At 74.0% G+C, this 115,343-nt stretch carries 96 protein-coding genes and 2 pseudogenes (1 of these 98 running past the window's edge); 57 read left to right on the top strand and 41 right to left on the bottom strand.

Annotated elements, in window-relative coordinates; translation table 11 throughout:
* On the bottom strand, positions 1-77 hold the 5' end (the start) of the coding sequence (locus ACZ7EC_RS02730) for a tetratricopeptide repeat protein (RefSeq protein ID WP_471056826.1). The gene continues 292 nt to the left of window position 1, outside the view; the window shows 77 of its 369 coding nt (coding positions 1-77); its start codon is at positions 75-77; its stop codon lies beyond the left edge, outside the window.
* Positions 78-277: 200 nt separating this feature from the next.
* Between ACZ7EC_RS02730 and dxs the strand changes: the two genes are divergently transcribed.
* A complete protein-coding gene (gene dxs / locus ACZ7EC_RS02725; RefSeq protein ID WP_471056823.1) occupies positions 278-2,176 on the top strand; it encodes a 1-deoxy-D-xylulose-5-phosphate synthase in 1,899 nt (632 codons plus the stop codon).
* A gap of 646 nt (positions 2,177-2,822) precedes the next feature.
* Here dxs and ACZ7EC_RS02720 read toward each other — a convergent pair.
* Positions 2,823-3,947 (bottom strand): XdhC family protein, encoded by a 1,125-nt coding sequence (locus ACZ7EC_RS02720; protein WP_471056820.1) that lies wholly within the window; start codon positions 3,945-3,947, stop codon positions 2,823-2,825.
* A gap of 343 nt (positions 3,948-4,290) precedes the next feature.
* Between ACZ7EC_RS02720 and ACZ7EC_RS02715 the strand changes: the two genes are divergently transcribed.
* The 7 genes from ACZ7EC_RS02715 to ACZ7EC_RS02685 are packed head-to-tail and all read left to right on the top strand — an operon-like array spanning position 4,291 to position 12,168.
* Positions 4,291-5,172, top strand: coding sequence for an FAD binding domain-containing protein (locus tag ACZ7EC_RS02715; protein WP_471056817.1), 882 nt, complete (start codon positions 4,291-4,293; stop codon positions 5,170-5,172).
* On the top strand, positions 5,169-5,729 hold the full coding sequence (locus ACZ7EC_RS02710) for a (2Fe-2S)-binding protein (RefSeq protein WP_471056814.1): 561 nt from the start codon (positions 5,169-5,171) through the stop codon (positions 5,727-5,729). The genes ACZ7EC_RS02715 and ACZ7EC_RS02710 overlap by 4 nt, the downstream gene beginning before the upstream one ends.
* Positions 5,726-8,122, top strand: coding sequence for an aerobic carbon-monoxide dehydrogenase large subunit (locus ACZ7EC_RS02705; RefSeq protein WP_471056812.1), 2,397 nt, complete (start codon positions 5,726-5,728; stop codon positions 8,120-8,122). Before ACZ7EC_RS02710 ends, ACZ7EC_RS02705 begins: the two co-directional genes overlap by 4 nt.
* Positions 8,123-8,164: 42 nt before the next feature.
* On the top strand, positions 8,165-9,079 hold the full coding sequence (locus ACZ7EC_RS02700) for an XdhC family protein (protein ID WP_471056810.1): 915 nt from the start codon (positions 8,165-8,167) through the stop codon (positions 9,077-9,079).
* 3 nt (positions 9,080-9,082) lie between these two features.
* Positions 9,083-9,976: an AAA family ATPase gene (locus ACZ7EC_RS02695; RefSeq protein ID WP_471056808.1), complete on the top strand. Its 894-nt coding sequence runs from the start codon at positions 9,083-9,085 to the stop codon at positions 9,974-9,976.
* 3 nt (positions 9,977-9,979) lie between these two features.
* Positions 9,980-10,861: an SRPBCC family protein gene (locus ACZ7EC_RS02690; RefSeq protein WP_471056805.1), complete on the top strand. Its 882-nt coding sequence runs from the start codon at positions 9,980-9,982 to the stop codon at positions 10,859-10,861.
* On the top strand, positions 10,858-12,168 hold the full coding sequence (locus ACZ7EC_RS02685; protein WP_471056802.1) for a vWA domain-containing protein: 1,311 nt from the start codon (positions 10,858-10,860) through the stop codon (positions 12,166-12,168). Before ACZ7EC_RS02690 ends, ACZ7EC_RS02685 begins: the two co-directional genes overlap by 4 nt.
* Here the strand turns inward: ACZ7EC_RS02685 and ACZ7EC_RS02680 are convergent.
* Positions 12,119-13,081, bottom strand: coding sequence for a LysR family transcriptional regulator (locus ACZ7EC_RS02680; protein ID WP_471056799.1), 963 nt, complete (start codon positions 13,079-13,081; stop codon positions 12,119-12,121). The genes ACZ7EC_RS02685 and ACZ7EC_RS02680 overlap by 50 nt on opposite strands.
* 240 nt (positions 13,082-13,321) lie before the next feature.
* On the opposite strand from ACZ7EC_RS02680, the gene ACZ7EC_RS02675 reads away from it, so the two are divergent.
* The 5 genes from ACZ7EC_RS02675 (at position 13,322) to htpG (ending at position 17,301) form a co-directional block, all read left to right on the top strand.
* Entirely contained in the window at positions 13,322-13,846 is a 525-nt protein-coding gene (locus ACZ7EC_RS02675; protein ID WP_471056796.1) for a hypothetical protein, read from the top strand.
* Positions 13,847-14,100: 254 nt separating this feature from the next.
* Entirely contained in the window at positions 14,101-14,580 is a 480-nt protein-coding gene (locus ACZ7EC_RS02670; protein ID WP_471056793.1) for a FluC/FEX family fluoride channel, read from the top strand.
* The gene (locus ACZ7EC_RS02665) at positions 14,577-14,948 is read left to right on the top strand and encodes a DUF190 domain-containing protein (protein ID WP_471056790.1); all 372 of its coding nucleotides are present in this window, start codon (positions 14,577-14,579) and stop codon (positions 14,946-14,948) included. The genes ACZ7EC_RS02670 and ACZ7EC_RS02665 overlap by 4 nt, the downstream gene beginning before the upstream one ends.
* Positions 14,945-15,319: a fluoride efflux transporter CrcB gene (crcB, locus tag ACZ7EC_RS02660; protein ID WP_471056787.1), complete on the top strand. Its 375-nt coding sequence runs from the start codon at positions 14,945-14,947 to the stop codon at positions 15,317-15,319. Before ACZ7EC_RS02665 ends, crcB begins: the two co-directional genes overlap by 4 nt.
* An 80-nt stretch (positions 15,320-15,399) precedes the next feature.
* Positions 15,400-17,301, top strand: a complete 1,902-nt coding sequence (gene htpG / locus ACZ7EC_RS02655; RefSeq protein WP_471056784.1) for a molecular chaperone HtpG — start codon at positions 15,400-15,402, stop codon at positions 17,299-17,301.
* An 85-nt stretch (positions 17,302-17,386) separates the two neighbouring features.
* Here htpG and ACZ7EC_RS02650 read toward each other — a convergent pair.
* Positions 17,387-17,848: pseudogene (locus ACZ7EC_RS02650) on the bottom strand (nucleotide triphosphate diphosphatase NUDT15); the annotation flags it as partial.
* Between the two features lie 368 nt (positions 17,849-18,216).
* Here ACZ7EC_RS02650 and ACZ7EC_RS02645 point away from each other — a divergent pair.
* From ACZ7EC_RS02645 to ACZ7EC_RS02630, 4 genes are read left to right on the top strand one after another with little or no spacing between them, the layout of a single operon-like run.
* The gene (locus tag ACZ7EC_RS02645) at positions 18,217-24,510 is read left to right on the top strand and encodes an amino acid adenylation domain-containing protein (protein WP_471056781.1); all 6,294 of its coding nucleotides are present in this window, start codon (positions 18,217-18,219) and stop codon (positions 24,508-24,510) included.
* A gap of 52 nt (positions 24,511-24,562) precedes the next feature.
* The gene (locus tag ACZ7EC_RS02640) at positions 24,563-31,861 is read left to right on the top strand and encodes an amino acid adenylation domain-containing protein (RefSeq protein ID WP_471056779.1); all 7,299 of its coding nucleotides are present in this window, start codon (positions 24,563-24,565) and stop codon (positions 31,859-31,861) included.
* Positions 31,858-33,189 (top strand): cytochrome P450, encoded by a 1,332-nt coding sequence (locus tag ACZ7EC_RS02635; RefSeq protein WP_471056776.1) that lies wholly within the window; start codon positions 31,858-31,860, stop codon positions 33,187-33,189. Before ACZ7EC_RS02640 ends, ACZ7EC_RS02635 begins: the two co-directional genes overlap by 4 nt.
* 39 nt (positions 33,190-33,228) lie before the next feature.
* The gene (locus ACZ7EC_RS02630) at positions 33,229-34,500 is read left to right on the top strand and encodes an MFS transporter (RefSeq protein ID WP_471056774.1); all 1,272 of its coding nucleotides are present in this window, start codon (positions 33,229-33,231) and stop codon (positions 34,498-34,500) included.
* A 20-nt stretch (positions 34,501-34,520) separates the two neighbouring features.
* On the opposite strand, the gene ACZ7EC_RS02625 is transcribed toward ACZ7EC_RS02630, so the two are convergent.
* From ACZ7EC_RS02625 to ACZ7EC_RS02615, 3 genes are all read right to left on the bottom strand, one after another.
* Positions 34,521-37,436 (bottom strand): helix-turn-helix transcriptional regulator, encoded by a 2,916-nt coding sequence (locus ACZ7EC_RS02625; protein ID WP_471056771.1) that lies wholly within the window; start codon positions 37,434-37,436, stop codon positions 34,521-34,523.
* A 137-nt stretch (positions 37,437-37,573) separates the two neighbouring features.
* Positions 37,574-37,789, bottom strand: a complete 216-nt coding sequence (locus ACZ7EC_RS02620) for a hypothetical protein (protein WP_471056768.1) — start codon at positions 37,787-37,789, stop codon at positions 37,574-37,576.
* A 70-nt stretch (positions 37,790-37,859) separates the two neighbouring features.
* Entirely contained in the window at positions 37,860-41,021 is a 3,162-nt protein-coding gene (locus ACZ7EC_RS02615) for a type 2 lanthipeptide synthetase LanM family protein (RefSeq protein ID WP_471056765.1), read from the bottom strand.
* A 414-nt stretch (positions 41,022-41,435) separates the two neighbouring features.
* On the opposite strand from ACZ7EC_RS02615, the gene ACZ7EC_RS02610 reads away from it, so the two are divergent.
* Positions 41,436-42,038 (top strand): helix-turn-helix transcriptional regulator, encoded by a 603-nt coding sequence (locus tag ACZ7EC_RS02610; RefSeq protein ID WP_471056762.1) that lies wholly within the window; start codon positions 41,436-41,438, stop codon positions 42,036-42,038.
* A complete protein-coding gene (locus ACZ7EC_RS02605) occupies positions 42,035-42,655 on the top strand; it encodes a helix-turn-helix transcriptional regulator (protein WP_471056759.1) in 621 nt (206 codons plus the stop codon). Before ACZ7EC_RS02610 ends, ACZ7EC_RS02605 begins: the two co-directional genes overlap by 4 nt.
* 28 nt (positions 42,656-42,683) lie before the next feature.
* On the opposite strand, the gene ACZ7EC_RS02600 is transcribed toward ACZ7EC_RS02605, so the two are convergent.
* From ACZ7EC_RS02600 to ACZ7EC_RS02590, 3 genes are all read right to left on the bottom strand, one after another.
* The gene (locus ACZ7EC_RS02600) at positions 42,684-43,424 is read right to left on the bottom strand and encodes a Type 1 glutamine amidotransferase-like domain-containing protein (RefSeq protein ID WP_471056755.1); all 741 of its coding nucleotides are present in this window, start codon (positions 43,422-43,424) and stop codon (positions 42,684-42,686) included.
* 145 nt (positions 43,425-43,569) lie between these two features.
* A complete protein-coding gene (locus ACZ7EC_RS02595) occupies positions 43,570-44,337 on the bottom strand; it encodes a 4'-phosphopantetheinyl transferase family protein (protein ID WP_471056752.1) in 768 nt (255 codons plus the stop codon).
* Between the two features lie 421 nt (positions 44,338-44,758).
* Positions 44,759-44,989 (bottom strand): MbtH family protein, encoded by a 231-nt coding sequence (locus tag ACZ7EC_RS02590; protein WP_397982616.1) that lies wholly within the window; start codon positions 44,987-44,989, stop codon positions 44,759-44,761.
* Between the two features lie 243 nt (positions 44,990-45,232).
* Here ACZ7EC_RS02590 and ACZ7EC_RS02585 point away from each other — a divergent pair, with 243 nt between their 5' ends.
* The 8 genes from ACZ7EC_RS02585 (at position 45,233) to ACZ7EC_RS02550 (ending at position 55,918) form a co-directional block, all read left to right on the top strand.
* The gene (locus ACZ7EC_RS02585; protein WP_471056749.1) at positions 45,233-47,557 is read left to right on the top strand and encodes a lantibiotic dehydratase; all 2,325 of its coding nucleotides are present in this window, start codon (positions 45,233-45,235) and stop codon (positions 47,555-47,557) included.
* Entirely contained in the window at positions 47,557-49,050 is a 1,494-nt protein-coding gene (locus tag ACZ7EC_RS02580) for an amino acid adenylation domain-containing protein (protein ID WP_471056747.1), read from the top strand. Before ACZ7EC_RS02585 ends, ACZ7EC_RS02580 begins: the two co-directional genes overlap by 1 nt.
* A complete protein-coding gene (locus ACZ7EC_RS02575; protein ID WP_471056744.1) occupies positions 49,047-50,213 on the top strand; it encodes a threonine ammonia-lyase in 1,167 nt (388 codons plus the stop codon). The genes ACZ7EC_RS02580 and ACZ7EC_RS02575 overlap by 4 nt, the downstream gene beginning before the upstream one ends.
* Entirely contained in the window at positions 50,210-50,476 is a 267-nt protein-coding gene (locus tag ACZ7EC_RS02570; protein ID WP_471056740.1) for an acyl carrier protein, read from the top strand. The genes ACZ7EC_RS02575 and ACZ7EC_RS02570 overlap by 4 nt, the downstream gene beginning before the upstream one ends.
* 56 nt (positions 50,477-50,532) lie before the next feature.
* The gene (locus ACZ7EC_RS02565) at positions 50,533-52,815 is read left to right on the top strand and encodes a lantibiotic dehydratase (protein WP_471056737.1); all 2,283 of its coding nucleotides are present in this window, start codon (positions 50,533-50,535) and stop codon (positions 52,813-52,815) included.
* Positions 52,816-52,925: 110 nt separating this feature from the next.
* Positions 52,926-53,417, top strand: a complete 492-nt coding sequence (locus ACZ7EC_RS02560; protein WP_471056735.1) for a hypothetical protein — start codon at positions 52,926-52,928, stop codon at positions 53,415-53,417.
* 91 nt (positions 53,418-53,508) lie between these two features.
* On the top strand, positions 53,509-54,540 hold the full coding sequence (locus ACZ7EC_RS02555; protein ID WP_471056732.1) for a UbiA family prenyltransferase: 1,032 nt from the start codon (positions 53,509-53,511) through the stop codon (positions 54,538-54,540).
* A 46-nt stretch (positions 54,541-54,586) separates the two neighbouring features.
* A complete protein-coding gene (locus ACZ7EC_RS02550; protein WP_471056729.1) occupies positions 54,587-55,918 on the top strand; it encodes a protoporphyrinogen/coproporphyrinogen oxidase in 1,332 nt (443 codons plus the stop codon).
* Positions 55,919-55,971: 53 nt separating this feature from the next.
* On the opposite strand, the gene ACZ7EC_RS02545 is transcribed toward ACZ7EC_RS02550, so the two are convergent.
* Positions 55,972-56,658, bottom strand: a complete 687-nt coding sequence (locus tag ACZ7EC_RS02545) for a glycoside hydrolase family 11 protein (protein WP_471057829.1) — start codon at positions 56,656-56,658, stop codon at positions 55,972-55,974.
* Between the two features lie 631 nt (positions 56,659-57,289).
* Here ACZ7EC_RS02545 and ACZ7EC_RS02540 point away from each other — a divergent pair.
* From ACZ7EC_RS02540 to ACZ7EC_RS02530, 3 genes are all read left to right on the top strand, one after another.
* A complete protein-coding gene (locus tag ACZ7EC_RS02540) occupies positions 57,290-58,309 on the top strand; it encodes a LacI family DNA-binding transcriptional regulator (protein WP_471056726.1) in 1,020 nt (339 codons plus the stop codon).
* A gap of 117 nt (positions 58,310-58,426) precedes the next feature.
* Positions 58,427-59,044, top strand: a complete 618-nt coding sequence (locus ACZ7EC_RS02535; RefSeq protein ID WP_471057826.1) for an RNA polymerase sigma factor — start codon at positions 58,427-58,429, stop codon at positions 59,042-59,044.
* Positions 59,041-60,132: a CU044_5270 family protein gene (locus ACZ7EC_RS02530; RefSeq protein WP_471056723.1), complete on the top strand. Its 1,092-nt coding sequence runs from the start codon at positions 59,041-59,043 to the stop codon at positions 60,130-60,132. The genes ACZ7EC_RS02535 and ACZ7EC_RS02530 overlap by 4 nt, the downstream gene beginning before the upstream one ends.
* 76 nt (positions 60,133-60,208) lie before the next feature.
* Here the strand turns inward: ACZ7EC_RS02530 and ACZ7EC_RS02525 are convergent, their stop codons facing one another.
* A complete protein-coding gene (locus ACZ7EC_RS02525; RefSeq protein WP_471056721.1) occupies positions 60,209-60,952 on the bottom strand; it encodes an SDR family NAD(P)-dependent oxidoreductase in 744 nt (247 codons plus the stop codon).
* A gap of 242 nt (positions 60,953-61,194) precedes the next feature.
* Here ACZ7EC_RS02525 and ACZ7EC_RS02520 point away from each other — a divergent pair, with 242 nt between their 5' ends.
* From ACZ7EC_RS02520 to ACZ7EC_RS02510, 3 genes are all read left to right on the top strand, one after another.
* Positions 61,195-61,893 (top strand): serine/threonine-protein kinase, encoded by a 699-nt coding sequence (locus ACZ7EC_RS02520; RefSeq protein WP_471056718.1) that lies wholly within the window; start codon positions 61,195-61,197, stop codon positions 61,891-61,893.
* A 128-nt stretch (positions 61,894-62,021) separates the two neighbouring features.
* Entirely contained in the window at positions 62,022-63,410 is a 1,389-nt protein-coding gene (locus ACZ7EC_RS02515; protein ID WP_471057823.1) for an outer membrane protein assembly factor BamB family protein, read from the top strand.
* Positions 63,411-63,720: 310 nt separating this feature from the next.
* Positions 63,721-65,022 (top strand): PP2C family protein-serine/threonine phosphatase, encoded by a 1,302-nt coding sequence (locus tag ACZ7EC_RS02510; protein ID WP_471056715.1) that lies wholly within the window; start codon positions 63,721-63,723, stop codon positions 65,020-65,022.
* Positions 65,023-65,052: 30 nt separating this feature from the next.
* On the opposite strand, the gene ACZ7EC_RS02505 is transcribed toward ACZ7EC_RS02510, so the two are convergent.
* Positions 65,053-67,032 carry a heavy metal translocating P-type ATPase gene (locus ACZ7EC_RS02505; protein WP_471056712.1) on the bottom strand — a complete coding sequence of 660 codons (1,980 nt, stop codon included), beginning with the start codon at positions 67,030-67,032 and terminating at the stop codon, positions 65,053-65,055.
* A gap of 131 nt (positions 67,033-67,163) precedes the next feature.
* On the opposite strand from ACZ7EC_RS02505, the gene ACZ7EC_RS02500 reads away from it, so the two are divergent.
* Positions 67,164-67,532: an ArsR/SmtB family transcription factor gene (locus ACZ7EC_RS02500; RefSeq protein ID WP_471056710.1), complete on the top strand. Its 369-nt coding sequence runs from the start codon at positions 67,164-67,166 to the stop codon at positions 67,530-67,532.
* 83 nt (positions 67,533-67,615) lie between these two features.
* Here the strand turns inward: ACZ7EC_RS02500 and ACZ7EC_RS02495 are convergent, their stop codons facing one another.
* A complete protein-coding gene (locus tag ACZ7EC_RS02495) occupies positions 67,616-67,906 on the bottom strand; it encodes a VOC family protein (protein ID WP_471056707.1) in 291 nt (96 codons plus the stop codon).
* A 224-nt stretch (positions 67,907-68,130) separates the two neighbouring features.
* On the opposite strand from ACZ7EC_RS02495, the gene ACZ7EC_RS02490 reads away from it, so the two are divergent.
* The 5 genes from ACZ7EC_RS02490 to ACZ7EC_RS02470 all read left to right on the top strand — a co-directional run bounded on the left by ACZ7EC_RS02490 (position 68,131) and on the right by ACZ7EC_RS02470 (position 72,478).
* Entirely contained in the window at positions 68,131-69,105 is a 975-nt protein-coding gene (locus ACZ7EC_RS02490) for a TIGR01777 family oxidoreductase (RefSeq protein WP_471056704.1), read from the top strand.
* 227 nt (positions 69,106-69,332) lie between these two features.
* Positions 69,333-70,697, top strand: a complete 1,365-nt coding sequence (locus ACZ7EC_RS02485; protein WP_471056702.1) for a beta-1,3-glucanase family protein — start codon at positions 69,333-69,335, stop codon at positions 70,695-70,697.
* Between the two features lie 424 nt (positions 70,698-71,121).
* Positions 71,122-71,337: a hypothetical protein gene (locus tag ACZ7EC_RS02480; protein WP_471056700.1), complete on the top strand. Its 216-nt coding sequence runs from the start codon at positions 71,122-71,124 to the stop codon at positions 71,335-71,337.
* Positions 71,338-71,486: 149 nt separating this feature from the next.
* Entirely contained in the window at positions 71,487-71,969 is a 483-nt protein-coding gene (locus ACZ7EC_RS02475; RefSeq protein WP_471056697.1) for an epoxide hydrolase N-terminal domain-containing protein, read from the top strand.
* A complete protein-coding gene (locus ACZ7EC_RS02470; RefSeq protein WP_471057820.1) occupies positions 71,879-72,478 on the top strand; it encodes an alpha/beta fold hydrolase in 600 nt (199 codons plus the stop codon). The genes ACZ7EC_RS02475 and ACZ7EC_RS02470 overlap by 91 nt, the downstream gene beginning before the upstream one ends.
* Positions 72,479-72,593: 115 nt before the next feature.
* Here the strand turns inward: ACZ7EC_RS02470 and ACZ7EC_RS02465 are convergent, their stop codons facing one another.
* Positions 72,594-73,292 carry an SDR family NAD(P)-dependent oxidoreductase gene (locus ACZ7EC_RS02465; RefSeq protein WP_471056694.1) on the bottom strand — a complete coding sequence of 233 codons (699 nt, stop codon included), beginning with the start codon at positions 73,290-73,292 and terminating at the stop codon, positions 72,594-72,596.
* A 114-nt stretch (positions 73,293-73,406) separates the two neighbouring features.
* Between ACZ7EC_RS02465 and ACZ7EC_RS02460 the strand changes: the two genes are divergently transcribed.
* Positions 73,407-74,306, top strand: a complete 900-nt coding sequence (locus ACZ7EC_RS02460; RefSeq protein WP_471056691.1) for a helix-turn-helix transcriptional regulator — start codon at positions 73,407-73,409, stop codon at positions 74,304-74,306.
* Between the two features lie 72 nt (positions 74,307-74,378).
* On the opposite strand, the gene ACZ7EC_RS02455 is transcribed toward ACZ7EC_RS02460, so the two are convergent.
* From ACZ7EC_RS02455 to ACZ7EC_RS02425, 7 genes are all read right to left on the bottom strand, one after another.
* Positions 74,379-75,344: a pirin family protein gene (locus tag ACZ7EC_RS02455; protein WP_471056688.1), complete on the bottom strand. Its 966-nt coding sequence runs from the start codon at positions 75,342-75,344 to the stop codon at positions 74,379-74,381.
* 81 nt (positions 75,345-75,425) lie between these two features.
* Positions 75,426-75,770, bottom strand: a complete 345-nt coding sequence (locus ACZ7EC_RS02450; protein ID WP_471056685.1) for a hypothetical protein — start codon at positions 75,768-75,770, stop codon at positions 75,426-75,428.
* Positions 75,767-76,420, bottom strand: a complete 654-nt coding sequence (locus ACZ7EC_RS02445; protein ID WP_471056682.1) for a SigE family RNA polymerase sigma factor — start codon at positions 76,418-76,420, stop codon at positions 75,767-75,769. The genes ACZ7EC_RS02450 and ACZ7EC_RS02445 overlap by 4 nt, the downstream gene beginning before the upstream one ends.
* 63 nt (positions 76,421-76,483) lie before the next feature.
* Positions 76,484-76,924 carry a hypothetical protein gene (locus ACZ7EC_RS02440; RefSeq protein WP_471056679.1) on the bottom strand — a complete coding sequence of 147 codons (441 nt, stop codon included), beginning with the start codon at positions 76,922-76,924 and terminating at the stop codon, positions 76,484-76,486.
* A gap of 125 nt (positions 76,925-77,049) precedes the next feature.
* A complete protein-coding gene (locus ACZ7EC_RS02435; protein WP_471056676.1) occupies positions 77,050-78,018 on the bottom strand; it encodes a pyridoxal-phosphate dependent enzyme in 969 nt (322 codons plus the stop codon).
* A gap of 174 nt (positions 78,019-78,192) precedes the next feature.
* A complete protein-coding gene (locus ACZ7EC_RS02430; RefSeq protein WP_471056673.1) occupies positions 78,193-79,545 on the bottom strand; it encodes a vWA domain-containing protein in 1,353 nt (450 codons plus the stop codon).
* A complete protein-coding gene (locus ACZ7EC_RS02425; protein ID WP_471056669.1) occupies positions 79,542-80,399 on the bottom strand; it encodes an AAA family ATPase in 858 nt (285 codons plus the stop codon). The genes ACZ7EC_RS02430 and ACZ7EC_RS02425 overlap by 4 nt, the downstream gene beginning before the upstream one ends.
* Positions 80,400-80,586: 187 nt before the next feature.
* Between ACZ7EC_RS02425 and ACZ7EC_RS02420 the strand changes: the two genes are divergently transcribed.
* The 3 genes from ACZ7EC_RS02420 to ACZ7EC_RS02410 are packed head-to-tail and all read left to right on the top strand — an operon-like array spanning position 80,587 to position 82,911.
* Positions 80,587-81,267 carry an ABC transporter permease gene (locus ACZ7EC_RS02420; protein ID WP_471056666.1) on the top strand — a complete coding sequence of 227 codons (681 nt, stop codon included), beginning with the start codon at positions 80,587-80,589 and terminating at the stop codon, positions 81,265-81,267.
* A 28-nt stretch (positions 81,268-81,295) separates the two neighbouring features.
* Positions 81,296-81,967, top strand: coding sequence for an ABC transporter permease (locus ACZ7EC_RS02415; RefSeq protein WP_471056663.1), 672 nt, complete (start codon positions 81,296-81,298; stop codon positions 81,965-81,967).
* On the top strand, positions 81,964-82,911 hold the full coding sequence (locus ACZ7EC_RS02410) for an ABC transporter substrate-binding protein (protein WP_471056660.1): 948 nt from the start codon (positions 81,964-81,966) through the stop codon (positions 82,909-82,911). The genes ACZ7EC_RS02415 and ACZ7EC_RS02410 overlap by 4 nt, the downstream gene beginning before the upstream one ends.
* Before the next feature lie 10 nt (positions 82,912-82,921).
* Here the strand turns inward: ACZ7EC_RS02410 and ACZ7EC_RS02405 are convergent, their stop codons facing one another.
* The 4 genes from ACZ7EC_RS02405 to ACZ7EC_RS02390 form a co-directional block, all read right to left on the bottom strand.
* A complete protein-coding gene (locus tag ACZ7EC_RS02405; RefSeq protein WP_471056657.1) occupies positions 82,922-84,076 on the bottom strand; it encodes an ATP-binding cassette domain-containing protein in 1,155 nt (384 codons plus the stop codon).
* A 63-nt stretch (positions 84,077-84,139) separates the two neighbouring features.
* Complete coding sequence (locus tag ACZ7EC_RS02400) at positions 84,140-84,784, bottom strand: LutC/YkgG family protein (protein WP_471056654.1); 645 nt, start codon at positions 84,782-84,784, stop codon at positions 84,140-84,142.
* On the bottom strand, positions 84,781-86,256 hold the full coding sequence (locus ACZ7EC_RS02395) for a lactate utilization protein B (protein WP_471056651.1): 1,476 nt from the start codon (positions 86,254-86,256) through the stop codon (positions 84,781-84,783). The genes ACZ7EC_RS02400 and ACZ7EC_RS02395 overlap by 4 nt, the downstream gene beginning before the upstream one ends.
* Positions 86,253-87,008 carry a (Fe-S)-binding protein gene (locus ACZ7EC_RS02390; protein ID WP_471056648.1) on the bottom strand — a complete coding sequence of 252 codons (756 nt, stop codon included), beginning with the start codon at positions 87,006-87,008 and terminating at the stop codon, positions 86,253-86,255. Before ACZ7EC_RS02390 ends, ACZ7EC_RS02395 begins: the two co-directional genes overlap by 4 nt.
* A 199-nt stretch (positions 87,009-87,207) precedes the next feature.
* Between ACZ7EC_RS02390 and ACZ7EC_RS02385 the strand changes: the two genes are divergently transcribed.
* A complete protein-coding gene (locus tag ACZ7EC_RS02385; protein WP_471056645.1) occupies positions 87,208-88,509 on the top strand; it encodes an alpha/beta fold hydrolase in 1,302 nt (433 codons plus the stop codon).
* Between the two features lie 46 nt (positions 88,510-88,555).
* Here the strand turns inward: ACZ7EC_RS02385 and ACZ7EC_RS02380 are convergent, their stop codons facing one another.
* A complete protein-coding gene (locus ACZ7EC_RS02380; protein ID WP_471057817.1) occupies positions 88,556-89,710 on the bottom strand; it encodes a glutathione-independent formaldehyde dehydrogenase in 1,155 nt (384 codons plus the stop codon).
* Positions 89,711-89,918: 208 nt separating this feature from the next.
* Here ACZ7EC_RS02380 and ACZ7EC_RS02375 point away from each other — a divergent pair, with 208 nt between their 5' ends.
* Complete coding sequence (locus ACZ7EC_RS02375; protein WP_471056642.1) at positions 89,919-90,761, top strand: pentapeptide repeat-containing protein; 843 nt, start codon at positions 89,919-89,921, stop codon at positions 90,759-90,761.
* Positions 90,762-90,803: 42 nt separating this feature from the next.
* On the opposite strand, the gene ACZ7EC_RS02370 is transcribed toward ACZ7EC_RS02375, so the two are convergent.
* A complete protein-coding gene (locus ACZ7EC_RS02370; RefSeq protein ID WP_471056639.1) occupies positions 90,804-92,426 on the bottom strand; it encodes a cytochrome P450 in 1,623 nt (540 codons plus the stop codon).
* A 121-nt stretch (positions 92,427-92,547) separates the two neighbouring features.
* Here ACZ7EC_RS02370 and ACZ7EC_RS02365 point away from each other — a divergent pair, with 121 nt between their 5' ends.
* Together ACZ7EC_RS02365 and ACZ7EC_RS02360 are read left to right on the top strand one after the other, a co-directional pair.
* Positions 92,548-93,153: a TetR/AcrR family transcriptional regulator gene (locus tag ACZ7EC_RS02365; RefSeq protein WP_471056636.1), complete on the top strand. Its 606-nt coding sequence runs from the start codon at positions 92,548-92,550 to the stop codon at positions 93,151-93,153.
* A 113-nt stretch (positions 93,154-93,266) separates the two neighbouring features.
* Positions 93,267-93,992 (top strand): DUF2470 domain-containing protein, encoded by a 726-nt coding sequence (locus ACZ7EC_RS02360; protein WP_471056633.1) that lies wholly within the window; start codon positions 93,267-93,269, stop codon positions 93,990-93,992.
* Here the strand turns inward: ACZ7EC_RS02360 and ACZ7EC_RS02355 are convergent.
* The 3 genes from ACZ7EC_RS02355 to ACZ7EC_RS02345 form a co-directional block, all read right to left on the bottom strand.
* The gene (locus ACZ7EC_RS02355; protein WP_471056629.1) at positions 93,960-95,141 is read right to left on the bottom strand and encodes a lactonase family protein; all 1,182 of its coding nucleotides are present in this window, start codon (positions 95,139-95,141) and stop codon (positions 93,960-93,962) included. The two genes, ACZ7EC_RS02360 and ACZ7EC_RS02355, sit on opposite strands and share 33 nt — an antisense overlap.
* An 88-nt stretch (positions 95,142-95,229) precedes the next feature.
* On the bottom strand, positions 95,230-96,480 hold the full coding sequence (locus tag ACZ7EC_RS02350) for an FUSC family protein (protein ID WP_471056626.1): 1,251 nt from the start codon (positions 96,478-96,480) through the stop codon (positions 95,230-95,232).
* A gap of 90 nt (positions 96,481-96,570) precedes the next feature.
* Positions 96,571-97,065, bottom strand: a complete 495-nt coding sequence (locus ACZ7EC_RS02345) for an FBP domain-containing protein (protein ID WP_471056623.1) — start codon at positions 97,063-97,065, stop codon at positions 96,571-96,573.
* Between the two features lie 286 nt (positions 97,066-97,351).
* Here ACZ7EC_RS02345 and ACZ7EC_RS02340 point away from each other — a divergent pair, with 286 nt between their 5' ends.
* Positions 97,352-98,644, top strand: a complete 1,293-nt coding sequence (locus ACZ7EC_RS02340; RefSeq protein ID WP_471056619.1) for an ROK family protein — start codon at positions 97,352-97,354, stop codon at positions 98,642-98,644.
* 290 nt (positions 98,645-98,934) lie between these two features.
* Here ACZ7EC_RS02340 and ACZ7EC_RS02335 read toward each other — a convergent pair whose 3' ends face one another.
* Together ACZ7EC_RS02335 and ACZ7EC_RS02330 are read right to left on the bottom strand one after the other, a co-directional pair.
* Entirely contained in the window at positions 98,935-99,231 is a 297-nt protein-coding gene (locus ACZ7EC_RS02335) for a hypothetical protein (protein ID WP_471056615.1), read from the bottom strand.
* A gap of 51 nt (positions 99,232-99,282) precedes the next feature.
* Positions 99,283-100,314 (bottom strand): SDR family oxidoreductase, encoded by a 1,032-nt coding sequence (locus tag ACZ7EC_RS02330; protein WP_471056613.1) that lies wholly within the window; start codon positions 100,312-100,314, stop codon positions 99,283-99,285.
* A gap of 213 nt (positions 100,315-100,527) precedes the next feature.
* Between ACZ7EC_RS02330 and ACZ7EC_RS02325 the strand changes: the two genes are divergently transcribed.
* Entirely contained in the window at positions 100,528-101,421 is an 894-nt protein-coding gene (locus ACZ7EC_RS02325; RefSeq protein WP_471056610.1) for an alpha/beta fold hydrolase, read from the top strand.
* A 52-nt stretch (positions 101,422-101,473) separates the two neighbouring features.
* On the opposite strand, the gene ACZ7EC_RS02320 is transcribed toward ACZ7EC_RS02325, so the two are convergent.
* From ACZ7EC_RS02320 to ACZ7EC_RS02300, 5 genes and pseudogenes are all read right to left on the bottom strand, one after another.
* On the bottom strand, positions 101,474-102,667 hold the full coding sequence (locus tag ACZ7EC_RS02320; RefSeq protein WP_471056607.1) for an alcohol dehydrogenase catalytic domain-containing protein: 1,194 nt from the start codon (positions 102,665-102,667) through the stop codon (positions 101,474-101,476).
* A 79-nt stretch (positions 102,668-102,746) separates the two neighbouring features.
* Positions 102,747-102,930, bottom strand: a pseudogene (locus ACZ7EC_RS02315) (DJ-1/PfpI family protein); the annotation flags it as partial.
* Between the two features lie 254 nt (positions 102,931-103,184).
* On the bottom strand, positions 103,185-103,490 hold the full coding sequence (locus ACZ7EC_RS02310) for a putative quinol monooxygenase (protein ID WP_471056604.1): 306 nt from the start codon (positions 103,488-103,490) through the stop codon (positions 103,185-103,187).
* Between the two features lie 391 nt (positions 103,491-103,881).
* Complete coding sequence (locus ACZ7EC_RS02305) at positions 103,882-104,541, bottom strand: HAD family hydrolase (protein ID WP_471056601.1); 660 nt, start codon at positions 104,539-104,541, stop codon at positions 103,882-103,884.
* A 44-nt stretch (positions 104,542-104,585) separates the two neighbouring features.
* On the bottom strand, positions 104,586-105,626 hold the full coding sequence (locus ACZ7EC_RS02300) for a PHP domain-containing protein (RefSeq protein ID WP_471056598.1): 1,041 nt from the start codon (positions 105,624-105,626) through the stop codon (positions 104,586-104,588).
* A gap of 88 nt (positions 105,627-105,714) precedes the next feature.
* On the opposite strand from ACZ7EC_RS02300, the gene ACZ7EC_RS02295 reads away from it, so the two are divergent.
* Positions 105,715-105,960, top strand: a complete 246-nt coding sequence (locus ACZ7EC_RS02295; RefSeq protein WP_397982566.1) for a hypothetical protein — start codon at positions 105,715-105,717, stop codon at positions 105,958-105,960.
* Between the two features lie 9 nt (positions 105,961-105,969).
* On the opposite strand, the gene ACZ7EC_RS02290 is transcribed toward ACZ7EC_RS02295, so the two are convergent.
* Complete coding sequence (locus ACZ7EC_RS02290) at positions 105,970-107,211, bottom strand: ricin-type beta-trefoil lectin domain protein (RefSeq protein WP_471056595.1); 1,242 nt, start codon at positions 107,209-107,211, stop codon at positions 105,970-105,972.
* A 317-nt stretch (positions 107,212-107,528) separates the two neighbouring features.
* Here ACZ7EC_RS02290 and ACZ7EC_RS02285 point away from each other — a divergent pair, with 317 nt between their 5' ends.
* The 7 genes from ACZ7EC_RS02285 to ACZ7EC_RS02255 all read left to right on the top strand — a co-directional run bounded on the left by ACZ7EC_RS02285 (position 107,529) and on the right by ACZ7EC_RS02255 (position 113,767).
* Positions 107,529-107,720 carry a hypothetical protein gene (locus ACZ7EC_RS02285; RefSeq protein ID WP_471056593.1) on the top strand — a complete coding sequence of 64 codons (192 nt, stop codon included), beginning with the start codon at positions 107,529-107,531 and terminating at the stop codon, positions 107,718-107,720.
* Positions 107,717-108,169 (top strand): monovalent cation/H+ antiporter complex subunit F, encoded by a 453-nt coding sequence (locus tag ACZ7EC_RS02280; protein WP_397982563.1) that lies wholly within the window; start codon positions 107,717-107,719, stop codon positions 108,167-108,169. Before ACZ7EC_RS02285 ends, ACZ7EC_RS02280 begins: the two co-directional genes overlap by 4 nt.
* Positions 108,170-108,232: 63 nt before the next feature.
* On the top strand, positions 108,233-108,493 hold the full coding sequence (locus ACZ7EC_RS02275; RefSeq protein ID WP_397982562.1) for a hydrogenase subunit MbhD domain-containing protein: 261 nt from the start codon (positions 108,233-108,235) through the stop codon (positions 108,491-108,493).
* Entirely contained in the window at positions 108,490-109,230 is a 741-nt protein-coding gene (locus ACZ7EC_RS02270) for an MnhB domain-containing protein (protein ID WP_471056589.1), read from the top strand. Before ACZ7EC_RS02275 ends, ACZ7EC_RS02270 begins: the two co-directional genes overlap by 4 nt.
* An 8-nt stretch (positions 109,231-109,238) precedes the next feature.
* Positions 109,239-109,586 (top strand): sodium:proton antiporter, encoded by a 348-nt coding sequence (locus ACZ7EC_RS02265; protein WP_471057814.1) that lies wholly within the window; start codon positions 109,239-109,241, stop codon positions 109,584-109,586.
* A complete protein-coding gene (locus ACZ7EC_RS02260) occupies positions 109,586-111,355 on the top strand; it encodes a complex I subunit 5 family protein (RefSeq protein WP_471056586.1) in 1,770 nt (589 codons plus the stop codon). Before ACZ7EC_RS02265 ends, ACZ7EC_RS02260 begins: the two co-directional genes overlap by 1 nt.
* A gap of 153 nt (positions 111,356-111,508) precedes the next feature.
* The gene (locus tag ACZ7EC_RS02255; protein WP_471056584.1) at positions 111,509-113,767 is read left to right on the top strand and encodes an ArnT family glycosyltransferase; all 2,259 of its coding nucleotides are present in this window, start codon (positions 111,509-111,511) and stop codon (positions 113,765-113,767) included.
* Between the two features lie 37 nt (positions 113,768-113,804).
* Here ACZ7EC_RS02255 and ACZ7EC_RS02250 read toward each other — a convergent pair whose 3' ends face one another.
* The gene (locus tag ACZ7EC_RS02250) at positions 113,805-114,185 is read right to left on the bottom strand and encodes an anti-sigma factor antagonist (protein WP_471056581.1); all 381 of its coding nucleotides are present in this window, start codon (positions 114,183-114,185) and stop codon (positions 113,805-113,807) included.
* 126 nt (positions 114,186-114,311) lie between these two features.
* The gene (locus ACZ7EC_RS02245; RefSeq protein WP_471057811.1) at positions 114,312-115,244 is read right to left on the bottom strand and encodes an NADP-dependent oxidoreductase; all 933 of its coding nucleotides are present in this window, start codon (positions 115,242-115,244) and stop codon (positions 114,312-114,314) included.
* Positions 115,245-115,343: the final 99 nt, after the last annotated feature.

The following is a 115,343-nucleotide window of genomic DNA, read 5'->3' as shown; positions in this document are numbered from 1 at the left end:
TGGGCACGCTCCCAGCGCTCGGCGGCGGTGCCGTGGTCGTAGTACTGGTCGTACTGGTCCTCGTACGTGGTCTCCACTGGTGACCTCCTTCGGCGGTTCCGGCGGATCTAACGGCGCCCAGTAGTTGAATATTCCACCATCCGCCTTCCGTTCCCCCGCCGGTAGCCGTGGGGCGACTCACACGAGGGGGATCTCCTGAATCAGGGCGAATTGATAGCCTTTCACCTTCGTGTTCCCTGTCCGCTTCCCCGTCCGCAGCGCCGAAGGAGAATGACGTATGGGCGTTCTGGAGACGATCCACGGCCCGCAGGACCTGAAGAAGCTCGACGCCGGTGAACTCGGGGCGCTGGCGGGGGAGATCCGCGAGTTCCTCGTCAGCGCCGTCTCCCGCACCGGGGGGCACCTGGGCCCGAACCTCGGCGTCGTCGAGCTGACCATCGCGCTGCACCGGGTCTTCGAGTCCCCGAAGGACCGCATCGTCTTCGACGTCGGCCACCAGACCTATGTGCACAAGCTGCTGACCGGCCGCCAGGACTTCTCCAGGCTCCGCAAGGAGGGCGGCCTGTCGGGGTATCCCAGCCGCGCCGAGTCGCCGCACGACATCGTGGAGAACCAGCACGCCTCCGCCGCCCTGAGCTGGGCCGACGGCATCGCCAAGGCCGACCGCCTGACCGGCCGGCGCGACCGCTCCGTCGTCGCGGTGGTCGGGGACGGCGCGCTCACCGGCGGCATGACCTGGGAGGCGCTGAACAACATCGCCGCCGACAAGACCCTCCCCCTGGTCATCGTGGTCAACGACAACGGCCACTCGTACAACCCCACCATCGGCGGCCTCGCCAGCCACCTGGCGGCCCTGCGGACGACGGACGGCTACGAGCAGTTCCTGGAGCGCACCAAGGCCGTCCTCGACCGCACCCCGATCGTCGGCCGCTCGGTCTACGACGCGCTGCACGGCGCGAAGAAGGGCCTGAAGGACTTCATCGCCCCGCAGGGCATGTTCGAGGACCTGGGCCTGAAGTACGTCGGCCCGATCGACGGCCACGACATCGAGGCGCTGGAGTCGGCGCTGGCCCGCGCCAAGCGGTTCGGCGGCCCGGTCATCGTGCACTGCATCACCGAGAAGGGCCGCGGCTACAGCTTCGCCGAGGAGTCCGACGAGCGCTTCCACCAGGTCAAGGTGATCGACCCGGACACCGGCAAGCCGGTCACCGTCGCCGGCAAGGACTGGACCGGCGTCTTCGGCGAGGAACTGGTCCGGCTCGGCGCCGAGCGCGAGGACATCGTGGCGATCACCGCGGCGATGCGCGGCTCCACCGGCCTCGCCCCCTTCGCCGAGCGCTTCCCCGACCGCTTCTTCGACGTCGGCATCGCCGAGCAGCACGCCGCCGCCTCCGCGGCCGGCCTCGCCACCGCCGGGCTGCACCCGGTCGTCGCCGTCTACGCGACCTTCCTCAACCGCTGCTTCGACCAGCTCCTGATGGACGTGGCGCTGCACCGCTGCGCGGTGACCTTCATGCTGGACCGCGCGGGCATCACCGGCGACGACGGCGCCTCGCACAACGGCATGTGGGACATGGCCGTCCTCCAGGTCGTGCCGGGCCTGCGGATCGCCGCACCGCGCGACGCGACGCAGTTGCGGGTCCAGATGCGCGAGGCCGTCGAGGTGGCGGACGGGCCCACGGTGGTGCGCTACTCCAAGGGCACGGTCGGCCCCGAGGTGGCCGCCGTCGGCACGATCGCCGGCATGGACGTGCTCCGGGGCTCCGCCGAGGAGGGCGCCGATGTCCTCGTCGTCTCCGTCGGCGCGCTCGCCCCGATGTGCCTGGAGGTCGCCGACCGGCTCGCCGAACAGGGCATCTGCGCGACCGTCCTCGACCCGCGCTGGATCAAGCCGGTGAACGCGGCCCTGCCCGGCATCGCCGCCCGGCACCGGCTCGTCGTCACCGTCGAGGACGGGGTGCGGGCCGGCGGTGTCGGCGCCGCCGTCGCGCAGGCCCTGCGCGATGCCGAGGTGGACGTTCCCGTACGGGACTTCGGTGTCCCCGCCGAGTTCCTCGAGCACGCCGAACGCGGCCGGGTCCTGGCCCGTGTCGGGCTGACGGCCGCGGATGTCGCCCGCCGCGTCTCGGGCGTCTTCGCGGGCCTCGGCCGCGACGAGATGGTCTTCCCCGGCTGAGCGGAGACCCCGCTCCAGCCGACGGCGGCCCGGGGCCCGGCCGCGGCCGGTGCCGGCTTCGGGCCCGGCTGCGGCCGGTGCCGGCCTCGGACTCCCGCCAAGACTGGTGCGGACTCGGACTCCCGGCCACGGCGGGTGGTGTCGGCTTCGGACTCCCGGCCACGGCGGGTGGTGTCGGCTTCGGAGTCTCGGTCATGGCGATCCGTGTCGGCTTCGGGCTCCCGGTCACGGTGAGCGGTGCCGCCTCGGCTCCCCGGCCACGGTGGCTGATACCAGCCTCGGACTCCCGGCCACGGTGACCGGTGCCGCTTCGGAGTCTCGGCCGTGGCGGGTGATGTCGGCCTTGGACCCCCGGCCACGGCGAGCGGTGCCGCCTTGGACCCCCGGCCACGGTGACTGATGCTGGCTTCGGACTCCCGGCCGCGGCCACCGATGCCGCCTCGGCCCCCCGGCCATGGCGACCGATGCCGACCTCGGGCCCCTGGCCGCAGCCGATGGCGTGGGGCCGCCCCGGTGTCCCGGATCCGGCTGATGCCGGGCTCCGGGACCAGTCCCTGCCGGCCTCGGCCTCGGGAGCCCGGCCTCCTGGCGTCGGCGGCCTGCGAGAGTCCTCGTGGCTCCTGTGGGCCGCCGGTGGCGACCCGTGTCAGCGATGGATCGGCAGCGGTGTCGTCTCCCCCAGCCGTCGCCCCGTGCCGCCCCACCGCAGGGCGATGACCTCCGCCATGATGGCCACCGCCGTCTCCTCCGGCGTGCGGGCACCCAGGTCGAGTCCGATGGGTGAGGACAGCCGGGACAGCTCCGCCTCGCTCATGCCCTCCTCGCGCAGCCGCCGCAGCCGGTCCTCGTGGGTGCGGCGGCTGCCCATCGCGCCGATGTAGCGGGCGGGCGTGCGCAGCGCCCGCCGGAGCAGCGGCACGTCGAACTTCGGGTCGTGGGTGAGGACGCAGATCACCGTGTTGCCGTCCACCTCGGCCGACTCCAGATACCGGTGCGGCCAGTCCACCACCAGCTCGTCCGCGTCCGGGAAGCGGCGGCGGGTGGCGAACACCGGGCGGGCGTCGCAGACGGTGACGTGATAGCCGAGGAACTTGCCGATCCGGGCCACTGCGGACGCGAAGTCGATGGCGCCGAACACCAGCAGCCGCGGCGGCGGCGCGAAGGACTCCACGAACACGGCGACGTCGTCGCGCCGCTCCTCACCCGCGCGCCCGACCCGCACCACCCCGGTACCGCCCTGCGCCAGCAGCCCCTGCGCCCGCTCGGCCACCGCGGCGTCGAGGCGGGCGTCACCGAGTGTGCCCCGCGCATCCGACGGCGTGACGATCAGCTGGCCGGCGGGCGCGGCCGCGGGTTCCGGCTCCGCGCCGCCGCCCTCGGCCGGCAGCGGCGACACCACCGCGACCGGCCGTCCCGCGCCGATCGCCTCCAGCACGTCCGGCAGCCCCGGAAAGCGGCCCGCGCCCGCCGGCCGCACCAGGATCTCGATGATCCCGCCGCAGGTCAGGCCGACCGCCAGCGCGTCGTCGTCGCTGACGCCGTAGGTCACCAGGGCGGCCCTGCCGCTCTCCAGGACCTCGCGCGCCAACTCGTACACCGCGCCCTCGACGCAGCCGCCGGAGACGCTCCCGATCACCTCGCCGTCCTCGGCGACCGCCAGCGACGAGCCGGCCTGGCGGGGCGCCGACTTCCAGGTCCGTACGACCGTCGCCACCGCGAACCGCTTGCCCGCCGCACTCCAGGAGGAGAGGCCCTGAGCGATGTCCCGCATCCGTGTGCCTCCTTCGGCGGCGTCCACGACCGCCACAGCCACCGCATACCCGTCCGGGCCTCTGTACAGGCCGAAAGGCGGCCCCGGCCCTGGTGCCCGGCCCCGGCCCACACCCCGTGACGGCCGTTGTCACCCGCCCGGCGTCCGGATCACGCGCATGCCGCCGGCCGCATGTCAACGGCAGCTTAAGTCTTCGCTCAAGTGACCGCGCCCCGCGTGGCAGGGCAAGTTAAGCAAAGGCTTAAGCAGCGATTGACACCCCGCCCGGACGGAGGCGCAATGATCTTTGGACAACGGCGCCCGACACGCCCGGCCGCCCGCCGGGCGGGAGGGGGAGTGCGGTATGCAGGTTCCCGCTCCGTTCGAGTACCAGCGCGTGGGCACGGTGGACGAGGCGGTCACGCTCCTGGACCGGCTCGGCGACACCGCCCGGCTGGTGGCCGGCGGGCACAGCCTCATCCCGATGATGAAACTCAGGCTGGCCAACTTCGAGTACCTGATCGATATCAACGACCTGCACGACGAGCTGGGCTACATCCGCGTCGAACCCGGACTGATCCGCATTGGCGCGATGACCCGGCACCGCGAACTGCTGGAGTCCGCCGAACTCGCCGCCGCCTTCCCGATCTTCCGCGACGCCGAACGGGTGATCGCCGACCCGGTGGTGCGCAACCGGGGCACGCTGGGCGGCTCCCTGTGCCAGGCGGACCCCTCCGAGGACCTGTCGGCGGTGTGCACCACGCTGGACGCCTCCTGTGTGATCCGCGGCATGGACGGCGAGCGGGTGGTCCCCATGGAGGAGTTCCACCAGGGCCCGTACGAGACCGCGGTCGGCGACGCGGAGATCCTCACCGAGGTCCGCTTCCCGGTCCGCCCGCGCGGATCCAGCGCCTACGAGAAGGTCGAGCGGCGCGCCGGGGACTGGGCGGTGGTCTCCGCGGGCGCGGCCCTCTGGCTGGACGGGAGCGGGCTGATCGCCGACGCCCGCGTCGGCCTCGCCGCCGTCGGACCCGACACCGCGGGCATCCGCGGAATCGCCGGCGCCCTGCGCGGCCGGCCGCCCGCGGGGGAACTGTGGGCGCGGGCCGGGGACATCGCCGCCGAGTCCTGCTCCCCGGTCACCGACCGCCGCGGCAGCGCCGAGTACAAGCGGCATCTGGCCCGCGAGCTGACGATGCGCGTCCTGCGCCGTGCCGTGGCCCGGATCAACGGACAGGAGGTGTGACCGTGCAGGTCACCATGACCGTCAACGGCGAAGAGGTCACACGGGAGATCGAGGGGCGGCTGCTGCTGGTGCACTTCCTGCGCGACCACCTCCGGCTGACCGGCACCCACTGGGGCTGCGACACCAGCAACTGCGGCACCTGCGTGGTCTGGCTGGACGGCGAACCCGTCAAGTCCTGCACGGTACTGGCCGCGATGGCGGGCGGCCACGAGGTACGCACCGTCGAGGGACTGGAGCAGGACGGCGAACTCGACCCGGTCCAGCGCGGGTTCATGGAATGCCACGGACTCCAGTGCGGCTTCTGCACCCCCGGCATGATGATGACCGCGCGCGCCCTGCTCGACCGCAACCCGGACCCCTGCGACGAGGAGATCCGCGAGGCCATCTCGGGCCAGATCTGCCGCTGCACCGGCTACGCCACCATCGTCCGCTCGATCCGCTGGGCCGCCGCCGAACAGGCCGGCACCCGCACCACCGTCGAGGAGCCCGAGCGGACCACCGCACCGGCCGGCGGCCCCGGACCCTGCGCCGCGCCGACCTCGGGGAGCGCCCCATGACCACCGTCGCCGGCAACGGCCGCCGCACCGCCTTCGTCGACAACGACCGCAAGCCCAACGGCCACGGCCGGATGCTGCGCAAGGAGGACCCCCGCTTCGTCCGCGGCCGGGGCCGCTACGTGGACGACCTCCAGCTGCCCGGCATGCTGCACCTCGCCGTCCTGCGCTCCCCGCTCGCCCACGCCCGCATCGTCTCCGTCGACACCACCCTCGCCGAGGCCCACCCCAAGGTCCGCCTGGTGGTCACCGGAGCGATGCTCGCCGAGAAGGGCCTGGCCTGGATGCCGACCCTGTCGAACGACGTGCAGGCCGTCCTCGCCACCGACAAGGTCCGCTTCCAGGGCCAGGAGGTCGCCTTCGTCGTCGCCGAGGACCGGTACGCGGCACGCGACGCCCTTGAACTGATCGACGTCGCGTACGAACCGCTGGACGCGGTGATCGACGTACGCACCGCCCTCTCGCCCGACGCTCCGGTCATCCGCGACGACCTGGAGGGCAAGAGCGACAACCACGTCTTCGACTGGGAGACCGGCGACGCGGCCGCCACCGACGAGGTGTTCCGGCGCGCGGACGTGGTCGTCTCGCAGGACATCGTCTACCCGAGGGTGCACCCGGCACCCATGGAGACCTGCGGCGCGGTCGCCGACTACGACGCGGTCGACGGCAAGCTCACCCTGTGGTCCACCACGCAGGCACCGCACGCCCACCGCACCCTGTACGCGATCGTCGCCGGACTGCCCGAGCACAAGATCCGCGTGGTCTCCCCGGACATCGGCGGCGGCTTCGGCAACAAGGTGCCGATCTATCCGGGCTACGTGTGCGCGATCGTCGGCTCGCTGCTCACCGGCAAGCCGGTGAAGTGGGTGGAGGACCGCGCCGAGAACCTGATCAGCACCGGCTTCGCCCGCGACTACCTCATGCGCGGCGAGATCGCGGCCACCCGCGAGGGCAGGATCCTCGCCATCCGCACCCACGTCCTCGCCGACCACGGCGCGTTCAACGGCGTCGCCGCGCCCGTGAAGTACCCGGCCGGCTTCTTCGGCGTCTTCACCGGCAGCTACGACCTGGATGCCGCCTACTGCAAGATGACGGCGGTCTACACCAACAAGGCGCCCGGCGGGGTGGCGTACGCCTGCTCCTTCCGCATCACCGAGGCGGTCTACCTGGTCGAACGGATCGTCGACTGCCTCGCCGCCGAACTCCGGATGGACCCGATCGAGCTGCGGATGAAGAACTTCATCCGCCCCGAGCAGTTCCCGTACCGCACCAAGACCGGCTGGGTGTACGACTCCGGGAACTACGCCCCGACCATGGAGCTGGCCAAAAGGCTCGCCGGATACGACGAGTTGCGCGCCGAGCAGGCCGAGAAGCGGGCCCGCGGCGAGCTCATGGGCATCGGGGTGTCCTTCTTCACCGAGGCGGTCGGCGCCGGGCCCCGCAAGGACATGGACATCCTGGGCCTCGGCATGGCCGACGGCTGCGAACTGCGGGTCCACCCCACCGGGAAGGCCGTCGTGCGGCTGTCGGTGCAGTCCCAGGGGCAGGGCCACGAGACGACGTTCGCGCAGATCGTCGCCGAGGAACTAGGGATCCCGCCGCAGGACGTCGAGGTCGTGCACGGCGACACCGACCAGACCCCGTTCGGCCTCGGCACGTACGGCAGCCGCTCCACCCCGGTCTCGGGCGCGGCCGCCGCGCTGGTCGCCCGCAAGGTCCGCGACAAGGCACGGCTGATCGCCTCCGGCATGCTGGAGGTCTCGGTCGCCGACCTGGAATGGGAGAAGGGCTCCTTCAGGGTGGCCGGCGACCCGGACGCCTCGGTGACCATCCAGGACATCGCGATGCGGGCGCACGGCGCGGGCGACCTGCCCGAGGGCGTCGAGGGCGGTCTGGAGGCGCAGATCTGCTACAACCCGGAGAACCTCACCTATCCGCACGGCGCCTACATCTGCGTGGTCGACATCGATCCGGGCACCGCGAAGGTGACGGTACGGCGGTTCGTGGCGGTCGACGACTGCGGCACCCGCATCAATCCGATGATCATCGAGGGACAGGTGCACGGCGGGCTCACCGACGGTGTCGGCATGGCGCTGATGGAGATGATCGCCTTCGACGAGGACGGCAACTGCCTCAGCGGCTCCCTGATGGACTACCTCATCCCCACGGCCCTCGAAGTACCGGACTGGGAGACCGGGTTCACGGTCACGCCGTCCCCGCACCACCCGATCGGCGCCAAGGGCGTGGGCGAGTCCGCGACCGTCGGCTCCCCGCCGGCGATCGTCAACGCGGTGGTCGACGCGCTGGCCCCGTTCGGGATCCGGCACGCCGACATGCCGCTGACCCCCTCGCGGGTCTGGGAGGCGATGCAGGGCCGGCCCCTCCCGCCGATCTGACGGGCGGCGCGGCGCACGGGAGGACAGGAGGAACAGCAGACGGTGACGGGAGTCGAGGAGGTGACCGGGGTGCCCGAGACGGTGAGCGCGCGTGCGCTCGAACTGGCCCGGCGGCGCGTGCCGTTCGTGCACGCCCGCGTGGTGCGCGCCCAGGCGCCCGCGTCCGCGCATCCGGGCGACGAGGCGATCGTGTACGGCGACGGCACGATCGACGGCTTCGTCGGCGGGATGTGCGCCGAGGGCTCGGTGCGAACGGCGGCACTGGGCGCCCTCAACGGCGGCGGGCCGCTGCTGCTGCGGGTGCTGCCGGCGGGCGAGGCGGCCTTCCCGGACACCCCCGGCGCGAAGGTCGTGGTCAACCCCTGCCTGTCCGGCGGCGCGCTGGAGATCTTCCTGGAACCGGTGCTCCCGCCGCCCCTGATCGAGGTCGTCGGCACCACCCCGATCGCGGAAGCCTTCATCGCCCTCGCCGACGTCCTCGGGTACGCCACCGCGCGCTCCCTGCCCGAGGGGCCGCCCGCCGGGCACACCGGCGCGGTGATCGTGGCCGCGCAGGGGCGCGGCGACGCGGAGGCGCTGCGCGCCGCCCTGGACGCCGACGTGCCGCACATCGCCCTGGTCGCCAGCCGCCGCCGGGGCGCCGCCCTGCTGGACGAACTCGGCCTCGGCGCGGCGGAGCGAGCCCGTATCCACACCCCGGCCGGCCTCGACATCGGCGCCCGCACGGCGCCCGAGGTGGCGCTGGCCATCCTGGCCGAGGTGGTGGAGTCCGTACGCGCGCGCCACGCGCCCCCGCCGACCGCACTGCCAGAACAGCCGGCCCAGGTCGTCGACCCGGTGTGCGGGATGACGGTGACCGTCACCGCCGGTACTCCTCATCTCGCCGCCGGGGACAAGGAGTTCTGGTTCTGCGGCACCGGCTGCCGGGACCGCTGCGCGGCGGGGCTGGTGGGTTGACGCGTGAGCGGACTCTTCCGGGACGCCGAGGACGTACGGCGCCGCCTCGCCGAAGTCGGCCACCTCGTGGACGAGGGCACCGCCACCGCCCTCTACCTGGCCACCGTCCTCGACCGCCCGCTGCTCCTGGAGGGCGAGCCGGGCGTCGGCAAGACCAGCGCCGCCAAGTCGCTCGCCGAGGCCCTCGCCACCCCGCTGATCCGCGTCCAGTGCTACGAGGGGCTGACGGCCGGCGAGGCGCTGTACGAGTGGAACTACCAGCGCCAGCTGCTCGCCGTGCGGCTCACCGAGGCGCGCGGGCAGCACCTGGCCGACGCCGACCTGTTCACCGAGGAGTTCCTGCTGGACCGGCCGCTGCTGCGCGCCGTACGCCATCAGGGGCCGCTGCCGCCGGTACTGCTGATCGACGAGATCGACCGCGCGGACGACGAATTCGAGGCGCTGCTGTTCGAGTTCCTGGGGGAGTGGAGCATCACCATCCCGGAGCTGGGCACCTTCGCCGCCGCCCGGCCCCCGGTGGTGGTCCTCACCTCCAACCGCAGCCGCGAACTCCACGACGCGCTGCGCCGCCGCTGCCTCTACCACTGGATCGACTATCCCGGCCCCGAGCGCGCGGCAGAGATCCTGCGCCGCTCGGTGCCGGCCGCGAACGAACCGCTGATCGCGTCCGCCACCGCGTTCATCGGCAAGGTCCGCGCGCTGGACCTGGACAAGGCGCCCGGCCTGGCGGAGGCCATCGACTGGGTCTCCGCCCTGGCCGCGCTGCGCGTGTCCCGGCTGGCCCGCCGTGATGTGATCAGCACCCTCAGCGCGGTCGCCAAGAGCCCCGACGACCGTACGGCCGTCACCGGGGCCCTCGGCGAACTCGGCTACCCCGAAGAAGCGAGGAGACCGTAAGCCATGAAGATCGACAACGAGTTCCGGGTGGACGCGCCCCTGGACCGGGCCTGGCGGGCGCTCACCGATCTGGAGAGCCTCGCCCCGTGTATGCCCGGCGCCCAGCTCACCGGGGTCGACGGCGATGTCTACCGCGGCAAGGTGAAGGTGAAGGTCGGGCCGGTGATCAGCCAGTTCCAGGGCACGGCGCGCTTCACCGAGCAGGACGAGGCCACCCACAGCGCGGTCATCAGCGCCTCCGGCAAGGACGTCCGCGGCCAGGGGAACGCCTCCGCGCTCGTGCACGCCCGGCTGCGGCCCGACGGGACGGGCACGGCGGTCAGCGTCAGCACCGACCTGAACATCAGCGGGAAGCTCGCCCAGTTCGGCAGCGGCATGATCAAGGAGATCTCCGAGAAGCTGTTCGCGCAGTTCATGGCGAACGTGGAGGAGCAACTGCTGCACAAGCCGGAGGCGGCGGAACCGGCGGCTGCACCGGGGGCGACGCAGGCCACCGCGCAGCCCCCGGCGGCGGCCCCGCCCACCTCCGCGCCCTCGCCCGCGGCCACCGCCGAGCCGACCGCTTCGGAGCCGTCCAGCGCCCAGCCGAGCGCTTCGGAGCCAGCCACCGCCGAGCCGGGCGCCGTAAAGCCGTCCGCCGCCGAGCGGGCTGCCACGGAACCGGCCGCCGCCGGGGCCGTACGGCCCTCGCCGTCCCCGCGGTCCGAGGCCGCCGCCGTGCCCCGGCCGCAGCAGCAGCCCGCGCGGGAGAACGAGCCCCTGGACCTGATGCGGTACGCCGGGAGGTCGGTCTCCAGGCGGCTGGTCCCGGTGGCCGTCGGCGCGGTCGTCGGCGGTGCGGTGACCTACTGGGCGGTGCAGCGGAACCGGAGCCCGGCGCGATGATGCCGGCCGGGCCGTTCCTGCCCGCCGTCGACCGGGCCGCGTTCGCCGTGGCGCTCGCCGACCGGCTGCGGGGCCGGGGCGTGCCCGTGGGGCTGACCGCCGCGCGGGACTTCGTCGCCGCGCTGGCCGCGTCCTGGCCCACCACCCGGACCGCCCTGTACTGGACGGCCCGCGTCACCCTGGTCCGCGACCAGCCGTACCTGGCCCGCTTCGACGAGGTCTTCGCCGCGGTGTTCGGTGAAGCCGTCCTCTCCCTCGACCCGCACGCCCGCCGCACCCCACGCAGCCTCGCGCGGCAGGCCGGGGACGAGGTGCGCGCCCCGCTGCCCGCGGGCGCGTGCGGCGATCCGGCCGCGGACACGGGGCTGCCGTGGGTGACGCTGCCGCCGGTGGCGGGGGCGGCCGGGCCGAGCGAGGAGCACGCACCGCCCCTGCCGCAGCGGCTGCCGACCGAGCTGGCCGGCGCCGTGGACACACCGTTCGAGCGGCTGGGGGAGCGGGAGGCGGCGCTGCTCGGGCAGTGGCTGGAGACGGGGCTGCGGCAGTGGCCGACCCGCCGCTCCCGCCGGTACGCGCGGCGTCCGGGCGGGCCCAGGGTGGCGATCCGGGAGACGGTGGCCCTCTCTCGTCGTACCGGCTGGGAACCGGTACGACTCGTCCGTGCGGGCCCCCTCGACCGGCCCCGCCGGGTGGTGGTCCTGTGCGACGTGAGCCGCTCCATGCAGGCGCAGGCGGTGGCCTACCTGCATCTGATGCGGGCGCTCACCCTGACCACGCGGGCCGAGGTGTTCGCCTTCGCCACCTCGCTGACCCGGCTCACCGACGTCCTCGCGCACCACTCCGCCGAGACGGCCTTCGAGGAGGCGTCGCGGCGGGTCGCCGACCGGTTCGGCGGCACCCGGATCGCGCACTGCCTGGAGACCCTGCTCGCCTCCCACCACGGGGGCGCGCTGCGCGGCGCGGTCGTCCTGATCGCCTCCGACGGCTGGGACGGCGATCCGCCCGCACGCCTCGCCGCCGCCATGGCCCGGCTGCGCCGCCGCGCTCATACGGTCGTCTGGCTCAACCCCCGCGCGGGCGCGCCGGGTTACCTCCCGCGCACCACGACGATGATCGCCGCGCTGCCGTACATCGACCTGCTCCTTGCGGCGGACACCTTCGCCTCCCTCCTCCGCGTCCCCCCGGAAGTCGCCCGGCTGACGGGACCGCGCGGGCACGGCCGGAGACCTGCATCCCTCACCAGGTCACCTGGGCCCCTCAGCTCCACAGCGTCACATGGATCGCCGGGCGGAACCGGCCCGCCGTGACACCGGCGCCGCGGAGCATGGCCTGGGTGGCGCGGGGGGTGGTGACGAAGCGGCGGAGTTCGGCGGCGGCCGGCGGGGCCTCGCGGTCGCCGAGGGCGAGGAGGTTCCAGGAGCCGCGCGCGGGCAGCTGGGGCCCGCCGATCTGCCGGAGGTCCCCGTCGGCGAGGTCCTTGCCGACGGCGAACGTCACCGCCAGTGCCACCCCGGTGCCGTGCTTGGCCTCGTCCACCGCCGCGGTGTGGCTCTGGAAGATCCGCTGGTGCTCCTCGGGAATCTGGAGCCGCCGCAGCACCGACGGCACTATCCCGGCGCGCCCCACCGCGGAGGGCCCGAGCAGCCAGGTCTGCTCACGCAGCTCCGCCAGCTGGGCCGGGGCGGTGCGGGAGGCCAGGGGATGAGCGGCGCCGACGACCGCGATCATCTGGTAGTTGAGGAAGTGCGTGCAACTCATCGAGGCGTCCACGGTGGCGGGCCGGGGCCCGATGGCCACGTCCACCGCCCGCTCGGTCAGCAGCAGCGGGAAGCGCTGCGGATCGTGCACGCTCAGCTCGACGTCGAGATCGTCGGCCCGCCCCGCGAACAGTTCGATCAGGCCGGGCGCCGCGTACTCGGCGAACAGGCTCGACGTGGCGACGCGCAGCAGCCGCCGCCCGGCCCCGGCCTGCTGCACCTCCAGCACGGTCTGGTCCTGGAGGCCCAGCATCTGCGCCGCCCGGCTGGCGAGCCGCAGCCCGCCCGGAGTGAACGCCAGCCCGCTGCCGGTGCGGGTGAACAGCTTGTCGCCGAGTTCCCGGCGCAGATGGGCGATGTGCAGCGAGACGGCGGCCTCGCTCACCGCGAGGTCCGCCGCCGCTGCCTTCACGGAGCCGAGCCGGACGGTCGCCGAGAACGCCCGCAGCTGTGCCGGGGTCAACCGGAACCTCCCCTGATCACCACGGATGCGCCTGCCCCCGTGGTGGGTGTGATCCACGTCTCAAATTACCGCACAGATCGTTCGGGGGCCACGAAGCGGACGAATCCGGCAGGTCCCGGCCGTGCCGCGCGGGCGCCCCTGTCCATGGGCCGTCCGGGCCCGCGATCCCTGCCGACAGGCCCTGTGCCCGGCACCCGCGCACGACGATGATCAGCGCATGCGCAGAAGGGCAGGCCGGCAGTGATCGCCGTCGTCGGACATCCGGATCTCACCGTGCCGACGCTGGCCCTCCTGGAGGAGGAGCTGCGCTCCCGGCTGGCCGACCGCGCGCGCACCGGCCGCGCCGGAGTGGTCCGGGCCGGCAAGGGCCTGCCCGTGGTGTTCGGCCGGGCCGCGCGCGGGGCGGGCCTCGCCCTGGTGACGGTGCTGCCGTCCCTCGGGGGCGTGCCCGCCCGCGTCACCGAGCCGGACCGCGAGGCGGCCGGCGAACTGCTGCTGCTGTCGCAGCTGGTGCGCCTGGTGGAGTACGACCCCGGCGACCGCGCCTCCTGCATCGGCGCCGACGAGGCCCTGGTCCGCTCCTGCGCGCGGCTGCTGGCCGTCTGGGACGGCTCGCCCTCCAACGGCCGTGACGCCACCGCCCACTTGGTGGCCTACGCCCGCAGCCACGGCGTCGACGTCGAGGTGCTGTGGCCGCGCGGCGCCGAGCACCGCACGCACCCGACCGCCGGGCTCACAGGTCGTGCCCCGCGTGCGACAGGTTGAAGAACAGCGTGCGGCCCGGCGAGATCCCGCACGGTATCGGCATCGGCGGCCAGCGGGCTGCGGTCGCGGGTCCGCCCGGATCACGGTCCGCCCTGGATCACGGGTCCGCTATCCTGGTCGCGCGGCACGGCTTCGGTCGCCGCACGGTGGTGGGTCCCGCCGTACCCAACCGCGGCGATGACGCCGCCAATGGTCCCTCCTGACGACGAAGTGCGCCCCGGTACGCGTGGGCGCCCGGTGACGAGGAGGCCCATGTGGCAGAGCGGACCACGCTGAACGCATCCACCGAACGCATCCTTGCCCAGCCCCCGCCGGCCCGTCGGCGCGTGCCGTGGCGCGCGCAGGGACCGGTTCTCGCGGCCGTCGCCGCCGGCGGTGCCCTCGGGGCCTGCGCCCGCTACGCCGCTGCCCTGCTGTGGCCGACCGCGTCCGGCGCCTTCCCGTGGACCACGTTCTGGGTGAACGTCGCCGGCTGCGCCGTCATCGGCGTCTTCATGGCCGTCATCACCGAGATCGGGGCCGGGCACCGCCTGATCAGACCCTTCTTCGGCACCGGGGTGCTCGGCGGGTTCACCACCTTCTCCACCTACACCGTGGACATCGAGCGCCTGACGGGCACCGGCCGGGCCACCACCGGCCTGCTCGACCTCGCCGCGACCGCGCTCGGCGCCCTCGCGGCCGTCTGGACCACCGCGCACCTCACCCGGCGCGTCATCGAGTGGAGGGCATCATGACCGCAACCACCGTTCCCGGCGTCCGGCTCACGGTCCTCGTCGGCGAGGACGACATGTGGCACCACAAGCCCCTCTTCACGGAGATCGTGCACCGGGCCCACCGGGCCGGACTGGCCGGCGCCAGCGTGTTCCGGGGCGTGGAGGGATTCGGGGCGGCCTCCCTGATCCACACCGCCCGGCTGCTGTCCCTCGGCGAGGACCTCCCGGTGGCCGTCGTCATCGTCGACACCGAGGAACGCGTCCGGGGCTTCCTGCCCCAGCTCGACGAACTCGTCGGGGACGGCCTGGTGACCATCGACCACTGCGAGATCCTGTGCCGCACCGGCATCGAGGACATCGAGGACATCGAAGACAAGGAGAGTCCGTGAACTGGCTGCTGGTCATCGCCGGAGCCGCCGTCGGCGCGCCGCTGCGCTATCTGACCGACCGCACCGTGCAGTCCAGGCACGACACCGTCTTCCCCTGGGGCACCTTCACCGTCAACGTCGTCGGCAGCCTCGTCCTCGGCCTGGTCACCGGGGCGGTCGTCGCCGGTGGGATGTCCTCGAACCTCCAGCTGCTGCTCGGCACCGGGCTGTGCGGGGCGCTGACCACGTACTCCACGTTCTCCTACGAGACGCTGCGGCTCGCCGAGGAGGGCGCGCGCTTCTTCGCCGCCGCCAACGTCGTCGCGAGTGTCGTCGCCGGGCTCGGCGCCGCCTTCCTGGGCGCGGCCCTCGCCCAGTCCCTCTGGGCCTGATGTGGCCCCCCGCCGTGACGTGGTGTTTTACAGTGGCTGCCGCCAGTTCCGACGACAGGACCTGTGAGGTATCCGCGAACATGTCGACGCAGACGTTTGAGTTTCAGGTGGAGGCGCGTCAGCTGCTCCAGCTGATGATCCACTCCGTGTACTCGAACAAGGATGTCTTTCTGCGCGAACTCATCTCCAATGCTTCCGACGCGCTGGACAAGCTGCGCCTGGAGAAGCTGCGGGACGACGCGCTCGACGTCGATGTGTCCGACCTGCACATCGAGTTGGACATCGACAAGGAGGCCCGCACCCTGACCGTGCGGGACAACGGCATCGGTATGTCGTACGACGAGGTCGGGCAGCTCATCGGCACCATCGCCAACTCCGGCACCGCCGAATTCCTGCGCGAGCTGCGCGAGTCCAAGGACGCGGCCGGCGAGGAGGGCCTCATCGGCCAGTTCGGCGTCGGCTTCTACTCCGGGTTCATGGTGGCCGACGAGGTGACGCTGGTGACCCGGCGGGCCGGCGAGAGCCAGGGCACCCGCTGGACCTCGCGCGGCGAGGGGACGTACACCCTGACGGCGGTCGAGGACGCGCCGCAGGGGACCTCCGTCACCCTGCACCTCAAGCCCGCCGACCCGGAGAACCAGCTTCACGACTACGCCTCTCCGTGGAAGGTCAGGGAGATCGTCAAGCGGTACTCGGACTTCATCACCTGGCCGATCAGGATGAAGCCCGAGGGCGCGGGCGACGACGCCGAGCAGACGCCCGAGACCCTCAACTCCATGAAGGCGCTGTGGGCGCGGCCGCGCGACCAGGTGTCCGACGAGGAGTACCACGAGCTCTACAAGCACATCGGCCACGACTGGCGCGACCCGCTGGAGACCATCCGGCTCCAGGCGGAGGGCACCTTCGAGTACCAGGCGCTGCTCTTTCTCCCGGAGCACGCGCCCCACGACCTGTTCACGCGGGACTTCCGGCGGGGCGTGCAGCTGTACGTCAAGCGGGTGTTCATCATGGACGACTGCGAGGCGCTGCTGCCGCCGTACCTCCGCTTCGTCAAGGGTGTGGTCGACGCGGCGGACCTCTCGCTCAACGTCTCCCGCGAGATCCTCCAGCAGGACCGGCACATCGAGATGATGCGCCGCCGCCTGACGAAGAAGGTCATCTCCACCGTCAAGGACCTGATGGGCGAGGAGTCGGAGCGGTACGCCACGTTCTGGCGGGAGTTCGGCACCGTCCTCAAGGAGGGCCTGGTCACCGACGCGGAGAACCGCGAGGCGCTGCTCGCCGTCGCCTCGTTCGCGAGCACGCACCACGAGAGCGAGCCGACCACGCTGAAGCAGTACGTGGAGCGGATGAAGGACGGCCAGGAGGACATCTACTACCTGACCGGCGAATCCCGCCAGGCCATCGAGAACTCCCCGCACATGGAAGCGTTCCGCGACCGGGGCATCGAGGTGCTGCTGCTCACCGACGCCGTGGACGAGGTGTGGGTCGACGCGGTCGGCGAGTACGAGGGCAAGAAGCTGCGCTCCGTCGCCAAGGGCGAGTTCGACCTCGACCCGAAGGACGAGGAGACCGGCGCCGACGAGGAGCGGGAGAAGCGGAACGAGGCGTACGCCGGTCTGCTGGAGTGGATGGGCAAGCGGCTGGAGGACGACATCAAGGAGGTACGGCTGTCCTCGCGGCTCACCGTCTCCCCGGCCTGCATCGTCTCCGACGCGCACGACCTGACCCCGGCCCTGGAGAACATGTACCGCGCCATGGGCCAGGAGGTCCCGCGGGCCAAGCGCATCCTCGAACTCAACCCCGGCCACGCGCTGGTCAAGGGCCTCAACGAGGCGTACACGGAGCGCGGCGACGGCACCGGACTCGCCGAGACCGCCGAGCTGCTGTACGGTCTCGCGGTCCTCGCGGAGGGCGGCCAGCCGAAGGAACCGGCGCGCTTCGTGAAGCTGATGGCGGAGCGGCTGGAGAAGGCCCTGTAGGGGACGTACGGCGAGGGCGAGCGCCGCGTCCGTCGACACGGCGGCGCCGCCCTCTCCTTGGTTCCCGGTATCCGGAACCGTGTCTCTAGGCGTACGGGGTGAAGTGCGCCGGCGTGTGCGCGAGGGGCAGTTCGGGGCGCCACGCGGTGAGGATCTGGGCGCTGCACACGAACAGGCCGTCGGGCAGCCGGTCCAGGGGGTACCAGGCCCAGTCGCCGACCCGCTCGTCCGGCTGGGTGGCCGGTTCGCCCCGCCACGCGGTGACGAGGGCGCCGACGGTGACCCGTACGACGTCCCCGGCGTGGTCGACCAGCGTGCCCAGCAGCCTGACGTCCTCGGTCCGCACGAGCAGCCCGGTCTCCTCGGCGAGTTCCCGTACGACGGTCTCCTCCAGGCACTCCCCGGCCTCCACGGTGCCGCCCGGCAGTTCGAGGGTGCCGCGGTGGTGGCGGCCGAGGAGGACGCCCTGCTCGCCGAGGACGATCGCGCCCACGCCGAGGGCGGCGTGCGGGACGGGGGGCTTGGCCGAGCGTTCGCGGCTGGTGACGGTGCGGGCGTCCGGTACGGACACGGCGGGCTCCTGGGTGCGCGGAAGACGGAGAGCAGGCGGGCCCCGGAGACCGGGCGCCGTCACCATGGTTGTACCAGCTCGGCCTCCGCCCCCCCGTGCGGCACCGGCGGTCATCCCGTGCCCCGTTCCGTATGCGGGCAGACCGTCCACGTCGTCGAGCGACGCGCCCGCCTTCCACCGCACCGCGGGACGGCACGCGCGGCCGGCCACCCGTGAGGTTGCTCGTCTCCCGACCCCCTTCCCCGGAACCGCAGTCGACTCTGCTCGCACCGCTGCGTCTTCTTCCCTGGGGAGCGAAGGCGCGCGGCGGCAGGCTGCTGGGAAAAGACGGCTGGGAGGCGACAGTGACAACAGCTCCGGCCCCTGCGGGGGCGCCGAACGACGTGGACACCCGCACGGCATCCTTCACGCAGCGCCGGCTGTGGTTCATGGACCAGCTGGCGGGGTCCTCCAGCGGGTCGATGCTGCCGCTGGTGCTGCGGTTGCGCGGGCGCCTCGACGCCGGCCGGCTGGAGCGGTCGCTGGGCGGCATCGTGGCCCGGCACGAGGTGCTGCGGACGCGGTTCACCGCCGTCGACGGGGAGCCGGTACCCGTCGTGGACGCCCCCGCCCCCTTCACGCTGCACCGGATCACCGCGGACGGCCCCGCCGACCTGTACGCCCGCTGCCTGGGCCGCCCCGTCGACCTCGCCGCCGAGCACCCGGTCCGCGCCACGCTCGCCCGCGTCGCGGACGACGAGCATCTGCTGCTCGTCGAGGTCCACCACATCGCCGTGGACGGCTGGTCCTGGGGCGTGCTGCTGGCCGAACTGGCCGCCGGATACCGGGGGGAGCAGGTCCCACCGGCCGCCGTGCAGTACGCCGAACTCGCCCGCACGCAGGCCGAACGGCTCTCCGGCGCCCGCCTGGAGCGGCTGCTCGGGTACTGGCGGGACCGGCTGACCGGGCTGACCCCGCTGGAGCTGCCCACCGACCGGCCGCGCCCCCGGCTCTGGGACGGCGCCGGAGATGTCGTCCGCTTCGATCTGCCCGCCGAACTCGTCACCGCTGTGGACGAGTTGGCCCGATCCCGGCGCACCACCCGGTACACGGTGCTGCTCACCGCCTACCAGGCGCTGCTCGGCCACTGGTCGGGCCGTACCGACGTCGCCGTGTGCAGCACCCTCGCGGACCGGGCCCAGCGCGGCGCCGCCGAGCTGATCGGCCCGCTGGTGAACACCGTCGTGCTGCGCACGGACCTGTCCGGGCGGCCCGGCTTCGACGCGCTGCTGGAGCGGGTACGGCGGCGGGTGCCGGCCGACCTCTCGCATGCCGAGGCGCCCTTCGATCTGGTGGTCGGCGCGCTCGGCGGGTCCCGCGACCTGTCCCGGCACCCCCTCGCCCAGGCGTCGTTCACCCTGCTCAACTCCCCGATCCGGCCGGTGCGGATGGCGGACCTGGAGGTGGCGCTGGTCGAGCCACCGCTGACCGAGACCCCGCTGGACGTCTTCCTGGACCTGACCCTGCGCACGGACGGCAGCATCGCCGCCATCCTCCAGTACGCCACCGCACTCTTCGACGCCGCCACGATGCGCGCCTTCGCGCAGGCGTACGTCGCGCTGCTGCGGGCCGCCCTCGCCGAACCCGGCACGCCCGTCGCCGAGTTGGCGCGTGCCCTGCCGGTCGGGCCCGGTGCGCCCGTGCGGCCGCAAAGCGCATGGCACCATGCCCCGGACCGGCCCGCGGCACCCGCGGCACCGGTCGCCTTCGCCGGGCGGCCCGAGGCGATCGCGCTGCGCTGCGGCGACGACAGCGCCACATACGCCCAGCTGGACGCCATGGCGGGCGGACTCGCCGCCGCGCTCGGTGCCGCCGGCGTCACCGCGGGCAGCCCGGTCGGCGTCGTCCTGCGCCGCGGACTGTGGTCGGTCGCCGCCATCGAGGGGATCTGGCGGGCCGGCGGGGTGTACGTGCCGCTCGACCCCGAACTCCCCGCGCAGCGCCTCGCGTTCATGGCGGAGGAGGCCCGGCTCGCCTGCGTCGTCACCGCACCGGCGACGGCCCCCGTCGCCGCCCCGCTCGCCCCCGTCGCCGTCGATGTCACCGCCGTCCACCCGACCCCCGACGGGCCCCGCCACCGGCCCGACCACCGCCAACTCGCCCATGTCATCTTTACGTCCGGATCCACCGGACGCCCCAAGGCGGTCGGCGTCGAACACGCCGCGCTCGCCTCGCACGTGGCCGCCGCCCGGCAGCGGCTCGGCATCACCGCCGCCGACCGGGTGCTGGCCTTCGCCTCCTTCTCCTTCGACGCCTCCCTGGACCAGGTGCTGCCCGCCCTCACCTGCGGCGCCACCGTCGTCATGCGCCCCGAGGAGCCCTGGCTGCCCACACGGGTACCGGAGATCGTCCAGCGGTACGAGCTGACCGTGGTCAACGTGCCGCCCACCTACTGGTCCGAGCTGGCCCTCTCCCTCGACCGGCGACTCGCCGCAGCCCTCGCCCCGCTGCGGCTGCTGGTCCTCGGCGGCGAGGCGGTCCCGCCGGACACCCTGGCCGTCTGGCGGGCCGCCGTGCCCTGGGTGCGGGTCTGCAACGCCTACGGGCCCACCGAGACCACCGTCACCGCCACCACCTACGACGCGGACGAACCGCCCGCCGACAGCGTGCCCATCGGCTGCCCGCTCGGCGACCGGAGCGTGTACGTGGTGGACGCGGACGACGAGCCGGTGCCCGTCGGAGTCTCCGGCGAACTGCTCATCGGCGGGACCGAGTTGGCGCGCGGCTATCTCAACCGGCCCGCGCTGACCGCCGAACGCTTCGTGCCCGACCCGTACGGCCCGCCCGGCGGCCGTCTCTACCGCACCGGCGACCTGGTGCGCTGGACGCCGGGGGGCGAGCTGGAGTTCGCCGGCCGCCGCGACGACCAGGTCAAGATCCGGGGCTTCCGTATCGAACTCGGCGAAGTAGAGGCCGTGTTGCGGGCCTGCCCGCAGGTCGCCGCGGCCGCCGTCCGGCCCGACCGTGCCACCGGACAGTCCCTGACCGGCTATGTCGTGCCCGCCCCGGACGCACCCGAGGCGCCCGGCCGGGCGGAGCTGCGGGCCTGGTGCGCCCGCTCACTGCCGCACTACGCCGTCCCCTCCGACTTCGTCATCCTGGACGCCCTCCCGGTCGGCGTCTCCGGCAAGCTCGACCGCGCCGCCCTGCCCGATCCCGACCGCGGCCGTCCGGCCGGCGACGCCGCCTTCGCCGCGCCCCGCGACGAGACCGAGCGGATCGTCGCCGAGGTGTGGGCCGATGTGCTCGGCCTGGAACGGATCGGCATCGACGACAGCTTCTTCGACCTGGGCGGGCACTCCCTGCTCGCCACCATGGCGGTCTCCAGGATCGCCGGGCGCCTCGGCCGGGACATCGAGTTGCGGACCGTCTTCGAGCACCCGACCGTGCGCGGCTTCGCCCCGTGCGTGGCCGGCGCCCGCGCCTCCGGAACGGCCGAGTTGGTGCCCGTCGACCGTACCCGCCCGCTGCCCCTGTCCTTCGCGCAGGAGCGCCTGTGGTTCCTGGACCGCACCTCCGACCGCGGCGACTCCTACCTGCTGTGGTACTGCCTGCGGGTACGCGGCGGACTCGAACGCGCCGCCTGGCAGCAGGCGTTGGACGATCTGGTGGCCCGGCACGAGGTCCTGCGCACGGCGCTGACCGAGTCCGACGGCCGCCCCGTGCAGCGGGTGTGCGACCCGGTGGCCGTGCCCCTGCACTGGGAGGCGGCGCCCGAGGCCCCGGACGAGGAGGCCCGCCTGGAGGCCGTACGGCGGCGGGCCGCGGCCCTGGCCACGCGCCGCTTCGAACTCGACCGGCCACCGCTGCTGCGGGCCGGGGTGTGGGAGCTCGCCGACGACGACCACGTGGTGCTGCTCGCCCTGCACCACGCCGTCACCGACGGCTGGTCCAAGGGCGTCCTGCTGGACGAGCTGGCCCACCACTACGCGGCCCGGCGGGCGGGACGGGCGGCCCACCTTCCGCCGCTGCCCGTCCAGTACGGCGACTTCGCCGTGTGGCAGCGCGAACGCGCCGACAGCGGCGGGCTGGAGCCGCAACTCGCCTACTGGGAGGAGACGCTGGCGCAGACGCCCGTGCTGGAGCTGCCGGCCGACCGGCCCCGACCGGCCGCGTTCACCGGGCGGGGCGGTGCCGTCGAGATCGATCTGCCCGCCGGGCTGGTGCACCGGGTGGACGCCTTCGCCCGTGAGCGCGGCGCCACCCGGTTCATGGTGCTGCTGGCCGCCGCCCAGGCCGTGCTGGCCCGCTGGTCCGGGCAGACCGACGTCCCGGTGGGCACCCCCGTCGCCGGGCGCGGCCGTCTGGAGTTGGAGCCGCTGATCGGCTTCTTCGTCAACACCGTGGTGCTGCGCACGGATCTGTCCGGGCGGCCCACCTTCGCCGGTCTGGTGGACCGGGTGCGCGAGGTGGTGCTGGGCGCCTTCGACCACCAGGAGGTGCCGTTCGAACAGGTCGTGGAGCGGCTGCGCCCCGCCCGCGACCTGTCCCGCAATCCGCTGTTCCAGGTGATGGTGGACGTCCAGGACGCGTCCACCGGCGGCTCCGGGCTGCCGGGGCTCGACACGAGCGGCTTCCGACTCCCCTGGGGATCGGCGAAGTTCGATCTGACGGCCACCTTCGTGGTGCGTCCCGGCGGGTTCGCCCTCAATGTCGAGTACTCCGCCGACCTGTTCGAACCGGCCACCGCCAGCCGCTTCGCCCGGCATGTCGGAAGGCTGCTGGAAGCCGTCCTCGCGGACCCGGACCTCCGCGTCGACGCGGCGCCGCTGCTGTCCGCGGGGGAGCGCGAGCTGCTGGTGGCGACGGCGGGCCGCGAGGTGCCGGCCGCACCGGCGTTCCGGGTGGCCGGCCGCCCCGCGGACCCCGCCGTGGTGTGCGAGGGAACGAGCCTCGACTATGCCCGACTGGAAGACCTCACAGGCGGGTTGGCGGCGCACCTCGTCACCGGGGGAGTCGCCCCCGGCGACCGGGTCGGGGTGTGCGTCGGGCGGGGCGTCTGGTCCGTGGCCGCGATGCTCGCCGTCTGGCGGGCTGGCGGTGTCTACGTCCCGCTCGACGCCCGGCTGCCCGAGGACCGGCTCCGGTACATGCTCCAGGAAGCCCAGGTCCGGCATGTGGTCGCCGACGCACACACCGGCGAGCAGGTCACCGCGCTCGGGGTGACGGCCGTAGCCGTCGAGGACGTACGGCCGCTGCCCGACGGACCGCGGTACACGCCCGACCCGAGCGAGCTGGCGTACGTCATCTTCACCTCGGGCTCCACCGGCCGCCCCAAGGCCGTCGGAGTCGAACACCACGCCCTGGACGCCCATGTGGCCGCCGCCAGCGAGCGGTACGCGCTCACCGCCGGAGACCGGGTGCTCACCTTCGCGTCCACCTCCTTCGACGCCTCGCTGGAGCAGATCCTGCCCGCCCTGAGCACCGGCGCCACGGTGATCGTGCGCCCGGACGAGATCTGGGCCCCGGAGGAACTGGCCGCACGGGTCGCGGCCGAGCGGGTCACCGTCATGGAGCTCACCCCGTCCTACTGGGCGGAACTCGTCGCCCAGCTGGACCGGCTCGCGCCCCGGCTCGCCTCGCTGCGGCTGCTGGTGACCGGCGGGGAGGCGCTGCCCGCCGACCCGCTGGAGCGGTGGTTCGGACATCTGCCGCACGTGCCCGTGCTCAACACCTACGGGCCCACGGAGTCGGTCATCTCGGCCACCGCGCACACCGTCCACGGCGCCGGCGGCGCACGGGTGCCGATCGGCCGGCCCCTGGGCGGTCGTCGTGCCTATGTGGTCGACGCCCTGGGCGAACTCGTCCCCGAGGGCGTGCCCGGCGAACTCCTCGTCGGCGGAAGCGAATTGGCGCGCGGGTACCTGGGGCGGCCGGCGCTGACCGCCGAGCGGTTCGAGCCCGACCCGTTCGGGCGAGCAGGCGGGCGGCTCTACCGCACGGGGGATGTCGTACGCCGGCTGCCCTCCGGCGACATGGAGTTCCTCGGCCGCAACGACGACCAGGTGAAGATCCGCGGGTTCCGCGTCGAGCCCGGGGAAGCCGAGGCGGTGCTGCGCCGGCACCCCGGAGTGCGCGGCGCGGCGGTCCTCGTACGCCCCCTGCGCGGCGAGCCCGCCCTGGTGGCCTATGTCGTCGGCGACGGGCTGTCCGAGGAAGTCCTCCAGACGCACTGCCGGGCCCGGCTGCCGCACTACCTGGTGCCCTCGGCGTTCGTCCGGCTCGACGCGCTGCCGCTGACGGTGCAGGGCAAACTGGACACCGCCGCCCTGCCCGAGCCCGCCGCACCCGAGTCGGGCGCCTTCGTGGCACCGCGCACCCCGGCCGAGACGGTCGTCGCCCAGATCTGGTGCGAGGTGCTGGACCTGCCGCGGGTCGGCGTCCACGACGACTTCTTCGCCCTGGGCGGCCACTCCCTGCGCGCCGTCGCGGTCGCCTCCCGGCTGCGCACCGCGTTCGACTGCCCGCTCCAGGTACGGGACCTGTTCGAGCACCCCACGGTCGCGCGCCTCGCCGCCGAGGTGGAGCACCGGCTGCTGGAACTGATCTCGCAGATGAGCGACGACGAGATCGACCTCTCCCTCACCGCCGACTTCTGAGGGCCACCCGCCCCGACACCGCCTTCTTCCCCATGAGTTGAGGAGTGCCCTCATGACCACATCCGACGTACGCCCCGGACCCGCCGGTCCCTCCGCCGGACTCTCCCCGGCCGCCCGGCGCCTGCTGGAGCGGCGGCTGAGCGGACTGACCGGCGCCCGCGACGACGGCCCGGTCCGCGTCAGCCCGCGCCCCGACCGCATCCCGCTGTCGCCCGCCCAGCAGCGCCTGTACTTCCTGGACCGCCTCGACCCCGGCGCCGCCACCTATCTGCTGCCCGCCGCCTGGCGGTTCACCGGCCCCCTGGACCTGCCCGCGCTGCGCGCCGCCGTCACCGACCTCACGGCCCGGCACGAGCAGCTGCGGGCGGTCTTCCCCGAGCATGAGGGCGTGCCGTACCAGCGGATCCTGCCCCCCGACCCCGGCTGCCTGGACGTGGTGGACGCCACCGGCCCGGCCGGCGCGGACCCGGAGCGAGGACTCGCCGCCACTGTGCACGCCGCCGCCCTGCGCCCCTTCGACCTCGGCCGGGAACCCGCCTTCCGCGCCACCCTCGTCCGCGCCGGCGACGACGACCATGTGCTGGTCCTCGGCATGCACCACATCGTCTCCGACGGCTGGTCCCTCGGCCTGATCGTCCGCGACCTGACCGAGCTGTACCGGGCGAGGACCCGCAACCGCCCCGCCGAACTGCCCGAACTCCCGCTGGACTACACGGACTACGCGATCTGGCAGCGGGCCGCCGACCAGTCCGCCGCGCTCGACCACTGGCGCACCCGGCTGGCCGGGCTCACCCCGCTGGAGCTGCCCACCGACCACCCCCGCCGCGACACCCCCGGCGGCCGCGGCGAGGCCCACACCCTCACCCTGCCGCCCGCGCTGACCGGCGCCCTCGCCGCGCTCGGCCGACACGCGGGCACGACGACGTACATGACGGTGCTGGCCGCCTTCCAGGCCGCGCTGGCCTTCCACAGCGGGCAGCAGGACATCGCCGTCGGTACCGTCGTGGCCAACCGGGAGCGGGCCGAGACCGAACAGCTCGTCGGGTTCTTCGTCAACACCCTCGTGCTGCGCGGCGACTTCACCGACGACCCCACCCCGGCCGCGCTGCTCGCCCGCACCCGCGAGCGGGTCCTGGAGGCGTTCTCCCACCAGTCGCTGCCGTTCGAGCGGGTCGTGGAGGCGCTGAGCCCCGAGCGCGACCTCGCCCGCAACCCGCTCGTGCAGGTCCTCTACACGCACACCGACACCGGCGGCTCCGCGTTCGACCTCGGCGCGGCCACCGGGGCGCCGTACCGGATCGACCTGACCACCGCCAAGTTCGACCTGACCCTCGACCTGCGCGAGAGCGACGGCCGCACCGAACTGTCGTTCGCCTACCGGCCCGACCTGTACGACGCCGCCTCCATCGCGGCCCTCGCCCGGCACACCGTGAACCTGCTGGAGGCGTTCTGCGCCACCCCGGACACCCCGCTCAGCGCCATCGACCCGCTGACCCCCGCCGAACGCGCCCACCTGCTCGGCCCCCACGGGCCCGCGAACACCGGCAACGAGCCCCGGACCACCCCCCGCACCGCCCCCGACCGGCTCGCCGAGCACATCCGCCGGGCACCGGAGGCGATCGCGGTGCGCGGCACCGGCTCCCCGGCCCCCGGCCGACCCGGAGCGGACACCTCCCACACCCTGACCTACGCCGGACTCGACGCCCGCGCCTCCCACTTGGCCCGACGGCTGCGCGCCGCCGGGGTCACCCCCGGCTCCCTGGTCGGCGTCTGCCTCGACCGCACCCCCGACCTGGCCGTCGCCCTGCTCGCCGTCTGGCGGGCCGGCGCCGCCTACCTCCCGCTCGACCCCTCCCACCCGAAGGCCCGCCGCGAGTTCACCGTCACCGACTCCGGCATCGAGTGGATCGTCACCGACACCGCGACCCGCGGCGCCGTGGACCGACTCCCGGTCAGCGTCATGCTCCTTGACGAGGAGAGTGCCGAGGCGGAGAGCCCCGACATCCTCCCCGCGCCCGCCGATCTCGCCTACGTCATCTACACCTCCGGCTCCACCGGCCGCCCCAAGGGCGTCGAGGTCACCCACGCCAACCTGGCCTGGCTGCTGGCCGCCGCCGACCACCACTTCGACTTCGGCCCGCACGACGTGTGGACACTGATGCACTCACCCGCCTTCGACTTCTCGGTCTGGGAGCTGTGGGCGCCGCTGACCAGCGGCGGACGCGTGGTCGTCCTCGGCGCCGACGAGGTGCGCGACCCGGCGGCCGTGCACCGGGTGCTGCGCGAGGAGGGCGTCACCGTCCTCAACCAGACCCCGGCCGCCTTCAAGGGCCTGCGCGCCCACCTCGCGGACACCGGCGTCGGCTTCGCCGAACTCCCGCTGCGTACCGTCGTATTCGGCGGCGACGCGTTCGACGTCCGTGACTACGGCGACTGGTTCACCGCTCCGGGCGACAAGCCCGCCCTGGTGAACATGTACGGCATCACCGAGACCACGGTGCACGTCACCTTCCGCGCCATCACCGAGGCGGACGTGCACGGTGCCGTCCGCTCGCCGATCGGCCGCCCGCTCACCGGCCAGCACGGGTACGTCCTCGACGCCGGGGGCCGGCTCGTGCCCCCCGGCAGCGTCGGCGAGCTGTACGTGTGCGGCGGCGGCGTGGCCCGCGGCTACCGCAACCGGCCGGAGCTGACCGCCGAACGCTTCCCGGACGACCCCTTCGGCGCACCCGGCGCCCGGATGTACCGCACCGGCGACCTCGTACGGGTGCTGCCCGACGGCGAGTTGGCGTACATCGGCCGCGCCGACCACCAGGTGAAGATCCGCGGCTACCGCATCGAACCCGGCGAGATCGAGACCGCGCTGCGCGCCCTGCCGGGCGTCGCCGACGCCGCGGTGGTCGCCCGCCGGGACGGCGGCACGGCCCGGCTGGTCGCCCACGTCGTCACCCCGGAGGCCCGCCCGCTCGACGCGCCCGCGCTGCGCGAGGGGCTGCGGCTCACCCTGCCCGACTACATGGTCCCCGCGCTGTTCGTCCGGCACGAGCGGCTGCCGCTGACCGCCAACGGCAAGGTGGACCGCGCCGCGCTGACCGCCGTCGCCCCCGCCGCGGCCGGACCGGGCACCCATGTGCCGCCCGAGGGCCCGGTGGAACGGGCGCTGGCCGGGGTGTGGAGCCAGGTGCTCGGCGCCGAACACGTCGGCCGCGGCGACAACTTCTTCGACCTGGGCGGCGATTCGATCCTGGCGCTGCGCCTGGTCGGTCTCGGCCGGCTCGCCGGGCTCGGCTTCTCCGTCGCCGATGTCTTCCGCGCCCGCACCCTCGCCGACCTCGCCGCCCTCGTCACCGACGCCGTCGACGCACCCGACCCCGTCGCCCCGTTCTCGCAGCTCGACCCCGCCGACGCGGGCCGCCTGCCCGACGGCCTGGCGGACGCCTACCCGCTGACCATGCTCCAGGCCGGCATGCTGCACGAGATGCTCGCCGACCCCCGGCGCGGCGCCTACCACAACGTCACCGACCTGAAGATCAGCACCCCCGAGGGCTTCGACCTCGACGCGTTCCAGGCGGCCGTGGACGCGGTGGTCGCCGGACACCCCATCCTGCGCAGCTCCGTCGACCTCGTCACCTACCGCGAACCCCTCCAACTGGTCCACCGCACCGCCCGGCTGCGGGTCGGCTACACCGATCTGCGCGGCCTGCCCCGCGCCCGGCAGCGGGCGCGGCTGGAGGAGTTCGTGCGGGAGGAGTTCGAGCGGCGCTTCGACCTGGCCGCCGCACCCCTGGTCCGCATCCATCTGCACCACATCACCGACCACGATCTGCGGCTCGTGCTCACCGACTGCCATGTCGTACTGGACGGCTGGAGCCTCACCTCGCTCGTCGCCGACCTGCTCGCTCTGCACCGGGAGGCCGTCGCCCACGGCACCACGCCGCTGCCCCCGCAGGCTCCCGCCTTCGCCGAGTACGTGGCCCTGGAACGGGCCGCCCTGGACAGCGAGGAGTCCCTGGCGTACTGGCGCGACACCCTCGCCGACCTGCGCCCGGTGACCTTCCGCCGGCGGGTGCGCGGCGGCGCGGACCCGGAGCGGCAGCCGGTGCACGAGGTCCGGCGCTCCTACGCCCACCTCGCCGCACGCATCGGCAAGCTGGCCAGGGACGCCGGGGTGCCGCGCCGGACCGTCCTGCTCACCGCCTTCCACCACACCATGAGCCTGTTCGCCGACCGCGACGACAGCGCCCTCGGGCACAGCATCGGCCTGGTCACCAACGGACGGCCCGAGATACCCGGCGCCGACCGGATGCGCGGACTGTTCCTGAACACCGTGCCGTTCGGCGTCGCCCGCCCGCGCGGCAGCTGGCGCGGTTACCTGCGGGACGTGTTCGCGGCCGAGCAGGAGATGCTGCCGCACCGCAGGGTGCCCCTGGTCCGCATCGCCCAACTGCGGCCCACCGAACCGAACCTGACGGACGCGGTCTTCAACTACGTCAACTTCCACCGGCTGTCGCACGACTCCTGGGACGGCTCCCTGGAGATCGCCCGGACCATGTTCCCGCTGCTGGTCAACGCCAGCGTCAACGCCTTCACCCTCGACGTCGACCCGGAGTTCGTCGCCCCCGCCACGGCCGAGCAACTGGCCGACGTGTACTGCGCCCAACTGGAGGCCATGGTCGCGGCGCCGGACGCGCGGGTAGCCCGGCCCGCGCTCACCGGCGCGGCCCGCGCCACCGCCCTCGACGTCTGGGCGCGCGGACCCGAGATCCCGTCCTCGCCGCTGATGCTGCACGAGCACATCGCGGGGCACGCGGCCCGCACCCCGGACGCGGTCGCCGTCGAGCACCGCGGACAGCATCTGTCGTACGGCGAACTCCACGAGCAGGCGGAGCAGTTGGCGCGGCGGCTGCGGATGCTGGGAGTCGGCCCGGAGACGGTCGTCGGTATCTGCGCCGAGCGCGGCCCGGACCTGGTGCGCGCCGCCGTCGGGGTGCTGCGCTCCGGGGGCGCCTTCCTGCCGCTCGACCCGCAACACCCCTCCGAGCGGCTGAAGTTCATGGCCGACGACAGCGGCATGCGGGTCCTGCTGACCCAGCGAGCCCTGCACGGCACCGTGCCCTTCGACGGCCCCGTGCTCCACCTGGACGCCCCCGCCGCGCCCGTGGGGCCCGTGCCGGGCCGGGAGCCCGACGCCGACACCCTCGCCTACATCATCTACACCTCCGGCTCCACCGGCACCCCCAAGGGCGTCGCCCTCCCGCACCGCGGACTGTCCAACATGCTCGAAGGCCAGCGCGACCTGGTGCGCCCCACCCCCGAGGACCGGGTGCTCCAGTTCGCCTCCTTCGGATTCGACGCCTCGATCCTGGAACTCACCTGGTCCCTCGCCAACGGCGGCCGCCTGATCACCGCGCCCAAGGAGGACCTGCGCCCCGGCCCCGACCTCGCCCGCACCCTGCGCGAGGCCCGTGTCAGCTGCGCCATGCTGCCGCCCAGCGCCCTCGCGGTGCTCGGCGAGGACGGCTTCCCCGAGCTGCGGGTCCTCCAGGTCGCCGGGGAGTCCTGCCCGGCCGGACTCGCCGACACCTGGTCGCGCGGGCGCCGCTTCCACAACGTCTACGGCCTCACCGAGACTTCCGTGTGGTCCGTCGCCGCCGAACTGACACCGGGCCAGGGGCAGCCGCCCATCGGCACCCCGATCCGCAACACCCGCATCCACGTCCTCGACGACGACCTCCAGCCCGTCCCGGCCGGCGTCCCCGGCGAGATCTACCTCGGCGGGCAGGCGGTGGGCCGCGGCTACCTCGGCCGCCCCGGACTCACCGCCGCCACCTACGTCCCCGACCCCTACGGGCTGCCCGGCGAGCGGCTGTGCCGCACCGGCGACCTCGGCACCCACCGGCCCGACGGCTTGGTGGAATGGCTCGGCCGCCGCGACTCACAGGTCAAGCTGCGCGGCTTCCGCATCGAACTCGGCGAGATCGAACACGCGCTGCGCGGGCTCCCCGAGGTCCAACAGGCCGTCGTCCTGCACCGCACCGACCTGCCCGGCGGCGAACCGGCCCTCGTCGCCTACCTCGTCCCGCGCGCCGGCGCCCGGCCCGCGCCCGAGGACCTGCGCCGCGCCCTGCGCGCCTCGCTCTCCGCGTACATGATCCCCGCCCGGTTCGTGCTCCTCGGCGAACTGCCCGTCAACCGCAGCGGCAAGATCGACAAACGGGCGCTGCCGCTGCCGCCCGCCGAACTCGACCAGAGCGACACCGAGTACGTCGCCCCGGCCACGGCGGCGGAGAAGGTCCTGGCCGAGATCTGGCGGGAGGTCCTCGGGCTCGCCCGCATCGGGGTCCACGACGACTTCTTCCGCATCGGGGGCAGCTCCCTGTCCACCGTGCGGGTCTCCCTGATGGCCGCCGCGCGCGGTCTGACGGTGTCCGTCGGCGACCTGATCGAGCACCCCACCCTCGCCCAGCTCGCCGAGCACGCCACCCGCGCCGCGGGCGCGGACCTGCCGGCCGCCGTCACCTCCGAGGTGCGGCTGCGCGAGGGCACCGGGGAGCCGCTGTGGTGCGTGCACCCCACGGGCGGCAGCGCCGCCTGGTTCGTACCGCTCGCCCGCGCCCTGCCGCCCGGCCGGCCCGTGCACGCCTTCCAGGCGCGCGGACTGCTCGGCGGGGTGGACCCGAGCACTGTCACCGGGATCGCCGCCAACTACGTCACGGAGATCACCGACCGGGCCGCCGAGCCCACCGGCGGGCCGGCCCCGCACGCTCTCCTCGGCTGGTCCATGGGTGCCAACATCGCCCTGGAGATGGCCACCCAGCTGCACCGGGCCGGCCAGCCGGTGGCCCCGCTCGTCCTGATCGAGCCGTACCTGCCCAACCCCGCCGCCCGCGCCCGCCTGAACGGCGTCACCGACGACCTGCGCACCGCCTGGCGCCGGCGCGATCTGATCCGGCAGCTGCCGCCCGGCCCGGAACGCGACCGGGCCACCGCCGAACTCACCGCCACCCTGCTGGGCGCGGGCATGAGCCCCGCCGAGGCCGCCCTCGTGGAGAACGCGCCCATCGAGGTGTGGCACTCGCTGCTCGCCGCCCTGGCCGGGTACGAGGTCCGCCCCTACCCCGGTTACATCCACCTCGTGGTCGGCAGCGAGGCCGCCGGGCTGCCCCGCGGACGCACCATGCCGGGCCTGGACGTCGACTACGACACCTACCTCGCCCGCTGGCGCGAGGTGGCCGGCGACGGGCTCACCGTGCACATCAGCGAGGGCGACCACATGTCGATGATGGCCGAGCCGAGGGTCGCGGGCATCGCGGACATCCTCGTCGCGATCCAGGAGGGGGAGAACCGATGACGACGGCGGCCCCGACGACGCACACGGCCCCGATGACCCCGGCGACCACGTCGGCCGGGACGCCCACGGCGGCCCCGGCGCGGGCCGGCGCCCCGCAACCCGTCCGGACCGGTGCGCCCTTCGCCGAGCGCTACCTCCTGTCCCCGGACATGATCGCCGACCCCTACGGGCACCTCGACGCCCTGCGCGCGCACGCCCCCGTGCACTGGAGCCCGATGCACCACGCCTGGCTGGTCACCGGCTACGACCAGGTGATGCGCTGCCTGCGCGACCCCGCCGTCTCGGCCGACCGGGTGCGGCCCCTGATGGACGCCGTACCGCAGGGCGCCCGCGAGGACGCCGAACGGGCCTTCCGGATCCTGTCCCGCTGGATGGTGTTCAACGACCCGCCGCAGCACCGCAGGCTGCGCCAGGTCTTCCAGGAGGCTTTCGCAGCGCGGGCGGTGGCCCGCTACCGGACCTTCACCGAGAAGGCCACCCGCGCCGTCCTCGCCCGCAAAGCCGTCCCCGGCCGCACCGGCGACCTGATGGCCGACGTGGCCAAGCCGCTGCCCGCCCTGGTGTTCGCCCGCTGGCTCGGCATCCCCCGCACCGACGCCGCCGCCTTCTGGTACTGGAACGCCCGCGTCGCCGACCTCGTGCTCGGCACCGCCCAGGAGGAGAGCGAGTACCGGGCCTGTCTCCAGGCGCTGGTGAGCCTGGAGGACTACCTCGCGGAACTGGTCGCCAGGCGGCGCGCCGAGCCCGCCGACGACCTGATCAGCCAGGTGCTGAAGGAGGGCCGGGTGGGGGAGTCGGTCACCGAGGAGGAGTTCGTCGGGATGCTCACCCAGATGGCGTTCGCCGGCGGGGAGACCACCAGCAACCTGATCGCCAACACCGTCCTCGCCCTGCACACGCACCCCGGCCAACTCGCCGCCGTACGTGCGGAGCCCGCACTCGCGCAGGGCGCGGTGGAGGAGGCGCTGCGCCTGGACGGCCCCTCCAAGATGTCGATCCGCGCCGCCGTGCGCGATCTGGAGCTGGACGGCCACACCCTGCGGGCGGGCGACCGGATCTTCCTGGTGACCGCCGCTGCCAACCGCGACCCCGCCCGCTTCCCCGACCCCGGCCGGTTCGACGTCCGCCGCACCGGCGCCACCCACCTCGGCTTCGGCTTCGGCGCCCACTTCTGCATCGGCGCCGCGCTGGCCCGGCTGGTGGCGGTCGCCGCCGTCGGGACGCTGGTCCGCGACCACCCGGACCTCACCCTCGCCGACCCCGGCGCACTCACCTGGCAGCCGTCCCTGCTCAACCGCAGCCTCACCGCGCTGCCCGTCCGCTACTGACCGGACCGCCGCGAGCGTCCGCACTCCGAAAGGCACCTCATGGCCACCACCCTCGCCGGCACCGGTCCCCGGCTGTGGGCCCCCGCCCGGCAGCGGCCCTTCCGACTCCTGTGGCTGGGACAGTCGTTGTCCCTGCTCGGCGACGGCTTCAGCGTCGTCGCGTTCTCCTGGATCACCCTCGGCCTGACCGGCTCCACCCTCACCCTCGGCTACGTCCTCGCCTTCCAGGCCGTACCCCGCGCCCTGCTCACCCTGGTCGGCGGCACCCTCGGCGACTCCTGGTCCACCCGCACCCTGATGATCGCCTCCAGCTGGACCCGCGCCGTCCTGATGGCCGGCGTCGGACTGGCCGGACTGACCGGGCACTTGACGGTCTGGATGCTGTGCGCGGTGGCCGCCGCGTTCGGCGCGGTGGACGCCTTCTTCCAGCCGGCCCGCGTGTCCATCCTGCCCTGTGTGGTGGACAAGGACCTGCTCACCCCGGCCAACGCGCTCCTCGGCGCCGGTTCGCGCACCGCGGCCGTCGTCGGACCGGCGGTCGGCGGTGTGGTCATCGCGCTGACCCGCGCGCCGGTCGCGTTCGTGGTCGACGCCGTCTGCTTCGCGCTGTGCGGCTGGTGCGTGTCCCGGATCGCCACCCGGCCGCGCACCGGCGCCGCGCGGGAGGACGGCCCGGAGTCCGCCACCGGCGGGGAAACCGAACGCCAGCCGTCCCTCGGCGCCCGGATCCGCGAGGGCGTCGCCTTCACCCTGCGCGACCCGCGGCTGCGGACCGTCGTCGTCCTCGACACCGCCGTCAACTTCTGCTATGCCGGGCCCTTCACGGTCGGGTTCGCCACCCTCGCCGACCAGGTGCTCCGCGGCGGCTCGGCGACCCTGGGCGTGCTCAACGGCTCGCTGGCCGGCGGCGCGATGCTCGGCACGCTGGCCGGCGGCGCCCTGGGGGGCCGCCCCCGCGTCGGGCTGCTGGTGGCCGCACTGGCCGGCTGGCTGGGCGCCGGGATGGCGGTCCTCGGCCTGGTGCACAGCACCCCGGCGGTCGTCGCGACCGTGCTGGCCATGGGCTTCGCCATCGGCTTCCAGGGGGTGTTCGGGCTGAGCTGGATCCAGCGCAACATCCCCGGTGACGTGCTCAGCCGGGTCATCTCCGTCGACATGGTCCTCGGCTACGCCGCCGCCCCGCTGTCGCTCATCGTGTGCGGCGCGCTCGCCCGGACCGGCGCGCTCGCCCTGTTCGGAGCGGTCGCCGCGGTCCTCGCCGTGACGGGACTCGCGGTGCTCGGGTCCCGCGCGGTGCGCGAGATGCGCTAGGCCGCTTTCGAACAACGCCCCTAGGAATCGCGCAGGGCGGCCGAACGCGCGCACAGATCCGCACGGTTGGCCGCCCCCGTCTTCGTGATCAGGCTGGCGATGTGCTTCTCCGCCGTACGCGGGGAGATGAACAGCCGGTCGGCGATGTCCTTGTTGGACAGCCGCTCCGCGAGCAGCCGGAACACCTCGAACTCCCGGACCGTGACGCCCTGCGCGCGCAACCGGTCCGGGATGCCGCTGCTCCCGGTGCGGTGCTGGCGCACCGGGGCGCCGAGCCGGCGCAGCCCCGCCCGGCAGGCACCCGCCACGGCCGGGATGTCCCGCTCGTGGAAGTAGTCCTCCGCCTGCCGCAGCCAGGCCACCGGATCGCCCCAGCCGTCCCGGTGCGCCGCGTCCGCGACCAGCCGCAGCCCGAGATGCCGGGCCAGCGGATACGGCTCCGCCACTGTCCGCGCCGCCTCCACCGCGCGCACCGCCCGGTCCCCGGCGCCCTCCCGGCCCAGCAGCACGGCCTCCGCGAGCAGCACGAAGTGCCGGTTCCAGCGCATCCGGGCCATCGCGGTGGCGGTGATCTCCACATGCCGGGCGCGGTCCGCGCGCCCGGCGAGCACGTCCAGCAGCAGCACCAGGCCGTGGGTGCCGCTGAGATGGTAGGTCGAGGGGTTGTCCGCCTCCAGCGCCAGCACCGTGCCCAGGTCCGCGCGGGCCAGCTCCCGGTCCTCCTCCAGCAGCGCGCAGAAGGCACGGGCCAGCCCATGGCTCAGCGGCTCCTCCTGCGAACCGGCCCCGTCCCACTGCGCGAACGCGGCCAGCGCCGCCTCCATCCCGGCCCGGTCGGCATGGTGCGCCGCCAGCACGGCCTGCGCCATCAGGACGTACCGCACCGCGGGCGCGAGCCGCAGCCGCCGTACGACGGCCAGGCACTCGGCGGCGGTGGCGCGCGCGGTGCCGTAGTCGCCGCGCAGCACCGCGTCGAGTACGAGGATGCCGTCGACGGTGTGCACGATGTTGACCGAGCCGAGCCGCAGCGCCTCCTCGCGCGCCGCCAGCAGGCCCGCGGCGTCGCCGTCGGCGAGCCAGGCGTTGCCCGCCAGCCGGGTGGCCGCGTACATCCGCTGCAAGGGCAGCCGGTGGCGTTCCGCGGTGGCGAGGGCCTGGCCGAGCATCGCCTCGGACTCCTCCGGGTCCCGCTCGCGGGCCACCGTGGCGAGCAACTCCTGCGCCTGGCAGGCGACCACCGGCATCCCGTGGCGTTCGGCGGTGTCGGCGGCCGAGCGGGCCAGCTTCTCCGCGTGCTGGGTGCGGTCCGGACCCGGTGTGTCCAGGGCGAGGTAGGCGGCCGTCACGTCGACGGTGGCGGCGGTCATCTCGTCCGGCGTGCCCGCCAGCACCTCACGAGCGCGGGCCACCTGCCGGTTGCCGTCGCTCCACCGCCCGGCCGTGTGGGCGACCTTGGCCAGCCGCGCGTGCAGCGTGGTGAGCCGGGCCGGACTGAGCCCCGAGCCGCCCAGTAGATGGAGATCCTCGGCCAGTTCGAAGGCGCGCGCGAAGTCCCCGGCCTCGGCGAGCGCGGGCAGCAGGTTCTCCAGGACCGCGGCCCGGCCCTGGGCGTCACCGGCCTCGGCCAGCAGCGTCTCGGCCCGGCTGAGCAGGGTCACGGCGGAGCCCAGCGCACCGGCGGCCAGGGCCCGGCCGCCCGCGTCCGCGAACAGCAGCCCGGCCGCGCCCCGGTCCCCGGCCTCGCTGCGCAGCCCCGCCGCCAGCGCGCACCAGTCGCCGCTCAGCTCGGGGTGCAGCTCCTCGACCGCCTCCGCGCCCCGGCGCGCGAGCTCGGCCCGCTGTCCCGGCGTCATCTGCGTGAACAGGGCCTCCACGGTCAGCGAGTGCCGGAAGGAGTACCAGTCGGGGGCGGGTTCGTCGGGGATCACCAGACGGGCCGCGACGCCCGCGTGCAGATGGCTGAGCAGCGCGCGGTCGTCCACGCCGCTCATCCGCTGGAGCACGGTCAGCGGGAAGCGCCGGCCGAGCACGGCGGCCGCCGACAGCAGGGTCAGGCCCTGCGCGCCGAGCCGCTCGATGCGGCGCAGGATGTCCCGCGCCAGCGTCGAGGAGACGTCGCTGCGCAGGTCCCCGACCGCCCGCCAGCCGTCCGGGCCCTGCACCAGGGTGCCCGCGCCGATCATGGTCTGGAGCAGCTCCTCGACCAGGTACGGGCTGCCGGAACTGTCCTCCCACAGCCGCTGGAGCACCGGCTGGGGCACCTCCCGCGGGTCCGCCGCGCCCAGTTGGGCCGCGATCATCTCGTCCGCCTGCCCGCGGGTCAGCGGCGGGATCTCCAGCAGGGTGGCGGCACCGCGCCGGCGCGCGGACTGGGCCAGGTCCAGGGCGTCGCTGAAGTCGGTGCGTACGGTGGCGAGCAGCAGGACGGGTGTGTACTCCAGGTTGTCCACGAGGTATTCGAGGACGCCGAGCGTCTCCGGGTCGGCGTCGTGCAGGTCCTCCAGGAGCAGCAGTTGCCCCTGTCCGCGCCCGGCCGCGATGAGCAGCCGCAGCACCGCCTCGCCCAGGATGACCATGGAGCTGCTCTCGCGCTCTCCGGTGTCCCAGTCGGGTATCAGCCGTCCGAGCACCGGCCGGTACGGGCCCAGGGCCAGGTCGTCCATGGACGCGCCGCCGCGGAACAGGGACATCAGCGCCTCGGTCAGCGGCCGGAACGGCACCGCCGGGCCCGTGGTGCTGCTGCGGCCGCGCAGCACCCGCATCCCGGCGTCGAGCGCGCCGCCCACGGCCTCGGCCGCGAGCCGTGACTTGCCGACCCCGGCCTCGCCGACCAGGAAGACCACACCGCCGCGTCCCTGTTGAGCGCCGGTCAAGGCGCGTTCGAGCAGGTGGAGTTGAGGACCCCGCCCGATCAGGGAAGGCGCATGGGAACGCATGAACGCTGATGATAATCGGAATATCGCCACCTGGGGCAGGTCGCCCCATCCGGACCGGATCGCTCCGCTTGGACACACGGCGGCGCGGACCCGCGGGGCGGGTCCGCGCCATCACGCCGGTGGCGGCCGGCGGTCGCCTACCGGGGGGCGGAGACCGAGGTGTCGATGGTGCTCAGCGTGATGACCAGGCCGCTGGTGAGGACCATCCCGGCCAGCACCCGCGCGCGGGCGCAGGCCCGGTTGCGGCCCTTGAGGGTGATGCCGCCCGCCGCGTCCTGTTCGTCGGCGGCGGCCTCGGCGGTGTCGGCGGCGGTGGCGGTGAGGTCGGTGGCGGCGGCGAGGTTCTTGTCCATGAGGTGATCCCCTTCGGGTGATCCCGCGCGGGTGGGCGCGGTGGCGGAGGAGGTGCGGTGGTCGGTTGCCCTACCGGCCGGGGTGGGCCAGGAGCAGGGCGGACGGCACGGTGCCGGGGTGGGCCAGGCGGAGCAGTCCGTAGCCGATGCCGGAGAGACCGGTCAGCAGGCCGGGGGAGGGAACGTGGTCGGGGGTGGCGCAGCGGTGGCCCTGCGCCTCGACGAGCGCGAGCGCCTGGCCGGTGCGGAGGGTGAGTGCTTCGGCGGCGGGGGCGTCGCCCCGTTCGGCCAGGACGGCGAGGGCGTCCAGCATCCCGAGGGCACCCTGGCCGAGGCTGAGGTCGGGGCCGACCTCCGCGTCCCGCAGCCGGAGCGAGAACTCCGGCGCGGGGGAGGGGAATCCAGTGAGCGCGGCGGCGGCCGCCACTCCGGCGAGCCCGCGGGCCCACGACGGATCCGGGTCCGAGGCGGTCCGCGCCCGCCGGACCGCGCCGTCGAGCAGGGCCCGGCCCGCGCTCGCGTGCGCGGCGGACCGCGCCGGCCGCACGGCGGCGTACCGCAGCAGCGCCCAGCCGATCCCGGCGGCGCCGTCCGCGAATCCGGCGTCCGCGAATCCGGCGACCGGGGTGCTGGTGGGACCGGTGCCCGTGAGACCGGTGTGCGCGAGTCCGGCATCCGCCACGGGCACCGCCGTCCGGCACAGCCGGTCCGCCAGGGCGTCCGCCAGTTCCAGCGCGCCCGGCGCCCCGGTCGCCTCGTGTACGGCGACGGCGGCGGCCAGCGCCCCGGCCGTACCGCCGGCCAGACCCGGTTCGGTGCAGCCGGCCGCCGCGTGGCCGAGCGCGGTGAGCGCGTCCGGCAGGCACCGCGCCGGCTCCTCGCCCAGCAGGGCCGACAACCGGACCAGGGCGTAGCAGATGCCGCCGAGACCGTCGTAGGCGCCGGGGCCCGCCGCCGCGCCCAGTTCGGGATCGGCGGCCAGGGCCGTCAGCAGGGCGGGCAGCGGCCGTACCGCCTCCCGCGCCAGCGCGGTGTACCGGTCGGCCCCGGTCAGCGCGCCGGTGTGGGCGAGGAACAGCGCGACCCCGCAGTAGCCCTGCGCGAGCCCGGCGCCCATCGGCAGCACCGCCCAGTGCGGGCCCGAAACCCGTTCCAGACCGAGCCAGTTGGCGCGACCGCCGTCACGGACCGCACGGGCGGCGATGTCGTCGGCGATCCCGCACACGGCGGCCAGCAGCCGGGAGGCGTCGGGCACGACGGCCGGTACGGGTGCGACGGCGAGCGCCGACCTCGGCCGGTCCGCCGGATCGCAGGCGCTCCGCGCGGCCAGGGTCGCCGAGACGATCCACTCCTGGTCGCGGCAGTCGATCTCGTCCATCCGAGCGATCTTCTTGCGCACCGCGGCCAGACTCGCCTCCGGCAGCACGTCCGCCAGGCAGGTCCCGTCGGCCGCCCGGACCCCTGTGCCGGACGGCCGATGGGTGAACAGGGGGATGTCGCCGCGCCACAGGTCCGCCGTCTCGTGCTCGATGAGCCGGGAGCGCGCCGGGTCATGCGCGGACTCGGTCCACAGCACCGCGAACACCCCGTCGCGGGCGAGCGCGTCACCGAGCAGCGCCGGATGCGTGGACTCCTCCAGCAGGGTCGCGTACAGCCGGGTGGCACGGGCGATCAGCCGCGCCGGGGCATCGGCACCCACCGCCAGCGGGCCGTCCTCTCCGGTGAGTTCGCCACCGTGTGCCGCGATGGCCGCGTACGCGGTGCGGAAGCCGTCGAGCAGGGCGGCCCGGTGGTCCGCGCCGTCCAGCGGGCGGCCGTCCGGCACCGGCTGGTTCTGCCCGGCCGGGCTGAGCAGCGGCCCCCGTACGGCACGCATGGTGTCCCGGCCGCTGTCCACCCAGTGCAGCCCCTCGCTGGGGAAGGTGCCGTCGGTGGAGCGGCCCAGCGCGGAGATGTCCAGCGCGCCGTGCTCGCCGATCAGCAGGTGGGGCAGCAGGCAAGTGCGGTGCACGGAGGTGTGCAGGGCGTCCGCCGCCGGGTCGGCGCCGGCCGTCATGGCCTGCCCGAGCCCGGTGTGCAGCAGCGTCTCCGCGTCCACCAGGACCGGCTGGTCGCCGCAGGCGATGACGTTCTCGTAGTGCATGTCGGCGCCGTCCACCGCGTAGAGCAGCGCGAGCAGCACGCCCTGGCGGCGGTAGAAGGCGTCGGTCTCGGTCACCGACCGGCACCAGCGGTGGGCGACGAACTCCAGCCAGCCGTAGCCCTCCCGGCGCACCGTGCGCGCGGTGCGCAGCGCGAGATCGGGGACCTTGGTGTCCAGCCAGGCCGCCAGCTCGTCCAGCAGGGCGTGCTGGCCGAGCGGTCGCGGCTTGTACACCACGCGGGCACCGTCCGCGAAGCGCAGCACGGCCACCGACCGGTTGCCCTGATGGGCGTCGCCGAGGCCGAGTTCGACGCGGACGAGCGCCCCCGGATCGCGGTCGTCGAGGAGCGTGCCGACCAGCTCGCCCCGGTCGGCCTGGAAGCGGGCCGCCAGTTCGGCCGCCGCGTCCAGCGCGTCCAGCGCGGTCTGCCCGAGCATCCGGGCCAGCACCGGATAGGTGTCGAACAGTTCCCCGAGACCCCGCCGGGTGCCCGCGGCGGCGACGAAGGACGCGAACCGCTCCTGCGGCGTCGCCCCCTCAAGCCGCCCCGCGCGCCGCGCCCCGGCGAGTTCCCGTACCAGGGTACGCGCGGCCGGCCGCACCAGCTGCGACGTCAGCCAGGCCCCGAACTCACGCTGCCAGACGCCCCGTTCGGCGTCGGGCACACCCGGCAGCAGCGCGGCGAGGCGCTCGGCCGCCGGAATGACGAGCGGCCGCACGACATGGGCGAAGACCTCGGCGCCCGTGCCGTCGGCGGCCGGCTCCTCCGGGAGCTCGGGGGCGGCGTCCAGGGCCGTCTCCGCGTACCGCGCCCAGCGGGGCTTGGCGGCGCGGGCCGCGAGCCGTTCGGCGGGCTCCGCCGCGAGGGCCGCCGCTTGGGCGCCGTCCACCCCGAGGTGCGCCAGCCGCAGCGCGAAGCCCTCCGCGTCCCCGGCGGCCCAGGGGGCGCGCACGGTGGTGCCGGGGTCGGCGGGCGCGGCCGGTCGGCCGGGGGCGGCGAGGCGCTCCGCGAGGGACAGCGCCGGGGCCCACCAGGCGAGCGGCAGGCCGGCGCTCGGGGGAGCCGGGAGGCTGGCGGTCTCAGTCACGTCACCGAAGGTGCCAGAGCGGGGCCGACCCCCACATGGGGAAGTGACCCCCATATTCTCCCCGGCCCCTCCCCAGGGGCGGGGGCGCGCGCCCGCGCGCATGGGGAAACCGCAGGTCGGCGCCGTACTACCCAGAACCCGTACGACCGCCGTCCACGGGCCCCCGGGACCACCTCCCGGCCCCTGCGACCACCTTCAGGCCCGTACGACCCCGACCCCTGCGCCCCCCACCCGCAGACGTCACGCAGACCCTTACGGGGGGCGGCCCCCACCGCCCCGTAGCGGGCCCGCACCGGAAAGGTGGGGACCGACTACCGATGCCCGCCCCCGGCCACGGCGGCAGGGTGGGCGTCGTACCCCACAGGCCGCCCGCGGTGCTCACCACCGGGCGAACGACCTTGCAAGGAGCAGAAGATGGGAGTTCCCGTACCCGTCGGCGTGGTCGCCCTCGACCCGGTCCTGGAGGCCGGCACCCGCAGTACCCTGCTCGCCTGCCCGGAACTCGCGGTGTGCGAGCCGGCCGACGCACGGGTCGCCGTGCTCACCGTGGACCGGCTCGGGCCGGCCGAACTCGACATGGTGCGCACCACCCGCGCCCACCGCACGCGTCCCGCCGTCGTCCTGGTGGCCGGCGCGCTCGCCTCCGGAGACGCCCTGCACGCCCTCGCCGCCGGCGCACGGGGACTGCTGCTGCGCCGCGAGGCGGACGCCTCCCGCCTGGCCCACGCGGTGCTCGCCGCCGCACGGGACGACTGCACCGTCCCCACCGATCTGCTCGACCAGGTCCTCGACCAGTCCGGAAAGGCCGAGCGGGGCTGGGCCGGCGGATCGCTCTCCGACCGCGAACGCTCGGTGCTGCGCCTGGTCGCCGACGGACACGAGACGGCGGAGATCGCCCAGCAACTCGCCTACTCCCCACGCACCGTGACCACCGTCGTGCACGACATCACCCAGCGGTTCCGGCTGCGCAACCGCGCCCACGCGGTCGCCTACGCGCTGCGGGCGGGCCTGCTGTGACCGCCACCCTGACCGCCGCACCCGGCGGAACCGCCACCATCCTGCCCCTGCGCATCCTGCCCGCGCCGGGCGCGGACCGCGTGCGCGCCCTCGGCCGCCGCGCCGGCCTCGACTGCGCGATCGGCCACGGGCAGCCCGGAGCCGTCACCGTCCTCGTCACCGACGACGCCGAACGGGCCCTGCGCAGAACCCCGTCGAGCGGTCCGCTGCTGCTCGTGTGCGACACGGTGGGCCGCGCCGGGCTGCTGGAGGCGCTGCGCGCCGGGGCCGTGGTGCTGCGCAGGGCGGATCTCACCGAGGAGAGCCTCACGGCGGCCGTCCGCCGCGCCGGGGCGCCGCACCCGAGCATCCCCTACCCGGAACTGTCCCACCTGCTGACCACCGGCTCCGAGCCCGGCTCCCGCACCTTGCACGAGGACCGGCCCCCAGCACTGACGGCACGTCAGATGTCCGTGCTGCGGCTCATGGCGGAGGGCCACGGCAACGCGGGCATCGCGCAACTGCTGCGCTGCTCCGAGCACACCGTGAAGAACGTCGTCTACGAGGTCATGGCCCGGCTCGGCGCCCGCAACCGGGCCCACGCGGTGGCGCGCGCGGTGCGCCACGGGCTGATCTGAGATGCGGCGGACACCGGCCCGCGGGCCCTCACGCGCCGGGATCCGGCAGCAGCCGTGGCGTGATGCGCTCCTCCACGGCCCGCCCGCCCTCCCGGCGCACCACGTACGCGCCCTTGCCCGGCAACTCCGCCACCGCCTCGACCAGTTCGGTGCCCCGGTAGACCAGGCCCACCCCGTCGTCGGTGCAGTGCGCCGTCGGCAGGGTGCCATCGGCGACCAGCCGGTGGATCAGCGGACGCCGGCCCGGATCGGAGTCGTAGTGCACCCCGTTGCCGTACGGCAGCAGCCCCAACGCATCGGTCACCGGCCGCAGTTCGGGGCAGAAGGAGTCCGTCGCGCCGCCCTCGAACCAGCAGATGGAACCCGCGCTCACCCCGGCGAGGACCACCCCCGCCCGCCAGGCCCGGCGCATCACCGCGTCCAGGCCGTGCACCCGCCACACGGCGAGCAGGTTGGCCACCGAACCGCCCATCACCCAGACCACGTCGTGGTCCAGCACCGTGCCCTCGACGTCCTCGACGTTCGGCATGGGGAACAGGTGCAGGGGCGTCAGGTCGAAGCCGGCCACCCGTGCCGCCTCCGCCATCCGCGCGGCGACGTGTTCGGCGTCCCCGATCGCGGTGCCGACGTACAGGATGCGCGGTCGCCTGCCGTGCACACCGGCGAGGTCGACCGCGTGCCGGACCAGGGCGTCGAAGACCACCCGAGTGCGTGCGGCGGCGCGGTGTCCTCCGGAGGTGGCGACGATGGTGGGTTCCGGGGCGGTCACGCGGTGATCGTAGCGCGGGGAACGTGCTCCGGACGTGGGGAAGTCGTGAAGGCGGGCGTCCGCGGGGAAGACGCGGACAACGCGGCGGGGACCGGTCTTCGGACCGGTCCCCGCCGTCTTCGCGCGCGCCGCCCTCGGCGCGCTCTCACTCCCGCCGCAGTGCCACGGCCGCCGCGTACCCCGCCGGGACGAGGACGTCCCGCAGGGTCCAGTCCGGGGCGGGCGGCACCGGCCGCGGCCCGGTGCCGACGTGGTCCAGGGCCGGAGCGCGCACCAGCCCCGTCCCCAGCCCCTTGAGGTACGCCTCCTTGCGCACCCAGGTCCGGGTGAACGCCGCCTGCCGCTCGTGCGCCGGGAGCAGGGCCAGCTCCGCGACCTCCGCCGGGTGCAGCGCGCACTGCGCGCTGCACACCGCCTCCACGGTGGCCACGCCCTCCACATCGACCCCGACCGGTGCGCCGGCGAGCGCCACCAGCACCAGGTCCCCGCTGTGCGACAGGGAGAAGTGCACCCCCGAGGCGCGCAGCGCGGGCCGCCCGTGCGGGCCCCCGCACCCCGCGCACGGCTCCCGCATCAGCGGCAGCTCGTCCGCCGGGACTCCCAGCAGGGGGCTGAGCAGGGCGCGCAGCGTCGCATGCGCGATCACATACGCGTCCCGGTCGCGGGGCCGCCGGAACGCACGGGCCCGCGCCCGCTCCTGCGCGTCCAGCAACTCCTGGGCACGCAGCAGCGATCGGTCGTCCTGGCCGCCGACCTCGGCCAGATACAGCTCCAGCGGTCCGCGCAGCGCTCGGCGGCCGACGGCGTACGGCGGATACGGCGCACCGGGCAGTTCGAGCCGGGCGGGGCACAGGGGGCCGGGAGCCGGGGCCGACCGGGGCACGCCGGTCCGCCGGGCCGGCCCGGACGGCATGGGTACGCCGGTCCGCCCGGACGGCACGGGGACGCCGGTCACCCCGGCTGGCAGGGGGTGCCGGGGAACCCCCGCCGTCGACGGCGCACGGGAAGCGGTCGCTGCCGCGGGCATGCCGGAAGCCCCGAGCGTCGGTGGTGTGGGGGAAGCCCCGGCGGCCGGTGATGTACGGGAAGCCCCCGCGGCCGATGGTGTGCGGGGAGTCCTCGTCGCCGGTGGCGTGCCGGAGGCTCCGGGCGTCGGCGGTGCGGGGAAAGCCCCCGTAGTCGGTGATGCACCGGACGCGCCGGCAGCTGAGGACGTACGGGAAGCCCCCGTCGTCGGCGGTGTGCCGGAGGCCGCGGCAGCCGGTGGTGTACCGGAAGTCCGCGCCGTCGGCGGTGCGTTGGCCGGCCCGGCCGGCAGCAGGGCCGGCCGGGCCTCAGACATCGGCCCCGGCGAGCCGGCGGCGCAGACTCAGCGGGCGCATGTCCGTCCAGACCGCGTCGATGTGGTCCAGGCACTCCTGCCGGCTGCCCTCACGGCCCTCCCGGTACCAGCCGGCCGGCAGCTCCCGGTCCGCCCGCCAGATCGAATACTGCTCCTCGTCGTTGCGCACCACGAGGTACACGTCCTCGCCGCCGGTGCCGTTCGCGGAATCGGGTTGCGTCACGGTGAACCTCCCGGGTGATGGGCCGGCCGCGGATCAGGGTCCGGCGACGCAAGAGTGCCCGGCCCCCGCCCCGCCGGGTCAGGGACGAACGCGCCGCAGCGGTGGCACCCGTTGCTGCCGGATCTTCCCTGGTGGGCCATGGCCCCGGCGCGGGACCGTGCTCTCCGGTCGCGGGCCGCCCGGCACCCCGGAAACCCCGGCCCACGCGATTGCCCGCGCACCCCGTTTCGGAAGGAGCACGCGATGTCGGACGAGCACGCACCTGTCCTGCTGCCGGGCGGAGGCTGGCGGCTGTGGGAGCAGTTCGCGCTCCGCGGCCCCGGCTTCCCCGCCGACGGCGTGCTGCGCCTCGCCCCACCCTCGCTCGCCGAGGCCGCCGACAAGTTCGCGCCCGGCGCCGAGCTGTCCGGACCGGAGTGGGAAGCCTTCGCCGCGGACCTCGCGACGGCCGCCGTCGACACCGCGCGCAACCTCCAGGAGATCGCCGCCCAGCCCCGCTTCCAGGCGGCGCTCGCCTGGCAGAACCCCGCCGTCCTGCGCACCGGCATCGCCCCGTTCCTGCGCTGGACACCGACGGCGGAGGGCCGCAGCAGCATGCCCCGGCAGCGTGAGGAGCTGGTCGCGCACTACTGGCAGCGGTTCTGCGTGAAGAACGACACCATCGGCTTCTTCGGCCCGGTCGGCTGGGGCCGCTGGGACCCGACCGGCCGGGGCGGCGTCGCCGTGAGCCCCGGCGACGGCTTCCTCGCGGCCCGTGAGGTGTACTTCTCCGGCTGGGCGATCGACGCCCTGGCGAAGGTGCTCGCCGCGGACAGCGCGCTGATGCGCTGGATCCCGCCGCGCCGGGTGTCGTTCGTGCGCTGCGCGGACGGCGCGGTCCAGGTCCCCGGCCGGCCCGCCCGCCAGGCCGGTGCCCGCGAACGCGCCGTACTGGAACGCTGCGACGGCACCCGCCACCTGCCGTCCATCGCCGCCGAACTGGGCCTGTCCGAGGACGAGGTCACCGATGCCGTCCGGGAGTTGACGTCCCGCCGCTGGGTGCAGTGGCGACTGGACGTCCCCGCCGCCACCCACCCCGACCGCGCCCTGCGCGACATCCTGGAACGCGTCCCCGAACGGGCGCCGCGCGAGCGGGCGTTGGCACGGCTCGCCGTACTGGAGCGCGGCCGGGACGCCGTGCGCGCGGCCGGCACCGACGCCGCCGCGCTGACCGCCGCGATCGCCGCGCTGGAGGCCGACTTCGCCGCCCTGACCGACAGCGAGGCCCAGCGCGCCAAGGGCGAACGCACCGCGCCGTGCCGGGGTCTGGTGTACTCCGACGCCCGGCGCGCGGCCACCGCCACCACCGGCGCCGCCCTGCTGGCCCACCTCGAACCCCTGCAGCTGTGCCTGACCGCCGCCCGCTGGATGACGAACCGCTTCGCCGAGGCCGTCCGCGCCAAGCTGCGCACCGTGTACGAGCGGTTGAGCGCCGACGGCGCCCCGGTCGACCTGGGCACCCTGTGGCTGCACACCCTGCCCTCCCCGCACCCCGACGCGGGCGACCTCATCGACGCGGTCCAGGCCGAACTGCGCGCCAAGTGGGCCCGCGTCCTGGAGCTGCCCGAGGGCGTCCGCCGGGTCCGGCTGGCCACCGCCGAGCTGGCCGAACGGGTACGCCGGGAGTTCGAGGAGCCCGGCGACGGCTGGTCGCTCGCCCGCTACATCAGCCCCGACGTCCTGGTCGTCGCGGACGACGAGGCCGCCCTCGCCCGCGGTGACGTGGACCTCGTCCTCGGCGAGATGCACTGCGCGCTGAACACCATGGGCGCCTCCCTGTTCGTGTACCAGCACCCCGACCGCGACGAGCTGCTCGCCGAGACCACCCGCGACTTCCCCGGCCCGCGCCTGCTGCCCATGCTGCCCAAGGAGCTGCCCCTGAAGTGGTCCACCCGCAGCCGGCCCTCCCTGGACCGGCCCGAGGACCACTACGTGGCCCTGGTCGACCAGACCGGCGACCCGCACCGCCCGCGGACCGTGCTCAGCGCCGACGTCCGCATCGAGGACCGGGCCGGCCGGCTCACCGCGGTCCTGCCCGACGGCACCGCGTACGACGTGCTCGACGCCTACGCCAACACCCTCACCCAGCGCGTCATGGACCGCTTCACTCTGCGCCCCGAGGGCGACCACACTCCGCGCATCACCCTCGGCCGGATGACCGTGGCCCGCGAGACCTGGCAACTACCGGTATCCGACATGGACTTCGCCGACGAGAAGGCGGAGGCCGCCCGGTTCGTGAAGGCCCGGCACTGGCAGCGGCGGCACGAGCTGCCCCGGTTCGTGTTCGTGGTCTCGCCGACCGAACCCCGGCCGTTCTACGTCGACTTCGACAGCCCCGTGTACCTCACCATCCTCGCCAAGGCGGCCCGCAGGCTCGCCCGCAAGGACCCCGGTGCCCGGCTCAAGGTCAGCGAGATGCTGCCCACCCCCGAGCAGGCCTGGCTCACCGACGACGAGGGCCGCCGCTACACCTCCGAACTCCGGTTCGTGGCCGTCGACACGACCGTCACCGGTGCGGGAGAAAGCTGATGCGCACGGTCGCCGACGACATCGCCGCGCACGCCCTGCGCCACCCCGCACGGGTCGCCCTCGCCACCCCGGCCGGCGAGGTGACGTACGCCCGACTGGCCGCCCGCGTCGAGGAGATCGCCCGCCTGCTGCGCGCCCGCGGCGTCCGCCCCGAGACCGTCTGCGCCGTGGCCGTCGAGCACGGTCCGGACGCGGTCGCCGCCATGGCCGCCGTGCTGCGCTGCGGCGCCGCCTTCCTCAGCCTGGACGTGAGCCAGCCCCGCGACCGACTCGCGGCCTTCGTCCGCAGCGCCGGCGCCCGGCTGCTGCTCACCCACTCGCACCGCGCCCCGGCACTCGAACCGGGCGCACCCACCGTCCTGTTGGACCAGGAGCAGCCGCCCCCGGACGGCCCGCTCCCGGACACGGGCGCCGACCCACGGGCCCTCGCCTACGTCAGCCACACCTCCGGCAGCACCGGCGAACCCAGCGCCGTACTCGTCGAACACGCCGCCCTCGACGCCTATCTCCGCGACACCGCGGCGGCGTTCGGCCTCGGCCCGGACACCGTGGCCCTCCAGATGGCACCACTCGGCTACGACGCCTCCATCCGGGACACCTTCGCACCGCTGCTCGCCGGCGCCCGGCTGGTGATCGCGGACCGCGCCCGGCTGCTGCGCCCCGCGGAGTTCGCGGCCACCGTCCGCGACCACGGGGTGACCGCCCTGCTCAGCGTCACCCCGTCCTTCCTCACCCACCTGGGCGGCCAGACCGACCTGGCCGAGCCGCTCGCGGGGGTCGCCCTGGTCGCCTCCAGCGGCGAGTCCCTGCGGCCCTTCCTCGCCGCGGGCGGCCGGAGCCTCGTACCCGGCCGGCTCGTCAACCAGTACGGCCCCACCGAGTGCACCATGACCACCACCCGGCACCATGTGCCCGCCACCCCCGATCCCACCACCGACCTCGTCGGCACACCCCGTCCGGGCACCGTCGTCCGCGTCCTGGACGCCTCCCTCGCCCCGGTCCCCGACGGCACGGTCGGCGAGGTCTGCGTCGGCGGCACCGGAGTGACCCGCGGCTATCGCGGCCAACCCGCCCGCACCGCCGCCGCGTTCGTCCCCGACCCCCTCGGGCCGCCCGGCGCCCGCCTCTACCGCACCGGCGACCTCGGCTACTGGGGACCCGGCGGCCTGCACTACGCCGGCCGCACCGACCGCCAGCTCAAGATCCGCGGCTACCGCGTCGATCCCGCCGAGATCGAGGGCGCCCTGCTCTCCCATCCGGGCGTCACCGGCGCGGTGGTCACCTCGCACACCGACGACCTGGGCCGCGTCCACCTGCTCGCCCACGTCACCGGCGCCCTGTCGGACACGACGGACGCCACCCTGCGCCGCCACCTCTCCCGCACCTTGCCCCCGCACCTGATGCCGCGCCGCTTCGTACGTCTGGAGACGCTGCCGACGACCCGCGGCGGCAAGGCCGACCGCCGGGCGCTGGCGGGCGGGAGGCCGGTATGACCACCACACGGCTGGGGGCCGGGACCGGTACGACCGTACTGGGGACCCGTACGGATACGACGGCGACCGGAGCCGGTGCGGCCACGGCGGGCGCCGGAATCGCGAGGAGCACGGCCGGAGCCGGTGCGAGCGTGCCCGCACACCGAGCCGCTACGCGCACGACCGGGACCGGCCGGATACCTGCCCAGACCGCCGCCGGGGCCCTGGGCAGGTCCGACCTCCTCGCCGCCGCCTCCCGTATCGCGCCGTACGTCGTCCGTACCCCGCTCCTGCCCGGCCCGGTGACCGCGGCACACGGGACGGGGCTGCTGCTGAAGGCCGAACACCTCCAGCTCGGCGGCTCGTTCAAGATGCGGGGCGCCGCCAACGCCGTCCTCGCGCTGGGCGCCGGCCGGGTCGTCACCGGTTCCTCCGGCAACCACGGCATCGCCCTGGCCCGGCTGGCCCGCACCCTCGGCATCCGGCTCACCGTCGTCCTCGCGGCGGGCGCGCTGCCCTCGAAGGCGGCCGCCATCCGCGCGCTCGGCGCCGAGACCGTCGAGGTGGGCGGGGGAGTGGCGGAACGGGAGGAACGCGCCCGCGCCCTCGCGGCCGAGCAGGGCGCCGTCCTCGTACCCTCCTCCGACCACCCCCTGGTCGTCGCCGGACAGGGCACCGTCGGCCTCGAACTCCTCGCCGCCGCCCCCGACACGGAGACGGTCTACGTCCCCACCGGCGGCGGCGGACTCCTCGCCGGCCTGTGCCTCGCCGCCGCCGAGCACCCGGTCCGCGTGGTCGGCGTCGAACCCGCCCTCACCCCGCGCTACGCCCGCTCCCTGGCCGCCGGCCGCCCCCTGCGCCTGCCGCCCTGCGCCACCGTCGCGGACGGCCTGCGCGGCCAGAGCCCCGGAACCGTGCCCTACCCGATCATCCGGGACCGCGCCGACGAATGGATCGCCGTCGGCGACGCGGAGATCCTCGCCGCCACCGCCCTGCTGCACCGCCTCGGCGTCGATGCCGAACCCAGCGGAGCCGTCGCCCTGGCCGGCGCCCTGCGCGCCGGTCGCCGCGAACGCGCCGTGGCCATCGTCTCGGGCGGCAACACCCCCGCCCGGCTGCGTATCCACCCGTCCGGCCACACCGACACCCTCACCCGCACGGAAACGAAGGAGCCCACGCCATGACCCCCGACGCCGCCACCGCCACCGCCGCCCCCGTCGTCACCGCCGACCTGCTGGTCGACATCTTCCGGGACGTGCTGCGCCTGCCCGACCTCACCGCCGAGACCGACTTCTACGAGGCCGGCGGCGACTCGCTCACCGCCTTCCAGATCACCGGTCGGCTCCAGGAGATCGTCGGCGCCGACGTCCCGGTCTCCCTGGTCTTCGCCTACCCGACGCCCCTGGAACTGGCCGAGGTCGTCGCGGCCGACTACGGCACCGTCTGACCGCTCTCCGCCGCCCCGCCGCCCGCCCACCCGCGCTCGCCAAGGAGAGCCGTGCCATGACCGAAGAACTCGTGCCGTCCCTCGGCCGCTGGCGGCTGTGGGAGCAGTTCGCCCTGCGCGGGGCGGGCTTTCCCGCCGATGGCGTGCTGCGCCTCGCCCCGCCCGGACTGGCCGAGGCCGCCGACAAGTTCGGCGCCGAGGAGCCGCCGGCGGGCCCCGAGTGGACCGGCTTCGCCCGCCTCTTCACCGAGGCCGCCGTGGAGACCGCGCACACCTTGCAGGACATCGCCCGGACGCCGGCCTTCCAGGAGGCGGTGGCCTGGCAGAACCGCCCGGTGCTCACCTCCGGGATCGCCCCCTTCCTGCGCTGGACACCGACGGCGGAGGGCCGCAGCAGCATGCCGCGCCAGCGCGAGGAGCTGGTCGCGCACTACTGGCAGCGGTTCTGCGTGAAGAACGACACCATCGGCTTCTTCGGACCGGTCGGCTGGGGCCGCTGGGACCCCGGCACTCGGGCCGTCGCCGTGGACCCCGGAACCGGGCTGATCGCCGAATCCTCCGTGTACTGGGCGAGTTGGGGGATCGACGCCCTCGCCGCAACGCTGGACGCCGATCCCGCGCTGCGCGAGTGGATCGCCCCCCGCCGTGTGCCCTTCCTCGGGCTGGACGGCGACCGCGTCCGCGTGCCGGGCCGCCGCCCGATCACCGTGTCCGCCCAGACGGCGGCCGTGCTCGCCCGCTGCGACGGCGTCCGCCCGGCCCGGTCCCTCGCCGCCGCACTCCCGGACGTCGACGTCCCCGCCGTGCTGGCCGACCTGGTCGCCCGCCGCTGGGTGGTCTGGCGCCTGGAGGTCCCCGCCGGCACCCATCCCGACCGCGCCCTGCGTGCCTGGCTGGAGACCGTCGGCGCACCCGGACCCCGCCGCCGCGCACTGGCGGCCCTGGACCGGCTGGAGCGGGGCCGCGCCGACGTGGCGGCGGCCACCGGCGTGGAGGACCTCGTCCAGGCCCTCACCGCGCTCGAAGGCGACTTCACCGAACTCACGGCCACCGCCGCCGTACGGGAGAAGTCCGCCTCGACCGCGCCCTGCCGCTCCCTCGTCTACTCCGACACCCGCCGCTCCGCCACGGCCCGCCTCGGTCCCGCGATGCTGAGCGCGCTGCGCCCGCTACGGCTGTTGATGGACAGCGCCGCCTGGCTCACCGCCGAACTCGCCGCCACCGTCCGGGAGGAGACCCGCCGCGTCCACGACCGCCTGGCCGCCGAAGGCCCGGTCGACCTCGCCTCCTTCTGGTTCGCCTGCCTCCCGGTGCTGCACGGCGCCGCCCGCGCCAAGGCCACCGCTCTGCAAAGCGAGTTCGCCGCCCGCTGGCAGCAGATCCTGGCGGTACCGGAGGGCGCCCGGCAGGTGACCGCGGCGACGGCCGACATCGAGACCGCCGTCCGGGAGCGGTTCGCCTCCGGTGGCGACGGCTGGACGGCGGCCCGCTACCTCAGCCCCGACGTCCTGATCGCGGCCGAGAGCACACAGGCGATCGAGCGCGGCGACTTCACCCTGGTCCTGGGCGAACTCCACCTGGCCGCGAACACGTTGGGCGCCTCCCTCTTCACCCACCAGCACCCGGACATCGCCCAACTCCTCGACCTGACCGACCGCGACCACCCCGCCCCCCGCCTGCTGCCCCTGATCCCCAAGGAGCACCGCGCCCGCCTCTCGGCCCGCGTCCGCCACACCCTCGTACGGCCGCAGGACCGCGAAGTCGCCCTCGCCGACTTCACCGCGGACCCCGCCCGGACGGTCCGCAGCGCCGACGCGACCGTGCACAACCGGGCCGGCGAGCTCCTCGTCCGCCTCCCGGACGGTTCCGAATTCCCCGCCCTGGACGTCTTCTCGCACGTCCTGACCACCTTGTCGATGGACCTCTTCCAGCTCCTGCCGCAGGCCGGGCACACCCCCCGTGTCACGCTCGACCGCATGGTGGTCGCCCGCGAGACCTGGCGCCTGCCGGCCGCGCACGCGCCGTTCGCCGACGAGAAGGACGAGGCCCGCCGCTTCGTGGCGGCCCGCCGCTGGCGCGCCCGACTGGGCCTGCCCCGCTACGTCTTCGTGGTCTCCCCGGCCGAGTCCCGCCCCTTCTACGTCGACTTCGACAGCCCCGTCTACGTCACGATCCTCGCCAAGGCCCTGCGCCGGCTGGCCCGCAAGGACCCCGCCGCCACCGTCACGCTCACCGAGATGCTCCCGACCCCCGAACAGAGTTGGCTCACCGACGACCTGGGCCGGCGCTACACCTCCGAACTGCGCTTCGTCGCCTTCGACACCACCCCGCCGCGATAACCGCACATCATTCCCGACACTCCGTCACTTATGGTGATCAAGCAACTGCGAACTGTGGTCAACTGTGCCTGGTCGTCGGGCAACGGGCCCGAGATGTCCAAGGAGAGTTCATGCAGAAAGTTGCTCTGGGCAGGCGCATCGCCTCCGCCGCCGCCACCGCGTCCCTCGTCGGCGCGCTCGGCGTCGCCGGTGCGGCACCGGCCCTGGCGGCGGTGCCCGCGCCGCTGAGCTTCACCATCGACTACACGAGGAACACCTCCATCCCGCAGACGCCCACCCTGGGTGGCGGTTTCGCCGGGAACGGTCCGGTGTTCGACTCCGCGGGCCGGGTGATCGGCCGGACCTTCGACACCTGCGGCATCGACGGCGTCGAGGGCCCGACGAGGATGGACGCCGACTGCGGCGCGTACGTCGTCTTCAACAACGGTGACGAGCTCAACCTGAGCACCCAGGCCGTGATCGACGCCAACCCGATGGACTACCCGTACCGCTTCAAGGCCGTGGTCGAGGGTGGAACCGGCGAGTACAACGGCGCGCGGGGCGACGCCACCGTCACCGCCGAGCGCCCCGGTGTGTACAAGGTGGACGTCAAGTTCACGTGACGCCGTGAACCGAGGAGCCGCAAAGCGTGGTCCTGCGGCTCCTCCTCCGCCTCCCCGCAGTCACCCGCATTCCAGCACGTCAGGAGCTTCGGTGGAGCCCTCTGCCCCCACGTCGGCCGTCGCGGTCGCCGGACCCGGCGTGGGACACGCCCCCGCGGACCCGCCGCACCCTCTCGCCTTCCGCCCCCTGCGGCGCCCGCGCACCCGCCTGGCCGCGTATCTCCGGCTGGCCAAGCTCGGGATGGTCGACTACTACCTCAGCCTGCTCGTCGTGGCCTCGCTGCCGCCGCTGACCGGCGCCCGCATCCTCCACACCCCGGCCTGCGCGACCCTCGCGGCCTTCCTGCTCGGCGAGTTGTGCCTGGTGGGCGCCGCGGTCGCGTACGACGACATCACCGGGTACCGGGACGGCAGCGATGCCGCGAACTACGGCACGGACGCGGCGGTGCGCCGGCTCGCCCGCAAACCGCTCCTCGCCGGCGCCCTCACCGAGGCGGACGCCCTCCGCTTCGCCCGCGCCGCCCTCGCCGCCGGCGTCCTGTGCTGGACGGCCGCGCTGGCGTTCGCGCCCCACCGGCCGCTGTGGGCGGTGCTCGCCGTCGCAGCCGCCGGTCTCCTCGTCCCGCAGTACTCCTGGGGCCTGCGGCTCGGCTACCACGGGCTCCAGGAGGTCTTCCTCGCCGCCGTCGGCTGGGCCTTCGTGCTGCCGCTGTACGGCCTGCTCACCGGACGGGCCACCGCGTTCGCCGCCGTGGAGGCCTTCCTGTTCGGGCTCGGACCCCTCCTCTTCGGCGTGTACTCGAACACGAACGACATCGCCGGGGACCGCGCGGTGGGCCGCCCCACCGCCGCCTGCCTCCTGTCCCGCCGCGGCAACGCCGTCCTCGTCGGCGCGCTCTCCGCCCTCGAGACGGCGGTGATCGCCACGGCGGCCGTCCTCGGGATCGCACCCTGGTGGTTCCCGCTGGTACTCCTGCCCGTGACGGCGGCCCGCACCGCGCAGTTCACGGTCGGCATGGTGCGCGGCGACGTGCTGCGCGGCCGGCTGCTCGGCATCCGGGCGCACCGGATCCTGGTCGCCGCCCTGGTCGCGGCCAACCTGCTCCGGGCGGGCACGAGTTGACCCGAGCCGGACACGTGTACACCTGGAGATGAGAGAGGAACCGCCGATGGCCGACACGGACGTCGACGTCGCCGTGGTCGGAGCCGGGATCGCGGGCCTGGCCACCGCCTTCCACCTGGCGGCCACCGGCAGATCGGTGCGCGTGTTCGAGGCGGCCCGCCGGGTCGGCGGGCGAATGGCCGCGCGCCGCCACGAGGGTTACGTCCTGGACGAGGGCGCGGAGCAGATCGCCACCCGCGGCTACGACGCCACCTGGCGGCTGATCCGGGCCGCCGGTCTGCCCGCCGGTGCCGTCGTCCCGGTGGGCGGCCGGATGGCGATCTGGCGCGACGGCCGGGTCCGGCCCGACTTCGGCCATCCGGCGGGCCTGCTGACCGGCGCCGGCATGTCCTGGCGCGGCCGGCTGTCCTGGCTGCGCTTCACCGCGACGCTCCTGCGCCACCGCGGACGCTTCGACCCCGAGCACCCGGAGGCGACGCCGTTCGGCGACCTGACCGTCGCGGAGTACGCCCGCCGACACCATCGCGACCTGTACGAACGCCTGTTGCAGCCGATGTCCGGCACCTTCTTCGGCTGGCGGCCCGAGCGGTCGGCGATCGGTCCGATGGCCGTGCTGCTGCTCGCCGTCGGCGGTGCCGGAGAGCGCTGGGTGGCCTACCGGGACGGCATGGACACCCTGGCCAGGGCACTGGCCGACCGGCTGGACGTCGTCACCGGCACCGCCGCCGTCGCCGTCAAGCCGGGCCCGCGTACCGCACGCCTCGACCTCGCCGACGGCACGACGGTGACCGCCGGGCACGTCGTCCTCGCCGTACCCGCGCCCGTGGCGCTCGCGCTGCACACCGACCTCCCGGCCGACGAGCGCCCCTACCTGGCCGCCAGCACCTACTGCCCGATGCTCAAGGTGTCCTGCCTGCTCGACCGGCCCCTCGCGAGCCCGACCCGCCGACCTTCCTACGGCCTGCAAGTGCCCGCCGTGGAGGACCCGGTGTTCGCCGGGGCCATCCTCGACCACGTCAAGGCACCCGGCCGGGTACCGCCGGGACGCGGTCTGGTCAGCCTGTTCGCCTCACCGTACGCGTCGTCGCGGCTGCTGGGCCGCACCGACGACGAGATCGTCTCCGAACTGGGCGCGCACGCCGAGCGGTACCTGCCGGGCCTGACCGGGGCGACACACACGGCCTTCGTGGCGCGCTGGCCGCACGGCCTGCCGGAGGCGTCGCCCGCCGCGCTGCGCCTGCGCCGCGCCTTCCTCGATCGCCCCCTGCGCCGTGTCGACTACGCCGGGGACTGGCTGGCCCTGCGCCCCAGCAGCGAGGCCGCCGTCCACTCGGCGACGCTCGCCGTGCGCCGGGTCCTCGCCGCCGAGGCCGCCTGACCGGGGGAGGGCCGGGGCGCCCCGGCCCTCCCCCTTCTGCGCGGGTGCTCCGCTCAGCCGACCGTGATGTTGGAGTTGCCGCTGCTCTGGTAGCCCTCGGTCGACAGGATCATGTAGTTGAAGGCGCCCAGGTTCATCCCGTGGCTCGCCCACGCGTCGAAGTGGTTGCCCGTGGTGATGCTGCCGCCCACCCGCTTGGACTGCCGCACGCTCCAGTACTGGTTGAACGTCGCGGTGCCGATGATGGACGGCTGGTTGACCTGCAGCGTCTCGTAGATGTCGTACGTGCCGCCGTCACTGGTGACGCTGCCCTTGTACGTGCCCGTGGGCCGGTAGGTGCCCCAGCTCTCCAGGATGTAGTACTCGACCAGCGGGTTGGTGGTCCAGCCGTAGAGCGACAGGTAGCCGTTGCCGGACGGGTTGAAGCTGCCCGAGTAGTTCACGGTGCGGCGGCTGCCGGTGCTCCAGCCCTTGCCGCAGGTGAAGTTGCCGCAGTTGGTCCACGAGGTGCTGTAGTTGCCCCCGGAGCCCAGGTTCATCGAGACCGAACCGCCGCCGTTGGTCCAGAACGAGTACCAGTAGCCGTTGTTGGTGCCCGTCTGGTTGGTGGTGATGGTCGTGGCCGCCTGCGCGGTCCCCGGCAGCAGCAGCCCGGAGGCGGCCAGCGCCAGGGCGCCGGCCCCCGCCCCGGCGAGGAGATTCCTGCGGCTGATCGGGTGGACGGTGGGCTTGTCCTCCATGTGCATGCTTCCTCCTCAGGAAGGCTCGTGGAGAAACCGGGGCCGCGTGCCACGGTCCCGGAGGCACGGGTCGGTCCGCTCGGCGCGGACCGGAGTCGCGCGGGCCGGGGCCACGGTGGGGGCCCGGCCGCCGAAGGTACGCCGACACCGCGACAGGGCCGGTCGTGCGGAGCGTGACGGTGCGGTCGAGGCGGGCGGGCCGGACGCCGGTGACCCGCCGACGGGAACGTACCGGGCCCGTGCGAGGTGGTGGGGTACGACCCAGGATCGGTGGGCCGGGTGCGGGCGGCCCTGCGCCGCGCGGAGTCCATGCCGCTCTCCATGGGACGGGAAGCCCCTTCGTCGTCGGGGTGTGCGTACTGCCGCTTCCGAACCGCCCGCCGCACGCCGTTCACCGTGCGGTGGACGGGCCCTGGGATGAGGAGGGGCACCGGAAGGGCCCGATACTGTTTCCGGAAAGTTTCCGGAAGTTGTCGCGAAACGTTAGGGACGGACCGTCGGCCCGTCAACCCCTGCGGCACCAACAGGCTGACGCCGTACGGGTATTGGCCATGTGACGGTCCGGAAGACGGCGCGTGGGGCCCGCGATCGGCGATTGCCTATGCTGAGGGCCGCAGGCGAGGAGGCAGGGATGGCAGCACAGGGCGCGGGCCGCGTCACCATCGCGGACATCGCGCGGGAGGCGGGCGTGTCCCTGCCGACGGTCTCCCGAGTGCTCAACGGACGTGCCGACGTGTCCCCTTCGACCCGCCGCCGGGTCGAGGACCTGCTGGCCCACCACGGCTACCGGCGGCGCGCCGCCCAGGGAGCCGGCCGGGCGGAACTGATCGACCTGGTCTTCAACGACCTCGACAGCCCCTGGGCCGTGGAGATCCTGCGCGGCGTGGAGGACGTGGCCCACGCCGCGGGCCTGGGCACCGTGGTCTCCGCGGTGCACCACCGCAGCACCTCGGCCCAGCAGTGGCTGGTCAACCTGCGGGCGCGGGCCTCCGACGGCGTCATCCTGGTCACCTCGGACCTCGCCCCCGAACTGCATGCCGAGCTGCGGCGCCTGGGCGTGCCCACCGTCATCATCGACCCGGCCGGTGTGCCCACCTTCGGCATCCCGACGATCGGCGCCATGAACTGGGCCGGCGGCCGCAGCGCCGTCGAGCATCTGCTCCTGCTCGGGCACCGGCGCATCGGCGTCATCACCGGCCCCTCCACGCTGCTGTGCAGCCGGGCCCGCCTGGACGGGTACCGGGCCGCCCTGGAATCCGCCGGCGTGGAGATCGACGACCGGCTCATCCGCCCCGGCGACTTCTCCCACGAGGCCGGCTTCACCGCCGGCACGGAACTGATCACCCTCGCCGACCCGCCGACCGCGATCTTCGCCTCCAGCGACCAGATGGCCCTCGGCGTCTACGAGGCCGCCCGCCAGCACGGCCTGCGCATCCCGGACGACCTCAGCGTGGTCGGCTTCGACGACCTGCCCCAGGTCCAGTGGTCCCCACCGCCCCTGACCACGGTCCGCCAGCCCCTGGACGAGATGGGCCAGGTCGCGGTCCGCACCCTGCTCCGCCTGATCCAGGGCGAGACCCTGGAGAGCCCGCACATCGAACTGGCGACGCAACTGGTGGTGCGCAGCAGCACGGGAGCGGCACGGCGCTGACCCTGGGAGCCGTACGCGCCCCCGGTCGCCCGGAGCGGCGCGCCGGGCGTGACCTACGGCACAGGAACCCTCCGCGGCGTGCGGACAGAAGTGAGTGTGAACAAGTCAGAGAACGACATCCGCCGCCGCGTACGCGAGGGGGATCGCGAGGCGTTCGCCCAGCTGTACGAGGAGTTCGCGCGGCCCGTGTACAACCACGGCCTGCGGCTCACCGGTGACTGGTCGACCGCCGAAGAGGTCATGTCAGAGACGTTTCTGACCGCCTGGCACGCGCGGGCGCGCCTTGAGGAGGACGGCGGCTCGCTGCTGCCCTGGCTGCTGGGCATCGCCACCCACAAGGCGGACAACGCGCGCCGGAGCACCCGGCGCCGGCAGATGTTCCTGGCCCGCCAGGTGCCGCCCCGAGAGGTGGAGGACTTCGCCGCCCGGACGGCCGGGCGCATCGACGACGCGCGCCGGCTCCAGGCCGTGCACGCGGCGCTGGGCCGGCTGCGGCGGCAGGAGCGCGAGGTCCTCGCCCTGTGCGTGTGGTCTGGACTGGACTACCAGCAGACGGCCGAAGCCCTGGGGATCGCGGTCGGCACCGTGCGGTCCCGGCTCTCCCGTGCCCGCAAGAAGCTCGCCCGGTTCGCGGACGAGAACACCGCGCAGGACCGGGAACCGCGGGTCCGCCGCGGAGAGGTGACCAGTGTGGCCGCGATCGCGGCCCTGCCCGTGCGGGAGGAACTCACATGAACGACCGTCACGCTTCCGGTCGGCGGCACGACGACCGCGACGAGATCGCCCGTCTGCTGCCGGCCCCGGCCGACTGGGACCTTCCGCGCGAGCGGCATCTTCGTCACAAGGATCTGCTCATGCGACACATCGACCGCCACCAGGCCGAATCCGCCACCGGCACGCCCGCCGCGCCGCCCGACGGCACCCCCGCCGCGCCGCCCCTCCGGCGCGCCCGGCCCCTGCTGCGGCCCGCGCTCCTCGCTCCGGCGGCCGCGCTGGCCCTGGCCGGTGCGCTGACCGCCGGTGCCGTCCTGGGCGGCCCCGGCGACGCGGCACGGCACGCTGCCGGGGACATGCGGCCCGCCGCCGCTCTGCTGCACCGCATCTCCGACGCCGCGGCGGACCGCGGGGCGCCCACCGTGCGCGACGACCAGTACGTCTACACCCGCGAGAAGGTCCGCGGGGCCGATGTGACCAGCGGCAAGGCCGTCGTGGGCCCGCTGACGGACCGCGAGACTTGGATGGCCCAGCGGCCCGGCCCGCTGCACCGGCTCGGCCTGATCCGCACCGACGGCGAGACCCTGCCCATCAACGCCGAACTGGGCGACACCAAGGGCACCCCGGCCGGTCTGAGCCGGCCCACGTACCGCTGGCTCGCCTCCCTGCCCACCGACCCGGACAAGCTGCTCGCCTACCTGTACGCCAAGACGCCCGCGGCCGCCGGACGGGAACGCGACCAGGCGGTGTTCGAGCAGATCGGTGGCCTGCTCGGCGGAGTGATGCCGCCCCGCACGGCCGCCGCCCTCTACCAGGCCGCCGCGAGGATCCCCGGCGTCGACCGGTCCCCGCGGGCGCGGGACGCCATCGGCCGGCAGGGCCTCGGCATCGTCCGCGACGACAAGCGCTACGGCGTGCGCACCGAGTGGGTCTTCGACACCGAGGACTACTCCTTCCTCGGCTCCCGCAGCTACCTGACGAGGAACACCTCGTACGGCAAGGCCGGCACCCTGCTGTCCAGCACGGCCGAACTCGCCCACGCCGTGGTCGACAAGGCGGGCGTACGTCCCGCCGACGACGCGGGGACGGCCCGTACCGGAACCGCCTGACGCTCCGGCCGTACCCCGCGGGCCCGGCGCTGCGCGGGGTACGGCCGCCGGGTACGGGGAACGCACCGGCGCCGTCTCAGATCGCGGTGCGGCCGCCGTCGACGGCGATGGTGGTACCGGCGACGTAGCTGGCCTTCGGCGAGGCCAGGAAGGCGACCACCTCGGCGACCTCGGAGGGTTCGGCGGCGCGCTTCATCGCGGTGGTCGCGCCCAGCGCGTCGAACATCTCGCGCGCCTCGGGCCGGGTGTAGACCGGGCCCGGAGCCACGTTGTTGAAGCGGACGCCGCGAGCGCTGTACTCGGCCGTCCAGCTCTGGGTCAGCGAGGCCAGGGCCGCCTTCGTGGCGCCGTAGGCCGCGGCGTTGGCCAGGCCGATGCTTCCGGCGATGCTGCCGATGCTGATCACCGTGCCCGCGCCCTTCGCGGCCATCGCGGGCGCGAAGGCGGCGACCAGGAAGAAGGGCGCGCGCACATTTCCGGCGAACATGGCGTCGTAGTCGGCCGGCGTCATCTCCTCGGTCGGGGCCAGGTTCGCGACCCCGGCGTTGTTGATCAGGACATCGATCTCGCCCACCTCGGCCGCCAGCCGGTCCGCCGCGTCCGGTTCGGTGAGATCGGCCGCGACGAACCGGGCCCGGCCCCCGGCCGCGGCGATCTCCGCCACGACCTCGGCACCGCGCTCGGCGTTGCGGCCCACGACCACGACGGACATCCCGTCCGCGGCCAGCCGCCGGGCGATCGCCCGGCCGATGCCGGAGGTGGCGCCGGTGACCAGCGCGGTCAGGGGACGGGACGCGGGGGCAGCGCTCTGTGCGGACACGCGGAACACCTTTCGACGCTTTCGTGGCCGGGCTGCCGGGCCGGTCGGTCCGGGGCCCGAGGACACGTCCGGGAGGACGCCCGCCTCCAGGGAACGCAGCACGGCCGCACAGAAGCGGTACGACACCCCGCAGGGGCCCCTGATCGGCGCCTTCGGGGGACGAGCGCCCGCCGCCCGGCCGGCGGCGCCGCGCGTTCCGTATTCTGGCGGCGGGAACTGCTGAAAGGCCAGGGGAGGGGCGCGTGCCGCTGCACAAGGACGACCCGAGGTCCGTGGGCGGCTACAAGCTGACCGACCGGCTCGGCGCCGGCGGCATGGGCAGGGTCTACCGGGGCAGGTCGCGCTCCGGGCGCGAGGTCGCCGTCAAGCTCGTCCACGCCGAATACGCCCAGAACCCCGTCTTCCGGGCCCGGTTCCGGCAGGAGGTCGAGGCCGCCCGCCGGGTGAGCGGCGCCTTCACGGCGGCCGTGGTGGATGCCGACCCGGAGGCGGAGTCGCCCTGGATGGCCACCCAGTACGTGCCCGGCCAGTCCCTCGCCACCCGCGTCCGCGACCAAGGCCCCCTGCGCGTCACCGAGTTGCGGCCGCTGGCGCTCGGCCTGGTGGAGGCGCTGCGGGACATCCACCGGGCCGGGGTGGTGCACCGCGACCTGAAACCGGCCAACGTCCTGATGGCCGCCGACGGCCCCCGCGTCATCGACTTCGGCATCTCCCGCGCCGTGGAGAGCCACCACACCCTCACCGAGACCGGGCCGGCACCCCGCCGTTCATGTCCCCGGAGCAGTTCACCGACGCCCGCACGGTCGGCCCCGCCTCCGACGTCTTCTCGCTCGGCGCGCTGCTCGTGTGGTGCGTCACCGGACGCGGCCCCTTCGACGCCGACAGCCCCTACCTCACCGGCTACCGGGTCGTCCACGACGAGCCCGTCCTCGACGGTGTGACCGGATCGGTGCGCGCGGTCCTGGAGCGCTGCCTGGCCAAGGAGCCCGCCGACCGGCCCGAACCGGACGTACTGGCACGGGAGTTCGCGAAGGCCCTGCCGGAGCCGTCGCCCGGCGAGCCGGAGACGATGACCCTGCGGCTGCCCTCCGCGCGACCCGCCGCCGAGGCCCTCACCGGCGCCGAGACCACCGCCGAGCGCCACCCCCGACGGCGCGGCCCGCGCGCGCTGCTTGTCGTGTCCGGTGTGCTGGCCGCCGCCCTGACCGGATATCTGCTGCTCGACCCGCCGGGCGACGGGGGCGACGGCGGCGGCACGGCGCGGGCGAACTCCGCTGCCGCGGCACGCTGGACGCCCCTCCCGCCCGGCTGGAGGCCGTGGCAGACGACCGCGTCCGCCGACGCCGAGCAGGGCGTCCGGAAGGCGCCCGCATACGACGGCAACCGGGCTCCGGCCTGCGTACCGGACGCCGGTGCCCTCTACTGCGGCGGCAGCGCCCTGCTCCCGGAACGGATCGACGCCACCACCGGACGCACCCTCTGGCGCTCCGGCATCGCACCCGCCGGCCTCCCGGCCGACCGGTACGTCACGAACATCCTCGGCACGTACGCGGGCGTGGTGCTCGTGGAGTCGACGGTCACCGGCTCGGGCGGCACCGGACAGTCGCAGTCCGTCCTCGCTCTCGACACCGCGAGCGGCACACGGCTCTGGTCGCACCCGGTGCGCACGGACAGCCTGGGCTCGGGCTACGCCGCCGGGGTGACGATGACACAGGAGGGCGACGGCAGCGCGGTGACCGTCCGCTCGGCGCGCGACGGAACGGTGCGCGGGCGGATCCCGGTACCCGCCGGCTACGACTGCTACCCGCTCGCCGCCGACGACCGACCCTACGTGGAGTGCATCGCCCGCGCGGAAGGCTCGCACACCACGAGGTTCCTCGTGGTCGATCCCGCCGACGGGTCCGCGCGCACCCTGGTCTCGCCCGCCCAGCAGCGGAGCTTCATCGGCGTCCTGGACGGACAGCTGGTGTTCGTGGAATCGGCCGGCAACCCGGTGCCCGACAGCCCCGACCTGGTCTACACCCGCATCGTGCGGGTCGACCCGCGCACCGGCAGGCGGACGCTGACACCGCTGCCCGAGCGCTACCGGGGAGGCGTCCCGGCCCTGGCCCGCGGCACGCTCTACTTCGCCACCTCCAGCGGCATGGTCACCGCCGTCTCACCGGTGACCGGGGCCAGGCTGTGGCAGAGCCACACGACCCTGGAGACGCCGGGCCAGGTGTCGGTGGACCCGAGCGGACGCACCGTGTACCTGGCCGGCGGCAGCGGCCGGGTGGCCGCGCTCGACGCGGCTCGCGGCACCCTGCTGTGGGAGTCCTCGGCCCGCGCGGAGGTCCTGGACAGCGGGCTGCTGCCCACCGTGTGGTTCGACAAGGGCGCCCTGGTCCTCGCGGCCTCCGACGGCACCCTCTTCACCCTCGACCCGTCCCACCCCGGCCGCGCCCCCGTCCCCCGCTGACCCGCGCCGCTCAGGGGTCGCGAAACCGGTTCACACGGTGTGCGGGCACGGCCTGGTCCACCGGGGTGGATCGCGCGCCGCCCCGGCGGGGCACCGGTGCGTATGGCGGCGACGCCGCCGGCACCCCACGGCCCGCGCCGCGCTGACGGACCCACCGTGAGGGGAGACTCGGTCACGGTGTGCGATCATCCGGCTCAGAGAGCCCTGCCCGGTGCGGACCGGCCCGCACCCGTACGGACGGGAGCCGAGGTCACCCACCCCCTGCCGGCCGGGCGGCCCGCCGCCCCAGGGGGACGCCCGGAGGAGCGTCATGAGACGAGAGCCGACGCCGGCCGCGGCAGCGTCGTCCGAAGCGCTGCCGCCCGAGGTCGCCGCGGCCCGGCTGCGGCTGCTCGCGGACGTGAGCCGCGCACTGGCCTCCGGACTGGACGCGGAGGAGTCGCTGGGCAGACTCGCCCGGCTGGTCGTGCCGCAGCTGGCCGACGCCTGCGTCGTGGACGTCGTCGAGGGAGAAGGAGTACGGCGGCTCACGGTCACCGACCGGGACACCGACCGGGCACTGCGCGTCCTGTCCGGCGGTCTCCTGCCTGGCCCGGACGACTCGGCCTGCGCGCTGGCGAAGGTACTGCGCGGCGCCGGTCCCGTCCTGGTCACCGACTTCGGCGAACCCGACCCGGCCGACCCGCTGCGCGCCGCCCAGTGGGCCCTGTACCGGGCACTCGGCGCCCAGAGCGCGCTGATCGTGCCCCTGCGCGTACGGCGGCAGGAACTGGGCGCCCTCACCTTCGTCCGCCGCGCGGGCGCCCCGGCGTTCGACGAGCAGGAGCAGGCGCTCGCCGCCGACCTCGGCCACCGCGCGGGCCTCGCCCTGGACAACGCCCGGCTGTACGCCCTCCAGGAGCACACCGCCGAACAGCTCCAGCTCTCCCTCCTGCCCGACCTGACCGGCCTGGACCACCTCCAGCTCGCCACCCGCTACCTGGCCGCCCGCGAACGGGCCGAGGTCGGCGGCGACTGGTACGACGCCTTCCCGCTGCCCGACGGCTCGGTCGTCCTCGCCATCGGAGACGTGGTCGGCCACGACCTGGCCGCCGCCGTCCGCATGGGGCAACTGCGCAACATGCTGCGCGCGCTCGCCTACGACAGCGGCGGCGACGATCCGGCCGGCATCATGTGCCGCCTGGACAAGGTGATGCAGGGGCTGACCGCCATCGAGCTGGTCACGGCCGTCATCGCGCGCCTCGAAACACCCGGCACCGGCCCGTGGCGCCTCACCTGGACCAACGCCGGCCACCTCCCGCCCCTGCTGGCCCAGCCCGACGGCCACACGCTGCTGCTGGAGGAGGGACACGCCCCCATCCTCGGGGTCGATCCCGCGCTCGGCCGCGAGACGGCGACCATCACCCTGCCGCCCGGCGCCACCCTGCTGCTGTACACCGACGGCCTCGTCGAACGCCCCGGCGAGGACATCGGCCGCGGCCTGACCCGGCTGCGCCAGCACGCGGCGGCGCTCGCCCGCGAGCCACTGGCCGTCTTCTGCGACGAACTCCTCATCCGGATGAGCGACGTCCAGAACGACGACGTCGCCGTACTGGCCCTGCGCGTCTCCTGAGCCGCGGCGGTCGCCGCCGTGACCACGCCCTCAGAGCCCGCTCCCCGTCCGCGCCCGGCGCCACGCGCCGTCCGCCAGCAGGCGCAGGCCGTTCAGGCCGACGATGACGGTGGACCCCTCGTGCCCGGCCACGCCGAGCGGCAGCGGCAGGGTGCCGACGAGGTTCCAGACGACCAGCCCGGTGATGAACACCGCGGCGATGACCAGGTTCTGCACCACCAGGCGCCGGGCCTGGCGGGAGAGCCGTACGACGGCGGGGACGGTGGCGAGTTCGTCGCGGAGGATCACCGCGTCGGCGGTCTCCAGCGCGAGGTCGGACCCGGCCCGGCCCAGCGCGATGCCGGTGTGCGCGGCGGCGAGGGCGGGAGCGTCGTTGACCCCGTCGCCGACCACCAGGACCCTCCGTCCGGCCCGCGCCAGATCCCGCACGGCGGCTACCTTGTCCTGCGGGAGGAGACCGGCGCGTACGTCCGTGATGCCGACCTCCCCGGCCAGGCGGGCGGCGGCGCGCGGATTGTCCCCGGTGACCAGGAGCGGCGCGGACTCGGTGAGGGCGGTCAGCGCGCCGACGGTGGCGGCCGCGTCCGCGCGCAGCCGGTCGGCGATGCCCAGCACCCCCGCCGGGGTTCCGCCGACGGTGACCAGTACGGCCGTACGGCCCTCGTTCTCCCACCGCGCCGCGAGCGCGCTCGCCGGGTGCGGCAGACCGCCGTCGAGGAGCCGGGCGGGGCTGCCGACCGCGACCGGCCTGCCCTCGACGGTGGCCGTCACCCCGGTGCCGGGCGCGGAACCGAAGTCCGTCGCCGGCGGAATGTCCAGCCCGCGGGCGCGGGCCGCGTCCACGACGGCACGGGCCAGCGGATGCTCACTGGGGTGCTCGGCCGCCGCCGCCAGCCGCAGGACCTGGTCCTCCGTCAGCCCGGAACCGGCGAGCGGGCGGACGTCCGTCACCCGCGGGGTGCCCTCGGTCAGCGTGCCGGTCTTGTCCAGGGCGACCGCGTCCACCTGGCCGAGCCGCTCCATGACGACGGCCGACTTCACCAGCACGCCATGGCGGCCGGCGTTGGCGATGGCCGAGAGCAGCGGCGGCATGGTGGCCAGCACCACCGCACAGGGCGAGGCCACGATCATGAAGGTCATGGCCCGCAGCAGGGTCGGCCGGAGTTCGGCACCGAAAAGCAGGGGAAGCACGAACAACGCGACGGTGGCGGCCACCATCCCGATCGAGTACCGCTGTTCCACCTTCTCGATGAACAGCTGGGTCGGCGCCTTGGTCCCGGACGCCTCCTCCACCATGGCCACGATCCGGGCGATCACCGAGTCCGCCGGGTCCCGCTCGACCTCGACCCGCAGCGCGCCGGTGCCGTTCAAGGTCCCGGCGAACACCTCGTCGCCGGGCCCCTTCGCCACCGGAAGCGGCTCACCGGTGATCGTCGCCTGGTCCACCTCGCTGACCCCGTCCAGCACCCGGCCGTCGGCGCCGACCCGTTCGCCGGGCCGTACGAGGATCACGTCGCCCACCGAGAGCCGGTCCGTCGGCACCGCCTCCTCGCCGCCGCCGCCGTCGCGGAGCCGGGTGGCCGTGGCCGGGGCCAGATCGAGCAGACCCCGCACGGAGTCCGCGGTGCGGGCGGTGGCGACCGCCTCCAGCGCGCCGGAGGTCGCGAAGATGACGATCAGCAGTGCGCCGTCCAGGACCTGCCCGATCGCGGCGGCCCCGAGCGCGGCCACCACCATCAGCAGATCCACGTCCAGGGTCTTGTCCCGCAGCGCCTGGAGCCCGGCCCAGCCCGGCTCCCAGCCGCCGGCCGCGTAGACGGCCGCGAACAGCGGGCCCCACGCCCAGGCCGGTGCCCCGGCGAGGTACGGCGGCAGCGCGACGAGGAACAGCAGCAGGGCCGCGGCCGCCCAGCGGGCTTCGGGCAGGGCGAGGACGCGGGTACGGCGGCCGGGCGCGGCGGTCTCGCGTGCGACGCCGGGCGGCGCTTCGCGGAGGAGAGCGGAAGACATGGACGCGGAGTCCTTCACGGTGAGCGGGGGAGGGACCGGGGCGGGAACACCGTCCCGGCAGTCCCACCACCGTAGCAGGAACGAATGAAGAGACATTCATGTGTTCATCAGCGGTGCCGTACGATGGGCTCATGGGTCATGGAGCCGCACCGCAGGCAGATCGCGTCCCGCGCGGCCGCCTGGACGCAACCAGCGCCGCCAAAGTCGCCACCACCCTCCAGGCGCTGGCGACTCCCTCACGGCTGCTGATCCTCGCCCGGCTGCGCGAAGGTCCGCTGCCCGCGACCGAGTTGGCCGCCGAGGTGGGCATGGAACAGTCCGCCTGCTCCCACCAACTGCGCCTGCTGCGCAACCTCGGCCTCGTGGTGGGCACCCGCAAAGGCCGCTCGATCGTGTACTCGCTCTACGACAACCACGTCGCGGAACTGATCGACCAGGCCATCTACCACGTCGAACACCTCCGCCTCGGCCTGATCGACCCGGCCGGCCAACTGGCCTGACCGGAACCGGAGACGGAGCGGCGTCCGGCATCGCGGGCGGCACCCAGCCGGTCCGCCTGACCGCCGGGCCGCCCACGGCATGCTCAGTCGAGGCAGAACTCGTTGCCCTCGACGTCCTGCATCACGAGGCACGACTCGTTGAAGCCGTCGGCACGCAGCAACTGCACACGCACCGCACCGAGTGCGACCAGCCGGGCGCACTCCGGTCCGACCCCTGAAGGGTCACCGCAGGCGAAGGCCGCGCCCTGCCGTTCGGCCGGCAGCGAGCGGTCGAACTCGGCCCAGGTGGCGAATCCCTCCGGGGGCGGCGGCACGACGTAGCCCAGCACCTCGCACCAGAAGCGGGCGACGCGCTCGGGCTCCGCGCGGGGCACGGCTGCTCCGGGCGGTTTGGCCCCCGCTGGCCCGCCGTCCCAGGCTCGACGGGCCGACGCCGCGTGGGCGCCATCGCGAGGTAAACCGGAACGTACGCCTCCGACGGCTTGATCGGAAGGCTTGCGGAGGTGTGCTCCAGCTCACACGCCGCCCAGCTTTTGAACACGTTCAACTCGCTGGGCTAAGCTCACCCCGAGTCGGGGGAGACGAGGGAAGGGGAGCCGTGAAGATCGTGATTCCCGGTGGCACCGGACAGGTCGGCACCATCCTGAAGCGTGCGCTCGGCGCCGCCGGCCACGAGGTCGTGGTGCTCACCAGACGTCCCCGGGGCGAGGGTGAGATCGCGTGGGACGGCAAGAGCTCGGGGCCGTGGACCGCGGCCGTCGACGGCAGCGATGTCGTCGTCAACCTGGCCGGTCGGAGCGTCAGTTGCCGCTACACGGCGGCGAATCTGCGGGAGATGATGGACTCGCGGGTCGACTCCACCCGAGCCGTGGGCGCCGCGATCGCGGCCGCGGCCCGGCCGCCCCGCGTCTGGCTCCAGATGAGCACCGCCACGGTGTACGCGCACCGCTTCGACGCCCCCAACGACGAGGCCACCGGCGTGATCGGCGGCCGCGAGACGGGTGTGCCGGACTACTGGGCGTACAGCGTCGAGATCGCCGAGTCCTGGGAGCGGGCCCAGCAGCAGGCCGAGACGCCGGCCACCCGCAAAGTCGCGCTGCGCTCGGCCATGGTGATGAGCCCGGACCCCGGCGGAGTCTTCGCCGTCCTGCTGGGCCTGGCCCGGCTGGGCCTCGGCGGACCGGTCGGCGGCGGGGCGCAGTACGTGTCGTGGATCCACGAACACGACTTCGTGCGCGCCGTGGAGTTCCTGATGGCGCGTGAGGACATCACCGGACCGGTGAACCTGGCGGCCCCTCATCCCCTGCCGCAGCGGGCGTTCATGCGTGCGCTGCGCTCCGCGTGGGGCGTGCCGGTGGGTCTCCCGGCGACCCGGTGGATGGCCGGGCTCGGCGCGTTCGCCCTGCGCTCGGACACCGAACTCCTGCTGAAGAGTCGCCGTGTCGTCCCCGGCCGGCTGACGGGGGCCGGCTTCGACTTCCGGTACCCCCAATGGCCGGAAGCAGCCGACGAGTTGGTGCGCCGCACGCGGACACGGCCACGGACCGGAAGCGTCCCCCCGGCGCGCCCCTGACGCCCCTCACGGCTCTCCGGAGCGCTGCTCCACGGTCGATGCGGGACCCGCGCCTGCCTGCCGGCCTTCGGGAACCGAACGAATTCCCCTATGGAGGCGTCCATTTGTGAACAACCCATTGACTGGCTCCGGGGAGCTTGCCACCATCACCCTCACCCGAGAGCGCTCTCAGGCCGCGTCACGGTTCGATCTCCAGCACGGTCCCCACCCGTTCGAGGAGTGCGCCCATGCCCGTCAGCTCCGCCCCACCACGTCTCGCGCCGGAACGGCTCCGCTCCCGGCCCCACCTCGTCCTCGCGCTGCTGATCGCGCTCGTCGCGGCGCTCGGACTCACCGTCACCTCCCAGAGCCCCGCCCGCGCCGCGGGCACCCTGCTCTCCCAGGGCAGACCCGCCACCGCTTCCTCCACCGAGAACGCCTCCTTCGGCGCCGCGCAGGCGGTGGACGGCAACGACCAGACCCGCTGGTCCAGCGCGTTCGCCGACCCGCAGTGGATCATGGTGGACCTCGGCTCGGTCCAGCCCCTCACCCAGGTCACCCTGAAATGGGAGGCCGCCTACGCCAAGGCGTTCACCCTCCAGACGGCCACGGACGCCGGGGGCCCCTGGACCACCGTCTACTCGACCAGCGCCGGCACCGGCGGCGTACAGAACCTGAACGTGAGCGGCACGGGACGGTACGTCCGGATGTACGCCACCCAGCGCGCCACTGCGTACGGCTACTCCCTCTGGGAGTTCCAGGTCTACGGCGGCTCCGGCGGCAGCACGCCCCCGGACGACTTCTGGGGCACCACCGACGACATCCCGCCGTCCTCGGCCGTGATGAAGGTGAAGGTGCTCAACCGGACCGGCGGCGCCTACCCGGACAGCCAGGTCTACTGGAGCTACAACGGCCAGGAGCACTCCATCGCCGAGCAGCCCTACGTCGACATCGTCGCCGCCCCCGCCCAGCGCATGTACTTCTACGTCGGCTCCCCGAACGGCCAGTACTACGACTTCATCGAATTCACCACGGGCACGGCCTCGTTCAGCGGCAACACCACGCGGGTCGACGCGTGGGGCCTGCCCCTGGCCATCCGGCTGCACTCGCACAGCGGACAGGACGTTCAACTGGGCGACAGCCAGGACCTGTTCACCATGAGCCGGGACCAGGTGTTCCAGAACTTCCAGAACTCCGTGCCGCAGCAGTTCAAGGTCCTGGCCCAGACCCAGGCGCCGTACCGGATCATCGCCCCCGGCAGCGACCCGAGCTTCAGGGCGGGCGGCGCGAACGCCGGCTACTTCACGGCGTACGCCAATTCGGTCGGCGTGAACGAGCCCACCTCGAACATCTTCGGCTGCGCGGGCTCGCTGGCCTCGAACGCGGCCCTGTGCGCCGCGCTCAACCGGCACACCGCCAACCTGCCGGCCGCGCAGCAGCAGGACCCGTCGAAGTTCTACGGCGGCGACCCGGCCAACTGGTACGCCAAGTACTGGCACGACCACGCGATCGATCACCTGGCGTACGGCTTCCCCTACGACGACGTGGCGGGCCAGGCCGCCTACACCTCGATGGACAGCCCCCAGTGGATGGAGGTCGCGGTCGGCTACTGACACCGGCCCACACGGACGACGCGCCGCACACGCCCCTCCACCGGTGACCACTCCTCCCGGTGGAGGGGCGTGCGGGTGTGTGCGACGGCCGTGGGCGCGGCGGGAGGTTGCCGCCCTCCGCGAAAGGCACGGCCGCGTCGCCCACCGAGGGTGTCGAGCACGGGCCACGCGCATGGCGCGACATACGCACGGTCGCCCTCGGCCGCTGGCTCGGACCATTGGTCGTCGGCCGCCCGGGCCGGGCCGGAGCACTGCGCGCGTCTGCGTCGGCCGCCTGCCTCGGGGTGGTCCTGTTCGCGGCCGGGCCCGGCCTCTGGACGGGTTTGCGGGAGCGCTGCTGTGGGGAGCGGGCGCGGCACTCGGATTTCCCCTCGGCCTGGGCGCCGGTTCGGACGGCCTCGCCCAGGCGGCCGTCCGGGTCGGCGTGATCACCTCGATCGGGTACTGCGGCTTCGTCTGCGGCCCGCCGCTGCTCGGCGCCCTCGCCGACCGGACCGCCCTCGCACCGGCGTTGCTGGTGGTAGTCGCCGTCACGGCCGCGTCCCTCCCTCTCGCAGGCGCCCTGAGGGTCACCCCGCGGGTCGCACGGGAGGAGGCGATCGGCACAGACGCCGTCGCGTCGACGCTCCAGCACCGATGAACACCCAACCGCGCCGGCCCTGAACGCGGTCGTCGTCCCCGCCCCCGCCCCTGCGGGCGCCGGGAGGACCGCTCCCGCACATCACGTACGAGAAAGCGAACGGCACCGCCGCCGTACCCCCGCACATCACGCACATGAAGGAGCACACCGTGCCGACCAGCACACCCGTCATCCAGGTCACCGACGCCGACCTGGAAGACCTCCGCACCCGGCTGCGCGCCACCCGCTGGCCCGAGCCCTGGCCGGTCGACGGCTGGCAGGCGGGTACCGACGCAGCCGAACTCCGCCGCCTCGTCACGTACTGGGCCACCGACTACACGTGGCGCAGCCACGAAGCCGCCCTCAACGCACTGCCCTCCCATTTCGCCGACATCGACGGCACACCAGTGCACTACCTGCGTTACGACGCCGAACACCCCGACGCCCTGCCGATCGTGCTCACCCACGGCTGGCCGAGCACCGTCATGGAACTCACCGCGCTCGCCGAACGACTCGCCGCCCCCTCCCGCCACGGAGGAGACGCCCGCGACCCTTCACCGTCATCGTCCCCTCCCTGCCCGGCTTCACCTTCTCGCCACAGCGCCCCGCCCTCACCGACGCCGAACAGACCCATGACCTCTGGCACCGGCTGATGCACGAACACTTGGGCTTCCGACGCTACGCGGCCCACGGCGGAGACCTGGGCGCCGGCGTCACCTCACGGCTCGCCGAGGCCCACCCCGAGGCCGTCGTCGGCATCCACCTGCTCGCCGCGGCCGCCCCGGCCGGCGACCCGGCCTCGCTCACCCCCCAGGAGAAGGCCCACCTCGCCCGACTTCCTTCTCACCCAGGCATCGCTCTACTGGTTCACCGGCACGATCTCCACGTCCTTCCGCGCGTACTACGAGTACGCGCACCAGCTCACCCGGCGTGTGCGGCGGGTCGAGGTCCCCACCGCCCTCGCCCTGTTCCCGGCCGACCTCGCCCAACCGCCCCGGAGCTGGGCCGAGCGCACCTACCACCTCACGCGCTACACCCGTATGCCCCGCGGCGGACACTTCGCCGCACACGAGGAACCGGCCTTGCTCGCCGACGACATCGCCGCGTTCTTCCGCGACCTTCGTTGCAACAAGCCCCGATACCAGTGACTGATGACGGCTAGCACCATGACGTGGGTCTGCCCTGATCGCCGTGTCGGAGGCGGGAGTCTCCGGCGACCGCACCGGGCCGAGTGCGGGGACGGCCGACCGGCCCGCTGACCCGGACCTCGGCCGGTGTCAGGACCAGGCCATCTCGCCATGGCGGGAGACGAAGCGTCCGCTGCCGGCGCCGGGTCCCTCGGTGGCAAGAGCGACGATCGCGTCCGTGCCCTCGGTGACGGTTTGGGGGCCGCTGTGACCGTTGAGGTCGGTCGCGGTGTAGCCGGGATCGGCAGCGTTGACGCGGATGCCCTTGAGCCCCTTGGCGTACTGCGTGGTCAGCATCGTCAGCGCCGCCTTCGAGGAGGTGTACAGCGGCGCGACGACGTGCGACTCGGGCCGGGCGGGGTCGTGGGTGAGGGCGAGGGAGCCCATGCCGCTGCTGACGTTGACGATCACAGGGTCGTCCGAGCGGCGCAGTAGCGGCAGGAACGCGGTGGTGGTGCGGATGACGCCGATGACGTTGACGTCGAGGACGGCGCGGGCGTCGGCGGCGGTGAGGTCGCTGGGATCGCCGACGGGGCCGTGCACACCGGCGTTGTTGATCAGGACGTCGATCCTGCCCTCGTGTTCGGCGACATCTGCGGCTGCGGCGGCCACGGACGCGTCGTCCGTCACGTCGATGGGGACGTAGCGTGCGCCGAGCGCAGCGGCGGCCTCCTCGCCCTGTTCGCGGTTGCGGGCTCCGACGAGCACGGTGTGGCCGCACTCGATCAGGCGGCGGGCGGTCTCGCGGCCGAGTCCCTTGTTGGCTCCGGTGATGAAGGTGATGGTCATGCGTTCGATGATGATCCCGACGAGGGAGGCGGACCAGGGACGCTTCGACGGTAGGAGGAGCAGTACCACCCTCGTGCCCCCGTGCACGACCGGGGATGCGGGAGGATGGAGTTCATGTCGGCGACAACCGGAACCGGACTGGGCGTGATGATCCGCACGTGGCGGGACCGGCTGCCCCCCTCGGCCGCCGGGCTGCCGGTGGCCCGCGGGCGCCGGGCTGCCGGGCTGCGGCGCGAGGAACTGGCCGACCTGGCCGGGGTGTCGGTCGACTACATCGTGCGCCTCGAACAGGGGCGGGCCACGACACCCTCGGCGTCGGTGGTGGCGTCCCTGGCGCGCGCCCTGCAGCTGTCCACCGCCGAGCGGGACCACCTGTACCGGCTGGCCCAGCTCGTACCGCCGGTGGACGGTACGATCTCCGACCATCTCCCGCCCGGCCTGCGACGGGTGCTTGCCCGGCTCGGGGACGTGGCGGTTGCCGTGTTCGCGGCCGACTGGCAGCTGGTGTGGTGGAACCGCGGGTGGGCCGCCCTTCTGGGCGATCCCTCCGCCTCGCCACCGCGGCTGCGTAACTTCGCCCGCGACAGGTTCCCGGTGGACGCCGGCCCCGCCCGCCTCGCGCTGTGGCCGGTGACCGAGACGGACCGCGACGCGACCGACGCCGCCGTCGTCTCCGACCTGCGCCGCGCCACCGGCCGCTTCCCCCAGGACAGCCGCCTGGCCGCGCTGATCCGCGATCTGAACGCGGGCAACAGGAGGTTCGCCGAGCTGTGGGCGACCGGAGAGGTGGCTGCGCACCGCGAAGACCACAAGACGATCGACCACCCGTCGGTGGGCCCGGTCACGGTGGACTGCGACGTCCTGACCGACGGCGACTCCGAGCTCAAGATCGTCATCATGACCGCCGTGCCCGGCAGTGAGGACGAGACCAAACTCCGGCTCACCGCCATCGCCGGCCCACCGGCCACCACGCACAACTGGTCCCACCTCGGCAAGGAGAAGAGGACCGGGTAAGACAGCGGCCCCCACCGGCACGGGGAGATCGCGGTGCTGGCTCGAACGTCCGAGAACAGCCAAACCCCCAGGTCAGCGCACCCTTCCGCGGGGCTTCAGCGGCACCGGCGGCAGCTGCGGTGCGTGCAGCGGAGCCCCGTCGTAGCCCTTCACCTCGCCGAAACGAACCCCCTTCGCCCAGTCCTCGCGGGCCTGTTCGATCTCGGACTGGGTGCGGGCGACGAAGTTCCACCACATGATGAGCTCCTCGGCGAAGGGCTCGCCGCCCAGCAGCATGAGGCCGGCGTCGGACTCGGCGCGCAGGGGGAGTTCGGAGCGGCCGCAGCCGAGGTAGAGCATCGAGCCGGGCAGTACCGGTACGCCGTCCACGTGGACCTCCCCGGACATCGCGAGGACGCCGTACTCGAAGTCGGGGTCCACGGGCAGCCGGACGTCCGCGCCCCGGCGGAGTGCGAGGTCGGCGCCGACGATCGGGGTGTAGGCGGTGCCGGGGGAGACGGCGCCGTCGAGGTCCCCGAGGAGCACCGTGGCGGTCAGGCCGGGCGCGGTGACCGTGGGCAGCTCGGCGTGGAACTCGAACCGCGGGTCCGTGTGCCGGTGCGCGTCGGGCAGCGCCACCCACAGCTGGGCGCCGTGCAGGAGGCGGGCGTGCGGGCGGGGGCTCTCCTCGGAGTGGCTGATCGCGCGCCCCGCGGTCATCAGCCCCAGCTGCCGGGGCCGGATCGTCTGGAGACTGCCCGTGGAGTCGCGGTGCAGCACCTCGCCCTCGTGCAGCCAGCTGACCGTCTGGAGTCCGATGTGCGGATGCGGTGGGACCTGCATGCCGGGCTCGTCGGCGATGTCGTCCGGGCCGTAGTGGTCGACGAAGGCCCACGCGCCGATCATGCGGCGGCCGAGGTTCGGCAGCAGCCTGCGTACCTCGGTCGATTCCCCCAGCCTGACCTGGCGGGGGCTCAGCAGTTCGCGCACCGGTTCGGCGACGACGAAGCCACGGCCACCGCAGACGGCGGGTACGGGCGCGCGGTCAAGGTTGCTCATGCGGCCCAACTTAGCGGTACGGGTGGCGGACCGGGGAGCGCGGACGGGTGCGATTCACCACCGTCCCGCCCGCTCGCCTCCTCATCGCCCGGCCCCCGGCGACGACGGGCGGGGCACCGGGACGGGGGACGCGTAGCGCGATGCCGGTGAGGGCGTGTGCACGGTCGGGCTCGGGGGTCCGGCCGGCTCCGCCGGGCGGGTCCCGGTGCCGTGGAGCGCGAAGAAGACAAGGGCCGCCACCGCCGCCAGGGCCAGCAGCCCCCACACGGTCCCGCGTGACAGCAGGGGTGCCTTCAGCGCGTCGACCGGCGGGCGCAGCGGGCGCAGATCGGCCGGGCCGACGGCGTTCGCGCGGGCGGCCAGGGCGGCGCGCAGCCGTGCCTCGACGGGTTCCGGGGCGGATCCCCCGACGGTGAGGTCGTTCATCGCAGACCCTCCAGACGCCGGCCGAGCGCGTCCAGGGCCCGGCTGGCCGTGGACTTGACGGCCCCTCTCGACAGACCGAGCGTCGCCGCGATCTCGGCCTCCGTCAGATGCGACCAGTAGCGCAGCACCAGGACCTCCCGCTGGCGCCGGGTCAGGGTGCGCAGTGCCGCCAGCACCTCCCGGTGGTCCTCGTGGATGAGGACGTCCTCCTCCGGTGCGGGAGCGTGTCCCTCCGGCGCGGGGGTGTGCGCCCGTACGGTCCTGCGCCGCCGCAGCACCGAGCGGGCCGCGTTGACCACACTGGTCCTCAGGTACGCCTCCGGGTCGTCCAGTGCGGCGAGCCGGCGGCCGTGCCGGCGCAGCAGGGCGGTGAACGCGTCCTGGACGACGTCCTCGGCCGTCGGCAGATCGTCCACCAGCAGCACCGCCAGGCGCACCAGCGGAAGTCGGCGGTGGTGGTACAACTCCTCGATCACCGGCGGATGTTCGGGCGTGGCAGTGCCCCCGGCCGGGCGGTGCGGCCCGGACACGGTGTCCGTGTCCCCGTGGACGCGGGCGAGGAGGCGGGCGAACCTCCGCCGGAGCGAGGGGAACCGGGTCGTGCCGGTCCGCTCCCAGGGCGGAGCCGCCGGTGGTGTGGCTGTCGTCATGGATCTCCCGAGGCCGGGTGCGGGGAACCGCCGTACGACGGCTCCCCGCACCGCGCCCCTGTTTCAGCGCCGCGCCGGGGCCGGCGCCGGAACGGCCTTGCCGTGGTGCGGCGTGGCGGGCGTCGGGCTCGCCGACCCGTTCGGGACCGACGGTACGGGCCTCGGGGTCGCGTTACCGCCGGGGACGGAGGGCACCGGGGTCGGGGTCGCCTTGCCGCCGGGGACGGAGGGCACCGGCCTCGGGGTCGCCTTGCCGCCGGGGACCGAGGGCACGGGCGTCGGAGTCGCCTTGCCGGGGACCGACGGCACCGGCGTCGGCTTCGCCGCGGCGCCGGGGTGATCCGCGCCGTGGGTGTCGGGCCGCGTCGCGGCGTGGTGGTCGGACTGCGCGGCCTGCGCGGTGATGGTGCCGGTCACGGCGAGTGCCGCGCCGAGCGCGGAGACCCCCAGGGCGGCGCGCAAGGCGCGGATGCGGCTCGGGCGGGGGACACGGTGTGCGGACATGGGTTCCTTCGGGGATTCAGGTCGGACAACTGGACGAAGTGGAGGCCTCCACCCGGACAGACGTCCGACCCCGGTCGAGGTTGCGGGTGCGGTCCGAGAAATTTTCCGGACGCCCCTCACCGCCCTCAGTACACCCCCGCCCCCTCCTCCGCGGCCGCCACCGCCGCCGTATGCCCGAACAGCCCCGGCAGCCCGCCGGTATGCACGAACACCGTCTTCTCACCGGGGCGCACCTCGCCGTCGCGCACCGCCGCCCGCAGCCCGGCCAGGGCCCGCCCCGTGTACGTCGGGTCCAGCACGATCCCCTCGGTGCGCGCCGCCAGCCGCAGCGCCTCGGCCACCGGTTCCGTCAGCGCCGCGTACCCCGCGCCGACCTGGTCCCGCCGTACCCGCAGCCGCCGCGCCGTGACCGCCTCCGAGGTGAGCGGCGTCGCGAACTCGGCCACCGCGGCGGCCGGGTCGGCGAGCGCGCCGACGTCGACGCCGAGGACGGCGCCGGTGCCGAGGGCGGCGACCAGGCCCGCCATGGTGCCGCCCGAGCCGAGCGCGACCACCGCGGTGCGCAACTCGGGCAGCTGGGCGCGGAGTTCCTCGCCGCAGCGCACATAGCCCCGCGCGCCCAGCGGCCCGGACCCGCCGAACGGGATCAGCGCGGGGCGCCTCCCGTCCGCGCGCAGCCGGGCGCACACCTCGGCCGCGGCCGCGTCCAGACCGGCCTGGTCCACGTCGCCCGCCCAGGCGAGCCGGGCCCCGAACAGCCCGTCGAGCGCGAGGTTCCCGGAGCGGGAGGCACCGGGGGCGCCGCGCAGCACCAGGACGACGCCGAGACCCAGCCGGGCGGCCGCGGCGGCGGTCAGCCGGGCGTGGTTGCTCTGTGCGGCACCCGTGGTCACCAGTGTGTCCGCGCCCTCGGCGAGCGCCTTGCCCACCGTCCACTCCAGCTTGCGGATCTTGTTGCCGCCCCCGCCCAGCCCGGTGAGGTCGTCCCGCTTGACCCACAGGTCCTCTGGGCCGAGCCCCAGCGCCGCGGCCAGCCGGGGCGCCGGTTCGAGCGGGGTGGGAAAGGTGCCGAGCGGCACGGGCGAGTGCGTCATTGGGCGAATCCTCGGAGGAGGAGGGCGGGAGCCCTCGGTGCGGTGACGGCGGTGACGGCGGTGACAGTGGTGACAGCGGTGACAGCGGTAGGGACGACAGTACGACGAACACCGCGCCCTCACCCCGCCCTCGCCCCGCCCTCGCCCCGCCCTCGCCCCGCCCTCGCCCCGCCCTCACACCGGCAACAGCCGCCCCACCAGCTCCGCGAGCTGCCGCGCCGTACGGCACTCGTGCATCTCGACCAGTTCCGCGTACGCCGGTGCCACCGAGTCCCCGGTGCCCCACTGGTCGGCCGGTTCGGGGTTCAGCCAGTACACGCGCCGGGCCCGCCGGGCGATCTCGCGGACCGCGGACAGGTTCGGGTCGCTCTGGTTGGTGCGGGCATCGCCGAGGACGAACACCGTGGTGCGCGGGCCGACCGCGGCGCCGTACCGCTCGGCGAACTCGCCCAGCGCCATGCCGTAGTCGCTGCTGCCGTGCCAGCCGGTGAGCGTGGCCTCCTCGCGGATGCGGGCGCCGAGGCCCTCGGGGTCGGCGCGGCCGTGGTCGAGCAGGCCGGTCACCTCGTCGAGCCGGTTGACGAAGGCGAACACCCGCACCTTGCTGAACTGGTCGTGCAGCGCCTGCACCAGCAGCATCGTGAAGTCCGAGAAGCCCGAAACAGAGCCGGACACATCGCAGAGCAGGACCAGTTCGGGCCGGACCGGGCGGCGCCGGCGCAGCACCGGCCGCATCGGGACACCGCCCGTGGACAGCGAGGCGCGCAGGGTCCGCCGCAGGTCGATCGTGCCGCGCGCGGCCCGGCGGCGGCGCGCGGCGAGCCGGGTGGCCAGCTTGCGGGCCAGCGGCTGAACCGCCCGGCGCAGCTCGGCCAGTTGGTCCCGGCCGGCGAACAGGAAGTCCACGCGGTCGGCCGTCGGGCGCACCCCGCGCCGCGCGATCTCGTCCGGCCCGCGCCGCTCGGCGACCCGGCGCCGCGCCTCCGCGCCGACCAGCCGCCGGAACTCCTCGATACGCCGCCGGATCTCGTCGTCCAGCAGCCGGTCGGCGAAGTGGCCGCCGTCGCCCGCACCGGCCCGTACCCCGGCCCGCACCCGCGCCAGCAAGGTCTGCGGGCGCAGCCGTTCGAGGGTCTGGTACGCCGACCAGCCGTCCGATCCCGGTGAACTCCCGTATCCGCCGAATCCGTCGACCGCCTGCGCCGCCAATCGGGCCAGCAGCGCGCGGTCGTCGGCCGCCAGCGCCTCGGCCAGCCGGTCGCGCAGGCTCTCGCGGTCGCCGGGTCCGGCGTCCGGAGCGCCCACGCCGCGCGGGAAGTAGAGGTCGAAGACCGGGTCGAACACGGCGCGCTGGCCCGCGCCGTGCAGCAGGGTCGCGGCCAGCCCCTCGCGCAGCAGCTCCCGGTCCGCCAGCCCCAGCGCCTCGGCCGCGCGGGCGGCGTCCACCGTCTCGCCCGTGCCGATCCGCAGCCCGTGCGCCCGCAGTGCCCCGACCAGCCGGGTGATCCGCTCGGCGGGGTCGCTCACAGCGCGTCCAGGTCGAGCTTGGCCGCCGCCTTCTGGATGTCGTCCTGGTGCTTGAGGATCACCCCGAGACTGGCCCGTACGACCGCCTCGTCCAGGGTGTCCGCGCCCAGCGCCAGCAGGGTGCGCGCCCAGTCGACGGTCTCGGCGACGGACGGCGCCTTGCGCAGGTCCATCGCGCGCAGGGCCGCGACCACCCGTACGACCGACTCCGCCAGCGCCTCGGGCAGGCCCGGCACCCTCAGCCGTACGATCCGCCGCTCCAGCTCCTCCTCGGGGAAGCCGATGTGCAGGAACAGGCAGCGGCGGCGCAGCGCCTCGGACAGCTCCCGGCCCGCGTTGGAGGTGAGCACGACGAACGGGCGGCGGGTCGCGGTGACCGTGCCCAGCTCCGGCACCGTGATCTGGAAGTCGCTGAGCACCTCCAGGAGCAGGCCCTCCATCTCGACGTCGGCCTTGTCGGTCTCGTCGATCAAAAGGACCGTCGGCTCGTCGCCGCGGATCGCGGTCAGCAGCGGGCGCGGGAGCAGGAACTCCTCGCTGAAGATGTCGGTCCGGGTCTCGTCCCAGCTCTCGTCCCGGCCCGCGCTGATGCGCAGCAGCTGCTTGGCGTGGTTCCACTCGTACAGGGCGCGGGACTCGTCCACGCCCTCGTAGCACTGGAGCCGGACCAGCCGGGCGCCCGCCACTTGGGCGACGGCCTTGGCCAGCTCGGTCTTGCCGACCCCGGCGGGCCCCTCCACCAGCAGCGGCTTGCCGAGCCGGGCCGCGAGGAAGACGGTGGTGGCGACGGCGGGGGAGGCGAGGTAGCCGGTCTCGGCGAGGCGGGCGGAGACGTCGTCGACGGACGTGAACAACGGGGTCCTCCGGCGGGATCGGGAGCAGCGTCCGGAAACTGCCCAAGCTCATCTATCTAAGCGCTTGTTCAGCGCCGCTGTCACGCATGGATCCCGGACCGGACCGGCCCCGGCCCGCCCGACGTCTTTCCCCCCGTACGGCCCCCCACCGCGCGCGCACCGCCCCGCCCACCGGTCCAATGGACCCGTGACCGCGGCCCCGGACGACTGCCTCGCCCGCAACGAGTGGATCTGCGGCGCCTATCTGAGCAGCCGCCGGAGCATCCTGCTCGATGCGATCGTCCAGCACCTCCAGCTGACCGCTCTGTCGATCCTGATCGGCCTGGTCATCGCGGTGCCACTCGCCGTGCTGGCCCGCCGCTGGGGCTGGGCGGCCGGACCGGTGCTCGCCCTCACGACGATCCTCTACACCATCCCGTCCCTCGCGATGTTCTCCCTGCTTCTGCCCCTCTACGGCCTCTCCGCGACCCTCGTCGTCGCCGGTCTGGTGCTGTACTCGCTCACCCTGCTGGTCCGCAATCTCCTCGCGGGCCTGCGCGCGGTCCCGGAGGAGACCCGGCAGGCGGCGCGCGGTCTCGGCTACGGTCCCGTCCGCCTGCTGCTCACCGTCGAACTGCCCCTCGCCCTGCCCGCCGCCATGGCCGGGCTGCGCATCGCCACCGTCTCTGCGGTCTCCCTGGTCACCGTCGGCGCGATCGTCGGCTTCGGGGGCCTCGGGAACCTCATCTACGCGGGCATGAACACCTACTTCAAGGCCCAGGTGCTCACCGCCTCCGTGCTCTGCGTGCTGATCGCCATCGCGGCGGACCTGCTGCTGCTGGGCGTGCAGCGGCTGATCACGCCGTGGACGAGGGCGGCGCGCCCATGACCACCGCCCGGCCGGGAGCGAGCCGCCCATGAGCACCCTCACCGCCACCTGGCACTGGTTCGCCGACCCCGCGCACTGGTCCGGGGAGAACGGCGTGTGGCACCGGCTGCTCCAGCACCTCGCCCTCACCGCCGTCTGCCTCGTCCTGAGCTGTCTGATCGCCCTGCCCGTCGCCCTGGTCCTCGGCCACCTCGGCCGGGGCGGGGCGCTCGCAGTGAACATCTCCAACGCCGGCCGGGCCGTGCCCACCTTCGCCGTGCTGGTCCTGCTGCTGCTCACCCCGGTCGGCAACTGGGGGGAGGGCCCCACCGTCGTCGCCCTGGTGCTGTTCGCGGTGCCACCGCTGCTCACCAACGCCTACGTCGGGATGCGCGAGGTCGACCGCGGAGTCGTCCAGGCGGCCCGAGGCATGGGTATGACCGGCCGACAGCTGATGTTTCACGTGGAACTGCCCCTTTCGCTCCCCCTGCTGCTCAACGGGGTGCGGATCGCGGCCGTACAACTCGTCGCCACCGCCACCATCGCGGCACTCGCGGGCGGCGGCGGGCTCGGCCGGATCATCACCGCGGGGTTCAACCTCGCCAGCACACCCCAGGTGGTCGCGGGCGCCCTGCTGGTCGCCGTGTTCGCACTCCTCGTGGAGGGCTGCTTCGAGATCGCCGAACGGCTCGGTCCCGCGCGGGCGAGGGGCGGCCGATGAGACGCGTCCGCCGGCTGCTCCCGCTCCTGTCCGTGCTCCTCGTCCTCACCGGCTGCGCCACCGGCCCCTCCCTGGAGAACCGCGGCCGGGTCACCGCGCCGCCCGGCGACAGCCACCACCTCACCGTCGGCTCGGCCGGCTTCACCGAGAGCGATGTGCTCGCCCAGATGTACGCCCAGCTGCTGGACTCGGCCGGGTACCGGACCTCGATCCTCACCGTCTCCAACCGGGAGCTGTACGAACCGGCCCTGGAGTCCGGCCAGATCGACGTGGTGCCCGAGTTCGCGGCCACCTTCGCGGACTGGCTGAACGCCAAGGTGCACGGCGCCGACGCGCCACCGGTCGGCTCACCCGACCTCGCCGCGACGATGACCGCCCTGCGCGCGCTCGCCGCCCCCCGCGGACTGACCGTCCTGCCACCGGGCCGCGCCGTCGACCAGAACGCCTTCGCGGTGAGCGCCGACTACGCCCGCGCCCACCATCTCGGAACGCTCAGCGACCTCGGCGCGTCGGGACTGCGGGTACGGCTCGCGGCGGGCGACGAATGCGTGCAACGCCCGTACTGCGCGCCGGGTCTGCGCACGGTGTACGGCATCGACGTCACCGGCGTCGACCCCAAGGGCGTCGGCACCACTCCGGCCAAGCGGGCGGTGCAGCAGGGCCGGGACCAGATGGTGCTGACGACCACCACGGACGCCACCCTCGACCAGTTCGGCCTGGTCCTGCTCACCGACGACCGGCACCTCCAGAACGCCGACTACGTGGTCCCGGTCGTCAACCGTGCCCGCGCGGGCGGCGCCGGGGTCACCAGAGCCCTCGGCCGCCTCAACGCCGTCCTCACCACGCGGGACCTTGCCGACCTGAACGAACAGGTCGACAGCTGGCGCAGGCTCCCCGCCGACGTGGCCCGCTCCTACCTCAGGGACAAGGGCCTGCTCACGTAGGACGCCGCCTTCACGCGTCCGAGACGGAGTCGAAGGGCACCTCTCCGCGCGCCACGCCCCGCGCGTCCGCGTCCACCGAGCGGCGCAGCGCCTCGTGCAGCTTGGCCGGGGTCAGCACCCCGAGGAAGCGTGCCCCGTCGAGGACCGCGACCCACCCGGCGTCGTACTGGAGCATCATCCCGAACGCCTGCTTCAGCGGTGCCCCGACCGGCACCCACGCGGTCATCCGATGGGCGTGCTCCCCGACCGTGCCACCCGCCGCGAGGTCCTCGACCCCGACCCAGCCGTGCAGATCGCCCCCCGCGTCCAGGACCACCGCCCAGCGCGCGCCCTGGGCCCGCAGCCGCTCCCGCGCCCGTCCGGCGTGCTCGTCCAGGCGGGCCACCGGCGGCTGCTGGAGATCGTCCGGCTCGATCGCGGTCACCGAGAGCCGCTTCAGCCCCCGGTCCGCGCCCACGAACGAGGCGACGTACGGCGTGGCGGGCGCCCCCAGCACCGCCCCCGGCGTGTCGAACTGTTCGATACGGCCCTGCCCGTACACGGCGATCCGGTCGCCGAGCCGGACGGCCTCCTCGATGTCATGGGTGACCAGCAGCACCGTCTTGCGGACCGCCGCCTGCATCCGCAGGAACTCGTCCTGCAACTGCTCGCGCACCACCGGGTCGACCGCGCCGAACGGCTCGTCCATCAGCAGCACCGGCGGGTCCGCCGCCAGCGCCCGCGCCACGCCGACCCGCTGGCGCTGCCCGCCGGACAACTGCTCGGGATAGCGCGGTCCGTACGTCTTCGGGTCCAGACCCACCAGGTCCAGCAGCTCGGCTGCCCTGGCCCGCGCCTTCGCCCGCTTCCAGCCGAGCAACGCGGGCACGGTCGCGGTGTTGTCCAGCACGGTGCGGTGCGGGAAGAGCCCCACCTGCTGGATGACGTACCCGATGCGGCGGCGCAGCCGCACCGGATCGACCCCGGAGATGTCCTCGCCGGCGACGCTGATCCGCCCGGAGGTCGGCTCGATCAGCCGGTTCACCATCATCATGGTCGTCGTCTTGCCGCAGCCCGAGGGGCCGACCAGCGTCACCAGCTCGCCCTCGGCGACCTCGAAGGAGAGGTCGTCCACGGCCGTCGTACCGTCCGGGTAGCGCTTGGTGACGTGCTCGAACCGGATCATGCCCTCCACGCTAACGGCGCCGCCGGTACCCCGCGCGGCGATCGGCGGCCGCCGTCCGCGTGTTCAGCCGTCCAGCAGGATCACTTCCAGCGTCCGCGGTCCGTGCACGCCCTCCACCCGGTCCAGCTCGATGTCGCTGGTGGCCGAGGGGCCGGAGATCCAGGTCAACGGGCGGGTGGGGTCGAGGCGTTCGAGGGCCCCCGGCACGGAGGCCACCACCTGCTCGGGGACCTTGACCACGCAGATGTGATGGTCCGGGACGAGCGAGATGCGGCGGCGGCCCTGGTCGGGGGAGCCGTCGAGGACGAGGGTGCCGGTCTCGGCGATCGCCACGGCACAGCCCGTCACCACGCTGCCGACCCGGTCGAGCCGCTGCGGGGTGTCCCCGGACCGGTCCGCGACCCGCTCCGCGTCCGTGGCGGCCAGCCACCGAGGCGGCAGCCCCGCGGGCACCAGCACCTCCCGCGAGCCGCGCGCGGCGAGCAGCCTGGCGACCAGGTCCGGCAGCTCCTGCGCGCCGGTGCGGTGCACGATCGCCCGGTAGTCCGCGAGGTTCTCGGCCAGCAGATCGACCATCTCCTCGACCGTCCGCCGCCCGTGCTCGCGCAGATAGGGCCGGGGCACGGCCTCCTCGTACGGCCGCTCGTCCGCGGGGACGTCGGCGAGGGCGCGCCGCACCCGGCCCAGGATCCGCTCCCTGCTGTTCACTTGGCGTCCTTTCCGCCGCGCGTGCGCTGCCACCAGTCGCGGAACGGCTCCGCGGGCAGCTTTGGCAGATCACGGGTGCCGGACCAGGCCCGGCCGGGGCCCGGCAGGGTACGGGGGTGCAGCCGGCGGGAGCGGGCGGCGAGCCGCTGGCCGGTGCGCAGGGCCCGCGGGTGCCCGAACGCCCAGGCCGCCGCCCGCATCGCGGCCCGCTCGGCTCCGTGGCCCCTGGCCGGGCGCAGCACCACCTTGTTGCCGTCCCGCACCGCGGGGCCGCCCTCGACGACCCGTTCGCGCAGATGCACCAGCACCTCGGGGATGTCGATGGCGACCGGGCACACCTCGTAGCAGGCGCCGCACAGGCTCGACGCGTACGGCAGGGAGGCGTCGATCTCGCTCGCGGTGCCCCGCAGCTGGGGGGTGAGGATGGCGCCGATGGGGCCGGGGTAGACGGAGCCGTAGGCGTGTCCGCCGGCCCGCTCGTAGACGGGGCAGACGTTCAGGCAGGCGGAGCAGCGGATGCAGCGCAGGGCCTGGCGGCCGACCTGGTCGGCGAGGGCGTCGGTGCGGCCGTTGTCGAGCAGCACCAGGTGGAAGGCGCGCGGGCCGTCCTCGTCGGTGGTGCCGGTCCACATCGACGTGTAGGGGTTCATCCGCTCGGCGGTGGAGGAGCGGGGCAGGGTCTGGAGAAAGACCTCCAGGTCGCGCCAGGTGGGCACGATCTTCTCGATGCCGACGACCGAGATCAGCGTCTCGGGCAGGGTCAGGCACATCCGCCCGTTGCCCTCGGATTCCACCACGACCAGGGTGCCGGTCTCGGCGACCATGAAGTTGGCGCCGGAGATGCCGACCCTGGCCCGCAGGAACTTCTCCCGCAGATGCAGCCGGGCGGCCTCGGCGAGGTCGGCGGGTGCCTCGGTCAGGTCCTCGGGTGCGGGGCGGCCCCAGGCGGCCATCTCGTGGGTGAAGATCTCCCGGATCTCGCCGCGGTTGCGGTGGATGGCCGGGACGAGGATGTGCGAGGGGCGGTCCCTGCCCAACTGCACGATCAGTTCGGCGAGATCGGTCTCGTAGGCGCGGATGCCCTCGGCCGCCAGCGCCTCGTTGAGCCCGATCTCCTGCGTGGCCATCGACTTGACCTTGACGGCCTCCGACTCGCCGGTCTCCTTGACCAGTGCGGCCACGATCCGGTTGGCCTCCCCGGCGTCGGCGGCCCAGTGCACCGTGCCGCCGGCGGCGGTCACCGACGCCTCCAACTGCTCCAGATACCGGTCGAGATGGCGCAGCGTGTGGTCCTTGATCCGGCGGCCCGCCTCGCGCAGTTCGGCCCAGTCGGCCAGTTCCGCGACCGCGGCGGCCCGTTTGGCGCGGATGGTGTGGGTGGCGTGCCGCAGATTCCCGCGCAGGGTCGGGTTGTCCACGGCGGCGCGCGCAGCCTCGGGAAAGGCCGGCATGCCGACGAACGTTCCGCTCATAGCGCCGGGTCCTCCTTGGTGCTCGCCAGGATCTCCGCGAGGTGGACGGGCCGGATGCCCGCGCGGAGCCGGGTCATGGTGCCGCCGATGTGCATCAGACAGGAGTTGTCGGCCGCGCACAGCACCTCGGCGCCGGTCGACTCGGCGTTGCGCACCTTGTCCGTGCCCATCGCCGCCGACACCGCGGCGTTCTTCACCGCGAAGGTCCCGCCGAACCCGCAGCACTCGTCCGCTCCCGGCAGCTCCACCAGGTCCAGCCCCCCGACGGCCTCCAGCAGCCGGCGGGGCCGGTCCCCGAGGCCCAGGCTCCGCAGGCCGTGGCAGGTCGGATGGTAGGTGACCGTGTGCGGATACCAGGCGCCCACGTCCGTCACACCCAGCACGTCCACGAGGAACTCCGTCAGCTCGTACGTCTTCGGCACCACCGGCGCGACGGTCCGCGCGAGCGAGTCCCCGCGCCCCTCGGCCCTGGCCCGGTCCGCCATCCGGGGATACAGCTCCCGCACCATCGCCCCGCACGACCCGGAGGGCGTCACGACCGCCTCGTACGGGCCGAACACCTCCGCGAACCGGCGCGCCAGCGGCTCCGCCTCGTGCCGGTACCCGGTGTTGTAGTGCGCCTGCCCGCAACACGTCTGCCCCATCGGGAAATCGACCTCGACCCCCAGCCTCGTGAGCAGCTTCACCACGGCCTTCCCGGTCTCCGGATAGAGCGTGTCATTGACACACGTCAGGAACAGGGCGACACGCATCGCGGCTCCTCGGGATCGATCGCGGGGGCGCGATGCAGCCTAATCGCCTCCGGGGCAGGGGCGCGGACCCGCACCCCAGGGGTGTGGCGCGCGCCCCGGCGCCGTAGCGGGCCGGCCGCCGTCACCCCTTCTCCCGGTCCCCCCGGCCGTGTGCTGAACTTGGTCCGTCCGTCCGCCCCATCCCCTTCCGGGAGACCCGTTGAGCAGCAGCTACCGCCAGCCCGGTGTCGTTCTGACCGATCGCCGGTTCACCGTGCCCCTCGACCACGCCGACCCCGGCGGCGAGAGCATCGAGCTGTACGCGCGTGAGGTGGTCGCCGGGAGCAAGGCGGGCGAGGAGCTGCCCTGGCTGCTGTACCTGCAGGGCGGTCCGGGCTTCGGGGCGCATCGTTTCGTCGGGCGGCAGGCATGGCTCGACCGGGCGCTCGACGAGTACCGGGTGCTGCTGCTCGACCAGCGCGGCACCGGCCGGTCCACCCCCGCCACCCGGCAGACGCTCCCGCTGCGCGGCGGCCCGGCCGAGCAGGCCGACTACCTCACCCACTTCCGCGCCGACTCCATCGTGCGCGACTGCGAGGCCATCCGCCCCGAGGTCACCGGCGGCGCCCCCTGGACCGTGCTCGGCCAGAGCTTCGGCGGCTTCTGCACGGTGTCGTACCTCTCCCTCGCCCCCGAGGGCCTGGACACCGCCCTGATCACCGGCGGACTGCCCGACCTCGACGCGCACGCCGACGACGTCTACCGCGCCGCCTACCCCCGCGTCGAACGCAAGGTCGGCGCGCACTACGCCCGGTACCCGCAGGACGTCGAGCGGGCCCGCCGCATCGCCGAGCACCTGCTCACCCACGACGTGGTGCTGCCCAACGGCTACCGCCTCACCGTCGAGGCCTTCCAGTCCCTCGGCCTGATGCTCGGCAGCGGCGACGGCAGCCACCGCCTGCACCACCTCCTGGAGGACGCCTTCGTCCGCACCCCGGCCGGACACGAACTGGCGGACGCCTTCCAGGAGCAGGTGCAGCACCTCCTGTCGTTCGCGGGCCATCCCCTCTACGCCCTCGTCCACGAGTCGATCTACGGCCAGGACGCCCGCCCCACCGCCTGGGCCGCCGAACGCGTCCGCGCCGAGTTCCCCCGGTTCGACGCCGCGAAGACGCTCGCGGGCGACGAACCGCTGCTGTTCACCGGCGAGACCATCCACCCCTGGATGTTCGACACCGACCCCGCGCTGCGCCCACTGCGCGAGACCGCGGAACTCCTCGCCGCCCGCACCGACTGGACCCCGCTGTACGACCGCGACCGCCTCGCCGCCAACGAGGTCCCGGTCGCCGCGGCCGTCTACCACGACGACATGTACGTCGACACCGCGCACGCGCTGCGCACGGCCGCCGCCGTCCGCGGGCTGCGCACCTGGGTCACCGACGAGTACGAGCACGACGGGCTGCGCAGCGGCGCGCCCAGGGTGCTGGACCGGCTCCTCGCGCTGGTCCGGGACGAGGTGTGACACAGCGGGTCCGGGCACCCGGCGAGGGCGCCCGGACCCCACGGCCTCACGCGGCGAGCGCGTGGCCCGGATGCAGGACGACCTTCGTATAGCCCTCGATCCGCTTGTCGAACTTCTCGTACGCCTGCGGCGCCTGGTCCAGCGGCAGTTCATGGGAGACCACGAAACTGGGCTTGGCCCGCCCGGCGATGATCAGATCGCGCAGCTGGCGGTTGTACCGCTTGACGTTGCACTGTCCGGTGCCCATCTTCTGGCCCTTCTCGAACATCTTGCCGATCGAGACCAGAAGCTGGCCGTGCTTGGCGTGCTCGTCGGGGCCGCCCGGATCGGACGGCACGTACAGCCCCGGCACACCGAGCCTGCCGGTCGCCCGGACCGTCATCACCAGCGCGTTGAGGACGATGGCGGGCTCCTCGTGGCTGGTGTCGTCGTGCGCCTGGGCCTGGTAGCCGACGGCGTCCACGCCCTTGTCCGTGCCTTCCCCGTTCGTCTGCGCCCTGATCTGCTCGGCCGGGTCGCCCTTGGTGAAGTCGACGGGGATGGCCCCGATCTCCTCGGCCTTGGCCAGCCGCTCGGGCACCCGGTCCACCACGAACACCTTGGACGCGCTGCGCAGCAGCGCCGAGTAGGCGGCCATCAGACCCACCGGGCCGGCGCCGTAGACGGCCACGCTCTCACCGGGGGACACCTGGGCCAGCTCACAGCCGTGGTAGCCGGTCGGGAAGATGTCGGCGAGCAGCACGAAATCGGTCTCGAACTGCTCGCCCGGCGGCAGTTTCAGACAGTTGAAGTCGGCGAAGGGCACCCGCAGATGCTCGGCCTGACCGCCCTCGTACGGGCCCATGGCCACGTATCCGTAGGCGCCGCCGGCGAAGCCGGGGTTCACCGTCAGACAGAAGCCGGTCTCGCCGGCGAGGCAGTTCTTGCAGAATCCGCAGGCCACATTGAACGGCATCACGACGCGGTCGCCCACGGACAGCGAGCTGACACCGCTGCCGACCTCCTCGATCACCCCGAGGTTCTCGTGGCCGAAGACGATGCCCGGCTCGGCCGCCGTGCGGCCCTCGTACATATGCAGGTCGGAACCGCAGATCGCGGTCGACGTGACGCGGACGAGCACATCGTTGGGATGCTCGATCCGCGGATCATCGACGTCTCGCACCGCCACGCTGAACGGCTTTTCGTAGACGACGGCTTTCACCTTGGTCACCTCCGCGTGGAACGCTGGATGACGGCGGCGAAGCCGATGCCGGGGGAGCGGGCGCCGCCCCTGGGCCCCCGGTGCGTACCGGACCCCCATGCGCGCGCTTCACCGCCGGTACTTCCAGGTAACCCCCGTGCGGCGGGGCCCGCAACCTCCGGTCCGGCGGGCCGGGATTCCGGCTGGTCGGCGCAGGTAGGCTGTGTTCATGCCAGATCAGACAGCCGGACTGAGGGAGTTGCGCGGGGACTGCGGGAGCTGCTTCGGGCTGTGCTGTGTCGCCCTGCCCTTCGCCGCGTCCGCCGACTTCGCCCTCGACAAGCCCGCGGGCACGCCCTGCCTCCATCTCGCCGCCGACCACCGCTGCGGCATCCACGCCCGGCTGCGGGACGAGGGCTTCACCGGCTGCACGGTCTACGACTGCTTCGGCGCGGGCCAGAAGGTCTCGCGCCACACCTTCGACGGCCAGGACTGGCGTACGGTGCCGAAGGACCAGGCCCGCCGGATGTTCGAGGCGTTCCCCGTCGTACGACAGCTGCACGAACTGCTCTGGTACCTGACCGAGGCGCTGTCCCTGCCCGCCGCCCGGCCCGTCCGTCCCGAGCTGCGCGGGGCGCTGGAGGAGACCGAGCGCCTCACCCTGCTGCCCGCCGGGGAACTGGCCGCGCTGGACGTCGCCGCGCACCGCGCGGAGATCAACGTCCTCCTGCTGCGCACCAGCGAGCTGGTCCGGGCCGCGGCGGCCGGCGGCAAGGGGGCGAAGGGCGGGAAGGGCAAGGACCGCAGGGGCGCGGACCTGATGGGCGCCCGGCTCCGGGGCGCCGACCTGCGCGCGGCGACCCTCCGCGGCGCGTACCTCATCGCCGCCGACCTCACCGGCGCGGATCTGCGGGACGCGGACATGATCGGCGCCGACCTGCGCGACGCCGATCTCTCCGACGCCGACCTGACCGGCGCCTTCTTCCTCACCCAGCCGCAGGTGAACGCGGCTCGGGGGAACCGGGGAACGCGGCTGCCGGGGACGCTGAGCCGGCCCGCGCACTGGGCGTGAGGGGCGCGGGCGGGCCGCCGTGGAAACGACGCGTCCCCGCGCTCAGCTCCGCTGCCGGTCCTCCTCGCCTGCCCGGCCCTCACCCGCACGCGCCGGGCAGCCACCTCCGGGAGCCTGGCCCTCCTCCCGCGCCGGGCAACCGCCCGCTCCAGGAGCCCCGCCGTCCTCCCGTGTCCCCTCCGGCGCCCGCACCGCAGTCGCCCGGCGCGACAGCCGCAGCCGGAAGTCCTCCGGCATCAGGGTCAGCCGCTCGGTCACCGTCAGCCGGTACGCCGGGTCGGCGTGCAGGTCGTAGCGGCGGAGCAGGAGGGCGAGGACGAGGGTGGCCTCGTGCAGGGCGAACTGGCGGCCGATGCAGGCGCGCAGCCCGGTGCCGAAGGGCTTGAAGGTGTGCGGGGCGCGGGCGCGGACCGCCTCGGGGGTGAAGCGGTCCGGGTCGAAGTCCTCCGCGTTCTCGCCCCACACCGAGGGATCGCGGTGCAGCATGGGCGTGAGGACCAGGGCCCACGCGCCCCGGAGCATCGGATGGTCCCCGGCGAGCACGGTGTCCCGGCGGGCCTCGCGGGCGAACGCGGGCGCGGTCGGCCACAGCCGCAGCGACTCGTCGAGTACCCGGCGCACATAGCGCAGCTTGGCCACCTGCTCGTAGGCGGGTTGCCCGGTGCCGCCCCAGACCCGGTCCACCTCGGCGCGTGCCCTCGCGGCGATCTCCGGGTGCCGGGCGAGGTAGTACAGGGCGAAGGAGAGCGCGCCCGAGGTGGTCTCGTGCCCGGCGATCAGGAAGGTGATGACCTGCCGGCGGACGTTCTGCGCGGACAGCCGCGCACCGGTCGACGGGTGCTCCGTGGCCAGCATCCGGTCCAGCAGGTCGCCCGCACCGCCGCCCGACGCGCGCCGCTCCTCGACCAGGGCGTCGACCGTGCGGTTCAGGTAGGCGATGTCGGCCGCGTTGCGCCGGGCGGCGTCGCGCAGCAGGAGCGGGACCAGCGGTTTCGGCACGGCGTTGAGCCGCTGCGCGTAGGTCAGCGTGCCGATCATCGCGGAGACGAAGGGGTGCGGCCGGTTCCGCTCGAAGGAGCCGAAGTCGTGGCCGAACCCCGTCCGCGCGATCGTCTCCAGGGTCAGCTTGGTCATGTCACCGGGCACGTCCACCGCGCGCCCCGCGGCCAGTTCCCGGTCCCAGCGGTCGGTCAGCCGCCCGGCGACCGCCAGCATCATCGAGTGGTAGCCCGCCATCGCGTCCCGGCTGAATCCGGGCGCCAGCACGTCGTGCGCCAGCTGCCAGTTGGGCTCGTGGTTGTACGCGGTGAACAGCCCGTCCCCGCCGATCGGCCGGAGGTTGGCCACGCCCAGCCCCACATGCTTGGCGAACCGGGACTCGTCGGCGAGATCGGCGGCCGGACCCGCCCCCCACACCATGACGATCTCCTTGTCGAGGACGCGGTGCCGGAAGACGGGCCCCAGCTCGCGCGCGAACCGCATCAAGTCCTGCACGGGCCTGCGCCGGTCGATGCCCAGCACATCGCCGAGCAGCGGCAGCCGGCGCGGCGGATGCGGGATGCGGGCCAGTTCCGGCCATCCCAGCTCGGCGCTGCGGAAGCCCTTCGGCAGCGGCGCGCCCCCGGCCCCGTCCGTGGCCCGCGCCCGCTCCGTCGTCTGCGCCATGATGCCGATCTCCCTTGCCCCGGCGGGCCGTCGACCGCGCGGCGCGCGCCTGTTGTACGTGGATTCAACAACGGTTTCAGTGTGGGCCGCTTGTTGAATCGGCGTCAAGTAAAGTGACGCCATGCCCGCGAACCAGGGGGAGCGCGCCCGGCGCCGCCTCAGCACCGGAGAACGCCGTGAGCAGCTGCTGACGGTCGGCGCGCGGCTGTTCTCGGAGAGTCCGTACGACGAGGTGTGGATCGAGCAGGTCGCCGATCTCGCCGGAGTCTCGCGCGGGCTGCTCTACCACTACTTCCCGACCAAGCGGGACTTCTTCGCAGCGGTCGTGGAGCGCGAGAGCGAGCGGATGCTGCGCATGACGGCGGCCGAGCCGGGCGTGCCGGCGCGCGAGCAGCTGACCGCGGGGCTCGACGTCTACCTCGGCTACGTGCAGGCCCACGCCCACGGCTTCCGTGCCTTCCACCGCGCGGACGCCGCCGGCGACCAGGCCGTGCGCCGGGTCTACCAGCGGGCCCTGGCCGCGCAGGAGAGGCAGATCCTCGCCGCCCTCGCGGCCGACCCCGAGTTCGGGCCCGCCTTCGAGCGCGCCCCGCACCTGCGCCTGGCCGTGCGCGGCTGGCTCGCCTTCACCACCGCCGTCTGCCTGGAGTGGCTGCGCGACGGCGAACCGGGCCGGGAGCAGGTGCGCGACCTGTGCGCACGGGCACTGCTCGGCGCCATCGCCTGAGGCCGGATCCCGCTTTCCGTCCGCCACCGGACACCTCCCCGCGGTACGCGTGGTTGGCGCGCGCCCCGATCTCCGATAAGTTAGGCAAGGCTTACCTAAGGAGGTCTCGGGACGTGGGTGACACGCAGACATGGACGGCCGCCCCCGGCGCGGCTGAACGGGCGCGCTCGGTGCTCGCCGCCGCGTGGTCGTGCGCGGTGACCGCGGGCGGCGCCCGCGAGGAGTACGTCGGCGCGCACACCGTGACCGACGGGGGCGCGGTCCTCCTGACGGTGCCCGAGGACAGCGCGCTGCACGCGGTCGCCCTCTGCGCCCCGCGCCAGGACACCCGCGCGGTGCTGGAGTTCGCCGACGTGGCCCCCGTGGCCGTGCGCGACCGGATCCGGGCCCGCCTCTGGCTGGCCGGCCGGCTCACCCCCGCCGCCGGCGCCCTGCGCCTCCACCCCGACCGGGTGGTGCTGCGGCGCTCCTGCGGCGCCGTACTCGTCGACCCGGACGAGTTCGCCGCCGCCCGCCCCGACCCGCTGGCCACCGCCGAGGCCGGGCTGCTCACCCATCTCGCCGAGGCCCACCCGGACGCCGTCGAGCGGCTCACCCGGCTGGTGCGCCCGGAGAGCCTGCACGCCGCGGTCCGGGTGCTGCCCCTCGCCGTCGACCGGCACGGGCTGACCCTGCGCATCGAACGCACCCGCGCCCACGGCGACGTACGCCTGCCCTTCCACACGCCCGCCGACGACCTCGGTCAGCTCACCGAGCGGGTGCACGCGCTGCTGGCGCAGGCGAGCGCCGCCGGGTGCCCCCGGACGCTACAGCGGCAGCGCGCAGACGGCGACGGGTGAGGCGAACGGCATGCCCGCCGGGCGCAGTTCACCGCGGCCGGCGTCGACATGGAAGACGGTGACCGTGCCGGAGCGCTGGTTCGCCGCGAACAGCAGCCGGCCGTCCGGGGAGAAGGCGATCTGCCGCGGGAAGTCCCCGCCCACCGGCACCGTGCCGAGCAGCCGCAGCCGGGCCCCCTCGGCCTCGACCGCGTACCGGGCCAGGCTGTTGTGGCCGCGGTTGGCGAGGAAGGCGTACCGGCCGTCCGCCGTGACCAGCAGTTGCGCCGGGTAGTTGACGACATCCCCGGTGGCGCCCGTGGACTGCGGCTCGCCGATCGCCAGCCGGCCGGTGGCGGGGTCGTACCCGCAGACGACGACCGTGTCGTCCACCTCGTTGACCAGATAGGCGTGCCGCCCGCCCGGATGGAAGGTCAGATGGCGCGGCCCCGCGCCCGGCCGGGTGTGCGCCTGGCCCACCTCGGTGAGCGTGCCCCTCGCGGGGTCGAGCCGGTAGGTGTAGACGGTGTCGGTGCCGAGGTCCACCGCGAGCAGATGGCGGCCGTCCGGACCGGTGCGGAACTGGTGCGCGTGCGGCCCGTCCTGGCCGGGGCCCGGCGCCGGGGAGGTGTGCGTGACCAGGTCGGTGCGCTCGCCCGGGGCGCCCGAGGCGTCGATCGGATGCACGGCGACACTGCCCGAGGTGTAGTTCGCGCTGAGCAGCCACCGCCCGGACGGATGCACCGACAGATGGCAGGGACCCGCGCCGCCGGTGCTCCGCGTACCGAGCACGCGCCGGTCGGCGAGGCGTACGGCCGTCACCCCGCCGTCCTCGCGCTCGTCGACCGCGTACAGCGTCCGGCCGTCCGGGTGGACGGCGAGGTACGACGGGTCGGGGACCCCGGTGAGCGTCCCGGAGCCGGTGATCCGGCCCGACTCCGGGTCGTACGAGGCGAGCCCGATGCCGGTGCCGCCGCCGGGCACGGAGGTGTAGGTGCCCAGGTACAGCGGGCGTGGCCCGTCGGAGCGGTCGGCGGGTCGATGAACCGGCGCGGGGTCCGGGGGCGGGGCTGCCGGTGCCGGCCCGGCCACCGCGGCGGCCGCGCCCGCGCCCATCCCGAGGAACCTGCGCCGGTTCAATCGGCCACCCGCCCCTGTCCGCGTGTTCATGCGCCCACCTCGGGTCGTCCCGGTCGTCCACGGCCACCCTCGCCCGAGCCGGGCCCGCGCGGCAAGCCCGGCACCGGACCGCTGCCGCTCACCGCGTGCGGTCACCGAACCCCGTACGGCGCCACAGCTCCTCCTGCACCCCGAGCCGTTCGCGCAGCCGCGTTATCCGGGGCAGCTTGGCCCGCTGCTCGCGCGAGACCCGGTCCAGCTCCTCCAGCAGACGGTGGGTGCGGTGCTCGGTGTCCAGCTCGTCGATGATCCGGGTCGCCTCGGTCAGTACGGCGCCCAGCAGCTGCCAGTTCGCCCAGTCGGCGCGGATCTCCTCCCGCAACTGCTCGGCCAGCCGGTCGCGGGTGCCGGCCGCGATGTGCAGCTCGGCCGTCAGCCGGGACTCCGCCGACTCGGCGTCCGCGCTCAGATGGGCGGTCACCAGCACCGCGAAACTGACCACCGCGTCGCCGATCTGCGACAGCAGCTCCTCCACGGTCGCCCCGACGCCGGGCGGGAACAGATAGTCGGACTCGCGGGCCTTCGCCAGATCGGTGAAGGAACGGGCCAGCACCCGCAGCACCACCGTGCAGATCTCCAGCGTGTCCAGGCCGGTGCGCAGCACCACCCGGTGCAGCAGCCCTTCCTTGACCCGCGGGTTGAGCCGCAGACTGTCCTCGGCCTGCCGCAGCGAGGCATCCACCTCGGCGATGTACTGGTCCAGTCGGCGCGCCTCGTGCAGCCGCTCGGCCGCCCGCTCCCAGGGGATGCGGTCCGCGGCCTCCTCGCCCATCCGCAGCATCAACTGCCGTGCCCGGCGCGCCAGGTCCTCGATCGACCTCCCCGCCTTGTCCACCCACACGGGCGGCGGCAGCAGGAGATTGCAGGCGGTGCCGACGACCGCCCCGATCAGCGTCTCCACGATCCGCGCCCACGCGGTGAACCCGACGGTGGTCACCCCGAGTACCAGCATCGCGCTGATCGCCACCTCGGCGACGTACTCGTCCACCCGCACCAGATGGCCGACGGCCAGCGAGGCCACGATCAGCAGCGCGAGGCTCCACCAGGTCAGGCCCACCAGCACACTGAAGGCGATGGCCACCAGGACGCCGGCCACCACCGCGTTCACCCGGCGGATGCCGTTGGTGAGGGTGGCGTAGAACGTCACCTGGACCACCAGCAGCGCGGTCAGGGGAGCGGTCAGCGGGGCCGGCTCGGGACTGAGCCGGAGCGCGATGACATAGGCGACCGTCGCCGCCGCGGCCGACCGCAGCGTCTGGACGACCACCGGCTCCCGGCGGCGCTTCGCCAGCGTCAGCAGTCCCTCGAACCCCTTGCGTACCTCGTGCATCCCTTGGCCTGTTCCCCTTCCCCGGCTGCGTCGAACGTGGCTGTTCGAGCGGGGTGAGAGGTTGGGCCATCCGGCCGGGGGACCGGGGAGTCAGCCGTACAGCTTGTCGAGGAACGCGGACAGGTTGCCGGCCGTGCGGGCGATCTGCTCCTGGAGGGTCAGGCTCTCCTCGAACCGCATGCCGCCGGCGGGGGCCTTCTTGCCGCGCAGGTACAGCGAGCACGCCAGGTCCGTGCACATGTACAGGCCGACCGAGTTGCCCTCGCGGCCCGCCGTGCCCGCCTTGCGCGCGGTCATCAGGGACACCCCGCCGCCGCGATGGGTGGTCAGGCACAAGGAGCACATGCTGCGGTGCAGGAAGCCGCGCTGGGAGGAGGGGAAGCGCAGGGCGACGCCGACGAGCCGGTCCGCCCGCTCGGTGACCAGATAGCTGCGGTCGGGCGCGCCCGGATCCCGCCAGCCGAGAAAGTCCAGGTCCTCCCACGGCCGTTCCGCCAGGTCCCGCGGCACGGCCAGCCGCTTGGCCTCGCCCTTCGAGCAGTTCACGAAAGAGCCGCGGATGTCCTGCTCGGTGAGCGGTTTCATGGAAAATCCTTCGTCGTGCGTGTACCGGGCCCAGGAAGGAGGCCCCCGGTCAGCCTAAGTACCTTCGGGAAGGGCGGGCCAACGGATTTTCCGGCCGGGCTCCCGGCGCGTGCCCCGCGCGCCGGGGCCGCCCGCACCGGCCGCCGTCACCTCCAGCACCCGGGAAGATCCGGCACACCCGCCCCTTGCTTAGCTCACAGCATGAACTAAGGGTTGGTGGAAAGTCGCGTTCCGGTCGCCCGAAGGAGTATGTTGCAGGTCGGGCATGGTTCGTGAAAGGAGCCGTATGGCGGGGCGGAACGGGCGCACGGTACGTGACCTTCGGCGGGGCAACCGCACCGCCGTGCTGCAGCGGCTCTACTTCGACGGCCCGTTGAGCCGCTTCGAGCTGGGCCCGGCCACCGGTCTCAGCTCCGGCTCGGTCAGCAATGTCGTCGCCGACCTGGTCGCCGACGGACTGGTCGAGGAGGCCGGCAGCGTCGACTCCGACGGCGGCCGCCCCCGCACCCTGCTGCGTGTCGCCCCGGACAGCGGACAGATGATCGGCGTCGACGTCGGCGAAACCCGCGTCCGCGTCGAGCTGTTCGACCTGGCCCTGACCGAACTGGCCCGCACCGAACGCCCGCTGACCCCCCAGCGCTACGACGCCGACGTCATCGCCGGACACATCCGCGACGGCGTCGCCGAGGTGCTGGAGGCGCAGGGCGCCGTACCCGAACGGCTGCTGGGCATCGGCGTCGGCGTCCCCGGCATCGTCGAGCACACCGCCGACCGGGGCGCCGTCGTGCACGGGCAGACCATCGGCTGGGACGCGGTCCCGCTGGAGCGGCTGCTCCGGTCGGCCTCCGAACTGCCGGAGACGGTGCGGTACTTCATCGACAACGGGGCCAAGACGCTGGGCCAGGCCGAGATGTGGTTCGGCGCGGGCCGGGGCGCCCGCAACGCCGTCGTCGTGCTGTTCGGCTCCGGTGTCGGCGCCTGTCTGGTGACCCCCGAGGTGGAGCGCGGGCGGGCCGTCGAGTGGGGCCATCTGACGGTACGGGTGCGCGGGCGGCGCTGCCGCTGCGGAGCTCCGGGCTGCCTGGAGGCGTACGCGGGCGCCGAGTCACTGCTCGCCCGTTGGCGCGAGGCGGGCGGGCAGCCGCCGGCCGGGGCCGACGAGGAGACCGCGCTCACCGCCATGCTCGCGGCCGCCTACCCGGTGGCGGGCGGCACGGCGGACCCGGTGGCGCTGGCCGTCCTGGAGGAGACCGCCGAGTACCTGGGGGCGGGCCTGTCCGACCTGATCAACCTCTTCCAGCCCGAGCGGATCATCGTCGGCGGCTGGGCCGGGCTCCAGCTCGGCACCCGGTTCCTGCCCGCCGTGCGCCGGCACGCGGCGACGTACGCCCTGCGCCACCCCGCCGACAAGGTCGCCATCGAACTCGGCCGCCTCGGACCGGACGCCGTGACCGTCGGCGCCGCGATCCTCCCGCTGGCCGACTTCTTCACCAGCGGCGGCCACCGCCCCGCCCCGGCCCCCGAGAGCCCGCTCCCCGCCTGGCGGACGGCCCTGCGGGAGCGGACTCCGGGCGCTTGACGGCCCGTCAGGATCCGTCGGCTGGGCGTCAGTTCTGGGGCAGGGCGCGCCCGAGGAGGGGAAGCAGCCGGTCCCAGTGGCGCCGGAAGGCGGCCGGGTCGAAGGCGTCCGTGTCCGGGGTAGATCAGGACCGCAGGGTGGGGCCGGCCGTCGTCGGGAAAGGCGGCGAACGCGTCGGCGACGCCGTCGGGGGTGGGGATGCGCAAGGACGTGGTGGGCATGATCGACCATCCTCGCCCGCCGTGCCGGACGCGCGCAAGGGAGGTCGACCGCGCGAGGGACTCGGGCGTTCAGGCAGGTGACTCGTCCGGGCCCGGATGTTCGGGGTGGACGGTGCCGGTGCGGGGCGCGCCCCGTGGGCCGCTGCCTGCCTCGTCCGTGTCGGGCAGGCCCTCCCCGCCGCCTTCCCCGGCTGCCTCCTCGTCGTCCGGGGACTCGCCCGGCTTCCCGCTCGCCGGGCGGCCCGCCGGGCGGTCCGCGGGCAGGTCCCAGGGGTCGTCGGACCGGGCCAGCTGGTCGGGCATGTCACGGGGGACCGGATCCGGCTCCGGTGCCCCGCCGGGCTCCTGTGCGCGCTGTACGGCCATGATGTCTCCGCCTTCCTCCCCTGGTGCCGTGCGGTCGGACGTTGACGCAGGTCAGCCCACCTTGCGGCCCCGCATCGGCGCGGTGCCGAGGCCGCTGCCCCGCTGGAGTCCCTCCAGGAACTCCTCCAAAACCTCGGTCGACGTCCACCGGGGCCGCCAGCCGAGTTCCTCGTGCGCGCGCGTGCAGTCCATCAGCGGCAGCCGCAGCACCGCGTCGAACAGGTGCGGGGAGGCCGGCAGCAGATGCAGGTTCCAGGCCGCGGCGATGGCCGAGCGGGCGGCCGTCCGCGGCAGCCGTACCGGGCGCGCGCCGAGCAGTTCGCCGAGGACGGCGGCGTCGAGCGGCGGATCGGCGGCGAGGTTGTAGGCGCCGCGCGCCGTCGCCGAGCGCACCGCGAGCCGGTAGGCCTCGGCGGCGTCCTCGGTGTGCAGCGCCTGGACGCGCAGACCGGGTATGTCCGGCAGGAACGGCAGCAGTTCGGGCCGGGCCAGCGGGCCGGGCAGGAACCGGCCGCCGAAGATCCGGCGCTGCTCGCTCGCCGACTCGCGCTTGAACAGGAACGCCGGCCGCATCCGCACCACCCGCACCTCGGGGTGGTCGCGCTCGAACACGTCCAGGGTGCGCTCAAGGTACGCCTTCTCCCGGCAGTACGCGGCGTCCGGCCAGCCGTGCGTCGGCCAGGTCTCGTCCACCGCGCGGTCCTTGGGGCCCGGCGAGTACGCCCCCACGGACGAGGCGTGCACCAGCACCGGCACCCGCGCCGCGGCGACCGCCTCGAACACCCGGATGCTGCCGAGCACATTGGTCCGCCAGGTGGTCGCCGGATCGTGCGTCGGCTGGAACGCCCACGCCAGATGGACCACCGCGTCCGCGCCCGCGAACCGTTCCGCGAGGTCCGTGCCCTCCGACGCCAGATCCACGGTGGACCACTCGGTGCCGGGCGGCGACCACTCCGGCATCCGCCGCGCGAGACCCCGGACCGAGGCGATCGCGGGATCTCGGGAGAGCAGGCGCACCACGCTCGTGCCGACATTGCCGGTGGCGCCCGTGACCACCACCGTGCTCCCCGCTGAGCTGCTCACCTCGGTCTCCTTCCGCTCTCGGGCCGATGGCCGCGACGACCGGCCGGGTACCCGGCCGACCGGGTGGCACACGCGGGCCGGGCACCCGGACACACGTGCTTGACGTGCCGGGTAATCGACCCCGCGGCCCGCCGCGGGCAGGATCGGGATCATCGGCGGAGCACGGCCCCACGCGTCCGCCGCCGCTCGTGCGCCATCTTCGAGGAGGACCCCATGCCGTACTACGAGAGCCCCGTCGACGGCACCCGGCTGCACTACGTCGACCACGGTCCCGCCTCCGGCGCGGTCGCCGTCTTCGTCGCGAGCGCCTACTTGGGCCACGAGATGTGGGAGCACCAGATGCTGCCGCTCGCGGAGGCCGGTTACCGCTGCGTGGGGCTGGACCGGCGCGGCCACGGACGCTCGGACGACGTCTGGTCGGGGTACGACCTCGACACCCTCGCCGACGACCTCCAGGGGCTGCTCGACCATCTCGACCTGCGCGCGGCCACCCTGATCGGGCACTCCGTCGGCACCGCGGAGGTGGTGCGCTGCCTGACCCGGCACGGCTCGGACCGGGTGGCCCGGATCGCGCTGGTCTGCGGGGTCGCGCCGGGCATCATGCGCTCGCCTGGGCTGCCCGACGGCGTGGACCCGGCCCTCGCCCGCGCCGACGAGGAGTTCTTCCGGCGCGACCGGCCGGCCTGGTTCACCCATTTCGCGGACGCGTTCTTCGCCGTTTCCAGCGCGGGCAACGAGGTCTCGGACGCCTACGTCCGTCATCTCGTCGACCGCTGCCTGGTGGCCACACCCCGCGCGGCCACCGGGGTGCGGTCCGTCGTGACCGGCCTCGACCTCACCGCCGAGCTGCCCGCCGTGGACGTGCCCGCGCTCGTCGTGCACGGCACCCATGACACCTCCGCGCCCCTGGCCCATACGGGTGAGCGGCTGGCCCGGCTGATGCCGGGCGCCGCCCTGAAGGTGTACGAGAACGCCGGCCACGGCCTGTTCTTCACCCACGCCCGACGGCTCACCGCGGACCTGCGCGAGTTCCTCGGCGCGGCCGGAGCGACGGCGGCCGCCACCGGGATCTGCCGGATGCTGGCCGCGGCGGGCATCGGCGGCTAGTGAGGTGTGCTGTTCGGAAGTGCTCTGGGCACTGTTTCTCGGAGCGCGGGCCTCAGGCCGGAACGAGGCTGTGGGGGTCGATGATGAACTTCTCGGCCACTCCCGTGTCGAAGGTCGCGTAGGCGTCCGGGGCGTCGTCGAGGCTGATCACCTTCGTGTTGAGCATGGCGCTCAAGTAGGGCATGCGGTCCCAGAGGATCGCCATCATCAGCTCGCGGTTGTAGCGCATGATCGGTGCCTGCCCGGCGGCGATCCGCGGCGACTTGATCCAGGCCTTGCCGAAGTCGATCGGGTACGTTCCCTCTTGCTCGGCCTTCGACTTCGCGAGCGGGTCGGGGCCGTAGACGCCGATGACTCCGGTAGCTCCGCCCGCGCGGGTGGCGTCGATCACCTGGTTGAGGGCGTAGGCCGGGTCCATGTCCTCGGACTCGCGGCCGATGCCGTGCGCCTCGGAACCGACATAGTCGACTGCGCAGTCGACCATGGGTTCGCCCAGGATGGCCTCGATCTGGTCGGTGAGCGCCGCGTCCTGGCTCAGGTCGATCGTCTCGCAGCCGTTCTTCTTCACGAGCTCCAGGCGGTCCTTGTGGTAGTCGCCGACGATGATGCAGGACGCCCCGAGAAGGCGCGCCGCTGCTGCGCCGCAGCGGCCGACCGGGCCTGCGCCGGCGAGGTACACGGTCGAGCCCGGCTTGGCACCGGCCTCCATGAGACCGTGGAACGCGGTGGGCAGGATGTCCGAGAGCAGCGCCAGGTCACGGATCTTCGCCATGGCCTGGTCCCGGTCCGGGAATTTGAGGAGCTGGAAGTCGGCGTACGGGACGAACAGGTACTCGGCCTGGCCGCCGGTCCAGTCGCCCAGGTTGAAGCCGTACGCTCCGCAGGCCACCTTGGGGTTTGTGGTCTCGCAGACGTCGGTCCGGCGCGCCCTGCAGTTGCGGCATCGGCCGCAGGCGACGTTGAAGGGGACGGAGACGAGGTCGCCCTCACTGAGGAATTCGACGTCGGGGCCGAGCTCGATGACTTCCCCGGTCATCTCGTGCCCCATCACCATGCCCTGGGGCACCGGGAAGGACCCGCGGTAGATGTGCAGGTCGCTGCCGCAGATGTTGGTCGCGACGATTCTGAGGATGACTCCGTGCGGGGCCTTTTTCCCGTTCGGCATCTGGAGCTTGGGGAAGTCGAGGGACTCGACGCGCATGTCTTTCGGGTTCTGGAAGGTGACGGCGCGGTTGCTGCTTGCCATGACGGTCTCCTCTGCTGAACCACGGGACTCGGCCGTGGGAGTGCCGGATGTCATTTCGGTGGCTTGGGACTCCTCCTGATCAGGCGGGTTGCAGGGCGGCGGCGAAGCGTTCTGATCGCCTTGCAGAAGGCGGGGAGGTCCTGCGGGCTGCGGCTGGAGATCAGCCGGCGGACGATCACGATCTCCCCGGCGACGACCTCGGCGCCGGCGTTGCGCAGGCCAGTACGAATGCTGGGCCAAGAGGCGAGGCGGCGACCGCGCAGTGCAGTCCGTTGGTCATGGTGCGTGGTTCTGCTCGCCGGGCATCGTCCAGAGACACGGACTCCGTCTTGATGGTCACTGCAAGGTCTCTTCTGCTGTGAGTACGCAGTCGTGCACCCACAGCCTGGTGTATTCCGACCCTGCACGCCTCCGCCTACCAGGCCGAACCTCGCGTGCCCCGATGCGCACGGCAGGCCCACCCCGCCTCTGCGCGAAGAAGGCAGACGCGCCGTGCGCGGAGAAGGCGGTCTGGTCTTCAGGGGAGTTTGTGGGCGAGGACGTCGAGTCGCTCGACGGAAGGCGGTCGGGCGAACAGTTCACCGGCTCGTTCCGTCAGGGCGCTGCCGAGGCGGCCGGCGAGGTGGGCCTGGCGTGCGTCGTCGTGGGGGAAGGCGTCGAAGATGGCGAAGGTGGACGGGCTCAGGCGTACGGCGAACCAGGCGACGGTGCCGGGCTCCTCCTGCACGATGGCGAGGCCCCCACGGAGAAAGGCGGCGACCTCTTCCTCCTTGCCGGGCCTGGCCTCGACCTGTACGTGCAGCGCGACGTTGACGTTGGCCATGAGGGGAATCCCTTCAGGCGCTCGGTCGTCCGAGAGTGGCCGGCCACTGCCGTGACCGGATGACGTCGAACGGGTCTCCTGTTCGGCCAGGCCGATGCCTTGTATTACCTACTTTGTCCGCACAGCTTCATCACCACGGGCACCAACCCTGTGCACATGAGGAAGCCCCGGCCGTGACGGGGGGATTCACGGCCGGGGCGGCTTGGGAGTGGGTGCGGACGGCGGTCGCCTCTCGGCGAAAGGCTCCACAGGGCTTCAGCCGAACGATCGTCCCTGTGGGCAAAAGGTGAGGCCCGGGGACACTGTCCCGTCCGTACCCACGGCTGGTTCAACGGCCGAACGGCGTCCCCTGTTCCACCCCCGCCCGTGACCTGCGCCACACCCGCAACGCTCAGCCCAGCGGGGTCTCGCCGAGGCGGGCGAGCAGGTCGGCGGGGTCCGCGTAGACGGCCTCCGCGCCGGCCTCTGTCAGATCGGCCCGCGGGATCCCGCCGCACAGCACGCCCAGGCAGCGCACCCCGGCCTTCGTGCCCGCCTGCATGTCCCACACCGTGTCCCCGACGAACACCGCCCGCTCGGCCGGCACCCCGGCCAGCTCCAGCGCGTGCTCCACCGGCTCAGGGGCGGGCTTGCCCTCCTGCACGTCGTCGCTGCTCGCGGTGGCCTTGATCGCGTCGTCCGCGTCGATCGCCCGGCGCAGCGCGCCCAGCTCCGGACCGCTCGCGGAGGTGGCGAGGACCACCGTCCAGCCGTCCCGGTGCAGCCGTCGCAGCAGCTCACCGGCGCCCGGCAGGGCGGGGAGCCGGTCGAAGTACTGCCCGTACAGCGCCTTGTGCGCCGCGCTGAGCTGCGCGTCCTGCTCCGGGTCGCGGTCCTCGCCCAGCAGGTGCGCGATCAGGTCCGAGGAGCCCAGGCCGACGGCCCGGTGCACGGCGTGCATGGGCACCGGGTGGCCGGCCTGCCGGAACGCCTCCCACCAGGTGACGACGTGCAGATGATTGGTGTCGACGAGGGTTCCGTCGACGTCGAAGACGGCGGCACGCTGCTCCATCCGGGCCTCTCTCTCACTCGTGCGCTCCCGCTCCGGGTACCACGTCAGGCGCCCGCCACGCGCGTCGGCACCCGCCCCTCGCGCGTCCATTCCAGCAGCTCGTCCGCGGACCAGGTGGTGACCACCCGCTCGGCCGGCACCCCGCACTCCTCGGCGCGGGCGCAGCCCAGGATCTGCCAGTCCAGCTGACCGGGCGCGTGCGCGTCGGTGTCGATGGCGAAGAGGGTGCCCGCGGCCACGGCCCGGCGCAGCAGCCGGCGGGGCGGGTCCAGCCGTTCCGGGCGGCTGTTGATCTCCACCGCGGTGCCGGACTCGGCGCAGGCGGCGAACACCTCGTCCGCGTCGAACTGCGACTCCGGGCGGCCCCGGCCGGTGACCAGGCGCCCGGTGCAGTGCCCGAGGACGTCGGCGTGCGGATCGCGTACGGCGGCCACCATGCGGCGGGTCATGGCGCGGGCGTCCATCCGCAGCTTGGAGTGCACGGACACCACGACCAGGTCGAGCCGTTCCAGCAGCTCCGGTTCCTGGTCCAGGGAGCCGTCGTCGAGGATGTCGCACTCGATCCCGGTGAGCAGCCGGAACGGCGCCCAGCGCGCGTTCAGCTCCGCGACGGCGTCCAGCTGCTCGCGCAGCCGCTCGGGGGACAGGCCGCGGGCCACGGTCAGCCGGGGCGAATGGTCGGTGAGGACGGTCCACTCGTGGCCGAGCTCGGCTGCCGCCCGCCCCATCTCCTCGATCGGGCTGCCCCCGTCGGACCAGTCCGAGTGGGTGTGGCAGTCCCCCCGCAGCAGCGCCCGGAGCGCGGCTCCAGGCCCCTCACGGGCGGCGCCCTCCTGCTCCGCCTCCAGCTTGCGCAGATACCCCGGCACCTGGCCGTCCAGCGCCTCCCGCACCACCTGCGCCGTCTTCGGCCCGACCCCCTTCAGGGCCTCCAGGGTTCCGTCCGCCGCCCGTGCGGCCACCTCGCCGGGCGCGAGGGCGTCCACCGCGCGGGCGGCCGTGCGAAACGCCCGTACCCGGTAGCCGGGGGCCAGCGCCCGCTCCAGCAGGAAGGCGATCCGCTCCAGGGCGGCGACGGGTTCCATACGACCAAGGCTCACACCGCTGCCGTGCGGGGGCACGGGGAAGCGCGCGACCGACCACGCGCGGACGTTCCGTCCTAACCTGATTTGCATGACCGAACAAGCAGCCCCCTACATTTCCCAGCCGCGCATCATGGTGCTGGGCGTGTGTCCGGGGAAGCCGGGCGAGCCGCCCTTCCGGATCATGGAGATCGACGGCGAGGTGATCGGTGCGGCCAGGAACGTCACCGATGTGCTGGAGGTCGCCGCCGCCTACGGGATCACCATCCACGACCTCGACGATCCGGACGTGGTCCGCTGGGTCGGCGGCGACAAGTACACCTGGACGCTGCACTGAGCCGTCGGCTCAGCCGACCGTCCACTTCTGGTTGGCGCCGCCCGTGCAGGTCCAGATCTGCAGCCGGGTCCCGTTGGCCGAGTTGTTTCCGGTGGCGTCGAGACACTTGTCGGCCTGCGGGTTGACGATGTCGTGCGCACCCGTGACGGTCCACTTCTGGTTGGCGCCGCCGGTGCAGTCCCACAGCTGGACGGTCGAGCCGTCCGCCGTGCCCTGGCTCGTCACGTCGAGGCACTTGCCGAGCGCCCGTATCGTGCCGTCCGAGCCGACCGTCCAGGACTGGGCGGCCGTGCCGTTGCAGTCGTAGAGCTGGACCGGGGTGCCGTTCGCGGAGTTCGCGCCGGCCACGTCCACGCACTTGCCGGCCAGCCCCCGGATCGGCAGCCCCGCCGCGCTGTCGCTGGTCGTGACGGAGACCGAGTCCACCACCAGCTGTGCCGGGAACTGGGTGCTGCTGTCCGGGTCGCCGGGCCAGTAGCCGCCGACCGCGAGGTTCAGGATCAGGAAGAACGGCCGGTCGTTGTACACCCAGGTCTTGCCGCCCAGGTCGGCCGGAGTGCGCCGCTCGTAGACGGTCCCGTCCACCGACCAGGTGATCGAGTTCGGCGCCCAGTCCACGGCGAAGGTGTGGAAGCCGTCCGCGAAGGCCTGGCCGTTCGGCAGGGTGTAGGCGGCGCCGATGCCGCCCGAGCCGGAGTAGCCGGGCCCGTGGATGGTGCCGTGCACGGTGGACGGCTCGAAGCCGACGTTCTCCATCACGTCGATCTCGCCCGAGTCGGGCCAGTTCACCGGCGTGCCGAGCATCCAGAACGCGGGCCACATGCCCTGCCCCCGCGGGATCTTCATCCGCGCCTCGACGTGCCCGTACTGGGCGTTGAACTTCCCGGCCGTGTTCAGCCGCGCCGAGGTGTACTGGCACGTGCCGTACCAGCACTGGTATCCGGCCGGGTTCTCCTTCTTCGCCGTGATCACCAGATGGCCCTGGCCGTCCAGTGCCGCGTTGTTCGTGCCCGAGGTGTAGTACTCCCGCTCGTGGTTGTTGACGTTGTCGCCCGTCTCCTGGGTCCACTTCGAGGAGTCGACCGGCGAGCCCGCGGGCCCGTCGAAGTTGTCGGAGAAGGTGGTCACGGTCGCGGCGGGGACCATCCGGTCGGCGGGGTGCGCGTGCGCGGGGCCGACGGCTGCCGCGCCGACCAGCGCGGCGGACAGGGCGGCGAACAGGCATCTGCGGAGCAGGCGGGGGGAGGCCATGGCTCTCCGATCGGTGGGGGGCCTTCGGCAGGCTGCGGGAGGCATTCGGAAGGCGTTCGGAAGGCGTTCGGATTCAGTGATGCCTCTTGATTTAAGGAGTGAGATAAGTGGGCGTCAAGAGGCTGGTACGGACCTGCTGTTGAGGAGACGCGCCCTCGCCGGTTTCCGTTCACGCCTCCGGGGCACTCCGCCCGCGGACCCGCGTGCCGCCGCCCCGCAAGGGGACCGGCGGTGCTTGGATGCAGCGAACGGTGAGGCGGACACACCGCCGCGAACCGGGAAACAGCCCTGAACGGGACGGGACGAGGAGGCGGTGGATGCGGCGTACGGCGCCCCGCGCGGTCCTCCGCGCCGCCGGTGAACTCCTGCTGTGGTGGGGCGCGTTGGCCCTGCTCTGGCTGGTGCTGATCACCACCGTCGACACCCTGGAGCGGATCGTGGGGGCGAGCGTCGCCGCCGTCGGCGCGCTGCTGGCACGGGCCGGCCGGCGGGCGGTGAGCTGGCGGTGAACGGCTGGATCCTCGCGGCGACCGTCGAACTCGGCGGGGGAGGGGCGGCCGCCCTGTGGGGCGTGACCACCGGCCCGACCGCCCGCCGTGTCGTCGCCCAGAACCTCACCACCGCCGCCCTCTGCCCGGCCCTGCTGCTGCTCGCCCAGGGGTACGCCCGGCCCGCCTACGTCGACCTCGCCCTGCTGCTCGCTCTCCTCGGTCCCGTCGGCACCCTGGTGTTCGCCCGGCTGCTGCACGAGGAGCTGGAGGGGCAGCGGCCGAGCGCCTGGGGCCTCACCTACGCGGTGGCCGCCGTGGGCGCCGTGGTGGTGATCGCGGTGTGCGCGGCCACCGGGCCCGGCCGGGCCATGGTGAAGCTGCTGGTGATCGGGGCGCTGCTGATCGGCGGCAACCTCATCGCCTCCCGCGCCCTGTCGGGCGCCTTCCGGGGGGTGCGGGGTGGCTGACCCGGCGCGGGACGGCGGCAGGGGGTGCGCGGCGACGCCGCTGCCGCGCACCGGAGGCGCCGTATGACCGATGCCCTGATCCTCGTGGCCCTGTTCCTCGTCGCCGCCGCCGCGACCGCCGCCGTCGCCCAGCGCGACCCCTCCCGGCAGGCGCTGGTGCTGTCCGTGCTCGGGGTCCTGCTCGCCGTGCTGTTCACCGTGCTCCAGGCGCCCGACGTCGGTCTGTCCCAGCTCGCCGTCGGGGCCGCCCTCACCCCGCTGCTGATCATGCTGTCGGTGCGCAAGATCCGGCGCCGCGGCCGGGACCGGGACGGTGCGCGGTGACCCCGCGGCTGCGGCTGTGGCTGCTGGCCGCGGGCGGCGCGGGCCTCGCCGCCCTGCTCACCGCAGCCTGCCTCGACCTGCCCGGATTCGGCGGCCGCTCGCACCCCTACGGCACCCGCGCCGTGCGCGCCTCCCTCGCCCGGCACACCGCCAACACCATCGCCTCCGTCAACTTCGACCAGCGCGCCTACGACACCCTCGGCGAGATGAGCATCCTGTTCGCCGCCGTCCTCGGCTGCGTGGTGCTGCTGCGCCAGGCCCGCGACGAGCACCGCGAGCGGCCCGAGCCCGCCGAAGTGGCCCGGCCGGTACGGCGCTACGCCCTCCTCGTCGTCCCCGTCGCCCTGGTCTGCGGTCTCTACGTCATCGCCCACGGCCAGCTCAGCCCCGGCGGCGGCTTCCAGGGCGGCGTGGTCGCCGCGACCGCCCTGCACCTGCTGTACCTGGGCGCCGACTACCGCGCCCTCGAACGCGTCCGCCCGCTCGCCGTCTTCGAGGCCACCGACGCCCTGTGCGTCTGCGCCTATCTGGTGCTGGGCCTCGCCGGAGTGCTGGCCGGGACCGCGTTCCTCGCCAACACACTGCTGCCTTACGGCACGTTCAACACGCTGTCCTCCGGCGGCACCGTCCCGCTGCTGAACGCGGCCGTCGGCATGGAGGTGGCGAGCGCGGTCGTCGTCCTGCTCGCCAACTTCCTCGACCAGGCCGTCGAGATCGAGGAGGAGAACGCGGGATGAGCGCCCTGATGCAGGTCCTGCCGTACCTGGTCGCCGCCTATGTCTTCCTGACGGGCTGCTACGGCCTCGCCACCAGCCGCAATCTGATCCATGCCGTCGGCTGCCTCTCGGTGTGCCAGGTGTCCACCTACATCCTGCTGCTGGCCGTCGGCTACCGGTCCGGCGGCACCGCGCCCGTTTTCTCGGACATCAAGCCCGGCTCCCGGCCGCTGGTCGACCCGGTGGTGCAGGCCCTCACCCTCACCGACATCGTGGTCGGCGCCACCGTCACCGCGCTGCTGCTCGCCCTGGTACTCCAGATCGTCAAACGGCACGGCACCCTCGACCCCGACGAACTGCGGGAGCTGCGCGGCTGATGCACCACCTGCTCCCGCTCCTCGTCGCGGTGCCGCTGCTCGGGGCCGCCCTGCTGGCCGCCGCCGGACGCCGGCTGCCGCGCCCCGCCGCCGAGCTGACCGGCCTCGCCGTCTGCGCCGCGACGGCCGTGCTCGCCCTCGTCCTGCTGCTTGACTCCTCGCCTCCGATGGTCGAATGGGTCGGCGGCTGGCTGCCCGTCGGCGGGGAGAGCGTCGGCATCGAAGTGATCGGGGACGGCCCCTCGCTCGGCATGGCGTCCCTGGTCTCGCTGCTCACTCTCGCCGCGCTCGCCTACTCCTGGCGCTACTTCGACGAGCCGCCGCGCGGCCACGCCGGCTCGTTCCCCGCGCTGATGCTGGTCTTCCAGGGCGCCATGTGCGGATTCGCCCTCGCCGGCGACCTGTTCAACGCCTTCGTGTTCTTCGAGCTGATGAGCGTGGTGGCGTACGCGCTGACCGGCTTCCGCATCGACGAGGCCAAGGCCGTGCAGGGCGCGCTGACCTTCGGCGTCGTCAACTCGCTCGGCGCGTACGCCATGCTGACCGGCATCGGCCTGCTGTACGCGAGGACCGGCGAGCTGTCGATGGCGAAGATCGGCCGCGGCCTGGAGAGCACCGGCGGGCACGGCGGCCCCGACGCGCTGGTGCTCGCCGCGTTCGTGCTGGTGCTGACCGGCCTGCTGGTGAAGGCGGCCACCGTGCCGTTCCACTTCTGGCTCCCCGACGCCCACGCGGTCGCCCCGACCCCGGTGTGCATGCTGCTGTCCGGGGTGATGGTCGAACTCGGCGTGTACGGCGTCTGGCGCGTCTACGGCACCGTCTTCGCCGGCCCCGGCGGCATCCCGGCCGCCGATCTGACCCGCGCTCTGGTCACCCTCGGCGTCCTGACCGCCGTGATCGGCGCCGTCATGTGCTGGTACCAGCGGCACATCAAACGGCTGCTCGCCTTCTCCACGATCGCGCACACCGGCCTGTTCCTGGTGGCCGTCGGCGTCCTCACCCCCGAGGGCGACGACGGCGCCGCGCTGTACATCCTCGGGCACGCCGGGGCGAAGGCCGCCCTGTTCGCCTGCGCGGGCGCGCTGCTCGACCGGTTCGGCAGCGTGGACGAGCACGAGCTGCACGGCCGGGCGCGCCAACTGCGGGCGACCGGCGTCCTGTTCGCCCTCGGCGGGCTCGCCCTCGCGGGGCTGCCGCCCTTCGGCACCGGGCTCGGCAAGGCGGTCAGCGAGGAGGCGGTCGGGGGGCCGCTGACGGTGGTGTACGTGCTCGCGTCCGCGGTCACGGCGGGCGCGGTGCTGCGGGTCGCCGCACGGGTGTTCCTCGGCCTGGGACCGCCGCCCGAGGACACCGACGCGTACGAGACCAGCGGTTCGGCGGAGCAGCCCGAGTCGTCCGGCCTGCTCGGCCGGATCCCCGACACGATGACGACGGTCTCGGCCGTGCTCCTCGCCGCGGCGCTCGCCGTGGGCACCGTCCCCGGCTTCGGCGACCTCGTGGCCCGTTCGGTCAACGAGGCGGGCTCGGGCGGCGCCCACGCCTCGGCCGCCTGGACCCTGCACGGCGTGCTGCTCGGCCTGGTCTCCGCCGCCCTCGCCGTGGCCCTCGCCACCGCCGCCGTCACCCGCCGGCACCGCCCGGCCGTCCCCGCGGTGGTCATCCCCCTGCGTCGCCTCCAGTCCGGGCACGTCGGCGACTACGTCGCCTGGCTGCTGCTGGGCACGACCCTGCTGGCGGCGCTGGCCCTGCCGGGGGTGCTCGGCGGCTGACGGGCGCTCGGCGCGCCGCGGGTAATGACTCCGCTTTACCGGAGCAAATTCCGTATCGTGCGATCAAAGAATTGCTCTGTTCGCGATGAGAGTTTCCTTGAAGAGGGCCCCGCACGGCGTGCCGGGCACGCGGCGTGGCCAAGACTTCCGGGCATGGCAACGAACGTTCTCGACACGGCCGCCGCCCCCGGCGCCGGCCGCCGCGCACCATGGAAAGCCCCGGTGGGCGAGCCCCCGTACGCCCGTCCGGCCCTGCTGATCCTCACCGTGCTCGCCGCCGTGCTCTATTCCTGGGGCATCACGCACAGCCAGTACCACACCTTCTACGCCGACGCGGCCCGCAGCATGACGGGCAGCTGGAAGGCGTTCTTCTACGGTTCTTTCGACCCCGCGAATTCCATCACGCTCGACAAAGCACCGGGATTCCTGTGGCCGCAGGCCCTGTCCGCGCGCCTCCTCGGCTTCCACCCCTGGACCCTGACGCTGCCCCAGGTCCTGGAGGGCGTGGCGAGCCTGCTGGTGCTGTACCGACTGGTGCGCCGCTGGGCCGGGACGCACGCGGCGCTGCTCGCCGCCGCCGCGTTCCTGGTGACCCCGGTCGCGGTCGGCCTGTTCCGCACCTCGGTGGAGGACCCGGCGTTCACCCTGTGCCTGCTGCTGGCCGCCGAGGCCACCCAGCGTGCCGCGCACGCGGGCCGGCTGCGCCCGCTGCTGCTGGCCGGGTTCTGGGTGGGCGCCGCCTTCCAGGCCAAGATGCTGGAGGCATGGGCCGTGCTGCCCGCACTCGCCCTGGTGTACCTGGTCTCCGCCCCGCTCGCGCTGCGCCGCAGGATCGCCCACCTCGGCCTGGCCGCCCTGGTGACGACCGCCGTCTCGGCCTCCTGGATGCTCGCGGTGACCCTCGTACCGGCCAAGGACCGCCCGTACGTCGACGGCACCACCAACAACTCCGCGTTCAGCATGGTCGTCGGCTACAACTTCCTGAACCGCTTCGGCTCGCTCGGCATCAGCGCGGCCTCCACCGGGAGCGTGAGCGCGACCCAGGGCGGCGGCCACCGGGGCACCGGGGTGCGGGGCGCGGCCGGGCCGGGGGCCGTACCCGGCACGGCGGACCCGCGCCGGACAACCGGGCGGCAGGGCGCGGGAGCGCAGGGTGTGTCCGGAAGGCGGGGCGCGCAGGCGCAGGGGGCGTCCGGGCGGCGGGGCGCGGGGGCCGGCGCCGGTGCCTCGTCCCTGGCCGCGGCGGGCGGCTTCGGCGGCGGGGAGAACGGCTGGGCGAAGATGTTCGGGACCACCCTCGCCGCCCAGACCGGCTGGTTCTACCCGTTCGCCGCCCTGGCCGTCGCCTGCGGTCTGCTGTGGCGGCGGGGGCGGCCGCGCACCGACGCGTCGCGCGCCGGGTTCCTGCTGTGGGGCACCTGGCTCGCCACGTACTTCCTGGTGTTCAGCGCCGGCAGCGTCGGCCCGCACACCTACTACATGGGCGTGATCGCGGTGCCGCTCGCCGCCCTCACCGGCGCCGGCACGGTGCTGCTGTGGCGCGCCCACCGCTCCGGGGGCCGGCGCGCCTGGGCCCTGCCCGGCGCGGTGGCGGCGACCACGGTGTGGAGCGCCTGCCTCGCCGAACGGTTCGCCGCCTCCTTCCTGCCGTGGCTGGCGCCCGCCGTCGGCGCGCTCGGCTGCACCGCCGTCGTCCTGCTGGCCCTCACCCGGCCCGAACGGCCGCGCACCGGGGGCCGGTTGGCGCTCGCCGGCCTCGCCGCCTCCCTGGCGGCCGTGCTGCTCGCGCCGAGCGCCTGGGCGCTGCAGGTCTTCGACCCGGCGTACGGCACCTCGGGCATGGGCTCGGTGGGCCCGACCACCCCCGACCGGCAGCGCGGCAGGGGCAGTTCGGGGCCGCAGGCCGCCGGTGCGCCCGCCGCCGGCCGTACGAGCGCCGTCCCCGGCTTCGCCGCGCGGGCCGGTATCGCCTCCGACGGCACCCTGACCCCCGACGAGCGCCGCCTCCTCGCCTACACCCGCGCCCACCAGGGCGGCGCCCGCTACGTGTTCGCCACCACCAGCTGGAACGCGGCGTCCCCCTACATCCTGGCGGCCGGCGCCGACGTCCTGCCGCTCGGCGGGTTCAGCGGCAAGGTGCCCTTCCCGGCCGAGGGCGACTTCCAGCGGCTGGTGGCCACCGGGCAGGTGCGGTACGTGCTCGCGGGCGGCCCCGCCGGTCTCGGCCCCCTCGCCGCCGGGACCGGGAACACGGCCGCCGGGCCGACCATGGCGACCCGGATCACCGACTGGGTGGCGGCCACCTGCGCCAGGGTTCCGGCCTCGGCCTACGGCGGCACGGACGCCCCCGCCGCGTCCGGGGCACCCGGACGGACCGACCGGACGCTCTACCGCTGCGGAACGGGCCAGTAGCACGAGCGCGGCAGAGCCGCTCCCGGAGAGCCGCCCGTCACCGCGGGCCGGCGGCGGTCCCGGCCGCCGCCAGGGCCGCGTCCGCCGTGGCGTGCGGCGGCAGCAACCGGGACAGGCCCGTCACCCGCAGCACCCGCAGGGTCAGCGGGTGGGCGCACACCAGGTGCAACTGCCCGCCGCTCCCGAGGACTCGGGCCCGCGCCCGGTAGAGCAGGCGCAGCCCCGAGCAGTCGAAGAACTCCACCGGCCGCAGATCGAGCACGATCCGGCCGCCGGGCCGACCGGTGATCCGGTCCAGGAGCGGGCCGATCTCCGCCGCCGCGACGAGGTCGATCTCGCCCCGGAACTCCAGGACGGTGTGCGCCCGGTATGTGTACACGCGCAGATGCCGGGTGAGGGACACGGGTTCCCGTCGCACCTCGGCATCACCTCCCACCCGCGCCCGGACGTCGGATCTCCGACCGTCAAGTTACCCACGATGGAAGGAATTTGAGCATGTTCGATTGACATATGTCTTCGGATTTGGCGCGTGTCCGCGGGTCGTTCAGTCGACCAGCAGCACCAGCTTCCCCGTGGTGCGCCCGGTCTCCCCCTGTTCGTGCGCCTTCGCGGCGTCGGCCAGCGGGTACGTCCCGGCGATCGTCGCCCTGAGCTTCCCCGACTCCACCAGTTCCGCGATCGACCGCATTCCGCCCCGGTCGGCGTCCACCAGCATCCGTACCGCCCGTACGCCGAGCCGCTCGGCCTCGTCGTACAGTTCGCGGGAGCCCGTCGGCAGGGTCGACACCAGGATGCCGCCGGGCCGCAGCACCCGCAGGGAGTGCAGGGCCGTCTCGCCGCCGATGGTGCCCAGGACGACGTCCATGTCCCGGACCGCCTGGGTGATATCGGTGGAGCGGTAGTCGACCGGCTCGTCCACGCCGATCTCGCGTAGGAAGCCGTGCTTGGCCGCGCTCGCCGTGCCGGTCACGTGCGCGCCGTGCGCCTTGGCGATCTGCACGGCCACATGGCCGACCCCGCCCGCCGCCGCGTGGATCAGCACCCGCTGACCCTGCCGTACGCCGGCCCGCTCGGTCAGCGCCTGCCAGGCGGTCAGCGACACCAGCGGCAGCGCGCCCGCCTGGGTGTGGTCGACCGAGGCCGGTTTGTGCCACAGGGCGCGGGCGGGGGCGATCACGTACTCGGCGTGCGAGCCGTGCCCGAAGGGATAGGGCAGCATGCCGAACACCTCGTCGCCGGGCCGGAACTCGGCCACGCCGACCCCGGTCCCGGCGACCTCCCCGGAGACGTCCCAGCCGAGCACGAACGGGGGCTCGCCGAGGAACCCGCCGGTGGCCCGGTGCTTCCAGTCGGTGGGGTTCACACCGGCGGCGCGCACCCGGACCAGCACCTCGTTCGGCCGCGGCTCGGGCCGTTCCAGCCGTACTTCCCGCAGCACCTCGGGACCGCCGAGGACGTCCTGGCCGATGGCTCGCATGGTAGTCACAGACTCATGATCCCCCAGTCCGCCTCGGCGTGCCCGGCGGCGGACCGGCGCCGGGTACCGACCGCGGCCGGGGCGCGGGTCCGGGCTCGT

The sequence above is a fragment of the Streptomyces sp. NPDC037203 genome, assembly GCF_055605065.1.
This window is presented reverse-complemented; position numbering and strand designations above follow the sequence as displayed.

Coding starts and splice junctions, on each gene's coding strand:
- ACZ7EC_RS02560 (WP_471056735.1), top strand. CDS start 52,926: ATGCAGAAAGTTGCTCTGGGCAGGCGCATCGCCTCCGCCGCCGCCACC.
- ACZ7EC_RS02285 (WP_471056593.1), top strand. CDS start 107,529: ATGCGGCGTACGGCGCCCCGCGCGGTCCTCCGCGCCGCCGGTGAACTC.
- ACZ7EC_RS02265 (WP_471057814.1), top strand. CDS start 109,239: ATGCAGGTCCTGCCGTACCTGGTCGCCGCCTATGTCTTCCTGACGGGC.
- ACZ7EC_RS02290 (WP_471056595.1), bottom strand. CDS start 107,211: ATGGCCTCCCCCCGCCTGCTCCGCAGATGCCTGTTCGCCGCCCTGTCC.
- ACZ7EC_RS02510 (WP_471056715.1), top strand. CDS start 63,721: ATGAGACGAGAGCCGACGCCGGCCGCGGCAGCGTCGTCCGAAGCGCTG.
- ACZ7EC_RS02595 (WP_471056752.1), bottom strand. CDS start 44,337: ATGCCGTCCGGGCCGGCCCGGCGGACCGGCGTGCCCCGGTCGGCCCCG.
- ACZ7EC_RS02610 (WP_471056762.1), top strand. CDS start 41,436: ATGGGAGTTCCCGTACCCGTCGGCGTGGTCGCCCTCGACCCGGTCCTG.
- ACZ7EC_RS02630 (WP_471056774.1), top strand. CDS start 33,229: ATGGCCACCACCCTCGCCGGCACCGGTCCCCGGCTGTGGGCCCCCGCC.
- ACZ7EC_RS02245 (WP_471057811.1), bottom strand. CDS start 115,244: ATGCGAGCCATCGGCCAGGACGTCCTCGGCGGTCCCGAGGTGCTGCGG.
- ACZ7EC_RS02685 (WP_471056802.1), top strand. CDS start 10,858: ATGATGCCGGCCGGGCCGTTCCTGCCCGCCGTCGACCGGGCCGCGTTC.
- ACZ7EC_RS02305 (WP_471056601.1), bottom strand. CDS start 104,541: ATGGAGCAGCGTGCCGCCGTCTTCGACGTCGACGGAACCCTCGTCGAC.
- ACZ7EC_RS02690 (WP_471056805.1), top strand. CDS start 9,980: ATGAAGATCGACAACGAGTTCCGGGTGGACGCGCCCCTGGACCGGGCC.
- ACZ7EC_RS02705 (WP_471056812.1), top strand. CDS start 5,726: ATGACCACCGTCGCCGGCAACGGCCGCCGCACCGCCTTCGTCGACAAC.
- ACZ7EC_RS02355 (WP_471056629.1), bottom strand. CDS start 95,141: ATGAACACGCGGACAGGGGCGGGTGGCCGATTGAACCGGCGCAGGTTC.
- ACZ7EC_RS02485 (WP_471056702.1), top strand. CDS start 69,333: ATGCCCGTCAGCTCCGCCCCACCACGTCTCGCGCCGGAACGGCTCCGC.
- ACZ7EC_RS02565 (WP_471056737.1), top strand. CDS start 50,533: ATGACCGAAGAACTCGTGCCGTCCCTCGGCCGCTGGCGGCTGTGGGAG.
- ACZ7EC_RS02340 (WP_471056619.1), top strand. CDS start 97,352: ATGGCGGGGCGGAACGGGCGCACGGTACGTGACCTTCGGCGGGGCAAC.
- ACZ7EC_RS02625 (WP_471056771.1), bottom strand. CDS start 37,436: ATGCGTTCCCATGCGCCTTCCCTGATCGGGCGGGGTCCTCAACTCCAC.
- ACZ7EC_RS02395 (WP_471056651.1), bottom strand. CDS start 86,256: ATGAGCGGAACGTTCGTCGGCATGCCGGCCTTTCCCGAGGCTGCGCGC.
- ACZ7EC_RS02445 (WP_471056682.1), bottom strand. CDS start 76,420: ATGACGACAGCCACACCACCGGCGGCTCCGCCCTGGGAGCGGACCGGC.
- ACZ7EC_RS02350 (WP_471056626.1), bottom strand. CDS start 96,480: ATGCACGAGGTACGCAAGGGGTTCGAGGGACTGCTGACGCTGGCGAAG.
- ACZ7EC_RS02550 (WP_471056729.1), top strand. CDS start 54,587: ATGGCCGACACGGACGTCGACGTCGCCGTGGTCGGAGCCGGGATCGCG.
- ACZ7EC_RS02365 (WP_471056636.1), top strand. CDS start 92,548: ATGCCCGCGAACCAGGGGGAGCGCGCCCGGCGCCGCCTCAGCACCGGA.
- ACZ7EC_RS02585 (WP_471056749.1), top strand. CDS start 45,233: ATGTCGGACGAGCACGCACCTGTCCTGCTGCCGGGCGGAGGCTGGCGG.
- ACZ7EC_RS02335 (WP_471056615.1), bottom strand. CDS start 99,231: ATGGCCGTACAGCGCGCACAGGAGCCCGGCGGGGCACCGGAGCCGGAT.
- ACZ7EC_RS02715 (WP_471056817.1), top strand. CDS start 4,291: ATGCAGGTTCCCGCTCCGTTCGAGTACCAGCGCGTGGGCACGGTGGAC.
- ACZ7EC_RS02405 (WP_471056657.1), bottom strand. CDS start 84,076: ATGATCCGGTTCGAGCACGTCACCAAGCGCTACCCGGACGGTACGACG.
- ACZ7EC_RS02640 (WP_471056779.1), top strand. CDS start 24,563: ATGACCACATCCGACGTACGCCCCGGACCCGCCGGTCCCTCCGCCGGA.
- ACZ7EC_RS02455 (WP_471056688.1), bottom strand. CDS start 75,344: ATGAGCAACCTTGACCGCGCGCCCGTACCCGCCGTCTGCGGTGGCCGT.
- ACZ7EC_RS02620 (WP_471056768.1), bottom strand. CDS start 37,789: ATGGACAAGAACCTCGCCGCCGCCACCGACCTCACCGCCACCGCCGCC.
- ACZ7EC_RS02460 (WP_471056691.1), top strand. CDS start 73,407: ATGTCGGCGACAACCGGAACCGGACTGGGCGTGATGATCCGCACGTGG.
- ACZ7EC_RS02300 (WP_471056598.1), bottom strand. CDS start 105,626: ATGGAACCCGTCGCCGCCCTGGAGCGGATCGCCTTCCTGCTGGAGCGG.
- ACZ7EC_RS02575 (WP_471056744.1), top strand. CDS start 49,047: ATGACCACCACACGGCTGGGGGCCGGGACCGGTACGACCGTACTGGGG.
- ACZ7EC_RS02515 (WP_471057823.1), top strand. CDS start 62,022: ATGACCCTGCGGCTGCCCTCCGCGCGACCCGCCGCCGAGGCCCTCACC.
- ACZ7EC_RS02375 (WP_471056642.1), top strand. CDS start 89,919: ATGCCAGATCAGACAGCCGGACTGAGGGAGTTGCGCGGGGACTGCGGG.
- ACZ7EC_RS02410 (WP_471056660.1), top strand. CDS start 81,964: ATGAGACGCGTCCGCCGGCTGCTCCCGCTCCTGTCCGTGCTCCTCGTC.
- ACZ7EC_RS02320 (WP_471056607.1), bottom strand. CDS start 102,667: ATGGCAAGCAGCAACCGCGCCGTCACCTTCCAGAACCCGAAAGACATG.
- ACZ7EC_RS02580 (WP_471056747.1), top strand. CDS start 47,557: ATGCGCACGGTCGCCGACGACATCGCCGCGCACGCCCTGCGCCACCCC.
- ACZ7EC_RS02275 (WP_397982562.1), top strand. CDS start 108,233: ATGACCGATGCCCTGATCCTCGTGGCCCTGTTCCTCGTCGCCGCCGCC.
- ACZ7EC_RS02635 (WP_471056776.1), top strand. CDS start 31,858: ATGACGACGGCGGCCCCGACGACGCACACGGCCCCGATGACCCCGGCG.
- ACZ7EC_RS02465 (WP_471056694.1), bottom strand. CDS start 73,292: ATGACCATCACCTTCATCACCGGAGCCAACAAGGGACTCGGCCGCGAG.
- dxs (WP_471056823.1), top strand. CDS start 278: ATGGGCGTTCTGGAGACGATCCACGGCCCGCAGGACCTGAAGAAGCTC.
- ACZ7EC_RS02665 (WP_471056790.1), top strand. CDS start 14,577: ATGACCGCAACCACCGTTCCCGGCGTCCGGCTCACGGTCCTCGTCGGC.
- ACZ7EC_RS02415 (WP_471056663.1), top strand. CDS start 81,296: ATGAGCACCCTCACCGCCACCTGGCACTGGTTCGCCGACCCCGCGCAC.
- ACZ7EC_RS02310 (WP_471056604.1), bottom strand. CDS start 103,490: ATGGCCAACGTCAACGTCGCGCTGCACGTACAGGTCGAGGCCAGGCCC.
- ACZ7EC_RS02500 (WP_471056710.1), top strand. CDS start 67,164: ATGGGTCATGGAGCCGCACCGCAGGCAGATCGCGTCCCGCGCGGCCGC.
- ACZ7EC_RS02325 (WP_471056610.1), top strand. CDS start 100,528: ATGCCGTACTACGAGAGCCCCGTCGACGGCACCCGGCTGCACTACGTC.
- ACZ7EC_RS02440 (WP_471056679.1), bottom strand. CDS start 76,924: ATGTCCGCACACCGTGTCCCCCGCCCGAGCCGCATCCGCGCCTTGCGC.
- ACZ7EC_RS02720 (WP_471056820.1), bottom strand. CDS start 3,947: ATGCGGGACATCGCTCAGGGCCTCTCCTCCTGGAGTGCGGCGGGCAAG.
- ACZ7EC_RS02540 (WP_471056726.1), top strand. CDS start 57,290: ATGGCAGCACAGGGCGCGGGCCGCGTCACCATCGCGGACATCGCGCGG.
- ACZ7EC_RS02505 (WP_471056712.1), bottom strand. CDS start 67,032: ATGTCTTCCGCTCTCCTCCGCGAAGCGCCGCCCGGCGTCGCACGCGAG.
- ACZ7EC_RS02390 (WP_471056648.1), bottom strand. CDS start 87,008: ATGCGTGTCGCCCTGTTCCTGACGTGTGTCAATGACACGCTCTATCCG.
- ACZ7EC_RS02545 (WP_471057829.1), bottom strand. CDS start 56,658: ATGGAGGACAAGCCCACCGTCCACCCGATCAGCCGCAGGAATCTCCTC.
- ACZ7EC_RS02260 (WP_471056586.1), top strand. CDS start 109,586: ATGCACCACCTGCTCCCGCTCCTCGTCGCGGTGCCGCTGCTCGGGGCC.
- ACZ7EC_RS02295 (WP_397982566.1), top strand. CDS start 105,715: ATGACCGAACAAGCAGCCCCCTACATTTCCCAGCCGCGCATCATGGTG.
- ACZ7EC_RS02435 (WP_471056676.1), bottom strand. CDS start 78,018: ATGACGCACTCGCCCGTGCCGCTCGGCACCTTTCCCACCCCGCTCGAA.
- ACZ7EC_RS02370 (WP_471056639.1), bottom strand. CDS start 92,426: ATGGCGCAGACGACGGAGCGGGCGCGGGCCACGGACGGGGCCGGGGGC.
- ACZ7EC_RS02450 (WP_471056685.1), bottom strand. CDS start 75,770: ATGAACGACCTCACCGTCGGGGGATCCGCCCCGGAACCCGTCGAGGCA.
- ACZ7EC_RS02255 (WP_471056584.1), top strand. CDS start 111,509: ATGGCAACGAACGTTCTCGACACGGCCGCCGCCCCCGGCGCCGGCCGC.
- ACZ7EC_RS02345 (WP_471056623.1), bottom strand. CDS start 97,065: ATGAAACCGCTCACCGAGCAGGACATCCGCGGCTCTTTCGTGAACTGC.
- htpG (WP_471056784.1), top strand. CDS start 15,400: ATGTCGACGCAGACGTTTGAGTTTCAGGTGGAGGCGCGTCAGCTGCTC.
- ACZ7EC_RS02530 (WP_471056723.1), top strand. CDS start 59,041: ATGAACGACCGTCACGCTTCCGGTCGGCGGCACGACGACCGCGACGAG.
- ACZ7EC_RS02570 (WP_471056740.1), top strand. CDS start 50,210: ATGACCCCCGACGCCGCCACCGCCACCGCCGCCCCCGTCGTCACCGCC.